The following is a 113,796-nucleotide window of genomic DNA, read 5'->3' as shown; positions in this document are numbered from 1 at the left end:
CTCACGGAGCTGGGCAGCGCTTGGGAGCCAGCTTGAGAACCTTGCAGAGATCGCGAGGTCGGAAGGCAAGTGAGATCGCCTTGCGTCAGAGTGGGCTGGCCGGCGAGTCTCCATCCGCACTTGGCGGCTGTCTCTTCGTGAGCGGCTTCTTGAATGCTTTGCGCATCGCCGTCTCGTCCGCGATGAATTCCGAGATCTGATGCTGCTCGGCCTTTGTCAGGCCGCGTCAGCTTGTTGGCGATCATGGCCCTCTCATCGAAGCTTGCGTCGCGAGCCGGGTGGGCCACCGTCCAAGCGATCAATGCCAGCTGGCGCTCGGTGGGACGTCGCTGCCGTGATCGCGAGCTTATGGTTGCTGACCTTTCTGCGGTCATTGGTCTCCCCAGCTAGGGCGTAGACCCTTCTAGTCGCGCAGTTTTTGCCGAATTCCGCTGTTGGTTCGGCCAAGCTGGCACGAACTGCATAGACGCCTTTGGGCGTCACTCGCTACGATCAAGCCTATGGGTGGCGAGTTTCTCTTTCGTATCGCAGTCATTGTTGTCGGCATGCTGCCGGTGGCGCTGCTCGCCTTCGCGCTTTTTAAAATGTGATTCACGACGTTCATTGATCTGGCTCAATGGCGCAGATGCCTATCGAGCGGCCTCCTCATTCGAGGGAGGCGCGTCATGACCCGCCGTCGGCACTGGATTTACCAATCACTGGTCTGGGCGTCAGCCGCCTTTGGTCTCGTGGTGATCGTATCCATGATGTTGTGAATCCGAATTGCAACCTCCGGAATAAAGCGTAAGATTCAACTGATTTGCGAAATGTTGGAGGGCAGCGTGGCAGCGCCAGACCTCGTTTTCAAAGTCACCATCTTCGGACTCGGCGTTCTTTCAGCATCCTTCGCCTACATGCTGGTGCTGGGCTAGGCGTCTTTTCCAGTACCGCAGCTAAGCGACGTGATTTCCCCGTCAGCAATGAAGCTCAGGGCTGACGGTTATCGTCGGCGTGTTCGTAAACTGCCGTGGATGTCGGTAAGCCTTATGTGGCGCGAGACACTGGCCCGGTCCGGGCCGCCAACGAGCAGATTCTTTTTTGCAAGCTTTGATGTGGATCAGTGCAGCTACAAGCATGCGAAACGAGCGTATCGCGTCAGGTTCCTGTACAGAGGAGAAAGTCGATGACGTACGTAAGTAAGGCTGCCCTTGCTGCTTCCGCCTTCGCGTGTGCGGCAATGTTCTCCCTCGGCTGGTCTGAGCAAGGCGGGGTTTCGCTCTCAATTGAGAGCGCTCAGGCGCGGGTCGGTCGTCCGCTGACCCCCGTGAGCGTTGCGGGTGTTGCGCGTCGCCATAATCGGCGAGCTATGTACGGATACGGGTATGGCGCGGGTGTCGCAGGCGCCGCCGCGGTCGGCACGGCTACCGCTGTCGCCGCTTCCTCAGATTGGGGATCGGGCAACAACAATTGGGGCAACGCTTACGCGGCCCAGACTGATCCTCACTTTGGGCAACCGCTCTACCCTCACAGAGCCTACTATGGACATAGTCCTTACTACGGTTACGCCGGATGGGACGACTATTCGACGCGCAACAGCCTTAAGTGCCACCCGGGAGGCACCATCAAACTCGATGACGGCCAGATGTACTACTGCCAGTAGGAGTTAATGGCAGTTGCGCAATACGGGCAATGAGACAGTCGGCCTCGTCAAGCAAACGGCCCCGGACCATGCCGGGGCCGAGGTTTGCGGAGTTGATGGTCCTGCCAGCGTTGATGCGCAAGGTGGCAAGTCGTTCGCGTCTCTGGCTTGGCTGAGTTGATCCGGACATCGCCAAGGGGCGCGACTGAGGAGGAGAGAATGAAACGCGTCGTGCTAACCACGATCATTCTCGTCTTTGGGACAGATGGGGCTCGCGCCGGGCCCCAGGCCGCCCAGTGTTCGTCCTTCTACATCTCGGAAATCACTCTCGTATCGACGGCCAACGGCGAGGCCGGGCACGTTCAGACCTTTGTGGGGTTCGGCCCCTCCAAGGAAGAGGCAGAGAAGAGCGCCCTGGGATGGTGCTCGCATATCAGGTTCGATCTTGAGACCTGTTTGAATTCGGATCGCCTGACCGCTCGCAACTCTCCGTCAGACGGAGATGGCGCCGCACTTCATCTCAAGTACATGAAGGCAGTTGCGCGCATTACCGGCTGCAGTTAGCGCGCGTTCGCGAGCGATCGAACGCGCTTGATCTATATCAAGCAGCTCGTGGCCATCTTGCAGCATGCGTGAGACAACGTCGTAGAGCTTGCCCAGGGCAACGTTGCGGGCACGGGAGCGACCAGCATGCCGCTGTTGGCATATCTCTGGAAGGTCGGAGCGACGTTGCTCTTACTGCTCTTTGTCGCGGATTATTGTGTTCCGAGGGCGCCAATCCCCGAACAGGCGTCGGCCGATCGACCAGCGATACGCATTCACTCCGATCGCAAATGGCCGGAGCGAATTGTCTTCGATACCGCGTCGCCGACAATCGTTGCCGCCGCACCCGCGGTCAATATCCCTGATGTCGCGATGTCGTCAGACGTCACCGAACTGCCTGTTAGCCGGATGGATAGCCCGACAGTCGCAAATGCGCTCGCAATGCTGCCGCGTCCGGATACACGCCCGCCTGGATCCATCGATCGCAAGCGACAACCCAAGATATCAAGTGTCGCCGCGCGGCCGAGACGACACGTCAAGCCGCAGATGCTTCTAGCGGCGCGACAAGGGCAGTTCACCTGGCTCGGCTTCAGACCCTGGTGATCGGCGTCCGGACACGATCCGAACGCCGACGTCGCAGCGCCTCTTCGTATGCCGCACAGACACTTCCCTGCCATCGCAGACACCTGCGCGTGGCAGCTCGCCGACCTCGATCGTCAGAACTAACAGCCGGGTCGGAGCGAAAGCCCTTCGCCGTTCGTCAAGGCGGAGGCCCCGGTCTCGGGGCCTCCACTATGGGCGGAAGCACAGTTCAGTAGCGAGCGGTGACCGGCGCACCATAGCCGCCGAAACGATAGTTCAGCCGAAGTGTGACCATGTCCACATCCTGGCTGACCCCGTTGCCGAGAAGGGTCAATCCCCCCGGCGTGACCACGCCTGCGAAGGACGTGTTGTCACGCCCCATCCAGAGATGGTCGTACTCGATACCGAACGACCAGTTGGGAGTGAAGCCATATTCCCAGCCGACGCCCAGGGCGCCACCCCAGCGCGTGTGACCTGCCGAGGCGAGTCCAACACCGGTGGCATTGTTGAATATGTCAAAGCGATTGCGCGTTACCGCAGCGCCACCCTTCACGTAGAACAGCGACGCGTTCCACGCCCAGCCGAGTTGAGCCGTGAACAGCCCGATGGCATCTATCTTGCCCGTGGTAGAGATCAATGGGTCGATCAGGCTGACGCGTGTGTTCTTGATCTCGGCCCAGTCGCCCTGCGCTTCCAATCCGAGCACAAACTGATTGGTTTGCCAGCGGTACCCGATCTGTCCGCCAGCAAGGCCTCCGGAGCGATCAGCGCAACCACCTGCAACTGTCCCTGCGGGCGTCAGGAAATCCACGCAACCGTGGCTCTGCCCCCAGCCTCCATTGGCGCCAATGTAGAATCCGCTCCAGTTGTAGATCGCCACCACCGGTGCCGGAGGCGGCGCCGCCTTGACGGCCATATCGGCGGCCATGGCCGGAGCCGCCATGTTCAGCGCCGCGAAGCTGATCGCAGCCATCGAAAGCCTTTTCATCGTCATGTCCCCTCGCTCTGATCTTTTTGTTTAGAAACGCAAATGCAGGCTGGCGTGCATAAGCACGGCGAACATCCATACGTTACGTTCGATGAGACCCTACGCCCGTAACAAAATGGCAACACTCAAGAGCCGTGTATGTGCACGAAGACGTGCCTATTCCGGGTCGGGATCGGTATGTCGTTCAGTGTCCGATCGTTCGCCGGTAAGCCAGGCTTGGATGCGGGCCGATGGAATAAGCTGCCTGGGGACGCTCGGATTGATCGTGCCCGCAAATACCGCGAGGCCTTCGTCGAGCTTTGCACGAGCGAACGCTTTGGCCTCTGCTTCGGTAGCGAAGGTCCTTGTTTCACGAGGACTCCGCTGCTTCGGCAACGTGCCGCGTTTACGGACCTCGAAGGTGACGTACCAAGTCGGCGTCATCGCGCACCCACCGGCGAATTGGCCCAGCCCGCCGATCCCCTGTTGTGGTGCGCCTGTCACATAGCCGATTGATCTGAATCAAGATCGCGCCTGATGCTGCCAGACAACAGCGAAGCGACGGGACCTAGACAGAGGTATTCTTCGGCGGGGCTACCGCACAGCCTTGATCCACGTCAATGTCGCTCATCCTTTCGCGCACACGCTATCTGCAGCCGCAGGAAGGCCGTTTCTGCCACCCCTGATTTCGCAAGTGCAAAAAGGAGGACCATCATGAAGGCGAAGACGCAACTCTCGATGAGATCCGCGACGATTGCAGGTATAGCTTCCAGCGCCCTTCTGGTCCTTGCAGGCGTCACACTTAATCCATCACCGGCCCACGCAGTCGTATATTGCCAGTACGTCGATTATCCGGGGGGGTGCGTTGCCCGGGCCGGCGTCGTTCTGAGGCCGCGCCCCGTTGCGCGTGCAGCAGTCCGCCACAACGCGGGCGGCAATGCAAATGGCGGCGTCAATCGCGTTGGCGCGCGGCGGTAAGGGGATTTACTCGCGGATCGCGAGCCTGGCAGTGAGCCAGGTTCGCGATCGCATATTTCTGCCTGGAAACTGAAAATCATCGACGAGCTGGCGTGTGACGTGCCACGCGAGTCCGAAATGGGCGCCAAAGCGGACATTTGGCGATCAATCCGAGTTTGTGACTCGCGCCCCTTTTTTAGCTCTCGGTTCTCCAGGGCTTCGGCCGCACCACCCGCGTCAGCATCGGAAAAATGCCTGTTGCCGCCCCAGCGCATCGATGCCAAGAGGACGATCCTCAGTGGCCGACGTGAACGGCGCCGCCGAGCTTGATCGTCCGCAGCATCAGCGCAAGTGGCACCGCGGCAAGCGAGATCAGCGTCAAGACCCAGAAGACATCCACATAAGCGAGGTACGACGCCTGGGTCTGCACCTGTTGCCCGATCCACTGGATGGCCTGATCGTGTGCCTGCGCCGATGAGCTGCCATGGCCGGCGAAGAAGCTCGTGATCTGCTGCAACGTATTCTGATATTGCGGACTGGACGGGAGCACCTGCTCGACCAGTCGGCTCTGATGGAACTGCTCGCGATGCGTCAGCACGTTGGAGACGACCGAGACACCGATCGAACCTCCGGTGTTGCGGGCTGCGTTGATCAAGGCGGAAGCCTGGTCGGTCTTCGACGGCGGAATGCCGTCGTAGGATGCGGCCATGATCGGCACGAAGATCAGCGGCAGGGCGAGACCGAGCAGCATGCGCGAACGCGCCATGAACCAGAAGCCGAGATCGCCATAGACGTTGGTCATGCTGTACATGGACAGCGCGCAAATCACCGCGCCGGCAATGATCAGATATTTGGGCTGCACCTTGGCTGCCGCGCGGCCGACGACGAACATCATCAGCATCGTGACCACGCCGCCCGGGGAGAGCACGAGGCCGGCCCAGGTGGCGGTGTAGCCGAAATCCTGCTGCACCAGTTGCGGCAGGAATTGCGTGGTTGCGAGCAGGATCGCGCCGGTCGCCAGCATGACCAGGAAGCAGGCGCCAAACTGGCGCGTCGCCACCATCCGCAGATCGATGATCGGATTGCGGCGAGCGAGGCACCAGGGGATCATCAGCGCGAAAGCGAGGGCGCAGATCGCTGCGAACGTGACGATGAACGGCGAGCCAAACCAGTCGTCCTCGAGTCCGCGGTCCAGCACCACCTCGAGCGCGCCGAGAAAGGTCGCGATCAGCAGGAAACCGACGAGGTCGAACCGTACGACCGCTTCGGCCTTCGGGGTCTCAGCCAGGACAAACGCGATGAGCGCCGTCGCGATCACACCGACCGGCACGTTGATCAGAAAGCACCACTGCCAGGAGATATTGTCGGACAGCCAGCCGCCGAGCGTCGGCCCGACCACCGGGGCCACCACCACGGCGATGCCGAACACAGCAAAGGCCTGGCCGCGTTTCGCCGGCGGAAATGCATCGGCGAGGATCGATTGCGCCACCGGCACCATGCCCCCGCCCGCGAAGCCCTGGAGCATGCGGCACAACAGCAATACATCCAGGTTCGGGGCAAAACCGCACAGCAGCGAGCTGAGGGTGAAACCTCCGAGGCAGATCAGGAAGAACCTCCTGCGGCCCAGCATCCTGGCGAGAAAACTGGACGCGGTCAGGATGATGGCGTTGGAGACGAGATAGGTCGTGACCACCCAGGACGCTTCGTCCTCGCTCACCCCCAAGCCGCCGGCGATGTAGGGCAGCGCGACATTGGCGATGGTGGTGTCGAGCACCTCCATGAAGCTTGCGAGCGCGACCAGGATGGCGATGACCCAGGGGTTGACCGCGACGCCGCTCGCAGACGCCGGAGGGTTGCCAGGGATTGCAGCGGCGCTCACAGGTACCTCCTCAGTCGCTCATAGAGCGAGGGCCTTCCGTCGACCCGCGCGGTGGGGACCACCGACATGCCCGGCCCGAGCGCGACGTCGGCCGGCGGATCGTCCATGGCGATCTTGACCGGCACGCGCTGGACGATCTTGACGTAGTTGCCGGTGGCGTTCTGGGCTGGCAGCAGCGAGAACGCGGTCCCGGACCCGGGCTGGACGCTCTCGACATGACCGTGGATCCTGCTGGCCGGATAGGCGTCGATCGCGAGCGTCACCGGATCGCCCGGCCGCATCTTGTCGAGTTGAAGTTCCTTGAAGTTCGCCGTCACCCAGATCTGATCCGGCACGAACGTCGCTAGGCCATTGCCGAGCTGGGCGAATTGGCCGGTTGCGGCGCTCAAATTGACGACACGTCCAGGCTGGGCCGCGGTTACCGTCGTGTAGGACAGATTGAGCTGGGCCTGATCCTGCTGGGCCTTGGCCTGAGCGAGACTTGCAACGGAGCTCTTGCGCTGCGCCTTCAGCGCGTCGACCTGCCGCTGCGCCAGCTTGAGGGTTGCCTGCGCACTGAGAAGTGCAGCCTGCTGCTGGCGCAATTGCGAGCTGTACTGCTGCGAGTTCTGAACCGTGCCATAGCCTGTCTGCTCGAGGTGCTCGTACCGCGCCGCCTGCTGCTCGGCGAAGACCAGCCCCGCCTGCGCCTGATCCACCTGGGCCTGGTTGGCGCTGATCTGGGCCTGCTGCACGTCGAGCTGCGCATCGATATTCTCGATGCTGGCTTGCGCGGCCGCGACTTGCGCCTGCGCCTGCTCGAGCGCCGTGCGATAGTCACGGTCATCGAGACGGGCGATCACGTCGCCGGCCTCGACGTGCTGGTTGTCGGTGACGGGAACGGCCGTGATGTAACCGGAGACCTTCGGCGCGATCGAAAACTGCCGCGCCGCGACGAAAGCATCATCGGTCGACTCGAAATGCCTTGCATCATCAACGTAGAGATAACCGCCCGATATCGCCGAGGCGAGCAGCACCGCGCCGATAGCGGTGACGACGGGACGGCGACGCAGGATACCGGCGCGTTCCTCCCTGGCGTCCGCCTCCGGCCGCGCTGTTTCCGGCTGAATGGACGAGGCAGGCGCTTTGGTACCTGGGCCTTCATCCCGAGAGACAGTCCGCGCGGTGACTTTCTGCGGCTCGGACTCGGCACCCGGTCGGTACGAGGCCGGTACAGCCTGGTGGCCTTCGACAGCTTCGCGAAATCCTTCGTCCGTCTCAAAAACATTGTCTTCGAACATGCTCGTCGCTCCTGCTGTCAGCGACGCCTTCAAGGCGCGCATGAAAAACGGAACCGTATCGTTTCGATATCTCAACTAGTCCCGTCGAACCGGCCGGTCAATAGGAACGAGACCGTTCAGTTCTATTTACAGGCATCACAGCTGCGTGTAGATCAGATGATCGGAGCCCGGATGAAATCGCGATGAAAACCAGCAATTTAAAGAAGTTGCCGGCGGCGAAGGCCAAACGCGCGAAAGTGCGCTTTGGCCGGCCGCCCAAGGAGCTTGCCGGCGAGGTCGACGCCCGCATCCTCGACGCTGCGCGAAAAGTGTTTCTGGAGCGCGGGTTTGAAGGTGCGAGCGTCGACGAGATCGCCGAGGTTGCCCGCTCGGGAAAGGCCACGATCTATGCCCGCTTCCGCGACAAGCGGGCTCTGTTCACCGAGGTGGTGACGCACGACATCCTTGCCCGCATCACGGAGTTCAGCGCCGAGCTGCCAACCGGTGCAACAATCGAGGAGCGCCTCACCAGCGCCGCGAGCACCCTGCTGCACTGGGGTTTGAACAGCGAGAGAATCGCGTTGATGCGGTTGGCGATCGCGGAGACGCGCCGCTTCCCTGATCTGGCGAGCACGGTCAGCCGGTCGGCACGTGATCTCAGCACCGAGCTTGGGGTGCACTTGCTGAGCGAGTTGACGAAATCCGATGAGCTTCGATCGCTGCCGGCCTTTGCCCCGGAGCACCTGACGTCAACAGCCCGTCTCTTTCTCGATCTGGTCGCCGTGCCCATGCTGCTGCGGGCGCTGTTCGAGGCGGATCTCAGGACTCTCGACCCGGAGATCGACGAGCATGTGACGCGCAGCGTTGCGTTCTTTCTCTCTGCCTGCCGACACGGCGCGAGCTGAGCCCTGCACGAGAGGCGCTGGTTCGTCGCAGGGGGAAATGCCCTCCCCTTTTTCATCATCTGGCGCGGCGCGCCTGGATATCTGCCCTAACGTCTGTTGGGCCGCACCACCCGCGTCAGCATCGGAAAATGCTTGTTGCCACCTGCGAATGGCGGGAACTTTACGAAGTCCGCGCGCATGCGCTTGATCACATCGGAGCCGAGCGCGTGCGCGAGGGCTTGCGGGCTGTCGAATACCAGCTTGTTGCGCTGCATGTGCTCGACCCGCTGCGAGGGCAGCCGGTCGACCCAATCGATACGGGTGTAGATCTCGATCTGGCGGACGTTCGGGAACGTTCGCATGATCAATGGGTGGTGGTCGAGATAATGCAGGTTCCAGGCGTTCATGTCTTCGGCCGGGCCGGGATAGTGCACGAGGTAGCTGCACGGCGTTGTCGTTCCCGCCGGATGTGCGGCGACATCGACGGGGAACGCGCGTGTCAGCATCACCTGGTGCGTGACGTCGAGGCCAGTGAGGCCGGAGTGTCCGGCGCCTGTCGCAAGGCTGGCAAGGATGCTGCCGCGGTCCACCGCCGCCTCGCAGGCGAACAGGTCGGGAAACCGCAGTTGAAGCGCAAACACGGGACCGGAGCCATCGGCCTTGTAGGGATGGTCGACAGACTGTTCGAGCGGCGTGAACAGCAAGTTCTCGGTCATCTCAGGGATCGATCCGACCAGCTCTGCTACGGCGGCAATCTCGTCAGGATGAATCCGCCGCTCGCCTGCCGGATCAGAGAATGTCATGAAAAGCGAGATCATGCCGGCGCTCCCTCAGCGCGCTCGCCCACACTCACATACGGCATGAGCGCGGCTCTGATGTCATCGGGCCACGGGATCGCATGATGATCCACCAGCGATGTCGCGGCAAGGATCTGGCGCGCGCGCCAGCGCATGCCGTTCGCGCCCGAGACCACATGCTCCAGATGGAGGGATGACCCGCCGACCCGGCTGATGCGCAAGTTGAAGGTCAGGAGATCGCCGAACATCGACGGCCGAGAAAAGTCGCAAGCGAGGTGCACCGTCGGCGTCCCGATCTTCCGGACCATGATCAATTCCGGCCATGGAAAACCGATTCCCGCCCAAAACTCCTCGACGACGCCGTTGAGGATGTTCAGGTAGGACGGGAAGTACGCGATCCCGGAAGGGTCGCAGTCTCCGAACCTGAGCGCGCGATCGAACGAAAATGACGTCATCAGATCGCAACGACCGGGTGCCGGATGACACCGACGCCATCGACCCCGGCCTCCACCACGTCGCCCGGCCACAGCCATTCCTGCGGGCTCATGCCGGCGCCGACGCCTTCCGGCGTTCCCGTCGCGATGATGTCGCCAGGCTCCAGCGTCATGCCCGATGAAATGTCCGATATCAGCACCGGAATGTCGAAGATCATGTACTTGGTATTGGAGTCCTGCTTCATGACGCCGTTCTTCGTCAGCCACAGCCGCAAATCATGCGGGTCAGGGATTTCATCCGCGGTCACGATGCAGGGGCCGAACGGCGCATAGGTGTCCATGCCCTTGGAGAAGATCCACTGCCCGGCGCGGCGATTGTCGCGCGCGGAAATGTCGATCATCACCGAATAGCCGAAGACGTGATCCATCGCTGTCTCGGTCGCGACGCGGGTTGCGGTCTTGCCGATGATGACGGCGAGCTCGACCTCCCAGTCGAGCTGCTGCGTCATCTTCGCGTTGTGCTGGATGGCGGCGCCGGGACCGATCACCGACGTTGGCGGCTTGGAGAAGACGACCGGCTGCTTCGGCAGGTCCTTGCTTGTGTCGAGGCTCTTGGCCGATTCCGCGACATGGGCTCGGTAGTTCAGCCCGATGCCGAAGATATTTTTCCGCGGGCGCGGGATCGGCGCCTGCAGCTTGACGTCCTCGACCGCAACGGCGGAGCCGGCCGGGAAACGGCCGTTGGCCTCCTCCAGACTATCCCTGAGCGCTGGAAGCAGCGTCACGCTGTTGTCGATGAACGACAGCATGTCGCTCGGCCATGTCACGCCGCTGGACGCACCGAGGTGCTCGACATCGACGACCAGTCCGTTGACGAGAACGCCGAGGCGGGCACCGCTGGAGCCCAAGGTGTAGGTCACGAGACGCATGGAAGCTTGATCCGGCTCTTGCTGGTGAATTCTGGAAGCGAGCGATAGAACGTCAGGCGGCGACCGGCTGGTGACCGGCGTTGTCGCCATAGGCTTCTTCCCGATAGAAGCCGAGGCTTTCGATGACGGGAAGATCGTTGAAGCAGAACAGGCAGGCGTCCTCGCCGTCCGAGAGGTTGCCATGCTCGTGCCAGGCCCAGGACGGCACGCAAAAAATGTCGCGCTCCTGCCATTCGAACCGCTTGCCGCCGATCACGGAATAGCCGCGGCCCTTGGCGACCTGGTAGATGAAGCTGCCGGTGTGCCGGTGCGACTTCGTCTTCTCGCCCGGCCGCAGCAACTGCATGCTGGCGCCGATCGTCTGCATCACGTGTCCGCCGGTGATCGGATTGACATAGTTCATGAGAATGCCGTCGAAGGGCGAGCCGTCGGTCGCAGCGGCATATTTCCGCAAGGACTCGTAGGTCGGCTCCCACTCGTACTTGAACATAGGCGAGTAGCCCTTCGACCATTTTGAGCCGGCCGGGCGAAGCCCGGGATTGCCCCAGGTCTTGGTCGTGCCGTCGACGGGATAGCCGGAGTCCTCCTGCTGGACATTCGGATGGACCGCGAAAAAGTTTGCTTCCAGCGCGTTGACGAGTGGGATGTCGAGGCCATCCTGCCAGATGCAGACCGAGCCGTTGGCTTCGACGCCATGCTCGTGCCACGTGCCGTTCGGCGTCAGCACGAAATCCCGCGCGCCCAGCGTCATCTTGTGACCGTCGACGATGGTGTAGGCGCCCGCCCCTTCCATGATGAAGCGCAGGGCTGAAGCAGAATGCGCATGCGCGGTTGCGACCTCGCCGGGGTGCATCACCTGCAATCCCGAATAGAGCCAGCCGACCGCAGCCGAGACATCGCGGCGGCCGGGATTGTTGAGATAGATCACCCGCCGCCCCGCCTTCTCCGGCGAGACCAGCTCGACCGAGCGCAGCACGTGCTCGCGCAAATCGCTGTAGCGCCAGAGCACGGGAACGGATGCCGATTGCGGCGCCCACGGCTCGATCTTGTTGGCGACCGTCCACAGCGCGCCGGCTTCGTACTTTTCGAGATCCTTGTAGTAAGCCTTGAGCTCGGGGGTGTCTTCGACATTGGCCCGGCCGACGACGTTCTCGCGCATGCTGTCCTCCAAAGTCCTATTCCGATCTCAGTGGTATCGGCGTGAACCCGCCCTGCTCCGCAGCTTCGCCTTGACCGTCTGCAAGGTCCAGCGGCGCCAAAGGGCGCCGATTGACCCGCAGATCGAAAATGTCGAACCGGTTGTAGTGCCCGACGATGTCATGCATCTGCTTCGGCTGGATGCAGCGGTCGAGATCGATGTCGGCGTAGACGATGCCCTCGTCGTCGATCAGGGCATCGCCGGCCACGCGGCCATCAGGCCCGATGATGCCGGAAAATGCACTCGACTTCCGCTGCAGGCGCGCACGCGCGTCGGGGACAACGGCCTCCATCGCGGTGATGATCTCCTCCGACACCGTCGAGCAGGAGACGATCGTAAAGATCTTGCCTTCAAAGGAATGCGCAATCGCGCGCAGCTTGATTGCCTCCGCCATGTCATAGTCGGGAGGCGCGACCGGAAGCGAGATGTAGCTGGCGACATGCACGAGCTCACCCTGACCCAACAGCGCAAAGCGCGCGAGCGTGTTGGTGTTCTCGCCGCAGGCGAGGCCGCCGAGACGCCCGATCTCGGTATCATAGACGCGCAGGCTCGATCCGTCACCGCCGGTCCAGGTCAGCTTCTCTGCCCAGGTCGGCACCAACTTGCGGTGCTTGCCAAGCAACGCGCCGTCGGGCCCGATGAAGACCAATGTATTGTAGATCGCTCCCAGCGACACCGTGGTGCGCTCGTTGACGCCGAGCACGACGTAGCATCCCGTATCGCGTGCAGCCTTCCGGACGACGTCAACCTCCGGACCCGGCACAAGGACAGACGTCTTGGCGAGCTTCTCGAACCACGCGCTGCCGGTGACGGGATCGGTGATCCAGTTCCAGTAGGGATAGCCGGGAACGAACACTTCGGGGAACGCGACGAGCTTGGCGCCATTGGTCGCGGCCTCACGGACCAGTGAAGCCGCCTTGTCGGCCGTCGCGCTCGGGTTGAGATAGACCGGTGAAGCCTGGACGGCGGCAGCTCTAAAGCGAGGCAGCTTCAGCATTGGCCCTACCCTGTCGCCGGCTCATGACCGCCTTGTCGGAGCAGAGATCCGCAAGCGTGATAGCATGGCGCGGCGTTGACTTACTTCACATGTAAACGTATGCTATCGCATATTTCTGGAGGGTGCAATGGCTGAACGTTCCTTTGCTCGCGAGGTCGAGGATCTCCGGCTCGGCGATGGCGACACGTTCCGCGGCGAAGGCATCCTCGCCATCACCAAGGCGCTGCTGCAATCCGGCGTCGCCTATGTCGGCGGCTACCAGGGCTCGCCAATCTCGCATCTCATGGACGTGCTCGCCGACGCCAAGGACGTGCTCGACGATCTCGGCGTCGTGTTCCAGAGCTCCGCCAACGAGGCGGCCGCGGCGGCGATGCTGTCGGCCTCGGTGATGTATCCCCTGCGCGGTGCGGTGGCGTGGAAGTCGACCGTCGGCACCAACGTCGCCTCGGATGCGCTCGCCAATCTCGCCTCGGGCGGCGTCACCGGCGGCACCATGATCATCGTCGGCGAGGACTATGGCGAAGGCTCCTCCATCATGCAGGAGCGCACGCATGCGTTTGCGATGAAATCGCAGATCTGGCTGCTCGATCCCCGCCCCGACCATGAGTGCATCGTCAATCTGATCGAGAAGGGTTTTGAGCTCTCGGAGTTCTCCAACACGCCCGTGATGCTGGAGGTCCGTGTTCGCGCCTGCCACATGCACGGAAGTTTTGCCTGCAAGGATAATGTCAAGCCGAAGCACACCATCAAGGACGCGCTCAACAATCCCAGGCGCGACGTCAACCGCATCGTGCTGCCGCCAGCGGCCTATGAGCACGAGCAGGAGAAGATCAAGACGCGGATGCCCGCGGCTGTTGGCTTCGTCCGGGACAACAAGCTGAACGAGTGGATGGGGCCGAAGCAGGGCAAGGTCGGCATCATCATGCAGGGCGGCATGTACAACAATGTGATCCGCGCGCTGCAATATCTCGGGCTGTCGGATGCCTATGGCAACACGCAGGTCCCGCTCTACGTCATGAACGTCACCTACCCCGTGATCGACACCGAGGTCGCGGAGTTCTGCCTCGACAAGGAGGCCGTGCTGATCGTCGAGGAAGGCCAGCCCGAATATCTGGAGCAGGCGATCAACACGGTGCTGCGGCGCAGGGACATCCAGGCGCGTGTCCATGGCAAGGACGTGCTGCCGATGGGCGGCGACTACACCGCGCAGGTTCTGCTCGGCGGCGTCAGGGAGTTTCTGGAGAAGACCGAGCCGCGGCTGCTCGGCAACCGGCCGCCGGCACCGGATGCGGCGCCCGTGCTCAATCACCCCGCAATCGAGAAGCTCAAGCAGGTGGTGCCGGCGCGCCCGCCCGGGCTCTGCACCGGCTGCCCGGAGCGGCCGATCTTCGCGGCGATGAAGCTGGTCGAGGAAGAGCTCGGCCAGCACCACGTCTCGGCCGATATCGGCTGCCATCTGTTCTCGATCCTGCCGCCGTTCAATATCGGCGCGACCACGATGGGATTCGGTCTCGGTCCGGCCTCGACCTCGGCCTTCAACGTCAAGGCCGACAAGCGCTCGATCGCTGTGATGGGCGACGGCGGCTTCTGGCACAACGGATTGACCAGCGGCATCGGCAATGCCGTCTTCAACAAGCATGACGGCGTCTTCGTCATCGTCGACAATTTCTACACCTCGGCGACCGGCGGTCAGGACATCCTGTCCTCTCGCGCGGTCAACAAGCGGCGCGACACCAACAACTCGATCGTCAAGGCGGTGAAGGGCATCGGCGGCCAGTGGGTTCGCCAGCTCGACCGCACCTACGACGTCGGCAAGATGCGCGACACGCTGAAGGAAGCGCTGACGACCAAGGACGAAGGCCCCAAGGTCATCGTCGCCTCCTCCGAATGCATGCTGAACAAGCAGCGCCGCGTGAAACCGCTGATGACCAAGGCGATCAAGGACGGCATTCGTACCGTCAAGGAACGCTTCGGCGTCGATGAGGACGTCTGCACCGGCGACCACGCCTGTATCCGGCTCTCCGGCTGCCCGTCGCTGTCGGTGAAGCAGCTCGATGATCCCCTGCGTGATGATCCCGTCGCGGCCATCGACAATTCCTGCGTCGGCTGCGGCAATTGCGGCGAGGTCGCCGAAGCCGCTGTGCTCTGCCCCTCGTTCTATCGCGCCGACGTCATTCACAATCCGACCGGCTGGGACAAGTTCAAGTCCAGGGTCGCCATGGCCGTGATCGGCTGGCTGCAGCGGCGGCGCGACCGCCGGCGTCCCGCGCTCGAGGCGCTGGCATGAGGGACGAAACGGTCCGGCTGGCCCTGCCCGCTGCAGGCGAGGCAACCGAGCGGCCGATCTCGCTCGCGATCGTCGCGATGGGCGGCCAGGGCGGCGGCGTGCTGACGGACTGGATCGTCCAGCTCGCCGAGAACCATGGCTGGGTCGCGCAATCGACCTCGGTGCCCGGCGTCGCCCAGCGCACCGGCGCCACGATCTATTACATCGAGGCGATGCCGCCGCTGGACGGCCGCAAGCCGATCCTGTCGCTGATGCCGACGCCCGGCGACGTCGACGTGGTGATGGCGGCAGAGTTCATGGAGGCCGGCCGGTCGATCCTGCGCGGCCTGGTGACGCCGGATCGCACCACGCTGATCGCGTCCAACCACCGGTCGCTTGCAATCGGGGAGAAGATCGCGCCGGGCAACGGCATTGCCGACGGCAGCGCCGTCACCGGTGCCATTGGGATTGCCGCCAAGACCGAGATCATTTTCGATTTGAACGCGCTGGCGATCGCGCACGGCAGCGTCATCTCGGCGGCGATGTTCGGCGCGCTCGCGGCGGCCAGTGTGCTGCCGTTCAGCCGCGACAGCTATCTCAACGTGATCCGCGCGGGCGGGAAAGGCGCGAAGGCCAGCATCGAGACTTTTGAGGCGGCCTTTGACCAGGTCAAGACCGGCGCTGCCGAAATTGCAGCGCCCGCGCAAGCCAAACAGGCGGTCGCCTCGCCCGCAACGCCAGATCCGGATCTCGCCGGCCTCATCGCAAGATTGAATCAGGAGCTGCCCGAACCCGTGCTCGCCATGGCGCGCGCGGGCTTGAAGAAGGTGGTCGACTTCCAGGACGTCGCCTATGGCACCGAGTATCTCGACATCCTCAGGACGCTGCACGCGGCCGACCGAAGCGCCGGCGGTGGCGCGCGCGCCTATGCCTTCACGGAGGCCGCGGCAAAGTACCTCGCCAACGCCATGACCTATGACGACGTCATCCGCGTCGCCGACCTCAAGACGCGCGCTGGACGCCGCGCGCGCATCGAGAGCGAGCTCGAGATGTCGGAAGGACAGGTGCTCCAGACTACCGAGTTCATGCATCCCCGCATGGAGGAGGTCATGGGCATGCTGCCCGCAAGCTTCAGCCGCTGGCTTGGCGCACAGCCGCGCCTTCGCGGCTGGCTGGATCGACGCGTCAACCGGGGACGCCGGGTGCGGACCTACTCGCTGCCCTGGTTCCTTGCGCTCTATGTCGTGGGCGGGATGCGCGGCCTGCGCCGCCGCTCGCTGCGTCACGCCATCGAGACGGCTCACAGGGACGGATGGCTCAAGGCCGCGACCGAGGCGGTCGCCACCAATTACCAGCTGGGCGTCGAAATCCTGCAATGCAGACGCCTGGTGAAAGGCTATTCCGATACCCACAGCCGGGGGCTGTCGAAATTCGACAGGACGCTGGCAGCCATCAAGCTGGTGGAGCGACGCGACGATGCCGCCGACTGGGCGCGCCGACTGCGCGAGGCCGCGCTGAAGGACAGCGCCGGCAAGGAGCTCGACGGCGTGATCCAGACCATCAAGACTTTTGCATGATTCAAACGGAGCGGGCGCAGGATTGGATTGCCGTTCGCCGCCGAGGGCGTCAGGATCAATCTTGACTACGATTCTCAAGTTGCTAATCGGAGCGAAAGACCCGCGATAATTCCCTCAATTGACGAGACATTTTGTCCTCGATGGTCATGCAATGCCGGCAGCACTCAAAGAGAACATTGTTCCCGTCCCTGGGCAGATTGAAACCCGGCTCTGGCTGCAATTGCTGTCGCTGCATGGCGAGCTGTTCGCCTCGCTGAATGCGATGCTGAACTCCGAGTTCGGCCTGTCGCTTGCAAAATTCGATGTGCTGGCCCAGCTCGATCGCTACCGGGATGGCCTCGCGCTCGGGCAATTGTCGCAAAACCTGAAAGTCACCGGCGGCAATGTCTCTGGCCTGGTGCAGCGTCTTCTCGCCGACGACCTCATCAGCCGGGAGATGTCGAGCGAGGACCGGCGGTCCTTCATCGTGCGCCTGACGCCGAAAGGCGAAGCGCTGTTCAGGAAGGCGGCCGAAATCCACAAGAAGCATCTCGCCAAACGGCTCGAGAACGTCTCGGCCCGGGAGCTGGACGGTGCCCTTTCCGTGCTGAAATCCCTTTCTTCAAAACTTCATACCGAGACCAAGAAGCAAAGTCGCAAGAGATAATGGCCAGAGAATCCAAGAGCAGATGGAAGTCGGGTCCGCCGAGGACCAGGGACCAGCTGCAAACCTACATCCCGTATCTGTTCAACCGGCTCGCCAATCGCTGGAACCTCGATCAGAACCGCGACCTGAGCGAGCACGGCGTCAACAATGTTGTATTCCGGACGCTGTCGGTGCTGTTCATCTACAAGACCCTCACGGTCAACGAGGTCGCCGTTCTCGCGGTGACGGAGCAGTCGACCGCGAGCCGCATGGTCGAATCCATGGTGTCATCGGGCCTCGTCAAGCGCGAGATCGCGGAGGAAGACCAGCGCCGTCGCGTCGTGGGACTGACGCCGGACGGCGAGGCACTGCTGCGCAAGATCTGGCCGATCATGGCGAACAATTACGACAAGCTGATCGAAGGCATCGAGCCGGATGACATCGAGGTCTGCGCGCGCGTGCTGGCCAGGATGGTCGAGAACATCCGCCAGAACCAGATCTAGAGCTTGATTATTTTGGGTTCGATCGGTCTGGCGGCAGGCTCAATACACCTCTCCCGTAGGGAGAGGTGAACCCGCGGCGAAGCTCCGTACCAATCTCGTCATGCTTCAACGCTGAGGAACTACGGGCCAAGGCCGACGAGGCTGGTGCCGCCGCAGACATAGAGAACCTGGCCGGTCACGAAATCGGACCGCTCGTCGAGAAAGAATTCGATCGCGTGCGCGACATCCTCGCGCGAGCCGAGCCGCCCGACCGGAACGTTGCGCGCCATCCGCTCCTGCTGCTCGGAGCCCTTCGGGATGATGCCCCAGAAATTGTCGGTCAGGATCGGCCCCGGCGCGACGACGTTCACGGTGATGCCGCTCGCGGCGAGCTCCAGCGCCCAGGTCCGCGCCATGCCATGCACGCCGGCCTTGGTCGCCGAATAGGCCGAGCGCGTCGCCGCGCCCATCGCGGCGCGTGAGCTGACGAACACGATGCGCCCGAAGCGGCGCGCACGCATCCCCTCGAGCGCGGCCTGGGTCAGAAGCATCGGCGCGCCCAAATGCAGCTGCGCCAGCATCACAATGTCTTCCGGCTTCGCGTCCGGCAGCAGGTTCGGCAGGATCACGCCCGCGTTGTGCACCAGCCGATCGACGACGTGGTCGCGGCAGATTTCTTGTGCGATCTCGCGCGTCTCCTCGATGGAGGTCAGATCAGCGCGATAGGCCGCGAGCAGATCATGTGTCCAGTCCGGCTTCTCCAGCCCGACCGAAACGACGCGCTGCCCGCGCTCGACGAGCTTTCGCGCCAGCGCCTCGCCGATCCCCGAATTGCCGCCGGTGATGAGCGTCGTGCGGATCTCGCTCATGGTCAAACCTGCCGCTTCTTGAGGTCGCGCAGGTCGAAGAACGCGCCATCGCTCATCAGCTTGGCGACAAGATCCTTCAGGCCGCCGCGCTGGATCTTCTCGGTCGCGGTCAGCGGCAGGCTGTCGACGAAACAGATCCAGCCCGGCGCCTTGTAATACGCCATCTGCTCCAGGCTCCAGCGGACGACCTCCTCGGCGAGCGCGCGGCCGGCTCCGGCCTCGGCGATAATGACCGCCGCAACCTCGTCGCCGCGCACCTGATCGGGCGTCGCCGCGACCGCGGCCTGCCGGATTGCCGGATGGCGGTTGAGGACGGACTCGACCTCGACCGCGGCAATGTTCTCGCCGGAACGGCGGATCACGTTCTTCTTGCGATCGACGAAATGGAGATCGCCGTCCGCATCGCGCGACACGATGTCGCCGGTGTGCAGCCAGCCGCCGTCCCACGCCTCCGCGGTGGCTTCCGGGTTCTTCAGATACTCTCTGAAGAAGCCGTAGCGCGGGTCCGCGCCCGCGCGCCGCACGAGCAATTCGCCCGGCGTCCCGACCGGCGCTTCATGTCCGCTGTCATCGACGATGCGAACGTCGACCTCCGGTGCCGGGCGGCCAAAACAGCTGGTGCCGATCTTGCGGGGCTCGACATTGGCGGCGATGACGCCGCCGCTGCCCGTCTCGGTCATCGCCCAGGCTTCCAGCAGCGGAAAGCCGAAGCGCTGCTCGAACGGCGCATGCAGGAGCTTGTCGACACCGGCGCCGAAGCCGAAGCGCACGGTGTGCACCTTGTCCTGCTCCGATGCCGGCGCGCTCATCAGCATCGAGGGCATCACGCCGAGATAATGCAGACAGGTGGCGCGGCTGTCGCGGACGGAAGCCCACCAGGTCCGCGGATGGAAGCGATCGAGCATGGTCAGGCTGCCGCCGACCGACAGCATTGCCATCAGCGACACGGCCATCGCGTTCATGTGAAACAGCGGCAGCGGCGTGATCATGCGCTCGCCCTCGGGCTTGAGATCGATCAGGCCACCGACGTCGCGATACCAGTTGCCGGAGTGCAGGAAATAGGTGTTGGTGAGCACACAGCCCTTGGGCTGTCCCGTCGTCCCGGATGTATAGAGCAGCGCGCATTCGCTCGCGCCATCGCCTGCGGTGGCCGGCCGCGCGCCACCAAAGGGCGCGGGAATGTCGTCCTGATCAGTCACGACCGGAATCGGCCGCCCCGCCTGACGGGCCGCGGTCTCCACCTCATCGCGACGTTCGGCGAGCACGAAGGCCGCATTCATCTCGGAATGTGCGATGATGTACTCGAGCTCGCTCATCCGCAAATCCGGATTGATCGGCACGACGGACACGCCGAGTGCGTTCAGCGCGAACCACAATTCTATGAAGACCGGCCGGTTCTGGAGCAGAAGCCCGACCCTGTGGCCTTCGCCATAGCCCTGGCTTGCAAGAGCTGATCGCCAGTGCTCCACGCGATCAAGCATGGCGCGATAGGAGATCTCCCCCGCGGCGATGCCGTAGATGCCGGCCGTCTCCGGCAGCACGTTGAAGAAGCCGGCCTCGCCTCGGCGCAGCGCGGTTTCACGAAAGCGGGCATAGACTGTCGCGGTCAAGGCATACTCACATGAAGAGTTGAATGTTTCCGAACGGCGCATCGAAATTGACGAGATCGACCCGCTTGAGCTTGATCTTCAGGGTATCGCCGACCTCTACGAATTCGTGCGAGGCCCAGCCCGAATAGCGCTCCAGCAGATCACCGCGCGTCTCCGTATAGATATAGGACGTCCGCGCCTTGAACACGCCGGCAGCCGGGTCGCACGCCACGATCCGCGGCGCCTGGAGCAGATGATGGCAGCGGCTCTTCGGCTTCTGGCTGAAGGTCCGCTCGCCAGACAGACGTTCGACCCGGACCTTCAGGAGCAACAGGTCCTCGTACATCAATGACGGCTGGAGCACCGGATCCTGCTGCTGCCATTCCAGCGGCATCCAGTAACGTCCTTCGGGGTGAAACAGATCGAGCCATTCCTGCCATTGCATCGTGTCGAGCAGCTCGGCTTCCTGATAGATGAGGTCTGTGATCGTCTTCTCGTTGATCATTCGGCGGCCTCGACGTGCTTGTCCATGTCCATGGTCATGAATTTCGCCCAGGCATGAAACTGGTTCCGCATCTGCCGCTCGGAGGTGCCGTTGATGACGGCGGTGACATCCTGCTCTTCGCTGCTCTCGTAGAGCCGCCGCAGATTGACCCATTGATTGCCGTTGGACTTCAGCCCTTCCTGCGCCCGCTCGTACATTTCCAGATCGTCGTGGCCGACGATCGAGGTTGGCGCGTTGATGAAGCGGTTGTACATCAGCGCGCGCTCGTAGAGCTTATCGGGCGCGCCGACCAGGCGATAGACCCAGCTCTCGACCAGCGTCTTGTCGACCGCGATCGGGATGAAGTTGCGCAGGATCTGGACGGCGCCTTTGACCATGATGTTCGGGAAGTACACGGTGTTGTGCCGGACCTCGCCGAGGATCTCGTGCGCCCGCGTTTCACCGTAGGCCGCGACCATCTGGTCAAGATAGCCCGTGACGTCCGAGTAATTCGAATGGATCGAGTTGGCGACGCCGGTGTGGCCATGGCCGTTCGGCCAGATCCTGATGCCGCTCTGCTCGTAGAACTCGTACGGGCTCATGAAAGGACCGTAGAGCTGCACCGCCATCGGCGTCTCGGTGGAATCGCCTTGTTCGCGTTTCCAGACCTTGACCGCCGTGCCGGCCGAGCTCTCATGCGCGACCATCGGATGACAGGTGTCGGTCTGGTTCTCGACCAGCATCTTCCAGTTGCAGGTGTGCATGTAGCGGATCGGCGTGGCGATGACGGCGAGCTTGCCCTCCGGCGAGCGGTCGGCCATGTTGTCGATGGTCGAAAGGCTCTCGCCGAAATAATCCTCGAAGGAGACGCCGTCATCGCTCAGGCGGGCGAAGATGAAATCGCGATAGACGACGACGTTCCTGACTTTCGACAGCCCTCCATTGGCCTGGGTATCGGTAAAGCCGGTGCCCTCGTAGCCCTTCTTCAAGGGGATCGCGAGCAGCGATCCGTCGGTCTTGAAAGACCAGGCGTGATAGGGGCAGCGGAAGAACTTTCCGGTGTTGCCGCAGGGCTCGGAGGCGATCTTCACGCCCTTGTGCGGGCAGCGGTTGTAGAAGACGTGGATGGAGCCGTCGCTATGGCGGCTCGCCAGCACCGGCTGCCGGCCGATAGTGGCAGTGATGAAATCGCCGGGCTTCGACAATTGGCTCGCATGCCCGACATAGACCCAGCTGTTCGGGAACAAATGCTCCATCTCGAGCTCGAAGACCTCGGGATCGACATAGACGTCGCGATGCACCTCAGCTTCTCGAACCAGCGCCGCAATCGCGTGGGCATTCCGTCCGTATTTCGCCATGGTGTCCCTCGTCTCCCTCATAGATCCAGCACCAGGCGCTCCGATTTCGCGCGTGACACGCAGATCTGCATGACCTTGTTGGACGCCTTCTCGTCGTCGCTGAGGATGACGTCGCGATGGTCGGGCACGCCTGCGATTACGCCGCACTGGCAGATGCCGCAATCGCCGCGCTGGCAGTCGTAGAGCACGTCGTGCCCCGCCGCTTCCAGCGCCTGGATGATGGTCTGACCGGCCGCGACGCTGACGACCTGCCCCGACGATTTGAGCTCGACCTCGAACGGTTTGTCGGGCGAACTCGGCTGCTCCGCCTTGAAGAGCTCGTAATGCATGTGGTCGGCCAGAATGGTCCTGGCAAGCGCGGCCGCCCTCACCGCTTCGATCATCCCCGCCGGACCGCAGACATAGATGTGGGCGTCGGCGGCGGCCTCGCCGAGCGCCGCTGCAATGTCCAGACGGGACTCGTCGCTGTCGTAGTGAACGGACAGGCCCTTGGCGCAGATCTCCTGCAATTGCGGCAGGAACGCCAGCAGCCCTTGCGTGCGGCCCGCATAGTGCAAACGATACGGGCTTCCACGAGTCGCGAGCTCCGCCGCCATCGACAGGATCGGCGTGATGCCAATGCCGCCGGCAAACAGCAGCGCGGGCGCCGCCCCCTCGTGCAATTGAAAATTGTTGACCGGCGCACTCGCCTGCACGACATCGCCGATCTTCAGCGCATGCATGAACTGCGAGCCGCCGCTCGAAGCCTCCTCGCGCAGCACCCCGAGCGCCAGCGCGCCCTCGGGGAGGCCCGGCAGAGTCATCAGCGAGTACGGCCGGTCTCCGCCATTCGGAAGCGCCACGCGGACATGTGCGCCTGCCTGCCATTGCGGCACGACGCCGCCGTCCACGTCAAACACAAGGCTCCGTATGAACGGCGTCTCCGCGGCATACGACCTGACCTTGAGCTTCAGCGGATGCGCGTCCATTCTGGCATCTCACGAATTATATGAATTTGCATATTTTTAGACATGTAATAATTGCCTGTCAATCGTCCGTACGGGGCAGGCCCCCTATTTGCCTGTCCGGGGGGCCGCGGAGAGTTTTCGGTCCAAAACATTCATTTTGCTTAGATGTTTGTGCTCCGATCGACCCCACCTGCAGTTGGAGCGACTCGGAAATCCGGTTCGACGAGGCTTCCGCTGCCGGCGCGGCAACCGACGCATGTTTGGTCAAACGGCCTGCTTGATCGAGCACGTTCACGCTGACGACGAAATGGACGTCGCGCGCATTGCCCCGACACCGAGACATTTGTTGTCCAACTCAAGTGAAATTTGGAATGGCCAGGTCCGTTCGTTTCGCCTCTCCTAAGCGGAAATGTCGATCGCGCCGCAGCGTCTCCATGAATGCCGCGCCCTGATCGACGCCGCCAATCATCAGGGGCTATCCATGACCGCGCGCTTCTCTTCGCTCTTGCTCTCCCGGCGTCGCCTGTTGGCCGCGACCTCCGTGGTGACAGCCATCGCCTTGACAGCAATGACGGGCCTGTCTCCGGCGCGAAGTGCAGGCGCTTCGCCGAATGGCGGCGACATTACTTTCCTCATCGACTCGCTCGGCGGCACCTGGATTCCGAACAACAGCTCCATCTCCAGCTTCCAGGGCCACATCTGGGGTCACGTGACCGACAAGCTCGTCTATGTCGATGCCGACGGCAAGGTCAGTCCCTGGATCGCCGAGAGCTGGGAACAGAGCAGCGACGCCACCCAGTTCACCCTGCACCTCAAGAAGGGCGTGTCCTTCTCCGACGGCACGCCACTCGATGCGTCGGCCGTCGTCGCCAATCTCGACATCTGGTACGCCGGGCGCAAGAATGAAGGCATCAACCCGGTTGGCCTGTTCCCGAAGACCTACGACCGCGCCGAGGCGGTCGATGCAACGACCGTGAAGGTCGTCTTCAAGGCGCCGACGCTCGGATTCATCCCGACGCTCGGCTACCATGGCTCGATCCTCATCTCGCCGAAGAGCATTGCGCTACCCGCCGCCCAGCAGGCAGACCTCTCCAAGACATCCGGTAGCGGACCGTACGTTGTCGCCTCCTGGAAGGAGGGCGACTTCGTCAAGCTGGTCAAGCGCAAGGACTACAATTGGGGTCCGGCTGCCGTCGGCCACACCGGCCCGGCCTATCTCGATTCGATCACCTACAAGATCGTGTCCGAGCCATCGCTGCGGGTCGCCGCTGTTCAGTCCGGCCAGGCCGATGTTGCCTACAGCCCCTCACCGCAGGAATTGAAGTCGCTCAAGGACGCCGGCTTCACCACCGCAACCCCGCGCTATCTCGGCTTCGTCAACGGCCTCGCGGTCAACACCAAGCTGGAGCCGTACAACGATGTGAAGGTGCGCCAGGCGCTCCAGGCCGCCATCAACCGCAAGGAGATCATCGACACCGTCTACACACCCGACTGGAAGCTGGCGACGTCCTTCATCCAGAGCAACGTGCCCGGCGCGACCGACCACAGCGACCTCCTGGCCTACAACCCAGGCAAGGCGGAAAAGCTCCTCGACGAAGCCGGCTGGACCAAGGGCGCCGGCGGCATCCGCGCCAAGGACGGCAAGCAGCTGACGCTGACGCTCTACTCCAATCCCTACCTCGCGACGGCGAAGTCGATCGACGAACTCATCGCGCAGCAGCTCGGCAAGATCGGCTGGAAGGTGACCATTCGGGCCTATGACGTCGTGACGTTCGGCGAGAAGGTCAGGTTCGGCGGGACGGCGGTGCCGGCCTACGAGGTGACGCGCAGCTTCATCGATGCCGGCACGGTCGCCAGCATCCTGACCAATGCCAACAACGGCGAGGACTGGTTCGCGCTCGGCGATAGCGACAAGAAGCTCAACGATCTGCGCGACAGGATTGCCGGCGCCTCCTCGGCCGAAATCCGCAATCCGCGTCTCGACGAGCTGCAGACTTACGTCCTCGAGCAAGGCTACTTCATCCCGCGCACGCAAATCGTCCAGCGCATCTACGTGCAGTCGCCGAAGCTCAAGGGCGAGGTCTACAACGGCGTCGCCTATGCCAGCTATTATACGGCAACGATCAGCGAGTAGGAGCTGACCGGCATGACCAATGCCTATTTGTCCTACGCCGCAAAGCGCCTGGCGCAGGCGTTCGTCGTCGTCCTGCTGGCCTACGTCTTCACCTTCATGGTCGTCAGCATCCTGCCCGGCGACCCCATTACCAACGTCCTGCGCGATCCCCAGAACGGATTCACCGAGGACGAGATCAGGCAGATCATCGCCGCCCAGGGTCTGGACCAGCCGATCCCGGTCCAGCTCTGGACGTCGCTGTCCCACTTCGTGGCCGGCGATTTCGGCCGGTCGATGCGGTCCAACCGGCCCGTCGCAACCCTGATCGCCGAGGTTCTGCCGTCGACGCTGATCCTTGCCTCCGCGGCTTTCGCCATCGCGCTGCTGCTGGCGGTGACGATCGGCTACGGCACGCAATTTCTTCCGAAACGCTTCGGCCAGGGCCTGCTGCGCGGCTTCCCGTCGTTGTTCCTGTCCGTGCCCAATTTCGTGATCGGCCTGGTGCTGATCCACCTGTTCGGCTTCCAGCTCGGCCTGTTCCGCGTGATCGCACCCGACAGCTTCTGGGCGACCTTCTTCGCCGCGGTCGCGCTGGGGGTCCCCGTCTCCGCCCGGATTGCCGAGGTGCTGATCGCGAACCTCGACAAGGAGTCGGAGCAAGAATATGCTAGTGTCGCGCGCGGCCGCGGCCTGACGCGGATGCGCCTCTTTGCCAGGCATTTGCTCAAGCCGTCTTCGCTCCCGGTCATCACCGTCACAGCACTTGCCATCGGTGAGCTTCTTGGCGGCTCGCTGATCACCGAGACGGTGTTCGGACGCACCGGCATCGGCAGCCTGGTGCAGCGTTCGGTGAGCACGCAGGATTTGCCTGTGCTGCAGGCGGTCGTCTCGCTCGCTGCGGTCGTGTTCGTGCTCGTCAATCTGATCGCCGATCTCGTCTATCCGCTGCTCGACCCGCGCGTGAAGCTGATTGGTGGTCCCAGGGCCCGTCCGACCACCGCCGACGACGGCGCCGTTGCAACATCCGTGGCGGCCACATCATGACCCTCGCCTCCTTCTCCGCCGCCTCGCGCGTCACGGCGATCAGCCGGCTGACAGCTCTTCGGGTGCCGCCGACCGTCGCGTTTGCCTTCGCGGTCATCGCGATCGTGATCGCCTGGTCGCTGGCGCCCGGCCTGTTCACGAATCATAGCCCGGTCGTCGGTGTCACCGCCGAGAAACTGCTCAGCCCCAGCGCTGCACACTGGTTCGGGACCGATCACCTCGGCCGCGACCTCTATACCCGCGTTGTCTATGGCACGGCCTCCTCGGTGACGAGCGCGCTCATCGCTGTCGTCATCGCCGCCGTCGCCGGCGGCCTCATTGGCCTGCTCGCAGGCTTCCTCGGCGGCTGGGTGGACATCGTGCTCGCCCGGCTGGTCGACGTGCTGCTGGCGATCCCGAACTTCCTGCTGGCCGTCATCGTCGTCACCGCGATCGGTTTCGACACCACCAACGCCGCGATTGCGACCGGCGTCTCGGCCGTCGCAGTCTTCGCGCGCGTGATGCGCTCGGAAGTCATCAAGACGCGGCAGGCGATCTTCGTCGAGGCGGCGTTCCTGATGGGCGGCTCGCGCTGGCACATCCTGTTGCGGCACGTACTGCCGAACGCATCGCGCTCGGTGCTTCCGCTTGCCGTGCTGCAATTCGGCCTGTCGATCCTGGTGATCGCAAGCCTCGCCTTCCTCGGTTACGGCGATCCGCCGCCCGCCTCCGACTGGGGCCTGCTGATCTCGATCGGCAAGGACTACCTCAAATGGCCTTGGCTGGTGTACGCGCCCGCCTTCGTCACGATCGCGACCGTGCTCTCTGTGAACAGGATCAGCCGATGGCTGCGCAAGACAGACTGACCGCCAACACACTCACGCGCGCCGAGCCCAACGCGCCGGTGCCGCTGCGCCCGATTCCATTGCTGCGGGTCGACGGCCTGTCGGTCTCCTACGGATCGCACGAGGTCGTCACCAATGTGGGGTTTGAACTCGGCCGCGGCGAGAGCCTTGCTCTGATCGGGGAGTCCGGTTCCGGCAAGTCCACGATCGCGCGCGCGGTGCTGCGGCTGCTCCCCAGCAATGGGCGCGCCACCGGCCGCGTGGTGTTCGACGGTCAGGAGGTGCTGGGAATCTCCGAGCGCGGCTTCCGGCCGCTGCGGGGACGCGCCATCGGATTCGTGCCGCAGGATCCCGCCAACTCACTCAACCCGGTGCGGACGATCGGTGCCCAGGCGCAGGAAGCGGCCGCGCTGCTCGACGAGCCCGACAAGAGGATCCGCAAGCAGCTCGTCCTGGAGACATTCGCCGAGGTGGGGCTCGACAACCCCCGACGTGTCTACGACTCCTACCCGCACCAGCTCTCCGGCGGCATGCTCCAGCGCGTGCTGATCGGCCTTGCGATCCTGCCGCGGCCGGCACTGCTGGTTGCGGATGAACCCACCTCCGCGCTCGACGTCACGATCCAGAAGCGGATCCTCGACCTGCTCACACGCCTGCAGCACGACCTCAAGATCAGCCTGCTGCTCATTACGCATGACCTTGCGATCGCCGCCGAGCGGGCGAACGCGCTCGTGGTGCTCAAGGACGGCGTCATCCAGGAGGCAGGCCGGACCGCTTCCGTCTTCTCCTCGCCGGCGTCGGCCTACGCGAGAAAGCTGCGCGCGGATGTCCCGGCCCTCAACCCCGACCGTTACGCCGCATTGCGCGATATCGGCTCCCGCTTCCTCAAGACCGCCGCCGGCACAGCACCGAAGATCGCCGTCAGCGCCGTGACAAAGACCTTCAACGTCGACGGCAAGTCGCTGGTGGCTGTCGACGATTTGTCGTTCACCGTTCCGGCCGGCACCACGCACGCGCTGGTGGGCGAGTCAGGCTCGGGCAAGACCACAGCGGTCCGGTTGCTGCTGGGCCTCGAGCAACCCGACAGCGGGACTATTTCGGTCGCCGGCGAACAGATCGCCGGTCGTTCGCCCGGTGAGCTGCGTTCGGCGTGGCGCCACCTTCAACTGGTCTATCAGAATCCGTTTACCTCGCTCGATCCGACCTGGACGATCGAGCGGCTGGTGCGCGAACCGCTCGACCGGTTCGGAATCGGAACGCCCAAGGAGCGCGACGAGCGGGTTCGCAAGGCACTGGCCGACGTCGGGCTCGGCGAGCACCTGCTGTCCCGCAAACCAGCGGCCCTGTCAGGCGGCCAGCGCCAGCGCGTCGCCATCGCCCGGTCGCTGGTCCTCAAACCGGACGTGATCGTGCTCGACGAGCCGACCTCCGCGCTCGACGTCAGCGTCCAGGCCGGCATCGTCGAGGTGCTGCTCTCACTGCAGGCCAATCTGGGCCTGACTTACGTATTCGTCTCTCACGATCTCGCGCTGGTGCGCCAGCTCGCCCACACCGTTTCGGTCATGCACCGCGGGTGCATCGTCGAGCATGGGGAAGTCGCCGAGATATTCGACAATCCGCAGCAGCCCTATACGAAGGCGCTGCTGGCGTCGATCCCGTCAGGTGTTGCCGACGCCGCGCAAGCACCGCACGCGCGCCCTCTGCTGATGGCCGCTGCAGAATGACCGCAGATGGCACCGTCACCCCGCATCATCGAGGGCGAGGACGGCAAAGCTCGCCAGCCAGTGCTCGCCCATATAGTGGCTGGCGAGATGGGGAAGACCCGCCGCCAGATGCTCGCGCGCCGCTTCGTGAGCAATGGCACGACGGGGGTCTTCTGCCGGCATGGCATCGCCGAGAGAACGCCAGCACCAGGCCCGGCTGAGATTGAGCCCGTCGAGATGAGCGATCTTGCCATCGGAGCGATCGGTCACCGTCGCAGGGCGGAACAACGTCGCCGGCTGCTTATCGGCGAGGCGCGGCAGAAACCGGTCGAACCAGGGCAAGAATTCGTCCGGCGGCAACAGGCGACGCATGCACTCGGCCTCAATGAGAGCCGAAGACTGGAAATCATCGCCACTCGGCTCGCCCCAGGCCGGGCAGTCGCGATCCGCGCCATACCAGCGCACGCCGGTCTCGCGCAGTAACGTGGCCAGCGCATCATCCCTTTTGATGCCGGCATAGTCCGCCGCCATGCGCAAGCCGAACGCTGTGTTGAAGTGGGTACCGACGCGCACGGGATAAGTCGCTCGCGGCAGAAAATCACGAAAGCGCTGCGCGATGACCTCTGCCAGCGGCGCAAGGCTGCGCGCCCAGCGATCGTCGGATTGGAGTTCGAGCTCGGTCGCCAGCTTCAGCAGCCAGGCCCAGCCATAGGGCCGCTTGAAGCCGCGAGCAGTCGGGCGGGCAAAGTAGGCGCACTCGGCGGCGACCTTGTCGGGAACGAATTGCGCGTCGAACAACGCGCGAATCTCGGGTGCCGATGCGACGTCGGGACAGCGGCGCAGCAGTCGCGCCAGCATCCAGTAGCTGTGGACGCAGGAGTGCCAGTCATAGCTGCCGTAGAAGATCGGATGCAGCTGGCTCGGTGTGCGCGCATCCGCCGGTTCAGCCAGCGCGTGGTCCACATTGTTGGGATATTCACGCCCGACATGGCCGAGCGCGATGCCAGCGAACTGCGTAGCGTGTTCGCGGGTGAGACGGGACGTGGTCATGCTCTGGCCTTTCGTTTGTCGCGGCCGATCAGGGTCTCGATCAGGCGCGGCAGGATGTAGATCGGAAATTGCGTCGCGGCGAAGTATAGCGCCATGCGTGGCGAGGCGGCAGCACCGAGCGCCGACCAGACCAGCCCGACATTGCGATTGCCGAGAATGAGCCCCACCGTCAGGCGCTCGGGCAGCGTTCCCGGCAGCAACACGGCCCCCGCAATTTGCAGGGCCACATTACAGGCGAAGGCAAGGGCAACGCAGAGCGTTGCGGCCGGCACATCCGCCGCGATCTGCGCGCGAATGCCGGCCATGGTCGCCACCGCAAAGACCAGAAGCGCGGCGATGATGATCCCGTCGACCACATCGCCATGGGCGGCCAGAACCGGCGCCGCATGCCGGCGGAGCAGGACGGCAAGGCCTTCGGCGCTGCCGATCAACAGCGCCAGACGCAGCGCGAGCTCGAACGCGCTGATCTCGAGGCCGCCGAACCAGCCGGCGAGAAGTGGGATCGTGACCGGCGCCAGCACCATGGACAACACCGTCACCACGAGCGGCACCGCGCCGTCGAGCCCGAGCATGCGTGCCACCGCCGCGGTCCCGCTCGACGGCGGCGCCGAGACGGCGAGCATGATCGCGGGCGCGAGTTCCGGAGCAAGACCGACGGCACGACCGGTCGCGCTGATCACCAGCGGACAGCCGACCATGACGATTGCCGGCAACAGCACCGACAGCGACGGCCGGCGCAACGCGGCGACGACCGCCTCACCATCGATTCGCAGCAATGTCCCGAGCACGATCAGGAAGATCGTGGCCGGCATCAGCGGTCGCGCCAGATCCGCGAGCGCCGGACACACGAGCCCGAGCAGGACGCCGACGGCCAATAATGTCGGTCCGCGCGGGATGAGGCGCAGGAGGGAGGATCGCATACGCCTCGTCCAATCAGGTCTTCCGCGCCAATAGACCACGCACCGCCTCATTCTTGAAATCGATTTTAGATATGCCTACCATTGCTCAAATGAATTTGGCTTCCGTCGATCTCAATCTCCTCGTCGCCTTCGAGGCGCTGATGGAGGAGCGCAACGTGACCCGCGCCGGCGCGCGCGTTGGCCTCGCGCAGCCGTCCATGAGCAGCGTGCTGACCCGCCTGCGGGCGCTGTTCGGCGACGATCTGTTCGTGCGCTCGGCCTCGGGCATGCAGCCGACAGCCAAGGCGCTGTCGCTGGCCCGGCCGATCAGCGAGGCACTCGGACAGATCAGAGGCGTGCTGGGGCCTGGATCAGCCTTCGATCCCGCAACCGCCCGCCGTCGCATGTCCATTGCGGTGACCGACTATGGCGACCTCGTCGTCGTGCCGCCGCTGGTCGCCGCACTACGACGGGAAGCGCCTGGAATCGATCTCGTCGTGCGTCCCATCATCGACCCGGCTTTGAGCGTCGCAAGCCTCGAGCACGGCGATGTCGACGCGCTGATCGGCGGCCATCTTCCCGCTACCACGCGCATCACCCGGACCAGGCTGTTCGAGGAGCATTTCGTCTGCATTCGCGACGCCAGGCGCGCCAGGCAGAAGGCGCGGCTCAGCAAGGATGACTACACCCGCCTTCCACATGCCTTGTTCTCATCGACCGGCGGCGACGGGCTTCCGGGCGCGATCGACACCGTGCTGGCCCGGCACGGGCGCAAGCGGCGCACGGCGGTTACGCTCGCCCATGTTGTGGCCGTGCCGTTTGCGGTTGCCGGCACCGATCTCGTGGCAACCATGGCCGAGCGCATCGCCCGGCGCTTCGCCGCATCGGCAGGCGTGTCCGTCGTTCCGCTTCCCTATGACGTGGAGGCGTTCACCATCGACCTCCTCCACACCCGCCGCGCCATGACTGACCCGGCGCTGCGCTGGTTCATCGAACTGGTCAATCGTGTTTGCAGGAAGCTCTGACGAACCGACGGGCCGGCAACAGGCCGCTATTTCCGCTCAATCAGCTGCGCGATCTCCCAGACATGTCCTGAAGGGTCGGCAAAGGCCGCAGTTCGCCGTCCCCACGGACGGTCGATCGGCCCATTGAGCAGATCGACGCCGATTTCCCTCAGGGCTGAGCAGACCTGATCGACGTCGACGACCCTGATCGTCAGAAGTGCGCGCGCTCCTGCGGAGGACTGCGCGACACGCAGCGGCTCGACAAGCGGCGGTGCCCGAGACGCGTCGAGAAGGTTGATCAGGAGCCCACCAAATCTCAGCACGGATGAGACCGCATCTTCCCAGACCGTCTCGGACGCGAACACTTTCGCGTAGAAGGCTTTCGCCGACGCAATGTCATCGACGAACAACGTGATGACTTCAACTTCGCTTGGCAGACCAATGGTCATGTCGCACTGCTCCTCACCGTTGCAGCATCGGCCTGCGTGAACCACGCAAGCCGCGCACCATGATATCTCACGATGTCGCGGCCTGGCGCAATTCCGGCGAACCGGGCAAATGCCCGACCTGGACGCCGTGGTCCTAGTTGAACAGCTCCGGTTCCGCCGCGGTGATCCAGTCCCAGAGCGGCTGGAAGCTGAAATAACCGCCCTTGTGGGTGCCGACCTGCCGCGACGTCAGGCTGGCGATCTCGTGCGGGATCGGCTTTGGCGTGCCGGCGGCCTCCGCGAGCAGCTGGGCGCGCGCGGCATTGTCCATCGCGATGTACCACCACGCGGCAGCTTCGATGGTCGGTCCCACCGTGAGCAGGCCGTGATTTTGCAGGATCGCAGCCTTCTTCGATCCCAGCGCCTGCGCGATCTTGCGGCCCTCCTCCGCCTCCAGCACGACGCCCGAGAACGGATCGAACAGGACGTGATCCTCGTAGAAGGCACAGGAATCCTGTGTCAGCGGATCGAGCAGGCGGCCAAGCGCCGACCAGGCCTTGCCATAGGTCGAATGGGTGTGGGCTGCCGCGATCACCTCCGGATGCGCCGCATGAATCGCCGAGTGAATCACGAAGCCGGCCTGGTTGATCGGCTTGTCGCCGATCAGGATGTTGCCGTCGTGGTCGACGAGCTGAAGATCGGACACCTTGATCTGGCTGAAGTGCTTCGACAGCGGGTTGATCCAGAACCGCTCGGGAAACTCCGGATCGCGCACGGTGACATGGCCTGCGAGGCCCTGATCGAAGCCGTACCGCGAGAACAGCCGGAACGTCGCGGCGAGACGTTGCTTGCGGTGCAGCCTCTCCTCCTCGAACGACACCGCCGGCGTACGTTCGACCAAGGAATATTTTTTGGGCTTCTCGACGACCTTGTTCATTGTTGCGGCTCCTTTTCTAGTATTCGAGGTTTTTGTCGAAGACGTCGGCCAGTGGCACGCCATGCGCATAGGCATCGAGATTGACCAGCGTCTTGTCGGCCAGCCGCTTGGCATCCTCGCCTCCCGTCCACGAGACGTGCGGTGTGAGGACGACCTTGGGATGGTCGTAGATCGGATCGCCATCCAGCGGCGGCTCGGGATCCGTGACATCGAGCGTGGCGCCTGCGATCCGGCCCTCATCGAGCGCTTGCAGCAGGGCGGACTGATCGACGATCCGGCCGCGCGCGACATTGATCAGATGCAGCGATTTTTTGGCCCGCGCCAGCACGTCGGCATTGATCAGACGGGCCGTCTTCGTCGTCGCCGGCAGCGCCAGGACGAGATGATCGGAGACCTCGACCAACTGCTCGATGCTGTCCACGGGCTCAATGCCCGGAACAACGTATGGCCAGGCCGATCGCCTAAGAACCCTGGTGTTGACGCCGAACGGCCTGACCCGCTCGGCAACGGCACGGCCGATTGCACCAAAGCCCGCGATGCCGATCGTCTTGCCGCTGAGCGATCCCAGCGGGGCGATCTTCCATTGCTCGCGGCTGCGCGGCCGGATCTCGTGGATACGCTTTTCGAAGCCGAGAATTGCCGCGAGCACATATTCCGCGATCGGATCGGCCGAGATGCCGCGGCCGACCGTGACCACGGGCCCATCGAGCAGCCATGCCGGAAAGAAATCGATGCCGGTCGATGCGGTCTGGATCCAGCGCAGGCCGAACGGCCAGCCTGCGGGCTTGTCCGCAGGCGCCTTGTTCCAGCCCGCCAGCGGCCGCGTCAGCAGCACGTCGGCCTCCGGCGCAACCTCCCACGCCGGACGATCGGCGGGATGATCGATGATCAGCGGACGCGACCAGTGATCGGCCAGCGCGGCACGAACCTCCGCGCCCAGTTGATTGACGATGATCGGCGATCGCACGCGGGTGGAGGCGCGCCTGCTTTCAATTCGGGGAGTGTTCATGTCACGCGTTCATGATGGCATTGATGCGGACATGCTAGGCGCTCGGGGCAAGATAGTCTTTTCAAAGATCATCGGCATCGGGCAACAACAGGACGACGCTTCCAACCGAGGCATAAGAATTCGTCTCCGGGTGCGGCGCTGTTATTTTTGGCCGGTGACGCCAGGCTTCCGCGCCTTTGGCTGAGCCGCCGCTTCGGCGGCACGGCGGAAGACGGCTTCCATCAGCCATTGCTCGTTGGGAAAGTGCTCCGCCCATTCATCCCAGCCGGAGTGCTTGCGGTATTGTCCGAGCCGCCCGGATGCCAGCACCTCGTCCTTGCTCACGGAGACGCGGCGGTCGCAATCGGGCGCGACATAGATCGCGTCTGCACGGCAATAGAGCTCGCACATGAAGCAGGTCTGGCAATCCTCGACGCGCGCCAGGATGGGCAGGCCGTCACGGCCGGGATCGAGCACGTTGGCGGGGCAGACCTCGATGCAGGCCCCACAATCCGTGCAGCGCTCCGCAACGATGAGTTCGATCATGACACTACCTCGAGTTGGCCCGGCCGGGCGCTTGCCGATGGTCGATCCAACGCGACCCAGACCTGCTCCAATCCGCCGCTGAGCAGGCGGGCGGCCAATCCGGGATCCTTGGTAGGATAGTCCTCACGCCGATGAAGGCCCCTGCTCTCCTTGCGCGCGACCGCCGTGGCAACGGTCCAGCGCGCCGTGGCCAGCAGTGCCGCGGTTTCGCGCAGGGCGATCGAACCCGCCTGCCCGTGATCTGCCACCTCACGCCACAACTCTTCGAGTGTTTGCGAAGAGGCCGCGAGCCCTGCCCCGGTGCGGAACAAGTTCTTGTCGAACGGATGCATCTCGGCGCGCACGCCGGCTTTGGCTGCGGCCACGTCAACGGCCTTAGGCCGGCCACGCGGGCGAAGCCCGGCCCGTCCAAGTGGCGCCAGCTCCGTCGAGCGGCTTTTCGTGCTGCGTGCCACGCACGCAGCCGCGCTTCCTGCAAACACGCCAGACGACAGCGCCCATGCCGAGTTGACGTTGCCGCCGCCGGAGATCGCGCCCGCGACCTTCTCGCGCGATGCGTTGTCGCCGGCGACGAACAGGCCCGGCACCGACGTCGCGCAATCCGCGTCGTGCACGCGCACGCCGCCGATGCCACGGATGGTGCCGTCATTGTGCAGCGTGACTTCGAACCGGTCGCGGTAGGGATCGATGCCCCAGCGGTCGAACACCAGCGGCACGTTCGGCGAAATCGTATGCAGCCGCGCCTTGATGTCATCAGGCAGACGCTCGAGCGAACAGTAGACCGGCCCGCGCTGCAGGGCCCGGGCAAGACGGACGGTCTGATCGGGACCGAACGGGAGATCGAGCTCGTTTCCATCGGCGTCGGAGTAGGTCGCAAAGGCATAGGCCATGCTGCGCGTCATCGTGGAATGCGCCGGCGCAATGGTGTAGGCGGCGGTGAATTCCATGCCGGACAGCTCCGCGCCCGCCTCGGCCGCCATGAGATAGCCGTCGCCGGTGTTGGTTCGCGATCCCAACAGATGCGACAGAAAACTGGTCCCGCCCGCCGCGAGCACCACCGCGCCAGCCACGATTCGATACGCGCGCCCGCTGTCTTGACGGCGCTGGCCACGCGCGCCGCCGATCGACCCATCGGCCCGCGCCAGCAACTCGACAACGGGCGACTGATCGAGAATAGTAACACCGTGGCTCAGTACGTGCTGGCGCAGCGCGCGCATGTATTCCGGCCCGCGCACCGCGCGGTGGTTCACCCTTCCCTCGTCGTCCGTGCCGAATTTGTAGTATCGGGCCAGCGTCGGCAGCGTGCGCCAGGTCTGGTCGAGGATGCGGTACATCCATTCCGATTCGCCAAGGCCGAGCCCGGCGGCGATGCGATTGGCAACAACAGCGTCCCGCGCCGCCGAAGGATCCGGCGGCACCCACCAATGGCCCGGCCCCGCGGCGGCCGTGACACCACTGGTGCCGCAATAGCCCTTGTCGGCGAGAATAACCCTCGCACCGGCTTGCGCGGCCGACGCGGCGGCCCATGCGCCGGCCATGCCGCCGCCGACGATCAGCACGTCAGTCGTGATCGACAGCTCTTCGAGCGAGGACGACACCATGATCTCCGCCTTTGCTCACGCGCGCCCGGCTGACACGCCCGTCGTCGCCGACGTGCGGCCCGCTTGACGCAAGCCTCAATGACCGAACAGCCGATAGCTCCGGTCGGCCGCCCGCAGGTGCCGGTTCTCGTCGGTCCAGCCGACCGCACGCCGGTAACTTCCCAGCATGGCGGCTTCCTTCAGCGCGGCCACATCGACCGTCTGCGGCGCTTCCGCAAAGGGAGACACAAACAGCGCATCCTCCGGGCAATAGAGCTCGCACAGGAAGCAGGTCTGGCAGTCGCTCTGGCGGGCGATCACGGGAATGCCGTCAGTCTTGTCGAAGACGTTGGTCGGGCATACGTTCACGCAGATGTCGCAAGCCGTGCACCGCTCGGAATCGATGACCTCGATCATTCCGCGGCCTCCGAATATTGGGCGGAGACCAACGGACGCGCCGATGTCCAGACGTCGTCGAGCCCGCCGGTCGTCACAAGGTGCAGGTAGCGATCGTCCGGCTCGGGATAATCGTCGCGACGATGCATTCCCCGGCTTTCCTGACGCGCCAGCGCGCTGCGATACATCCAGCGCGCGGTCGCAAGCATGGCGGCGGCCTCGCGCGCACGTAGCAGCTCCTGTTCGTCCGATGCGGCTGCATTCGACGCCTCCGACCACAAGCCATCCAGGCGACGCAGAGAGTCGCCCAGTCGCCCGGCCTCGCGGAAATAATTCAGCTCGTAGGGGAACACCTCGTCCTGAACACTCCGCGCAAGCGCGCCGCCGTGCATCGGTTGCCCGCTGCCGGAGCGCAAGCCAACGGTGCCGCGTCGGAACGCCTGACGCCCGATTGTCGTGCCCAGTTGGCGCGCAAACTCCGCCGCACCTTGGCCGGCCCAATAGCCCGAAGACATCGCCCAGGCGGCATTGTGGCTGCCGCTGCCCGTAAAGCCGCCGCAGATCAGCTCGCGGGTCGCAGCATCGCCTGCCGCGTAGAGGCCCGGAACGGTGGTTGCGCAACTGTCGTCGACGATCCGCAGACCGCCCGTCCCGCGAACGGTCCCTTCGAGCCGCAGCGTGATCGGGAATCGTTCGGTGAAGGGATCGATACCGGTGCGGTCGAACGGAAGGAAGAAATTCGGCTGGGACGCGCGCATGTGGCGCTGGGTCTCGGCTTGCGCCTGATCGAGTTGGGCATACACGGGCCCCTTCCGCAGCGCGCGCGCAATCACGGAACGGCCGCCCTTCGACGACGCTCCCGGAATGACGCTGCCCTGCTCGTCGGTAAAACTCGCCCAGCTGTAGAACAGGGTCTTGGTCACCGATCCGAACGCCGGCGAGATCGCGTAGGCGTTGGAGAACTCCATGCTCGTGAATTCCGCCCCCGCTTCCGCAGCGAGGAGATAGCCGTCGCCGGTCAGCACGTTCGAGCCGAGCGTCTTGCTGAGAAAGGCGCATCCGCCGGTGGCGATCACCACGGCCTTGGCGTTGACCGCCCAGCGATCCCCCTTCTGGCGGCGCAAACCTGCAGCGCCGGCAACCACGCCGTTTCCGTCGACCAACAGTTCGAGCGCGGGCGAATGATCCAGGATGGTGACGCCGGCCTGCTTGGTCCGCTTGCGCATCAGCCGCATGTATTCCGGGCCCTGCAGCGAATTCCGCTGCGGCTTGCCGTCCTCATCTGCGGGATAAGGATAACCCCACTCGGCAAGCTGGTTGCTCTGGGCGTAGGTCTGGTCCAGCACGCGCGCCATCCAGCGGCGGTCCTGGAGATAGCCGCCCAGCTTCTCGCGGCTGGCCATCGCAGCCTCGCGGCGTTCGGGAACGGGATCGACATACCACACACCGGTGCCGGCCGCCGCAGTCGCACCGGAGGTGCCGCAAAATCCCTTGTCCGCCAGCACGACGCGCGCGCCATGCTCGGCAGCACTGATCGCGGCCCATGTCCCTGCGGGACCGCCGCCGAGCACCAGCACGTCGGCGTCGAACACAATCGATCCTGCCGAACTCGACAGCTTCTCGGCGCGGCCAGATGAATTCGTCATCGCTCGTCTCCGGATTGATGTCCCTGCGCAGCACGCTCTCTCAGCTGCCGAACCCCGCCGGAATGAACGCCGGCAGCTTGTCCTCGATGAACTGCTTCACCTCGGGCGAATTGAACACCTGGATGAACGCCTTCAGCCGCGGATCGTCCTTCTTGTCCGGACGGGCCGTGAAGCGCAGCACCAGACCTTCGTCGACGGTACGATCGATGATCAGCGCCGATTTCGGGTCGCCGCCGGCCGGAATGAGATAGGTGATATTGACGAGCGCCAGCGTCACGTCATCCAGCGAGCGATAGGTCTGCGCCGGGTCGAGCTCGACGATCTTCAGATTCTTGGGATTATCGATGATGTCGAACTTGCTCACCGAAAAGCCCTTGCCGGGCGCGAGCTTGATCAGCCCGGCCCGCTCCAGCAGAATCAGACCGCGGGCGCCGTTGAGCGGCTCGTTCGGAATGGCGACGCTGTCGCCGGATTTGATCTCGTCGAGCGTCTTGATCTTCTTCGAGAACAGGCCGACTGGCGCAATCACGCCGACCTTATCGGCTTGCACCAGATTGAAACCGCGTTGCTTGTTCTGAAGCGCGAGATAGGTCGCATGCTGGAACAGATTGGCATCGACCTCGCCGCTGTTCACGACCTCGTTCAATGCCACCCAGTCCGACAGCTCGACGATCTTGACGTCCTGCCCTTTCTCCTTGGCGAGCCTGGCGGCAAAGGACGCCAGTTGGCCAACGGGGCCGGCGCTGGTCGCGATCTTCAGCGGTTCGCCGGCGAAGGCGGCCGCCGTGAATGCGAGCCAGAGGCCCGCAACCTGGGCGGTACGACGAAGGATTTTCATGATCTCTAGTCCCGTTGCAATTCGGATGATGTGTCTCACGCGGCTTTGCGCGCGCCGGCGTCGGCCTGTGCCAGCGCCTGACCGAGATCCGCAAGGATGTCGTCGGGATGCTCGATTCCGACCGACAGGCGGACGTAACCGGGCGTGACGCCGGCGGCGAGCTGCTCGGCTGCGGTGAGCTGCTGATGCGTCGTCGACGCCGGGTGAATGGCCAGCGAGCGGGCGTCGCCGATATTGGCGACGTGATAGAACAGCTTGAGCGCGTCGATGAACCGCCGGCCGGCTTCGACGCCCCCTTTCAGCTCGAAGCCGACCAGCCCGCCAAAGCCGCCCTTCAGATAGGCGTCCGCCCTGCGCCGGTTCTCCCCGCTCTGCAGTCCGGGGAAGATCACGTTCGAGACCGAGGGGTGCTTGGCGAGGAAGTTCGCGGCCTTCACCGCGTTCTCGTTGTGCTGGCGGATACGCAGCGGCAGGGTCTCGATGCCCTGGATGAACTGGAAGGCGTTTTGCGGCGCGATCGACGCGCCGAGGTCGCGCAGCAGCTTGACGCGGGCGCGCAGGATGTAGGCGATCGGCCCGAGCGGCTTTGCGGCTTCGGTCCAGATCGCACCGTGATAGGCCTCATCAGGTTTGTTCAGGAGTGGGAAGCGCTCCGCATGCGCGGCCCAGTCAAAATTGCCGCCGTCGACGATGGCGCCGCCGATCGCGGTGCCATGGCCGCCGATATATTTGGTCGTGGAGTAGACCACCACCGCAGCGCCGTGCTCGAACGGACGTGCGATCAGGGGCGACGCCGTGTTGTCGAGAATGAGCGGCACGCCCAGCGAGCGGCCGATGTCCGCGACCTCCTTGATCGGAAAGACGTTGAGCTTGGGATTAGGAAGCGTCTCGCCGAAATAGGCCCGCGTCTTCGCGTCGGTTGCGCGGCGGAAATTCTCGGGATCCGCAGGATCGACGAACCGGACCTCGATGCCGAACTGCTTCAGGGTCTGCGACAGCAACGTCCAGGTGCCCCCGTAAAGATCGGTCGAGGACACGATGTTGTCGCCGGCCTGGGCGATGTTGAAGATCGCGAAGGCGGACGCCGTCTGTCCGGAGGCAACTGCGAGGGCGGCCGCCCCGCCCTCGAGTGCGGCAAGCCGATCCTCGAAGGCCTGCTGGGTCGGATTGCCGATACGGGTGTAGATTGGACCAAGCTGCTCGAGCGCGAACAGGCGCGAGGCGTGATCCGTGTTTTCGAACTGGAACGACGTGGTTTGATAGATCGGAACCGCCACCGCCCCAGTGGCGGGGTCGGCGCGGTACGATCCACCATGCAACGCGAGCGTCTCGAAGTTCCGGGTCTCCAATGCCATCTGCAATTCCCTTTCGATCTCGAGCGCGCGCACCTCGCGCGGCAAGCCGTGCTTGTCGATGAAAATGATGCGGGCGGATTCCACGGCTGTCGAGCGTGTCCGGAAAATAGCGATGCGCGTGCTGCGTCACCGTCGCTTCGTAACGCGTTTCTTTCAGCTCCTTCGCCTAATTGGAAACAAACTCGCTCACGCAAGATGTTAAAAATTTCGCGCGGAGCGGATGTGCTTCGCAATTGATGATCGGGACCGACCATGACGAGACCGCGCGAGCTGCGCTTCAACGCCTTCAACATGACCGCGCCGAGCCACAATTGGGCCGGCCTATGGTCTCATCCGCGCGACGCGTCGATCGACTACAACACGCTCGAATATTGGGCTGACTACGCCAGGACCGCGGAGCGAGGCCTGCTCGACGGCATCTTCCTGGCGGATGTGTTCGGCGTATACGACGTCTATCGCGGCAATACCGATGCCGCCGCATTGCACGCCGTGCAGCTTCCCAACGCCGACCCGACACTGCTGGTGTCCGCCATGGCGCTCGTCACCCACCATCTCGGCTTCGGCATCACCTCGAACCTGACCTTCGAGCATCCCTATCAGCTGGCCCGCAAATTTTCGACGCTCGACCATCTCACCAAGGGCAGGATCGGCTGGAACATCGTCACCGGCTATCTCGACAGCGGCGCGCGCGGCATGGGCCTTCCGGCCAACCGCGCCCATGACGACCGTTATGACGCGGCCGAGGACTTCCTCACCGCGGCCTACAAGCTGTGGGAAGGAAGCTGGGAGGATGACGCCGTCCGCCGTGATCGCGGCAGCCGCATCTTCACGGACCCTGCAAAGCTTCACCGCGTGGTGCACAACGGCCCTTATTTCAAGGTCGACGGCATCCATCTCGCCGAGCCCTCGCCGCAGCGGACGCCGCTGCTGTATCAGGCCGGCACCTCGAAGCGCGGTCGCGCCTTCGCCGCCCAACATTCGGAAGCGATCTTTCTCAACGGCCAGACCAAGCCCATCCTGGCACGCGCAGTCCGCGAGATACGCGAGGCGGCCAAGGCCTATGGCCGCGATCCCTACGACATCCGCCTGTTTGCCGGCGCGACCGTGATCGTGGCGCCGACACGTGCCGAGGCGAATGATCTGCTCGAGGACTACGCACGGCATGTCGACCAGACCGGTCAGCTCGCCCTGTTGTCGGGCTGGACCGGCATCGACTTTTCGACCTACCGACCCGACCAGCCGATCGAATATGTCGAGAGCAACGCCATCCAGTCGATGGTTGAAAACTTCACGGTGCGGAGCGACCGGCCTGTCAATGTCGGCGACCTCGCCAGATTGAGCCGCGCCGGCGCCCGTTCGCCCTTCGTGGTCGGCTCGCCGCAGGACGTCGCCGACGAGCTGATCGCCTGGGCGGACGAAACCGACGTCGACGGTTTCAATCTGTTCCGCCTGGTCGCACCGGAGTCGCTGAACGCCTTTGTCGATCTTGTGGTGCCGGAGCTGCAATCGCGCGGCGTCTACAAGACCGCCTATCGCGACGGCACGCTACGCGAAAAGCTGTTTCCGGGGCGCGGTCCGCGGTTGCACAGCACGCATCCCGGCGCGAGTTTTCGGCGCGCGCCGTCGGCGGATGCGTTCCAATCCGACGCCGCCGAATAGCAAGGGTGACGCTCACCCCTTCGCGCGATGTTCGCGGAATGCGGCTGCGAGCGCTCCCAGCGCGGCCCGCGACCGGCGGTCGGTCAGGGACGAATGAAGCACGACCTCCGACGGCGGCAGCTTGGGAAGTCCGAGCTTGGCGCCGACGTCGATGGTGCCGGCCGGCGCGATCCGATACGACAGTGGCGCGATCGCAAGCCCCGCCACAACGGCGGCATGGACCGCCGAGGAGCCGCCACCCAGAAACACCTCGATCCATTTGATGCCGGCCACATCCAGCGCCTGTGTGGCGATGTTGCGCACGCCGCAGGTCGGAGCCAGTGCGGCGAGGCGCAGGGGCTCGCCCTCCCTGTGATCGAACCCTTGCGCCGCAAACCAGCCGAAGCGCTCGTGCGCCAGCGTCTCGCCATCGCGACGATCGTCCTCGCGCTGAACGATGGCCGCGTCTAACCGTCCCTGATCAAATAGATCAAGGAGATTGCGCGAATTGTCGAGCTGGACCTCGATGGTCAAATTCGGATCATGCGCGTGCAGCCGTGACAGCAAGGCCGGAACTTCCGGGCCCGCGACATGCGCGGCAATACCAAGGCCGAAGTGACGCGGCGGCGCATTGAGCCCGGCGATCGCACGTTCGTGAGCCGCGATGAGCTCCCGTGCGCCCTGCAGGAACGCCGTCCCCTGCGCCGACAGCCGCACCGATCGCGGCGTGCGTTCGAGCAATCGATGCCCGACGCGATCCTCCAGCCGCTTCAGCTTGACGCTGATCGCGCCTTGCGTGGTCCCCAGCGCCTTGGCGGCCCGCGTAAAACTGTGAAGGTCCGCCACCATCACAAAGGCTCTGACGGCATCGACATCGAGCGAGAGCATTGCATCATCCGGTTTCGTTGTCTCTGAAATCTATATTGATCGGATTTTGTTGTGGTCAAGGGGGCCCTATGTTCGCCCCGCCTAACGCGGACATGGCGCACGGGAAAGCACCCTTTCCCGGAGCGAGCGACGTCGCGTCCGCGCCGGCAATCAGCATCACGTTTGGAGGTCACCGCCTTGACGGTCTCACCATCACGACGAAACACGATCGCCCTGGCCGCGGCCTGCCTCGCGTCCCTCATGTTCGGTCTGGAGATCTCCAGCGTTCCGACGATCCTTCCCACGCTGGAGACGGTGCTGCATGCCTACTTCCAGCAGCTGCAATGGATCATGAATGCCTACACCATCGCGGTCACGACGGTGCTGATGGCCACAGGCACGCTGGCGGATCGTTATGGTCGAAAGCGCGTGTTCGTCGTCAGCATCGCCGTGTTCGGCCTGGCTTCGCTGATCTGCGGCCTGGCGGAGGACGCGCTCCTCCTCATCGTGAGCCGCTTCCTTCAGGGCATGAGCGGTGGCGCGATGCTGATCTGCCAGGTCGCGGTTCTCTCCCATCAATTCCAGGAGGGCGCACCGCGCGCACGAGCCTTTGCCGCCTGGGGCATCATCTTCGGCATCGGGCTTGGCTTCGGACCCATCATCGGCGCGGCGATCGTCGCCGTCTCCGGCTGGCAATGGGTGTTCCTGATCCACGCATTCATCGCGATCGTCACCATCGCGCTTGCCGTGACGGGCGTACGGGAGTCGCGCGATCCCGAGGCAAAACATCTCGACATCGCGGGCATCGTGACGCTTTCGACATCGGTATTCTGCGTCGCCTTCTATATCACGGAAGGCCCCGACTTCGGCTTCGGCAGCCTGACCGGCCTGGCGATCGTCGCGACGGCTGTTCTGAGCTTTATCGCCTTCGTGCTGGCCGAGCTGCATAGCGCTCGTCCGATGTTCGATTTCTCGGTGTTCCGGATACGCGCCTTCTCCGGTGCGCTGCTCGGGTCGGCCGGCATGAACTTCAGCTTCTGGTCCTTCATGATCTACCTGCCGATCTTCTTTCGCAGCGCGCTTGGCTACGACAATCTCACGGCCGGTCTCGCATTGCTGACCTACACGCTTCCGACGCTGGTGATTCCGCCGCTCGGCGAACGGATATTGCTGAGGTTCGGCGGCGGCATCGCCATTCCCTTCGGCCTGTTCGTCATCGGCCTTGGTTTCATGCTGATGTGGGCCGTCAGCGGCGTCGCGCACGTCACCTGGCTGACGCTGGCGCCAGGATGTCTGCTTGCGGGCGTAGGCCTCGCCCTCACCAACACGCCGGTGACCAACGTCACCACGGGGGCGGTGTCGAGCACACGGGCCGGCATGGCATCCGGCATCGACATGAGCGCCCGCATGATTTCGCTGGCGATCAACATCGCCTTGATGGGTTTCATCCTGATCGCAGGCATTTCCTCCTGGCTGCGCAGCGCGCTGCCTGGTGGGCTCGATGCCGGTCGCCTGCAATATCTTGCGGAACGCATCGCGGGCGGCACCGCCCGCCTGTCCGATATCCCCGAGCTGAGCCTCCTTCCGGCAGCGGACACCGCCGTGCAAGATGCGCTGATCCATGGTTTCAGGCTCGTGATGCTCTATGGCGGGCTATCCGTCTGGATCATGGCGCTGGCGAGCTTCGTGATTTTTGGCGAGAGTTACGCCACACGGAAGCGTCTCGCGTCGAACTGCGATACCGACAACTCCGTTCTCAATTGCTAACGCACGAGAGAATGTTCGTTCCCTTCTGCGCCCGACTGCGAAATTGCCACGCGGACCCGTTTGCCGGCAAAGTGAGCCGTCCCAGTCTCCCCAAACAGAGGTCGGGACGGCAAGGCAGTTACGTTGAACCGGATACCCGAAATGCATCATCTCACGTTTCGCCTGCGAGCCCTCGCCGCGGCTGCGCTCGGCTTCTTTGCCATGGCGTCCGTTCAGCCCGCGATGTCCGAGGAGCTCCGGATCGGCTATCAAAAATCCTCGACGCTGACGGCGATCCTGAAGACCAACGGAGAGCTGGAGAAGGCGCTGGCGCCGCTCGGCGTCACCATCTCCTGGCACGAATTCACCAGCGGCCTGCCGCTGCTGGAGGCGATCAACATCGGCAGCATCGATTTCGGCGCCGACGTCGCCGACACGGTGCCGATCTTCGCGCAGGCAGCGGTCGCCAAGCTCGCCTACATCGCCGAGGAAGCCGCCTCGCCGGCCGCGCAGGCGATTGTCATTCCGGAGCCGTCGGCCATCAAGACCATCGCCGAACTCAAGGGCAAGAAGATTGCCGTGACCAAGGGCGCCGGCAGCCACTATCTGCTGCTCGCAGCTCTGGCGAAATCCGGCCTGAGCTTCAAGGACATCACGCCTGCTTATCTGACGCCGGCAGACGGCCGTGCTGCCTTCGTCAGTAATAATGTCGATGCCTGGGTCGCCTGGGATCCGTTCCTGACCAGCGCCTTGCACCAGACGAAGGGCCGGATTTTATCCGACGGCGGCAACGGCCTTGCGAGCTACAAGCGCTACTACCTCGCTTCTGCCGCGTATGCGGACAAGCACGATCAGGTCCTCAACGTGATCTTCGCAAAACTCTCCGAGACCGGCAAATGGGTGAAGGCCCAGCCGAAGGACGCGGCGGCATTGCTCGCCGGCCTCTGGGGTATAGATGCGGCAACCGTCGAGGAGGCCAACAGCCATCGCTCCTATCAGGTCGGCGCGGTCACCGGCCCGGGCCTGTCGGAGCAGCAGCGCATTGCCGATGCGTTCCACGCCGAAGGTCTGATTCCCGTAAAGATCGACACCACCGCCATCAAGATCTGGTCCCCGAAGGGGTCTTGATCTCCGCTGCTTGCGGCTTAAGCCGCCCCCTTTCGGAATCCTCATGCCACCACGCCAACTACACCTGAACGTCAACCTGCTTCACTCCGGCGTCTACCCGTCAGCCTGGCGGCTGCCGGACAGCGATCCGCGCGCGTTCTTCGATCTCGGTCATTATGTGCGGGTGGCGCAGATTGCCGAGCGCGGAAAGTTTGACGCAATCTTTCTGGCGGACTCGCCGGCCGTGAACGATCGCATCGACTACCGATCGTTCACCTCGCTGGAACCAACGATCGTGCTGGCGACGGTCGCAGCCACGACGACGCATGTCGGTCTGATCGGCACGGTCTCCACGACCTACAATGAGCCTTACAACATTGCGCGCCGCTTCGTGACGCTCGACCATGCCAGCGGCGGACGCTCAGGGTGGAACGCTGTCACGACCGCGGATGCCGCTTCAAGCCGCAACTTCGGCCTCACGGGCGCACTGGAGCACAAGGCCCGCTACGAGCGCGCCAAGGAATTCACCGACGTCGTCCACGCCTTGTTCGACAGCTGGGAGGACGACGCCTTCGTCGGCGACAAGGCGAGCGCGCGGTTCGTCGATATTTCGAAAGTGCATCCGATCGCCCACCGCGGCCCGCATTATTCGATCGCCGGCCCCCTGAACGTGCCGCGCTCGCCGCAGGGACGACCGGTCACGGTCCAGGCGGGCGGCTCCAATGACGGCCGCGACTTCGCCGCCGCCTATGCGGAAGCGGTATTCACGCTGGCGCAATCGATCGAGGAAGGCGTCGCCTATGCGCGCGATCTGCGCACGCGAGCAGCGGCCTACGGGCGTTCCGGCGATTCCATCGTCATTCTGCCGGGCCTTGCGACCGTCATCGGCAGTACCGAGGCAGAGGCGAAGCGGCGGCAGGACGAACTCTGGGAGCTGGTGCCGATCGAATACAGCCTGACGCGGCTGGCCGGCACACTTCAGATCGACCCTGCTTTGCTTGAGCTCGACAAGCCGCTTCCCGACCCGTTGCCGCTTCCAGCGAACGCCAATCACACCATGTTCCAGGGCACCGTGAACCTCGCGCGGCGCGGCAATCTCACTGTCCGTCAATTGATCCGCGCGCTCGGCGGCGGCGTGGGCCATCGCATCATCGTCGGCACGCCGGAGCAGATCGCCGACGACATCGAGACCTGGTTCAAGGCCGGCGCCGCCGACGGGTTTAATCTGATGCCGGACGTGCTGCCCACGGGGCTGGAGACCTTCGTCGATACCGTCGTCCCGATCCTGCAAAAGCGCGGATTGTTCCGGACCGAATACACGGGCACGACGCTCCGCGAGCATCTTGGTCTGCCGCGGCCCGCGAGCCGCTTCGCGAAACGGGCGCCGGAGGTCGCGTCAGCCTGATTCACCCAAGAGACTGGGCCAGCCCGGTCGATTGCCGGGCGCGCACACGGGGAATTACCTCGTGCGCAAATCGCCGCATCTCGGCCTCGAACGGCTGGAATTGCAGCATGAACAGTTCGATGCCAGCGGCGTGGAACGCCTCGATGCGCTCCGCAACCTCGTCGTAGCTGCCGACGAGCCCCGCGGCCGTGCCGCCATTACTGCCGACGCGCGGCGTCTTCTGCATGGTCTGCATCATCACGACCTTCGGATCCGTGTTCTGCTTCTGGATGGCCTTCATCGGCGCATCCTTTGCGGCAAGACTGAGCAGCCGCTCATGGGCGGCCTGCGCCTGCTCGCGGGTCTCGCGCGCGACGACAAAGGCGGACAGACCGAAACGCAATGGCGGCGCCGACCCGCGCGGACGTGAAGCGACGTCGGCGATCAGGCCGGCGACGTCGCCGAGCGGCTGGCCATTGATGAACCAGACGTCGCCATGGCCCGCGACGAGATCCCGCGCCGGCTCGGACTCCCCGCCGACATAGATGAGGGGACGCTTGCGATAGAGGCTGGTCGGCCGCAGCGCATAGTCCGTGACGTTGAAATGTTCGCCGCTGGTGTTGAGGCGCTCGCCCTCCATCAGGCGCGACACGATAGAGATCCATTCATTGCCGTAGGCGTAGCGCGCATCGTGCTCGGGGAAGCCAATCCCTGCCTTCTCCAGCTCCGGACGGTTCCACGCGTTGACCAGATTGATCGCGAACCGGCCACGGCTGATGTTCTCGATGCCGAGCGCCAGCTTTGCCAGCACAACGGGATGATAGAGATACGGCTTGATCGCAGCGATGATCTCGATGCGCTTCGTCAGCGCCGCGATTGCAGCCGCAGCGCTCCACGCTTCAAGCTGATCGAGATCCTCCTGATGCGGATTGATCGTGTGCTGCGCGATCAGCGTGGAGTCGTAGCCAAGCTCCTCGGCCGCCAAGATGAGATCCCGGTTGCGCTCCCACGAGGCGTCATAGGGCTCTTCCGGGTCCTGATGCGCAGCACGCGGCCCATGCACCAGTGCCCAGATGCCGAAGCGAAGAGGTGCGGTCGTCATCGTGCTCTCCCGTAAATCCGTTAAGCCTGAGGCGTTCTCGCCAATGCGTGGCGCAAGATCAAGCAGACAAGACATCAAAAGATGTTCTTTGTCGCGCATCGGCGCTGCGACGACAACAGATCACTCCGGAGCGAATGACAATTGAAATACCGCTCTATTTCTGCCGGCCCGATTTCATGGGACATTTTGCGTTGACGGCAAGCGTTTGCCGTTATGCCTCCTGCACCAGATGCAGTGCTTGAAACGAGGTCTCGGGTCTTGAGCAATATCGAACTGAGCGACATCGGCCGCACAACAATTGGCGCGGACGAGGAACCGTCGTCGCAGAACGGCGACAACGCACGCGCTCTCGCCTCGACCAAAATCAGGCTTGGCAGCCGCGGCCTTCTGCTCCTGTCATGGCTTGCACCCGTGGCGCTGGTTATCGTCTGGGAATGGCTGGCGCAGGCCGGTTGGCTCTCGCCCCAGGTGCTTCCCGCGCCTAGCAAGGTGATCCGAACCGCGTTCAAGCTCGCGACCACTGGGACGCTGTTGAACGATCTTGGCGTCAGCCTGCTGCGTGCAGCGGCGGGATTCGCGATCGGATCGGTCGTCGGTGCCGTACTTGGTACCCTTGTCGGCTTCTCGCGGATCGCGGAGGCTGCGATCGACCGCAGCGTGCAGATGATCCGCGCCGTGCCGTTTCTGGCAGTCCTGCCGCTCGTCATCGTCTGGCTCGGCGTCGGCGAGACGCAGAAGATCTTCCTGGTGGCGCTCGGCGTCACCTTACCGATCTACATCAACACCGTACTGGGTATTCGCCAGGTCGATCCCAAACTCCTCGAGCTCGGCCGCGTGCAGGGCCTGAGCTCGATCGAGCTGATCCGACGGATCATCCTTCCCGGCGCGTTACCGTCGATCCTGACCGGGGTCCGCTATGCGCTGGCGACGGCGTGGCTCGCACTGGTCGTGGCCGAAACCATCGGAGCCCAATCGGGCATCGGCTTTCTTGCCATGGACGCGCGGGAATTCCTGCGCACCGACGTGATCGTGCTGACGATCGTGATCTATGCGCTGATCGGCGTCGCGGCCGACAGCATTGCCCGCTTCCTCGAACGGCGCCTGCTCGCGTGGCATCCGAACTACGGAGCGGCACGATGAATATTCATGTCGCTCCGCGATCGCGCACCTCGTTCGAATCCGGCCCGGCGGTCGTCGTCAACAACCTCGTGCGCAGCTACGGCAGCCGCGCGGTCATCGACAGACTGAACCTGAGGATCGAGCGCGGCGAGTTCGTCGCCCTGCTCGGTGAGAGCGGCTGCGGCAAGACCACGTTGCTGCGGGCGCTCGCCGGTCTCGATTCCATTCAGGGCGGGCGCATCGTGGCACCGCGCCGACCGGCCGTGGTGTTCCAGGAGCATCGGCTGCTGCCGTGGGACAGCCTCTGGCGGAATGTCTCGCTTGGCCTGCAGGTACCGGATGCGCGCGAACGCGCCGCCGAAGCGCTGACCGAGGTCGGCCTCGGCGACCGGCTCGATGACTGGCCGCGCAACCTCTCCGGCGGACAGGCCCAGCGTGTCGCCCTCGCCCGCGCGCTGGTCCAGCAGCCCGAGCTCCTGCTGCTCGACGAGCCCTTTGCTGCCCTGGACGCGCTCACCCGCATCCGCATGCATGAGCTCGTCCGCGAGCTCGTCGCCAACCATCAGCCGGGCGTCCTGCTGGTCACCCACGACGTCGATGAGGCGATCGCGCTGGCCGACCGCATCCTGGTGATGCGGAACGGTGCCATTGCGTTCGAGCACCGCGCCGTTCGCGACGGCTCGACGCCCATCTCGCGCGCGGAGCTCCTCGGCGAGCTCGGCGTGAATTCTCATTCCCCCAACTAGGCAAGGCCCTATGTCTCGCTCCCCGATCGCCAAACCGTCCCGGCGCAGCTTCCTTGGCACGGCAGCCTTCGGCGTCGGCGCGCTTGCCGGCATGAACATCGGCGATTTCGCCGAGGCTGCGACTGGTCGTACCACCGACACGGTACGCATCACCTGGGGTCTCGGTGGCCTCAACGTGATCGCCAAGGAGCGCGGCGAGTTCGAGAAGGTGCTGGCCAAGGATGGCATCAAGGTCGAGTGGCTCGGCCCGTTCCCGAACCATGCGCCGACCTTGCAGGCCGTCACGGGCGGCAGCGCCGACTTCAGTTTTGGCGGCAGCACCACGCCGGCGCTGGCCGCGATCATCGCCGGCTCCCCGCTGATGTTCACGCAGTTCGTCGTCTACGAGCCTCGCACCACGGCGATCATCGCCAAGGACGGCTCCGGCATCGACAAGATCGAGGATCTCGTCGGCAAGTCGGTCGCGGTCAACCGCTCCGGCCTCGGCGAGTTTCTGCTGGTCGCCGCGCTTGAGAAGCACAAGGTCGACCGCTCCGCGGTGAAGTTCGTCTATCTCAATCCGCCGGATGCGGCGCCCGCACTTGCTTCCGGCAAGGTGGACGCCTGGTCGATGTGGAGCCCCGGCGTCGACATCGCCCGGCTTGAATACAAGGCGCACGACCTTTTCCTGGAAGGACGCGATCTCGATTTCCAGATCGACTACACGTCCTATCTCACCACCCGCAAATTCGCGACCGACAATCCCGCGCTGGTGCGCGCCGTCAACGACGCGTTTCGCACCGAAGGCAAATGGATCTCCGAGAATGCCAGGGAGGCGGAGTACATCGCGCAGAAGATCGGCAAGTACAGCGACGCCGTCCGCGACCAGTTCATCGCGCTGAAGCGCCAGTACCGCTACTTCGCCGCCAATGATGAGCAATTCGTCGGCGAGCTGCAAAAAGCCGCCGACTGGCTCGTCGCCCGCAAGGTTCTGCCCGAGCCGGTCAAGGTGACCGATCACCTCGCGCAGCTCTAGGAACGTGACCAACAGGCCAATCATGAACAAAATTGTCTCCGCACCCTCCCTGACCACATCCGAGCCGCTCAAGATCGGCTCACCGGAACTGGAGACGCTACTCAACCAGATCGCCGAAGGTGCGAGCGCACGCGAACGCGAACGCGTGCTGCCCTTCGAGGTCATCGATCTCATCCGCCGCGCCCGTCTCGGCGCGCTGCGGCTCCCCGTCAGCGCCGGGGGCGCCGGCAGCACGATCCGCGATCTGTTCGCCTTCGTTATCCGTCTCGGCGAGGCCGACGCCAATGTCGCACATATCCTGCGCAATCATTTCAGCGTGGTCGAGCGGCTGGTGCGCACACCCAAGGACGAGCAGAGCCGCGACTGGCAGAAGGCCGTCGCCGGAGGCGCGATCATCGGACTCGCCACGACCGAGCTCGAAAGCCCCCGCGTCGGCAATGTCACGCCGGGCACGACCTTTACACCCGATGGCAACGGCGACTATTTGCTGAACGGCACCAAATATTACAGCACCGGCACGCTGTACTCGGACTACGTCCTTGTCCGCGCCGCCGATCCGTCCGGGGCGACCGGTGCCACGATCATTCCGATCAAGCGCGAGGGCATCGAGCTGGTCGACGATTGGGACGGCCTCGGGCAGCGGCTCACCGCGACCGGCACGACCCATTTCCACGATGTGAGAGTGAAGCGACAGGAGGTGGTCTTCGATGAGCCCGACTCCGGCTATGGCGTGCCGTACTCCAACACGTTCGCCCAGCTGTTCCTGACCGCGGTCGTTGCCGGCATCGCGCGCGCGACCCTGCGCGACGCCACCGCACTGATCCACTCGCGCAAGCGCACCTTCTACTACGCGCCGACCGAGATCCCGACCGACGATCCCCTGCTTCAGCAGACCGTCGGCCAGATCGCCAGTGGCGCCTTCGCGGCCGAAGCCGTGGTGCTGGCGGCCGCCGAAGCACTCGACGTCGCGACCGACGCGTTCGACGCCGGTGCCGCCAATGCGGCGGATGCGGCGCACACCGCCGCCCTGCTCTCGGCCAAGGCCAAGATCATCGCGGACGATTTCGCCATCCGCGGCGGCAGCCTGCTGTTCGACGTCGGCGGCGCGTCGGCCACCAAGAAGGTCACCAATTTCGACCGTCATTGGCGCAACGCCCGAACCCTGTCCTCGCACAATCCAACCACCTACAAGGCGCGCTCGATCGGCCAATACGAGATCAGCGGCACACCGCTGCCGGCGAAGGGCTTCTTCTAGGCAGGAAGACACCCTCGCGTCCGACACAAGGAGGTCAGGACATGGGAAGATCGGACATCCATCTCGTCACTGACAGCAACGAGATCGAACATCAGTTCCGCGCCGTGATGCGCCGCCTCGCCGGCTGCGTCAGCGTCATCACGGCCGGTCGCGACGACGATATCACGGGGATGACCGTGACGTCCCTGACGTCACTGAGTGCAAGCCCGCCGCGCGTGCTGGTCAGCGTCAACCGGCAGGCGTCGTCCTTTGCGCTGATCGAGCGCTTCGGTACGTTCGGCGTCAACATTCTCGGCTCCGACCAGCAGGAGCTGGCGGACCGCTTCAGCGACGGCCGCCTCAAGGGGCCCCAGCGCTTCGAGGGCATCCCCTGGTCGGCCGGCACCTCGGGCGTGCCGCTGCTCGGAAACGCGCTCGCGACCGTCGAATGCCAGGTCGAGGAGATCATCGAGCGCTACTCCCACGGAATCATCGTCGGCAGCCTCGTGAGCTTCGACCTCTCGCGCGAGCTGTCGGGGCTGGTATACTGGAACGGCCAGTACATCGAGATCAAACACGATTTCGACCTCGATTTGCTCGCCGAGATCAGCATTCCGCTGGCACATGTCAGATGAGACCGCATGAAGCACGAACTCCCCCACGAACCGTCCGACGACAAGGGTCTCGATAAGCCGCCCCAGAAGCGCTGGCAGCTCGATCAGCTCGTCGCCGCACTCCGCGTCTCCCGCGAAGAGACCCACAGCATCCGCCGGGATGGCGAGGCTCGACGCGCGCCGTCGCGCGAGGCGCTTCAGGCGATCCTGGATAGCCTGACCGAGGCGCTGTTTCCACGCCATTACGGCCAGTTCGATCTCGACGGGGAGAATATCGACTATTTTGTCGGCAACCGTCTCAGCACCGCGCTCGATAGCCTGTGCGACCAGGTTCACCGCGCCGCGCTCTTCATCGGCGACGAGCTCACGGCCGGCTTCCGGCGCGACGATGCGATCGAGCTGACGCGCAAATTCGCCTCGGAGCTTGCGGACGTGCGCGGCTTGATCATCAGCGATCTCCGCGCTGCCTTCGTCGGCGACCCCGCCGCCCGGAACTTCCCGGAGATCTTGATCGGCTATCCCGGCATGACCGCGATCATCCATCACCGGCTCGCGCACATCCTCCACCAGCTCGGCGCACGGCTGATTGCGCGGCTGGTGGCCGAGATCGCCCACACCCGAACAGGCATCGACATTCATCCGGGGGCGCGCATCGGCTCGGGCTTCTTCATCGATCACGGCACCGGCGTGGTGATCGGCGAGACCGCGATCATCGGAGACAACGTCCGCATCTACCAGGCCGTGACGCTCGGCGCCCGTCATTTCCCGACCGACGACGACGGCAATCTGATCAAGGGCGACGCCCGGCATCCGATCGTGGATGACGACGTCGTGATCTATGCCGGCGCCACCATTCTCGGGCGGATCACGATCGGCCGGGGCTCGACCATCGGCGGCAACGTCTGGGTGACCCAGGACGTGCCGCCGAACAGCATCGTGACGCAGGCCACCGCCCGCAACAAGCCTGGTTAGACAGCCGGCGCCTTCCAGCGCGTCAGGCGTCGCTCCAGCGCCTCGAGGATGGCGTTGAAGGCGAGGCCGATCACGGTGATGCCGAGGATGCCGAAATACATCTGCGGGATCAGGAAGCTGTACTGGCTGTTGATGATGAGATAGCCGAGCCCGGACTTCGCGCCGACCATCTCGGAGGCCACCAGCACCAGCATTGCGGAGGCGCTCGCCAGGCGTATGCCAACGAAGATCGTCGGCAGCGACGCCGGCAGGATCACCTTGCGGAACAGCTGACTCGGCGTCGCGCCCATCGTCCGCGCCGACTTGATCAGGAGCGGATCGACCTGGCGGACGGCCGCGATCGTATTGAGCAGCAACGGCCAGGCGCAGCTGTAGACCACCATGGTGACCTTCGAGAGCTCGCCAATCCCGAGCAGCAGGATGAAGACCGGCAAGAGCGCCAGCGGCGCCGTATTGCGTGCGATCTCGATGGTCTGGTTCAGGAGGTTGCCAAGCCGGGCGTACCATCCCGTCAGCACACCCAACGGCACGAACAGGACAATGGCGATCAGGAAGCCGCTCAGGGCTCGAAGCAGGCTGGCACCGACGTCGTCGTAGAGTTCGCCGCTCTGCGCGAGCTGCCAGCCCGCGGCGATCACCTCGGAGAACGGCGGCAGGAACGTCACGTCGATCATCCCGAGGCGCGGCGCCGTCTCCCAGACGGCCAGGAACACCAGCAGCAGCAGGGATCGTTGCCCGATGATGCCGAACCATCGCACGATGCCGCCTGTCGCCGCGGTGATCGCACCGCCGCGCAGCGCGGCCCGGTCTTTTGGGCTCCCCTCGGCGAGTTCGAGCAGCGTCAGGATCTCCAGATTAGACATGGACCAATTCCTTCGCCTTTGCCACGCGCTCGCGTTCCGACGCGGGGACCTCTGCGCCTTGCGCCTTCAACACTTCGTCGCGCAGCAAGGACCACACCTCGTGCCTGGCATGCCCGAACTCCGGCAGCGAGCGCACGTCCTCAGTCTCGCTGTGCAGCTCGGCGGGAATATCGACGATCTGCTTGATCCGGCCTGGGCGCGAGGTCATCACCGCCACGCGCTGGCCGAGCACGACGGCCTCGTCGATGCCGTGGGTGATGAACAGGATGGTCTTCCCGGTGCTGCGCCAGATCCGCAACAGCTCGCCTTGCAGCGTCTCGCGAGTCTGTGCGTCGAGCGCGGCAAAGGGCTCGTCCATCAGCAGCACTTCCGGATCGTAGGCAAGGCTTCGCGCGATCGCGACGCGTTGCTTCATGCCGCCGGAGAGCTCGTGCGGATAGCGGTCGGCAAAGCCGGACAGTCCGACCAGGTCGAGATAGTGCAGCGCCCTCTCGCGCCGCTCCCTGGCCTTCAGGCCGGCAATATCGAGCCCGAACTCGATGTTCTGCGCGGCTGTGCGCCAGGGAAACAGCGCATATTGCTGGAACACGATGCCACGATCGCGCGCCGGCCCCTCGATGGCCTTGCCATCGAGCAGGATGCGCCCGCTGCTTGGCGTCGTCAGGCCGCCGAGCAGGTCCAATAAGGTCGACTTGCCGCAGCCGCTCGGGCCGACCAGCGCCAGGAATTCGCCGGCACGAACATCGAGCGTGATGTCGTCAAGCGCAGTGAAGCTCTGCGCCGGCCCGCCATCCTTGCCGCGGACCAGAAATTCCTTCCGCACATGCTCGAAGCGGATCTTGGCGATGCTCATTTGGCCTCCGCGGTCTTGCCGGGGCGGAAATAGTTGAACTCGTTGGTGTAGATGTCCGACGGCTTGAGCTGATCCGGCTTCAGCAGCCCGTCCTTCACCAGCCAGTCGATCCAGACCTGAAGCTCGCCGTCGCCGATCACGCCACCCTTGGTCGCGACACCCGTGCTCTTCCAGTACTTGATCGGCGTGGCGTCCTCGTTGCGCTTGCGCTCGGCGATGATGCGTTCGAAGCGCGCGCGGACCTCCTCCGGCGGCGTCGCCTGTGCCCATTCGATGGCATGGGACACCCCTTCGATCAGCTTGCGGGACGTGTTGGGATTGTCTTTGATGAACTTGTCCCGCAGCACATAGGACCCTCCGGTGAAGTTTCCGAAGATGTCAGAGTCCGCAAACAGCCTGCGGAGGCCGCCACGCTCGAGCGCCTTGTCGCGCAGCACGCCGTTGAGCGTGGTGACCTCGACCTGCCCCTGCCGCAAGGCCTGCTCACCGGTGACCGGCGGGATCGCGACCAACGTCACCTGCTTTGCTTCTGCCGGCGTCACGCCGTTGCGGGCCAGATACTCACGCAGCACGAATTCGAGATGCGCCCCCAGCGTGTTGACCGCGACCTTCTTGCCGATCAGGTCCCGTGCGGTCCTGATCGGACTGTCCTCCTTCACGTAATAGCCGTTGTAGGTATTGTCGTCCGAACCGTAATAGCCGACCACGGCCTTGATCGGTGCCTTGGCCGCGATGAGCTTGATGATCGCACCATAGAAGGCGCCACCGATGTCGATATCACCGGTGACGACGGTCTGGATGTCCTGCGGACCGCTGATGGTGTTGCCGATCCATTTGAGCTTCAGCGGAGCGAGATAGCCGAGATCGTCGGCCAGCTCGACGAACGTCACCTGGCCGGCCCAGCCCTGGTAACGGATCTCCGTCTTTTCGAGCTGCGGCTCGGCCGCGGCGCTGCCGACGAGAGCTGTCAGGCCGAGACTGGCCAAGCCGAGTTGCCTGCCTCTTGCCCGCAGGCCGGCAACCAGGCGACGCAACGCAGAGATCGCGATCTTCATTGTCTTCACTCCATTGCTCGCTTCAGGCGGCCTTCGCCTGAGGCTTCGCCGCCTTGACCCGGGTCACGCTGCTGCGGCCGTCGATGCTGACCGGCACCTCGCCGTCGATGGTGGCGCGCCGGACCACGCGGTGCTGGTCGCCGTAGTCGTTCACGGCGTAGTGCTGAGTGGCGCGGTTGTCCCAGATCACCACGTCGCCTTGCCGCCAGTTCCAGCGCACCGTGTTCTCCGGTGCCGTGATGTGCGACTGGAACAGGTCGAACAGTTTCTGGCTGTCGTATTTCGACAGACCGACGAAGCGCTGGACGAAATTGCCGAGCACCAGCGTCCGTTCGCCGGTTTCGGGATGGACGCGAACGACGGGATGCTCGGTCTCGTAGACCGTCGCGGTGAAGACCTCCTCGAATTGCTTCCGGTCGGCTTCGCTCGCGCGGGTCTTGACCGCATAGTCATAGGCATTGCTGTGAACCGCCCAGAGCTCGTCCGCGAGTTTGCGCAGCGGAGCCGGCAGATCAAGATAGGACGCGGCCGTGTTCGACCAGATCGTGTCGCCACCGAACTCGGGGATCACGACGCCGCGCAGAACCGAAATCTTTGGATAGGCGTCGACGAAGGTGACGTCGGTATGCCACTGATCGGCGCGGCCACCACCCCGTCCGGAATCAAGCTCCAGGATCGACGCCGTTCCCTTGGTCGCGCCAACCGTCGGATGCGGCACCAGCTTGCCAAGCCGGTGGGCAAAGCGCTCCTGCTCGGCGTCGTCCAGATGGTTCTGGTCGCGGAAGAAGATGACCTTGTGCTCGAGCAACACCCGATTGATCGCTGCGATCGTCTGCTCCGGCAGATCGCCCGACAGCTTGATATTCCTGATCTCTGCGCCGATCCGCGCCGACCGCTTGACGATATCCGCGCGCGGAATGACGTTGTCGATGGTGATTGCGTCAGTCATGTCATCTTCCCCGAGACCGCGATCCGATTTGAACAAGGCTCCGCCGTTCGCCGATCGCTGACGCGATGGCGGAGTGGAAACAGGTGACGATGAAGATCGATCCTCTTGCGCGCTCGCCGTCTGCTCTGGCGGCGATCGCGTCTGGCGGGATCTTTCCGTGGCGGCTGCATCAATGCAGCCTCGCATTCAGTCTGAGGATGCTAGCTCAAGGCTTTCGGAAATGGCTTCCAAAGTTTGAACGGTGCGGGGAATAGTTGCATTCGCGAAATCGGCAACAGCGAAACGCGGAACCGCACTCGCTGGAAGGCACAGCATTGTCGCCACCCGCGGCGTTCGCCTGGACATGCATATCTCGAACACACCAACGGGCGCACGGCGCGCGATCTACGTTTGCAGGTTTTATCGCAAGTTCCTGCTCGCACCGCACTCAACAACGCAAATCCATTCCATCGACAACGATGTGAGCGCCGACATAGATTTTGCGCAGGCCGACCCAGGAACATTTTGACATGAGCAACCAACGGCAGCTTGTTCTCAATCTCTTCATCTATCCCGGTGGCCACCACGAGGCCGCGTGGCGTTACAAGGGATCCGAACCAGACCGCATTCTCGACATCACGCATTATCAGGAGCTGGCGCAGCGCGCCGAGGCCAGCAAGTTCGACGCCATCTTCTTTGCCGATGGCCCCGCGCTGGCCGACAACGTCCGCTACGCCCAGCGCTTTCGCTTCGAGCCGATTACCTGGCTTGCCGCGATCGCGGCGGTGACCAAGCGCATCGGGCTGATCGCAACGGCGTCTACGACCTATACCGAGCCGTATAATCTGGCGCGCCTGTTTGCCTCGCTCGATCATCTCAGCCGAGGCCGTGCCGGCTGGAACATCGTCACCACCAGCGCGCCCCAGGCCGCTCAGAACTTTGGGCTGCCCGAGCATCCGCCTCACCACGAGCGCTACGAGCGCGCCCGCGAATACCTCGATGTGATCTCGCGTCTCTGGGACAGCTGGGAGGACGACGCACTCGTCAACGATCCCGCGTCGGGCATCTTCGCCGATACCAGCAAGATCCATGCGCTCGACCATGTCGGCAAGCACTTTCGCGTGCGCGGCCCGCTGAACATCTCGCGCGTGCCGCAGGGCCGGCCGGTCTATGTGCAGGCCGGCGCCTCCGACGACGGCCGCGCCTTCGCCGCCCGATATGCCGAGGCGATCTTCACGGCGCATCAAACCCTGGACTCGGCGAAGGCGTTCTACGCCGACATCAAGCGCCAGGCCCGAACCTTCGACCGCGGTCCGGATGAAATCAAGATCCTGCCCGGGATCAGCCCGTTCATTGGCAGCACGCAGGCCGAGGCGGACCGCCTCCAGGACGAATTCAACGAGTTGATCCAGCCCGAATATTCGCTGGCCCAGCTACGCCAGATGATCGGCGTCGATCTCACCGGTTACGATCTCGACGGGCCGGTTCCACGCCACCTCATCGACACCGCAAGCGTGCGCGGCGTCGCCAGCCGCTTCAAGCTCGTGGTCGACATCGTCGATCGCGAGAAGCCGACCATTCGCCAGCTGGTACAGCGCCTTGCCGGCGCGCGTGGCCACTGGGTCATTGCCGGCACGCCGGAGAAGATCGCCGACAATATCCAGACCTGGTTCGAGAGCGGCGCGGCGGATGGCTTCAACGTGATGCCGCCCTGGCTGCCCGGCGGCTTCGATGTCTTTGCCGAGCAGGTTGTCCCGATCCTTCGCAAGCGCGGCCTGTTCCGCGAGGACTACACCGGCACGACGCTGCGCGAGCATTACGGCCTCGCGCGTCCCGCCAGCATCTACTCCAACGCGGTCAAGGCGATCGCCTGACACCGCTTCCGCACTCACATCCCAACTCGAGACCAGTAAGAAGACATGAAGACAGCGTTGTTTCTCCTCTCCGGCCTTTTGGCTCTTACCCCCTTCGCTGCCGGAGACGCCTTGGCACAGCAACCCGCGAAGCCTGAGCTGCGGGTCGGCTTCGTGCCGGGGCCGTATATCGACGAGTTCAAGATTGGCGTCGAGCCAGAGTTGAAGAAGAAAGGTTACAAGATCCGCTACGTCGAATTCTCGACCGGCCTCGAAGCCAACAACGCGGTGTTCAAGTCCGAGATTGACGCCAATGTGATGCAGCACACGATCTTTCTCGATTCCTACAACGAACGGCAGAAGACCGATCTCGTCGGTATCGTCCACGTCCCCACCCCGCCGATGGGCCTCTATTCGAAGAAGCATCCGCTGGGCACGCCGATCAATCCGGGTTCGAGCGTCGCGGTACCGAACGATCCGGTCAATCTGCAGCGCGCGCTGTGGGTGCTGCGCGACCTCGGCCTGATCGAGATCCGCGACAGCAAGCCGGTGGACGTCAGCGAGCTCGACGTCATCAAGAATCCCGGCGGCATCAAGATCGTGCCGCTCGAAGCCGCGCAGGCGCCGCGCGCGCTCGACGACGTTGATTTCGCCGCTGTCCAGGGCAATTTCGCGATCTTCAGCGGGCTGAAGCTGACCAATGCTTTCGCGCTGGAGAAGATGACGACGCCCTACATCAACGTTCTCGCCGTGAAGAAGGCCAACGCGAACGCCGATTGGGCGCAGGACATCGTCGCCGGCTACAAATCGCCGACCTTCAAGACGGCGATCCTGGCCGACCGTTTCTATGACGGCTTCACCTTGCCCGACTACATGAAGTGAAGGGACATGCGGAGCAACCGCAGGAAACGGCGCCGGCATGTTCGAATTCACCCTGGAATGGACCGGTTTTCGTTCTCCCGCCGAGCGGGCGATCGAGGCGAGAGCGGTGACGGATCGCATCGGCAGGCATGAGGCCTTGATCCTGCCGCTGGTCCTGACGATCGCGTTCCTGTTCGTGCTCGGTCTCATGACGAGAGCACATCTGCATGCGCGCTCCGACCGGGGCCTGCTCTACGCATCGTTCGGCAGCATGGGCATGCCCATGATTGTCACGTCACCGGACTCGTGTCGCCGACCGTTGAACGCCGGTTCCACACAACGCCTGCGGCACACCGACGTCCTGGCACTGCTCGCGAACGACTAATCCAACGCCTTTGCGCCCGTTGAATCCCATGAAAATCGTCCCCGGCGAAACGTCGCCATGGAATTTTCTGCTCGGACACATGACAGCTTCAGTGCGATCCAACCAAACTGATCGTTGCCAACGGCCGGCGATGTTCAATGTCTCGTCACCCGTGATAGCGTTGCGGGGTTCTCGCCCTACAATGTCGTCCGGAGTGAACATGAGCTACATCGTCTCGCTGCATCTCGGCTTCGCCAACTGGCTCGAACAAGCACGTGGATGGTTTCGGCCCTCGCTGCGGCCGCAGACAGGCGGTGAGAGCGGCGATCAGGACGACCTATACGAGATCTTCCTGTTCGGGCCTCACGGCTGACAATTCTGCTGAAGTGCCGGCCCCGCGCTTCCCCTGACATAAAGGTAACAAGACATGACCGACGCTGCTTTGCAGCTCGCCGAGGCTGGCCGCCGCCTCGATGCGATCGACCGCAAGATCCTGACGGTGCTTCAGGAGGACGCCTCGCTTTCGGTGGCCGAGATCGGTGACCGGGTCGGCCTGTCGTCCACGCCATGCTGGAAGCGCATTCAACGGCTCGAGGGCGATGGTGTCATCCAGAAGCGCGTTGCGCTGGTCGACCAGAACAAGATCGGCCTCGGCCTGTCGGTGTTCGTCTCCGTGGAGAGCTCCGATCACTCCGATGCCTGGCTGAAGCGCTTCGCGGCCGCTGTCAGCGCCATGCCCGAGGTGATGGAATTCTACCGAATGGCCGGCGATGTCGACTACATGCTGCGCGTGGTCATTCCCGACATGCAGAGCTACGACGTGTTCTACAAGAAGCTGATCCACGCCGTGCCGCTCAAGAACGTCACCTCGCGCTTCGCGATGGAGAAGATCAAGTCGATTACCGCGCTTCCGATTCCGCTCGTGGCGGCGGAATAATTGCTCACAGACACCGTGTGGACGCCGCGTCGGCGCCGGAAGCCCCGATCCCGACGTCATAGCCGCCGAACCCGTTTGCGGAGCCGGTCGTGCCATGATGCCATCATGCACCTGTTTTGCCCGACGGGTCAACCAAATTTCGTAAAATCCGTATCCGCGACTTGACCGTCTTGAATTGCAGCCACTTGGCTACTGTGCATGGGGTTGTTTTCGACTTTTGGAACTTGCCTAACGAGCGACCTCAGCCACGCGCTCCAGCTTCTGCAGGCAACGCGAGGTGCGGACCACGGCCGGCATGTCCTCGTCCGGAAAGTTCGTCTTCCAATCGGTGACGCCGACCTCGCCAACATACATGTCGCCTCTGGAGTCCAGCGCGATCCCATGCGGCGCGAGGAACTTGCCGCTGGCAAGACCGGGGCCATCCTCGCCGCCGAGCCGCGCGATGCGCTTGCCCTTGGCGTCAACGATCGACAGCCGCGGGCCGAGATTGGGCACCTTGCGGTTGACCGGCATGGCGGGGCCGAGCTCGCCAATGACGAAGGTGGGGTTCCTCCCGCCGCCACAACAGCACAATGCGCACGGCCGGTGCAGATTGTTCCACTGCGTCTCGTATTTTCCATTGCCGTCGAACACCTGCACGCGATGGTTCTCGCGATCGGCGACATAGACCCAGCCGTCGGCATCAGCGACGATATTGTGCACGATGTTGAACTGGCCAGGATCGGTGCCAGGCGCGCCCCAGCTCCTGATCAGCTTGCCGTCCGGCGTGAATTTGTGGATGCGGGCGTTGCCATAGCCGTCGGAGACGTAGATCTCGCCCTGCGGCGACAAGGCCGTGTGGGTGCAGCGATGGAAGGGATCGCCGCTCATGAACGGCGCGGGCTTTTCGGGGACGCCGATCGTCAGCAGCACCTTGCCGTCCGTCGTGCATTTTCGCACGGTGTGGTCGCCGTCGTCGGTACAGTAGAGATTGTCGTCGGCATCGATGTGCAGGCCGTGGGCGCGCGAAAAAAGCCCCTCGCCCCAGCTGCGCAGGAAATTGCCGTCGCGGTCGAACACCACCATCGGATGGGCGCCGCGGTTGAAGACGTAGATGCGATCCTTGCTGTCGACGGCGACGGAGGCGACGTCGGTGAGCTGCCAGCCATCCGGCAGCTTCGCCCAATTGTCAACGACGCGGTAGCGGTGCTCACCCGAGCCGAGAATGGCTGCCACCTGATTCCCCTTCATTGCAAGCGACGCGGAACGGCCTAGCCGAACGTGCAGCCCTTGGCTTCCAGCACCTTGCCGATGCCGGAGAGTTCGAGGATGTCGCCGCCAGCCTTGAGCGCCTTCATCACGCCGGCTTCCTTGTCCTCGCGCGCCGCAGACTTGACGCAGACGTCGGCGATGTTCTCCTTCGGCACGATCACGACGCCGTCGTCATCGGCACTGACGATATCGCCGGGGCGGACGGCAATGCCGCCGATGACGATCGGCTGATTGATGGTGCCGAGCGTCTCCTTGACGGTGCCTTTCATGCAGAGGCCGTAGGAGAAGACGTTGAAGCCGGTGTCACGCACCGCAAGACCGTCGCGAACGCCGGCATCCGTGACCAGGCCGACGATGCCCTTGGCAACGCAGGCCGTCGCCAGCACCTCGCCGAAGCCACCCTGCTCGGGATGATCGCCCGCGCTCACCACGAGCACGTCGCCGGGCTTGGCCAGCGAAATCGCCGTGATCAGCATCATGTTGTCGGCCGGGTGGCAGCTCACCGTCAGCGCCGGTCCGCAGGCGCGCATCCCGGAATAGATCGGCTTGATGCGGGACGTCAGAGCGCCCAATCGCCCCTGCGCTTCGTGAAGGGTGGACGGAGGAAACTTCTTGATGCGCTCGACAAGCTCGGCGGCGGGCCGATCGAATGTCCTGATCACATGCACCATGATAACCTCCTTGCGGTCGCGACTTCTGTTACACCTCCATAACCAACCGCCTTGAGGCGGCAAATTCAGATTTTAGGATTGCCGCATCGTGTTTCGTTATGGCTCGTCCTTCGGTCCATCCAGAGGCGACGTTGGGCCGTCCGCGACGATGGCAGCCGAGCCGAGGTGGAGATCAAACGGCCCCCACGTCTTGACGATGATCTCGAGCAATATCTTGTAGACAGCGAATGCCGCATCGGACAACGCAGCGTTATCGGAAATGCATAGCGACATCTGCTGCGAGGCCGACGGCGCGTTGATCCGCCGAATGCAGAGCTCGTCGAGGTTCGGCAACTCCCTTGCGATCGACATGGGCAGCACTGCCGCCCCGACGCCGGCTGCAATTGCCGAAGAGAGGGTCGATTGGGAATGGATCTCGGCGACGATGCGCGGGCGAAGTCCCACCTCGGCGCAGACACGCTCGACCGTCTGTCGCAGGAAGGATTCCCGATACGGAAGAAGCAGGTCGAATTGCGCGACCTCCGACGCCGAAATTTCCTCCGGAGGCATCTGGTCCGGATACGCGCTGCGGGGCGCGACAAGATAAAAGTACTCGCGCATCAGCGGCTTGTAATCGAGACCGGTGACCGGGCGATCGCCGTAGAGGACGGCCATATCCATGCTCCCCTTCAGCATCATCTCGCTGAGCATGACCCCGGAGCTGTCGTAAATGTGCGGCACGATGCCGGGATAGCGTTCGCGCACCCGCATCAGCAGCGGGGTCGCCAGCAATGCCGCCGAGCTGAGCGGCGCCAGACCGATCGTGACGTTGCCGGTCAGCTCCGGCTTGTTGTCCAGGATGGTGCGCCTGGCCTCTTCGATCTGCCGCTGGATCGACTTGGCATAACGATAGAGGATTCGTCCGGCCTCGGTGGGCTTGACGCCGCGGGCGCTGCGGTCGAGCAGCTTGCACTTGAAGTCCGCCTCCAGGCTCGCAATGTGCTGGCTCAGGGCTGGCTGGGCGACATTCAGCACCTTCGCCGCGCTCGTCATGCTGCCGAGATCCACGACCTTGATGAAGGCCTCCAAACGTTTCGTATCCAATACGGCGTCTCCGGATATCCAGTCAGGGAGCAATGCAGCAATAGGCTGAAGCTATGGGATCAGAAGGAATTGTTCTTACCACCGGGAACCTGAGGGGCCTATAGCTGGTGCTGAACTCGTCCGCCGCTCGCGTTGCAGCCGACGCCACCAGCGGGTCGGACGGTAGCAGAGGAGCCCTCGCGGATGGGATTTTCGGACTATCGGACGGCCCTGGTGACGGGCGCATCCTCCGGAATAGGGGCAGCGACGGTTCGCCGCCTGCGTGCGGAAGGGCTCGAAGTCCACGCCGTGGCCCGCGACGCCACCCGCCTGAGCGCCCTGTCCGCGGAGACCGGATGCCGCCCCTGTGCCGTCGACATCAGCGACCTCGACGCGCTTGCGGCACTGGCGAAGTCGGCCGAGTTCGACGTCCTGGTCAACAACGCCGGCCAGTCCCGGCGCGGCAATATCCTGGACACGACACCTGAGGACGTGGACGCGCTCATCGACGTCAATCTGCGCGCGGTCCTGCATCTGACGCGACTGATCGTGCCGGGCATGGCGCACCGTGATCGAGGCCACGTCGTCAACATCTCCTCCATCGCCGGTCACTACGCGTTTGGCGGCGGAAATACCGTGTATCACGCCACCAAAGCGGGCATTCATTCGCTGTCGCAGCAGTTGCGTGTCGATCTCTACGGGACCAGGGTTCGCGTCACCGAGATATCGCCGGCCCGGGTCGAGACCGAGGTTTTCGGCCGGCTGCTCGGTGACCTGGCCGAAGCCAAGCGTCGCTTCTTCGACGATTATGATGCACTTCAGCCCGAGGACATCGCCAATTCGATCGCATTCGCGGTCGGATCGCCGGCGCGCATGAATGTCGCCTTCATGGAAGTGCTGCCGACCCAGCAGGTCGTCGGCGGCCTCAATTTTGCACAGAAGGGCCGGCCGCCGGCCGAGTGACACATGAACGCCCCGAACTCGACAGGCCGTCAACGCGGAGCGTGACTGTGGACCTCGCCAAAATCGAACAACTCGTCGATCTCGTTACGCGCTCCTCCATCGCGGAGCTGGACCTCACGCAGGACGGCACCCGCATTCGCATTCTCAAGCGCGCGTCTGCGGGAGCGCCTGCGGCCCCGGCACAGCCTGCAAACGGGGTCACGATCGAGGCCGCCGCTCTCGATCACCACGAAAGCCCAGCTCCCGAGGTGACTGCCGACATCGTCGTGCCAGCACCGATGCACGGCGTCTTCTACCGGGCTGCAGCGCCGGACGAGCCGCCGCTGGTCGAGGTCGGCGCGCGGATCGAGGCCGGGCAGAAGATCTGCATCATCGAAGCGATGAAGACCTTCATCGACATCGCCGCCGAGGCGCCCGGTGTCGTGCTCGCGATCCTCGCGGAGAACGGTGACGAGATCGAAGCGGGGCAAGCCTTGTTCCGGATCGGTCCTGCGGGTTCATCCTGATGTTCGACAAGGTCCTGATCGCCAATCGCGGCGAGATCGCGCTTCGCATCCAGCGCGCCTGTCGGGCGATGGGTCTCAAGACGGTCGTCGTTCACTCGGAGGCGGACCGCGACGCACGCTATGTCGCACTCGCCGATGAGGCACTTTGCATCGGGCCGGCACCGGCGAGCAGCACCTATCTCAACGTTGCGGCAATCCTGCTCGCAGCCGAAGTCAGCGGCGCCCGGGCGATCCACCCGGGTTACGGATTCCTCTCGGAGAGTGCGGAGTTCGCCGATCGGGTTGCGCGCGCCGGCCTCACTTTCATCGGCCCTCCGGCGGATTGTATCCGGACCATGGGCGACAAGGTCGCGGCCAAGCGCGCGATGCGACTGGCGGGCGTGCCTTGCGTGCCGGGGCCGGACAGCGCCCTGCCGGATGATCCGGCCGAAATTCGCGCGATCGCCCGGGACATCGGATATCCCGTCATCGTCAAGGCCGCCGGCGGCGGCGGCGGGCGCGGCATGCGGATCGTGCGCAGCGAAGGCGCGCTGGACGAGGCGCTGGCGCTGACCCGCGCGGAAGCCAGCAAGGCCTTCAGGAACGCTGCTGTCTACATCGAGAAATTCCTCGAAAAGCCCCGCCATATCGAGATCCAGGTGCTGTGCGACCAGCACGACAATCATCTCTGGCTCGGCGACCGCGACTGCTCGCTCCAGCGCAGGAACCAGAAGGTGGTCGAGGAAGCCCCCGCGCCCGGCATCGATCGCGCGCTGATCGAGCGGGTGGGCGCAAGCTGCGTCGAAGCCTGCCGGCGGATCGGCTATCGCGGTGCCGGCACCTTCGAGTTCCTCTACGAGGATGGGCAGTTCTTCTTCATCGAGATGAACACGCGCGTCCAGGTGGAGCATCCCGTGACCGAGATGACGACGGGGATCGACATCGTCAAGGCGCAGATCCGCATCGCGCAAGGCGAGTCGCTGGGGATTGCGCAGGGCGACATCACCCGTGTCGGTCATGCCGTCGAATTCCGCATCAATGCCGAAGACCCGGCCACCTTCGCGCCCTCGCCCGGCACGGTGACGCGCTGGGACGTGCCGGGCGGCATCGGCATCCGCGTCGATTCGCATATCACCGCCGGCGCCACCGTTCCCCGTCACTATGACTCGCTGATCGGCAAGCTCATCGCCCATGGCGGCACCCGTGAGGAAGCTCTGGCGCGTGCCCGGGTCGCCTTGTCCGAGCTGCGGGCCGAAGGCATCCGAACCAACGTGCCGTTGCACCAGGCGATCCTCGCCGATCCGGCGTTCTGCCGCGGCGGCTACGACATCCATCATCTCGAGCACTGGATGAATGCACGGGTGGCCGCGCCATGACGACGCTGGACCGGCCGCGGATCAGCCTGCTCGGGACATCAGCCCTGCTGTTCGAGGCGCCCGGCGCATTCGACCTGCCGCACCAGCGGCGCATCTGGGCGCTGGCTGCCACCGCATCGAAATGGCCAGGAATCCGCGAGGCCATTCCCGGCATCACCAACTTGATGCTGACCTTCGAGACCCCTCCGCGCGAACTGGACACCTTGTTCGCCGCCCTCAACGATGGCTGGGACGCGGCGGAAGGCCTCGCGATCGGCGGCCGCGAGATCAGGCTGCCTGTGACCTATGGCGGCGAGGTCGGATCGCAGCTTCAATCCGTCGCCGACCATTGCGGCCTGTCCGTCGACGACGTGGTCTCGATCCATGCCACGCCGCTCTACACGGTGTTCGCACTCGGCAGCCATCCCGGCTACTGCTATCTCGGCGGCATGGACCCGCGCATCACCATGCCGCGCCGGCAGACGCCGCTGCAGCGCTCCGCGGGCGGCTCGGTCTCCATTGGCGGATCGCAGACCGGTGTCTCCGCTTCGCCCGGCCCGAGCGGCTGGCACGCCATCGGGCATACGAGTTGGACCTTCTTCGATCCGTCCTGGCCGACGCCAGCCGCGCTCGCACCGGGCGATACGATCCGCTTTGAGATCGAACGGGTGATCCGGTGATCGAGATCCTGTCAGTCACAGGTCCCGCCAGTGTCCAGGATCTCGGCCGCTTCGACCAGTCTCGCTTCGGGGTCGGCACGTCGGGTGCGATGGACGATGTCGCCCTGCGCGCCGGAAACATCCTTCTCGGCAACGACGAGAACGCCGCCGGCATCGAAATCCCGATGCTGCCGTTCAAGCTTCGTTTCGACCGGAACATGGCCTTTGCGCTGACGGGGGCCGATGTCGAGGCCGAGATCGCAGGACGCGCGATCCCGCCATGGTGGCGGTCGCACGCCCGTGCCGGCGATATTCTGACCGTCAAGGCGATGCCCCGCGGCGCACGACTCTATCTGGCATTCGGCGGCGGCATCGACGTGCCCATGGTGCTGGGCTCGCGCAGCACGCAGTTTCGCGGCGAGTTCGGCGGGTGGCACGGACGGCCGCTCCAGCCCGGCGACATCCTGCCTTGTGCAGCGTCCACCACGACCATCGGCGAGCTCGGGGTCGAGCCGGCCGAGATCACGCTGGCGCGGCCGAACGCCGCCGCGGACGAGACCATCGTCAGGGTCGTGATCGCCGGCGAATATGACGGGTTCGACGCCGCCACGCAGGCGCTCTTCTGGTCCAGCAGCTGGAAGATCACGCCGCAGAGCAACCGTTACGGCTATCGCCTGCAAGGCCCCGCCGTGAAGCCGAAAGCGCCGATCGAGAAGCGCTCGCACGGCATCGTCCCCGGCGTGATCCAGATTCCGCCGAACGGACAGCCGATCATCCAGATGCGCGACGCCCAGACGTCCGGCGGCTATCCGAAGATCGCAACCGTGATCCGGGCTGACCTGTGGCGCGTCGGGCAGGCGCGGCTCGGAAGCAAGCTGCGGTTCGAGCAGACGGCTTATGGCGAAGCGCTGGCGGCCGAGGCCGAGATGTCAGCCTATCTCGAGCGGCTCAGGACCAATGTGCGCCTTATCGAGGAGATCAGAACATGCCGATAGAGCTGACCGACATCGCGCGTCTGGCGCACATCCTCGAAAGGTCCGGCGTCGACACGATCGAAATCGAGCAGCCCGGCCAGTCCCTGAAGCTCGTCGTCGACACGGGCCCGCGAATGGCGGCATCACCGACGCTTGCCGCCCCGGCTCCAGACCATTCCGTCATCGCCAAAGCCGACGTCGCAGGGCATTTCCTCGCGGCCCATCCCTGGCGGGACAAACCGTTCGTCGCACCGGGCCAGCGGATCGAGACCGGCGCGATCGTCGGCCTCGTCAAGATCGGCTTGCTATATGCGCCCATCGTGGCACCGGCCGCCGGCACCGTCGATGCCGTGATCGCGGAGCCTGGCGCAACGGTCGGCTATGGCACACCGATTATGCGCATCCGCCCGCTCTCCGAGGGCAGCCCGATCAATTGAGCAGGACAGTTGCGGGCGTGACTTCGCCGCCGCCCTGCTCGATCACACGACGCACCGTGCCGGCGAGGTTGACCGATCCGGGCGTGTCGCTGTGGATCAGGATCGAGCGCGCCTCGACCTTGATCGACTTGCCCTCGATCGTCTGCACGGTGCCGCTGTCGAGGAAGCGCTTGACCCGTTCGGCCACGGCTTCCACAGAGGTGATGACGGAGTTGGGAAGCTTGCGGGACACCAGATGACCGTTCTCGTCATAGGCGCGGTCAGCCAGGAACAGAGTGAGGATGCGCAAGCCCACCTTACGCGCGGCGTGCACGATCGCGGCGTCCGGCTGCGAGAACACGATGAAATCGCGATCGATTGTCGCAATCGCACGGGCAACCACATCGGCCATATCAGGATCGGCATTGACCATGTTGCCCATCGCGGCGTGGAAGCTGACATGGGTCACGCGGTGACCGGCATTGGCTGCGATCGCCTGCAATGCGCCGATCTGATAGACCATGTGCTTCTCGAGCTCGGCGGCATCCATCTGGATCACGCGGCGGCCGAACCCGAGCAGATCCGGCAGGCCCGGATGGGCGCCGACCTCGACCCCCTTCTGCTTCGCCAGGCGAACCATGCGATCCATGATGATGGGATCGCCGGCGTGGAAGCCGCACGCCACGTTGGCCGACGAGATGATGCTCATCAGCGCCTCGTCGTCGCAGATGCGATAATTGCCGAAGCCTTCGCCCATGTCTGAATTGATGCCGATTTTCATGTTCGCACCGTGCTCTTGTTGTTGTTGACGTCCACTTTTGTTTGAGCATGATCTTTTCGGAAAACCGCTTCACACTTTTCCGGATCATGCTCTAAAGCGCTCGATAGAGATCCGCGGTTGCTCGCAGCTTCGCGAGGTAGTCGTTGACGGGATCCATGGCCGCGACCGCGTCCTGGTAGCTCACCTCACTGAAGGCGATGAACGATCCGGGTGCCGCCTGGCCGAGGCGCCAGAGATCGGCCTCAATCACAGCCGCCATCTTCGGATAGCCACCGGCCGTATTGGCATCGCTCATCTGGATGATCGGCTCGCCGCCCGGTGGCACCTGCACGACGCCAGCCACCACGCCGTGCGAGCGCATCTCGACGGGTGCGTCCAATGTCAGCTTACCGCCGGTGAGACGGTAGCCGCCCCTGTCGCTCCGGGCGCTGATCTTCCATGTCGTGGACCAGAACGCCGCCTGCATCGCCTCCGAAAACAGGTCGTACTCGCCGGCCCGCATCACACGTATCCGCAGCACACGGTCATCCGCTGGAGCGGCGCCCGTGATCGCGACATCCGGCGGCGCGACGCCGAAGTCGAAGCGGCCGTCGCTCCTGAGCGGCGAACGCCCGATCGGCACGACGTCGCCGGCCTGCAAGGTACGGCCCTCGAGACCGCCGAAGCCGCCGCGCAGATGCGTGCTGCGCGAGCCCAGCACGCGCGGAACATCGATGCCACCGCCGAAAGTTGCGTAGACCCGCGCGCCGCGCCGCGGCGCGGTGACCGCAAGAACGTCGCCCGCCTTGGCCTGCATGCACCACCACGGCCGGACGGCTGATCCCGCCAGCGTCGCGTCGTGATCGGCGCCGGTGAGCGCAAACGCGACATCTGTCTGGAAGCGCAGGCGGAACGGGAAGGTCTGGATCTCGATGCCGGCCGCATTGTCGTCATTGCCGAGCAGCGCATTGCCGGCGGCGAGCGCAACGGGATCCATGGCGCCCGACGTGCTCACGCCGAAACGACGGGCGCCGCGGCGGCCGAGGTCCTGGATCGTATTGAAGGCGGGGCTGGTCAATATCTCGATCACAGCTCGATCCGATCGATCCTGAATCTGACGCGGTCTCCCGGAAGCATAAGGGACGGTTGCTCACGCTGCGGATCGAACATAGCGACCGACGCCCATCCGATCGCATTCCATCCGTTCGGGCTTGTCAGCACCGCCACGCCGGTCTGCATCCCGCCGATCGTCACCGAGCCTGCGCGCATGTTGAGCGACGGCACGGATTTGCGCGGCATATAGATGCGCGGATCGAGGCCGTGGAGGTAGCCGAACCCCGGCGAGCTCGCGACCGCGCAGACCGTGTATTCACCTTCGCTGTGAATCCTGATGACGGCACGCTCGGACAATCCGGCACGGCTCGCAACGGCCGGAAGGTCGAAGCCGAGCTCGCCGCCATAGACGACGGGAATCTCGATGAGCTTGCCGTCGGCCTTGCGGCTCGGCACGCGATGCCACAGTTCGACGATCGAAGCGCTGAGCATGCCGATATCCGCCGGCGGCTGCTCGAACACGAGCATCACATTGGTGACGCCAATGACGGCCTCCTGGACGTTGGGCCAACTGGAAACCGCATCCGCAAGCGCCCAGATGCGTCCTTGCTGCACCAGGTCGAAGTCACCCGGCGCCTCGACCAGCATCGCAAGCGTGCCGATCAGGCTGATCTTCGGGCTTTTCTCGATCGTGCCGACGAAGGGAGCGTTGGGCTGATTAATCGACAAGAGGGCCTCGCTGGTCGAACGCCCGTGGCGCTGCCACAATCAAATCTAGCCAAGCGGCACACGCCGATCCAAGACGATGTTCGTCTGCGGGTATAAGGGATGTCGATTGCCCACAAGACGCGGCGCTCCTCCACGCTTCAGTGACGCGCGATGACGTGATTGCTGGGCGACTCCCACCGCGCGACGACCTCCTCGCCCACCGCGTATCGAAGTCCGGCCTGCTGCGACTGGTTCTGCTCGAATACGATGATCTGCCCGCCACTCGGCGTCTTGAGATAGTAGTGACTGACGAATCCGCGATAGATGGCCTGGTCGACACGCGCCGTCACGCTGTTGACGCGTTGCGCCGCCGGGCTCTGGCCAACGCGCTCGACCACGATTGCCTCGGGCCTGATCGAGACCATCACGTCGCTTGCCGATTGCGGGATCTGGTCGACCTGAAGGCTCAATTCGGGCGAGACACGAACGAGCGCCCCGCTTCCGTTGCGCTGCTCGATGGGCCCCTCGAACAGATTCGACGCGCCGATGAACTGCGCCACGAATTTCGAGGTCGGACGCTGGTAGATTTCCGTCGCCGAGCCGACCTGTTCGAGCTTGCCATCGCGCATCACCACGATCTTGTCGGCCATCGTCAGGGCTTCGTCCTGGTCGTGGGTCACCATGACGGTGGTCAGACCGAGTCTGCGCTGAAGGGCGCGCAGCTCGACCTGCATGCTCTCGCGAAGCCCCTTGTCCAGCGCCCCGAGCGGCTCGTCGAGCAGCAGCATGGCCGGCTCGATCACGAGGGCCCGCCCCAACGCGACGCGCTGCTGCTGGCCGCCAGAGAGTTGCGCCGGATAGCGCTTCCCGAAGCTGGACAGCTGGACCAGATTGAGGGCGTCGCCCACCTTCCTTGCGGCATCGGCCTTGGATATCCCGCGCATCTCGAGGCCGAAGGCGATGTTCTCCTCGACGGTCAGATGAGGAAACAGCGCGTAGTTCTGGAATAGCATTCCGACATTGCGGCGATGCACGGGAACGTTGGTCATCCTCTTGTCGTTGACGAAGACGTCGCCGGATGTCGGGCGGATCAGCCCCGCAATCATGCGCAGGCAGGTCGTCTTGCCGCATCCGCTCGGACCGAGCAGCGCGACCATATGGCCGGGCTCGATCGTGAGCGAGACGTCGTCGACCGCGACGGTGCGGTTATATTCCTTGACTAGGCGGTCAAGCCTGACTTCGGAAGACCTCATGACAACCTGTCCTAGCTCGTGAACACCTGATTATAGCGTTCCAGCCACGGACCGCGGCGCGGAACGATGAACTTCCAGTCCGGCGTAAACAGTCCGAGATCCGCCGCCTTGGTATCGGGATAGGCCAGGAACTTGGCCGTCTCCGGCTTGAAGTCGATGCCGCCCACCGAGGGCGCGCTGAGCGTCTGCTCGGACAGCATCTTGGCGACCGAGGGCTCGAGAATGCGGTTGATCAGGGCACAGGCAAGCTCGGGCTCGGGCGCGTTCTTCACCAGCGTCATGCTGTTGATGCCGGTGAAGGCGCCTTCCTTCGGGAATGTCATGTCGAGCGGCATGCCCTTGGCCGTGTGCGGATAGATTGCCTTCGAATATTCGATGCCGCCGATCGTCGCCTGGCCCTGGGCCACCTGGAGCACCTGCGCCTCGCTGTCGTAAATCGTCAGGACATTGGGCTTGAGGGTCGCGAGCTTGTCCCAGCCGCTATCGACCAGGTATTGCGCTTCCTTCAGCGGCTTGCCCGTCGTCAGCGCCGTCGCCACGATCAGCATCAGCACGCTCTGGGTGTTCTTGGGCGTGTTCAGCAGGATCTGCTTGCGATATTTTGCGTCGAAGATCTGCTCGTAGCTCTCGAGCGGCTTCGTCACCTGCGGATTGATGAACATGGCCGCGCTCGAGATCGAGAAGCCGACGCCGTAGTCCTCTTCAAAGAGATAGCGCGGATAGACCTTGGCGAGATTCGGAATCTTGGCGGCATCGAGCTTGTCGATCAGCCCTTCCTGCTTGGCCTGGGGGATGCCGACATCGTCCATCATCATCATGCTGAAGCGCGGCGTATCACGCGTGGCGCGAAGGGCGGCGATGTTGGAGAGCGTCGCGCCCTCGATCGTGAAGACGCGGCACTTGAACTCGGCCTCGAACTTCGGAACGACTTCCTTCTGGATCAGCTTGCCCAGCGCCGAGTTGTAGACGCCGACATGCAGTTGCTTGGCGTCCTGCGCCCACGACCGACTGATGATCGTCGGGAAAGCAACCGCGGATGCGCCGGCTTTAATGAGAGTCCTACGTGTCAGCTTCATGGGTCCGATCTCCATCTACCAATGCACATCAGGCAGCCAGCGCGCGGCGAAGGCCGACCAGTTTCTCCAGCAGCAGCACGCCGACCATCGCCATCAGAATGATGATCGTCGACATCGCCGGCACGGAAGGATCAAAGACGTTGACCAGTTGCCGCATTAGAACGAGCGGCACGGGCGAGTATTCCGAGTTCGCCAGCCACATCGTGACCGGATAATTGTCGAAGGACACCATGAAGGCGAACAGCCCGCCGGCGGCGACGCCCGAGGCGATCTGCGGCAGCGTGACGCGCCAGAAGGTCGTCAGCCGGTTTGCGCCGAGGGTGCGCGCGGCATCCTCCAGATTCTCATCCACGAGCTGGAGGCTGGTGACGACGGTGCGGATAACATAGGGCGACGTCACGACCACGTGCCCGATCAGGAGGTTGAGCCGCGCATCCTGCGAGCCAAGCTTGGTCAGGACCTGAAGCAATGCCAGGCCCGTGACCAGCGCCGGGAAAATCAGCGGCGACAGCAAGAACCCCTTGATCGCTCCCAGTCCAAAGAACTTGCCACGAACCAACGCAAAGGCCGCGGGCACACCGAACAGGAGCGAGCCCGCCGTCGTGCCGAGCGCGAGCAGAATGCTCAGCCGCATCGCCTCGAGGAAGTCTCGGTCCTGGAGAACCTTGGCATACCATTTCAGCGTGAAGCCCTGCGGCGGGAACGTCACGAAATAGGAATCGGAAACCGACACCGCCATGACGAGTAGCAGCGGCGCCAGGATGAACAGCATCACGCCGCCGGTGATGGTGTAGAGGATGAAGGCGCCGAAGCCGGAAAACCGCTCGTCCATCAGTCGGGCCTCCTGAGACGCCGGCCTTCCAGAAGCCACATCGAAACGCCGTTCACCGCGAGGACCAGGCCGACGAGAACGGCGGCAATCGCGGCGCCGAACGGCCAGTCGTAGACGACGAAGATCTGCTGCTCGATCAGATTGCCGAGCATGATCGCTGAAGCGCCGCCCAGGATCGCAGGAATGACGAAGGAGCCGGCGGTGAGCGAGAATACCAGGGTAAATCCCGCCACGAAGCCGGGCATGCTCAACGGCAGCGTCACGCGGAGGAACACCTTCCACCACGGCGCGCCCAGCATCCGGGCTGCATCTTCGAGGTTGGGATCGATCTTGCCGAGAGCCGAGGCCAGCGGCAGAACCATCATCGGGAAGAATACGTGCAGCGACCCGATGACAACGGCGACCTCGGTGTAGAGGACCGATATCGGGGCATCGACGATATGCAGTGTCATCAGGATCCAGTTCAGCATCCCCTTCGGACCGTTCTGGAGCACGAGCTGCCAGCCGTATCCACGAACGACCACGCTGACGATCAGGGGTGCGATGACGATCAAGGTGATGATGCGCGTGACCGTCGGACGGCTCTTGACCATCACCAGCGCAACCGGATAGGCGAGCACTGTCGCGAGCGCGGAGGTGATGATGCTGATCCGCAGCGTCGTCCAGAGCACGCGTGCGTAGAGCTCGACGTTGATCAGGCGGGCGTAGTGCGCAAGCGTGAACGGACGGCCGATGATGCCGCGGCTGTCCTGTGTCTGGATGCTCGAGAACAGCAGCCCCAGTGCCGGATAGAAGAAGAAGTATGTCAGGAATGCCAGCATCGGGACGGCGAGAAGCCCGACCGGCAGAGCCAGACGCCACCGAGACGCCCACCGGGTTGCCGGTGGAGCTTGAACACCCAAGACCGCCACCGCATCGTCGCTGGTGGTCATCGCTGGCCGTCCTCGACTGCGCGATACCAAGGCAATACCCCTCTTTGCACAAAGCTTATGCGTCGACATCCTACAGGACCAAGAACATCTTCGTTTAGGGGCATTAAGAAGGATTATGACAGTTGGTTCGGCATACTGCTCCGATCTTGGTCGACAAATGCCGCTGGATGCATCTTTCGTTCTCCGCCGAGGGCCAAGCCCCCTGACATATCGACGCTTGGTCAGCGCAGGCTTTCGCAGAAGCTCGCGATACGCCGGCAGCCTTCCTTCAGCGATTCGGTATCGGTCGCATAGGAAATGCGGAAATACGGGCTCATACCGTAGGCGCCGCCGGGCACCGCGGCGACATGCTGCTCCTCCAGGAGCGCCGAGATGAAGTCGGCATCGGTTTCCAGCCGTCGGCCGCCCTTCGTGGTCTTGCCGATGCAACCGGCGATGTTCGGAAACACGTAGAAGGCCCCTTCCGGCTTGTGGCAGGTGACGCCGGGAATCTGATTGAGAAGCTTCACCACCAGATCGCGCCGGTCACGATAGATGTCAGCGCGCTCCTTCAGGTAGTCCTGCGGTCCGTCCAGGACCGCGACGGCCGCTGCCTGGCTCACCGTGCAGATTCCACCGGTCGCCTGACCGTGGACATTGTTCATCGCCGCAATCAGGTCCTTGGGACCGCCGCAATAGCCGACCCGCCAGCCGGTCATGGCGTAGGCCTTGGACGCGCCGTTCACGGTCACGACGCGATTCTTCAGCTTCGGCTCGACCTCCGCGATGGTGCAGAACTCGAAACCATCATAGGTGAGATGTTCATAGATGTCGTCGGTAAGGACCCAGATGTCGGGGTGCTTCAGCATGACGTCAGCGATCGCGCGCATCTCCTCGCGGGTGCAGGCCGCGCCGGTCGGATTGTTGGGAAAATTAAGGATCAGCCACTTCGTCCTGGGCGTGATCGCCGCCTCCAGGTCAGCCGGGCGGAGCTTGAACTGGTTGTTCTCCGGGCACGGCACCGCGATGGGCGTCGCCTCCGCCAGAAGAACGATATCCGCATAGGTGATCCAGCCCGGCGCCGGAATGACGACCTCGTCGCCGGGATTGCAGGTCGCAAACAGCGCGTTGAAGATGATCTGCTTGCCGCCATTGGCAATCAGGATCTCGTCGAGGGCGTAGTCGAGATTGTTCTCGCGCTTGAACTTGCGCTGGACGGCGGTCCGCAGCGCGACGGTCCCCGGCTGCGCCGGATATTTGGTATCGCCGGCAAGGGCTGCCCGATGAGCGGCCTCGATCGCATGCGGCGGCGTCGGAAAATCGGGCTCGCCGGACGACAGGCCTACGATCTTGACGCCGGCGTCCCGGAGCTCACGCGCCTTGTCCGTCATCGCCGCCGAGGCCGACACCTTCACGGTCTTGAGGCGGTTTGCGAGTTCAGGCATTGTCAGCTCCACTTCTCATGTCTTTCAAACGTGCGGCCTCGGATCGGCTCGCAAATCGCAGTTCGCCGACGACCTGGAACGTGGGTACGACCTCGATCGTCGCGACGTTCATCCGTGCCGGCGCTCCTACCGCGAACGCAATGGCATCCGCGACGTCTTCGGACTGTAGCGTCTCGAAGCCTCCGACGAAGCGGGCATCCGGATTGTCGGCGGCGTTCTGGTTCTGGAAGATGCTCGTCGCCACCCGCCCGGGCGAGACTTCGGTGACGCGAACGCAGGTGCCGTAGAGATCGACGCGCAATTGCTGCGACAGTGAATGAATGCCCGCCTTGGTCGCGTGATAGGCCACGGAGGAATTGAATGTCGTCGCGTTCTCGCCGAAGGCATAGTGGCCGGCGATCGACGAGACGTTGACCACGTGGCCGCGGTTGCGCCTTGCCATGCCTGGTGCGATCAACCGCGTCAGGTGCAGGACCGCGCGCAGATTGACGTCGACCAGGGTGTCGACATCATCAGGCGCCGTATCCAGGATATTGCCGCGCCGCGACTGGCCGGCATTGTTGACGAGAACATCGAATTCGACCGAGCTCGCAAGGCGCTTCAGGGCATCGAGATCGTTCACATCGACCGCACATGCGTGGCATCCGGTCTCGGCCGACAGGCTGGCCAGCCGGCGAGCGTCGCGCGCAAGCGCATGAACCTCAAGCCCCTCGGCGCGGAGGCGCCGAACCGTCGCAGCCCCAATACCTGAGGACGCGCCCGTCACCAACGCCGTTCGGTAGTCCGAAAATCCCATCCGCAAGGTTCTCTTGCCGTCAGCCGGAGCGGCGGCAAGTTACGTGCGGAGGCCGACGCACGCATACAGCAGATTTGTTCTGCCCTCATAAGGACATCCAATATCCCGGCCGAAAGTCGTCGGGCGCGAGCCATAAGCCCACCCGATGCAGGCAGAGTGAATTTCTCTTACTCGTCGTCGCGACTATCCCCTTAGATTTTGCGATGCTCTTCGCTCGCCCATGGGAGTCGGACCACGATGTTGGAAGTCGGTAATCGGATCGTCATGGTCTCGGGAGCTTCGCGCGGCATCGGACGCGCCGTCGTCGAGCGGCTTCTGGCCGCGGGCTTCCGGGTATCGGCCGGGCTTCGCGACCCGAGCCGTCTCGCCGAGAGCGAGAGGCTCATGACGCACCGCTATGATGCCGAGGACGCCAAGAGCCCGGTCTCCTGGGTGAACGCAACGGTCGCGCGGTGGGGCGGCGTCGACGCCATCGTCAACACCGCCGGCATCAATCCGAAGGTCCGCGTCTCCGACGAGGGCGAGAACGAGCTGGATGAAATGTGGCGAGTCAACGTCAAGGGACCCCTGCGCCTCGTCAGAGCCACCCTCCCTCATTTGGCCGTCTGCGGTCACGGCCGGGTCATCAATCTGGGGTCGCTCTCCGGAAAGCGCGTGGGAAGTAACATCGGCTACGCCATGACCAAGTTCGCCGTGGTCGCACTCACCCACGGCATTCGCCGGGAAGGTCGCGCGGCCGGCATCCGGGCGACGGTGATCTGCCCCGGCTACGTAGCCACCGACATGACGCTGAACGACGACGAGATTCCCCGTCACGAGATGAGCCAGCCGGACGACATCGCTCGACTGGCGGAAACCGCACTCATGCTGCCAAACAATGCGTCGGTCTCCGAAATGCTCGTGCACTGCCAGTTCGAGCCGATGCTTTAAGGTGAGGCCCGGCCGGCACCGCCGGCTAACAGATCGCCTTCCCTGAAACCTTGTCGAAAAGGTGCGTTCGCTCCAGATCAAGAGCGACGTCTATCACTCGATCCGGCGCCGCTGCGACACCGACCGGCATCTGAGCCGTGAACGGAAATGCGCCTACGGTTCCAATCACGAGCGTATGCGGCCCGAGCGGCTCCACGTCCTTCACCATCAGGCGGACGGAAGAGCCCATCGGCGCATCTTGCCGGAGCACATGGTCGGGCCGCACGCCGAGCACGACCGGCTTGCCGACGCTCGCCGCATAGGTCGCCTCGCGCGACTTCGGCAATGTCAGCACCGTACCCGACGGCTCGCCGAAGACCAGTGCGCCGTCGCGAGCGGCAATCTCGCCATGGATAAAATTCATGCTCGGTGCACCCATGAAGCCCGCGACGAAGAGATTGCTGGGCTTCTCGTAGATCGTGATCGGATCGGCCGCCTGCTCGATTCGGCCGCGATTCATCACCACGACGCGATCCGCCATGGTCATCGCCTCGACCTGATCGTGCGTGACATAGACGATCGTCTTGGCGAGACGGCGATGCAGCGCCTTGATCTCGGTCCGCATCTCGATGCGGAGCTTGGCGTCGAGGTTCGACAATGGCTCGTCGAACAGAAACACGTCCGGGCTGCGGACGATGGCACGGCCGATCGCGACGCGCTGACGCTGTCCGCCGGAGAGCTGCTTGGGCCGGCGGTCCAGATATGGCTCGAGGTCGAGAACCCGTGCCACGTCCTGGACTGCTTTCGCGATTCTGGCGCGTGAATCGCCCCGCACCTTCATGCCGTAGCCGATGTTCTCCCCTACCGTCATATGCGGATAGAGCGCATAGTTCTGGAACACCATCGCACAATTGCGCAAGCCCGGACGCAGCTGCGTCACGTCGCGGTTGCCGATGCGGATGTTTCCGCTGGTGACCTCCTCCAGCCCTGCAATCATGCGTAACGTCGTGGTCTTGCCGCAGCCGGACGGGCCGACAAGCACGACGAACTCCTCGTCGGCGACGTTCAGATCGAGCCCCTCGATGATCTTGTAGGGCCCATATGCCTTGCTGACGTTCTCGATCTCGACGTGCGCCATGGATTCCTTTTTCCGTCCCTCATATCGACGGCCAACAAAGCCCGGATGATGCTGACGCATCATCCGGGGCAGTCTCCGCAGGAAGCTAGTTCTTGGGCGGCAGACCCATCGCCGCGCGATAGGCCGCCAGTTGCTTCGCGCGGCCGAACTCGTCGGTCAGGCGATTCCATTCCTTTGCGACCGCGTCCAGCGCGGCCTGCGGCGTGGTCTGGCCGGCCAGCGCCTTGCCAAGCTCGATCTCCACCACCTCGGTGTAGGAGAAATAGCCGGGCAGACGCATGTCGAGCGCGACGTTCTTGCCGTTGATGGAGTCGGCCTGGGCGCCGAGATATTCCTTGGCCTCCTGCGGCGAGAAGATCTTGCTCCACAACTCCAGATTCGTGGTGTGCGACTTGCGGTATGGGTTGACACCCGTACCGCCGGTAATCGCGGCCTGGCCGGAGACCTCAGGGCTTGTCAGCGTCTTGACGAAATCCCATGCCGCCTGCTGGTTCTTGCCCACCTTTGGCACGGCAATCTGCCAACCTCCGAACGCCATGAAGGGTGCCGGCAGCACCGCCGGGAACTTGTCCCACTTCTTGGTCTTGGCGTTCCATATCTCGTCAGAGCCGGGCAGCACTGCGGAGCCAACCTCGCCCGAAATCTTCGATTGCTTGGGATCAGCGGCGATCACGCCGGTATCGCCCCAGCCGATCGACTCGGCCACCTGGCCACCGGCCACGGCGGCATTGACCTCGCCGAACGAGAAGTTCAGCGCATTGGGCGGGCCAAGCTTGGAAGCGCGGATGTATTCCTCCAATCCCTTCACCCAGCCCGGATTGTTGATCTGGGCATCCATCGTTTCGGGGTCGAAGAACATCGCGCCCGGGTAGTTCGGGTTGTTGGTATAGGCGGCCGCATGGCTGAAGAAGAACCAGAACTGCTGGCCACCGCGACGGAAGGCTTCCGCCGTGCCCCAGAGCCCCTTGTCAGGGCGCTGGAAGAACTCCGCGATATCGAGATATTGCTTCCAGGTCGTTGGCGGCGCCAGATCATAGCCGTACTTGGCCTTGAAGGCATCCTTCTCCTTGGGATCGCTGAACAGGTCGGTGCGATAGGTGTAGGTGTGAACGTCACCGTCCATCGACTGCGAATAGATCTTGCCTTCCCACACCATCAGGCGCTCGCGATAGGCAGGCTCGACATCGTCCCAATCCTTGCCGGACTGCATCTCTTTCGGCATCTCGCTGAGATAGGAGACGAAGTCGGGCAGCCAGGCCGGCGCAAAGCTGACCAGATCGAACGTCGCGTCCGATCCCGTCAGCGACGTAACAATCTTCGGGTAGAGCTCCGACCACGGAAACTCGACCACGTTGACTTTGCCGCAGGTCTTCTTGGTCCATTCGTCCGCGCCGAGCTTGAGCGCGGAGGCGATATACGGTCCGGTCTGCGACGCCACCGTCAGGGTGACGCCGGAGTAATCCGGGCTACAGGCAGCGTTCGCCTGGCTCACGGTGCAAGCCATCGCGAGCGAGGTGGTCAGCATCAGAAACGTCCGTCGCAACATCGTCCAGTCCTCCCTAGATAAGTTTTTGCTATTTAATCGCTCCGAGCAGCAGGCCCGACCGCATCATGCGGCTGAGCAGACCTGCCATGATCATCATCGGAATGATGGCGACGAGCGCCGCAGCCGAGATCGCCCACCATTCGTCGCCGCGCTGGCTATTCTGTCCCGCCACCAGGATAGGCAGCGTCTGCCATCTGGAATTGGTCAGGAACAGCGCGAACAGGAACTCGTTCCAGACGAAGGCGAGCGTGATCATGAAAGTCGCCAGCAGTCCGTTCATCGACATCGGCACTACGATGCCGAGGAAGATGCGCCAGCTCGGCACGTTGTCGACCATCGCGGCTTCTTCGACCTCGATCGGGATGGCCTCGAAGAAGTCGCGCATCAGCCAGACCACGATCGGCAGCGAGAACGCGACGTAGCACAGCGTCATGCCGACATAGCTGTCGATGAGCTGGAAGCCGAGCCGGCCGATTTCGCTGTAGAGCAGATACAGCGCGAAAGCCGTGACGATCGGCGGGAACATGCGCTGGCTGACGAACCAGAACAGGATGTCCTCGTTGCCGAGGATCGGCCCCGGCAGCGGCAGGCGGTTGGAAACGATCGCAACGACAAGCGCGATCGGGAACGCGAGCAGCAGGGCCTGCGGTCTGGTAAATCCGAGCGTATTGTTGAACAGCAGATAGCCGCCGAGCGCGAGCAGGAAGAAGATCAGGCCCGCGCCGAAGCGCACCCTGAATTCGAACCTCACCAGCGCATAAGCCGCCATTGCCCCGACAGCAGTCGCGATCGCCGCCGCCGACAGTCCAATGATGGTCGAGTTCAGGAAGGTTCGAAAGAACTCGCCACGGATGCCTTGATAGAGATCAATAAATGGCTGCAGGGTCGGCGTGAAATCGACGAACGGAACGTAGGTCGGGCCGCCGACCACGCCTGGCGGGGTCTTGAACGCCGTCACCACCACCCAATAAAGCGGAAATACCGAGATCAGGCACCAGACGAGCACGCCGGCCGCGACGAGGCGGCGACTCCAGCTCGACAGTCCGGTAAGGCCCTGCCCGCTCATCGGCGCTTCTCCAGATGCGGCCGCAGCAGCGCCAGATAGGTCACGCCGATGATCGTGATTGCGATCAGGAACAGGAAGCTGAGTGCCGACGTGTAGCCGAGATTGAACTTCTTGAAGCCCTCCTGATAGGCGAACAAGGTCAGGGTCTCGGTGTCCACACCCGGTCCGCCGCCCGTCATCACGAACACGGTGTCCATGATCTTGTAGCTCTCGATCAGGCGGATGAAGACGACCGCGGCGGAGATCGGCAGCATCATCGGAAAGGTGATGCCCCAGAATTGCTGCCAGGCGCTGGCGTTCTCGAGCTCCGCCGCCTCGTAGACATCCTCGGGGAGCGTTTGCAGGCCGGCCAGCATCATCAAGATGATGAACGGTGTCCACTGCCAGATCTCAACCGCGATGATGCAGCCAAGCGCCCAGTGTCCATTGGTGAGGAACGGCAGGTTCGCCAGACCGAACATGGACAGGAACTGGTTGAGCGGCCCCATGGTCGGATTGAAAATCATGCGGGCAACGAGCGCGACGGCGACCGGGGCCAGCAGCATCGGCAGCAGCAAGGCCACGCGAAACAGCCGCTCGCCCGGAACGCGCGCGTTCAGCGCGAGCGCAACGCCAAACCCGATCACGTATTGCACCCCGACGGCGATGAACGCGATCAGCGTCGTCGTGAAGATCGCATTCCAGAAACGCGGCTCCTGTAAGAGCGTCGCATAATTACCGAACCACACGACGCGTGGTGGGATCGGCGGAATCAGGCGATAGCTGAGGAAGCTCGTGGTGAACGAATAGATCAGCGGAAAGATCGAGATCGCCAGCACGACGAGCACCGCCGGCCAGATGAAGACATGCTTGATCGGATCGTTCCGCATCATGAGCAGATCATCCCTTCAACAGGGCTTCGATCTCGGCGCGCCGCGGCATGGCAGGCGCAGTCCCTGCGCGCGTCACGGAAATCCCCGCCGTGGCCGAACCGAAGCGCGCGGCCTCCAGTGGATCGGCGCCGCCCGCAAGCGCTGCTGCGAAGCCGCCGACGAAGGCATCGCCCGCACCCGCGGTTTCGACCACCTTGCCGGCGGCGAACGGCGGCACGTGCAGCGAGCGATCTCGCCCGTGAAACAGCGCCCCGCGTTCGCCGAGCGTGATCAGCGCAGTGCCCGCTCCCTTGGCCAGCAGCGCATCTCCGGCGCGGCGGGCGCCGGCAAGATCGCTCACCGCGATCCCCGTCAGCGCCTCCGCCTCGGTCTCGTTGGGAACGACGTAGTCGCACAAGGCAAACAGGCTGTCGTCGAATGCACCCGCGGGCGCCGGGTTGAACACGGTGATGCTGCCCGCAGCGCGCGCGATCTCGAGCCCGCGCTGCGCAGCCGCGACCGGTTGCTCGAGCTGGGTCACGAAGACGCGGCTGGTGCGGATCGCATCCGCCGCCGCGTCAACGTCGGCCGGGCTGAGACCGTCGGCCGCTCCGCTCACCACGATGATGGCGTTGTCGCCGCGTGTCTCGTGGACATAGATGAAGGCGGCGCCAGTCGGCGCCTCCGCAGTCCTGGCCACGCGTGGCCGAATCCCCTCGGCTTCCCATGTCTTGATGGCGAGATCACCGAAGGCGTCGCTGCCGATCCGCGAGATGAACGTCACGTCCGCGCCCGCGCGCGCAGCCGCCACGGCCTGGTTCGATCCCTTGCCGCCTGGTCCCATGGCAAATCCCGAACCGGCGATCGTTTCACCGATCGCGGGCATATTGCCGGCCCGGAAGGCCAGATCGACAACGAAGATGCCGAGCACTGCGACGCCAGTCTTGCTCATGGTCGTCACTCTCCGTCCGGCGCGATGACGCCCTTGGAGAACAGGAAGCAGCCGTAGAAGCGCCGCTCACCGGTGGCGATCACGCAGTAGGCCGTCTTGGCCTTTTCATAGAAGGCATGGCGCTCGACCCCGACCAGCGGCCAGGCGCGACCCTCGGCGCGGTCGATCGCTGCCTGCACCTCGCGCTGCACCGGCGGCACCTCCTGGGGCTGGCCGACAATCTCCATGCGAATCGCGGCATCGTCGACGAACGTATCGAGCGGCAGCACCGAGAGGATGGCTTCGATCGCCTTTGCCGTACTGACATTGTCGATGCGAAGCAGCTCGCCGAACACGGTCTGGCGCGCGATCGAGTCGGCGGGGAAGTTGGTATCGCACACCACGAGGCGGTCTCCGTGCCCCATTGCGCGCAAGGCATGGAGCACGTCGGCATTGAGCAGTGGGTTGATGCCCTTGAGCATGTTGCGTCCCTCTCTTGTCTTCAAATCCTCCGAACTCTGACGGTCCGGATGCCAACCAGTATCACCGCAAGGTGACGTCCTTAGTCGCCGTAGGGAATCCAGATGTTCTTCACCTGCACCGCATGGCGGAGCAGGATCGGACCTTCGCTTGCCGCCCGGTCGTACCAATCGAGCGCCAGCCCGTGGTCGACCAGCGTGCGCTTGAGGTTGCCGACCGACAGCCGCTCCGCGGCCGTCGAGGCCTCCTGCGAGCCGAACACCCAGAGCGCATCGACGTCGTCATGCTCGGCAAGGACCTTTGCCAGCGCATCGCGCTCGCCGGTGACGATATTGACGACGCCTGCCGGCACGTCCGACGTCTCCAGCACCTGGTAGAAATCGGTTGCTGCAAGCGGATGCCGTTCACTCGGGACGGCGACGACACGGTTACCCATCGCAATCAACGGTGCCACCAGGCTGATGAAGCCCAGCAACGGGGCCTCGTCCGGACAGGCCACGCCGACCACGCCGATCGGCTCGTGCATGGCAAGCGCCACGCCGCGCAACGGCGGCGCATGGATCGTCCCCTCGTATTTGTCGGCCCAGGCCCCATAGCTGAACAGCCGCTCGATACCCGCCTCGACCTCCGCGCGCGCCTTTGCAGACGAAATGCCGGTCATATCACCGATGCGCCGGGCGAACTCGTCGCCACGCGCGGACAGATTCTCGGCAAGGTAGTAGAGGATTTGGGCGCGATTATGCGTCGTCGCCCGCGCCCACCCCTCGGCCGAGCGCGCGGCAGCCACCGCGTTACGGATATCCTTGCGATTGCCCTCGCCGGCTTCGCCGAGGTGCCGCCCCTTCGGCGACAGCACCGCACGCGAATAATTTCCGTCAGGACGGACCTGCTTGCCGCCGACGAATAGCTTGGCGGTTCGGTCGATCGACGGCGTGCCAAATCCGGCGCCGCCGTGAGAGGCCGCCGGGGATGGCGGCGGCACCTTCGCCCGCGCCTTCCGCCCGCTCCAGGCCTTCGGCTTGAGATATTCGTAGAGGCCTTCCCGGCCGCCCTCGCGGCCGAAGCCGGACTCGCGATAGCCGCCGAAGCCGACGCTGGCATCGAACAAATTGGTCGCATTGACCCAGACCACTCCGGCCTGAAGTTTTGGCGCGATATCGAGCGCAAGGCCGATGGTCTCGCTCCACACGCTGGCCGCAAGGCCATAGCGCGTGTTGTTGGCGAGCATCACTGCCTCATCAGGCGTACGGAACGTCATCGCGACCAGCACCGGACCAAAGATCTCCTCGATCGCCACGGTCGATGACGGATGTACGTTCCAGAGCAAGGTCGGGGGATAGAAGCATCCCTCAGCGGGGATCGGCCCCGGCGCCTGATACTTCTCGGCGCCCTCCTTGACGCCGGTTTCGACCAGCGCCTTGATCCGCTCGAGCTGCACCGGTGCGACGACCGCGCCCATGTCGATCGCCTTGTCGAGCGGCGGACCCACGCGCAGCGTCTCCATGCGGCGGATCAGGCGCTTGCGAAACGTCTCTGCAATCCCTTCCTGCAGCAACAGCCGCGATCCGGCGCAACAGACCTGGCCCTGGTTGAACCAGATCGCGTCGACCACGCCTTCCACGGCGCCATCGATATCGGCATCGTCGAACACGATGAACGGCGACTTGCCGCCGAGCTCGAGCGTCAGCGACTTGCCGGTCCCTGCGGTCGACTGACGGATCAATCGCCCGACCTCGGTCGACCCGGTGAAGGCGATCTTGTCGACACCGGGATTCTCGACGAGCAAAGCGCCGGTGGCGCCATCACCCGTCACCACATTCAACACGCCGGCCGGCAGGCCCGCTTCCGCCGCGAGCTCGGCGAACAGCAGCGCGGTCAGCGACGTAAATTCCGCCGGTTTCAGCACCACGGTGTTGCCGGTCGCAAGCGCGGGCGCGATCTTCCAGGCCAGCATCAGCAGCGGAAAGTTCCAGGGGATGATCTGGCCGATCACACCGACCGGGACATGGTCGACGAATTCGCGCTCCTGCAATTGCGCCCAGCCGGCGTGGTACAGAAAGTGGCGCGCAGCGAGCGGCACGTCGAGATCGCGGGTTTCCCTGATCGGCTTGCCATTGTCGATCGCCTCCAACACCGCGAACAGACGCGCATGACGCTGCAGCATACGCGCCAGCGCATAGAGATGACGGGCACGACCGTGACCACCGAGCTTTGCCCATGACGACTGCGCCGATCGCGCGGCGCCGACGGCAGCTTCGACATCCGCAGCGATCCCTTGCGCGAGTTTGGCCAGCGTCTTGCCGGTGGCCGGCTCGATCGTCATCAGATGCTTGCCCGAAGCCGGAGCTGCGAATTTGCCGGCAATGAAATGCCCGAACGTCGCATCGTGCCGCTTCAGCCAGGCGCGCGCCTCGCCGTCCGCCTCGGGGGCGGGACCATAATCCATGGTCTCGTAGTAATGTGCGATGCTCATGCTCAGCCCACGGGATGACGGTTGAAGGCCGAGTAGCGGCCGGTGACGTGATGCTCAAGCTGACGCTCGATGTCGGCGAGCAGGCTCGAGGCGCCGATGCGGAACAGATCCGGCTCGAGCCAATCGCGTCCCAACTCCTCCTTCATCAGGAACTGGTAGTTGAGCACGTCCTTCGCCGTCGAGATTCCGCCGGCCGGCTTGAAGCCGATCTTGAAGCCGGTACGCTCCTCGTAGATCCTGATCATGCGCAGCATCGCCAGCGTCACGGGCAGCGTGGCATTGACGCCTTCCTTGCCGGTGGAGGTCTTGATGAAGTCAGCCCCGGCCATCATGCAGACCATCGACGCCTTGGCGACGTTGCGCAGCGTTTTGAGGTCGCCGGTTGCCAGGATCGTCTTCAGATGCGCATCACCGCAGGCCGCGCGGAAATCCCGGACCTCGGCGTAAAGAGCGCGCCAGTCTCCGGTCAGCACATGCTCACGCGTGATGACGATGTCGATCTCCTGCGCACCGTCCCTGACGGACGCCTCGATCTCCTTGAGTTTCAGATCGTGCGGCACGAGGCCTGCAGGAAATCCGGTCGAGACCGCAGCGACCGGAATGTCAGATCCATCTAGCGCTTCGACCGCGGTTGCGACGAAGCGGTGATAGACGCAGATCGCGCCGGTGTGCAGCCCGCGTCCGGCAAAGCCGAGTGCCTCGAGGAGGTCGCTTCGTATCGGCGCCCTCGCCTTGGCACAGAGGCGCTTCACGCGTTCGGCCGTATCGTCGCCGTTGAGTGTGGTAAGGTCGATGCAGGTGATCGCCTTGAGCAACCACGCCGCCTGCGCGTCCTTCTTGACCGTGCGTCGGCCCGGCAGGCTCGCAACGCGGCGCTCGGCGGCGGACAGATTGATCCTGATCTCATCGACCCAGTCCATCTCGAGCGCGCGGCCGGTGTTGCGCGCGATCGGATGCGGATGATTGTGATCCCGCGCATGAGACTGCGCCGGCACTGCGGATGGGTTTGATATCAAGACGCCCTGCGCCATCGGTACGCCGCGCGATGCTAGCGAATCGGCTGAAACGGCAGATAGACTGAATGTGCCGATTGCAACATGCGATCCTCCCATCCCTTGCCCGCTGGAGCTTCTGCTGCCTGCTATCGCGGACAGCGAAACGCCCTTCGGCCAGATGTTATTATTGTAACAAATTGACGTTGCTAAACTCACATCATTGTAAGATCATTGTCAACCGGATAAGCAAGCTCGGTGACGAAAATGACTGAGACACCGACCGCACGCCCCAGCGAGACCCGCGTCCAACGGCTGCAACGGCTGCGCCGCGCCGTCGAGACGAGCGGCGCACTGCATCTGAAGGACGCCGCAGAGCTGCTGAAGGTGTCGGAGATGACCGTCAGGCGCGACCTCGCCGGGCCCGAGGCGGCGCTCGCCCTGCTCGGCGGCTACGTCGTCAACGCGGCATCGCCGACCGGCATCAAGTACACATTCGAGCAGGAAATCGACCAGCATACGCAGGACAAGCGGCTTGCCTGCCGATCCGCAGCCGCCTCGATCAAGGAAGGCGACACCATCTTCATCGACTGCGGCACCACGATGCAGTCGCTGGCGGATTGCCTGCCTGAGGACATGCCTCTTTCGGTGATCTGCTATTCGCTGAACGTCGCCTCGATCGTCACCCACCGTCCGGCGACGCAGGTGATGCTGATGGGCGGGCTCTACCATCCGTCGTCGCAGTCGTTCTCGTCGGATGACGGCCTGTCCTATCTGCGGCGGCTCGGGGTCAACAAGGCGTTCATCTCGGCCGGCGGTCTGCACTGGACCCGCGGCGCCAGCTGCTCGAATTTTCACGAAGTCGCCATCAAGCAGGCCGTCATCGCGACTGCGATGGAGAGCATCCTCGTGGTCGACGCCAGCAAGCTCGGCAGCCTCAAGCCGGCATCTTTCTCCGACGTCAGCTCGTTCTCGCGGATCATCGTCGGTGGCTCCGTGCCGGCGGACACGCGCAAGCATTTCCGCAGCCTTCCCGTCGAATACGTCACCAGCGCAGCCTGATCCGGACGGGGGCTGGTTCGCCCGGATCAGGTCAGTCGAAACGATGAGCTCAGTTGCAGGCAGGCTTCGCCTTGTTGCAGGCATCCGCCAGCTCGGCCGGCGGGTCTTTCTTGAACACGGTCTTGTAAGACTCCAGCACATTCGACTGCGTGACCGGCAGCGACTGCACACCGACCCAGCCGGGCGTTTCCTTGCCCAGCAGCGCATTCATCATCGCCATCGCCTCAGCGACGCCCTGGTCATAAGGACGCTGCGAGCCGGTGGCCTTCAGCGGACCGCCCTTGGCAATTTCGATCGCCGATTGCAGGCCGAGATCGACCGTCGTCATGGGAATATCGATGCCCTGGGCCCGCATCGAGCTCAGCGTATCGAGCGCCGGTTGATCCCACACCGCGTACAGTCCCTTGACGTCGGGATTGCCGGTCAGGAAGTCGCCCGCGATCTGCGAGACCTTCGGCGGATCGGTGAAATCGACCTGCTTCATCTTGATGTCGGGCCGATTTGCCTTCATCCACTCCCGCACGCCCTTGGTGCGCTCGTTGGTGCTGAAATAGTCGACGCCGAAATTGACGAGACCGATGGTGCCGCCCTGCGCCACGCAGGACGCCAGGATCTGTGCCGCAATCTGGCCATTGCCCTGGCTATCAGCCGAGACCATCGTCGCATATTCCTCGGGATGCTTCAGGCCGGTCGGGATGCTGTCCATCAGCACGAGCTTGATGCCGGCCTTGGCGATCTTCTTGTAGGTCGGCGCGGTCGCGGTGAAATCGACCGGGATCGAAATGATGCCGTCCGGATGCTGCTGGATGGTGTTCTCGATATCGGCGATCTGCTTGTCCACCTGATATTCGGCGGATGCGACGCCCGTCACCGTCACGCCGTACTTCTTCAGCGTATCGGTGATGCCCTGGATCTGGAGCTGCGACCAATCGAGGTTGACCGTCTGCATGGAGATGCCGACCTTGAAGTTCTTCTCCTTGATCTTGGCAGCGTCAGCCTCCGATAGCGCGAGCACCTCGGGGGAAGCCGCCTTCTCGCCGTGGGGTCCCTGGCCGACGATCGATTTCGGCCCGAGCGTTGCGAGGTCGACGCCCTTGACGCAGGTCGCAGGCACTTCGGCGCGGGCCGAGGGGGCAATCGAGACGGCAGCAGCGGCAGCCATCAACACAGTCAAAGGCAAGGTTTGTCGCAATATTTGTTTCATTGTTTCCTCCATTTTTGGTCGCCGATTCACCGGAGGGCCAGCGACCTTGCCCCTACCCACGCGGCGCGATGAACTTTTGGCTCATGCGCCGCCTGACTTCGACTAGCGTTTCGTGAAAGCAACGGCGGCCACGATGATCGCGCCCTTGATCACGAGCTGCATCGGCGAGCTCACGCCGAGCAGCACAAGGCCGTTGTTGAGCGTGCCGATGATCAGACTGCCGAACAGCGTTCCCAGGATGTAGCCGCGCCCGCCGAACAGGCTGCAGCCACCGAGGATCACCGCGGCGATGACGTCAAGCTCCATGCCCTGCACGACATCTGGCCGCGCGGCATGTGAACGCGCCGACAGCACCAGCGCCGCCAGTCCGGCCAGCGTGCCGGTCAGGACAAAGGCCGCAGTCGTGATTCGTTTGGTGTTGATGCCGGAATAGAGCGCCGCGGTCGGATTGCCGCCGACCGCATAGATGCGCCGGCCGAACACATTATAGTGCAGCAACAGGATGCCGATGATCATCGCCGCCAACGTCCAGGCGATCGGAACGGGTATGCCGAGGAACGTGCCTTCGCCAAAGATCGCGAAATAGGTCTCGTTGGTGATGATCACGGGCTTGGTGTTGGTCACCATCATCGCAAGTCCGCGCGCCATGCTCAGCGAGCCCAGCGTCACCAGGAACGATGGGATCGATAGCTGCGTCGTCAGGATGCCATTGAGCAACCCGACCAGCGCACCGGTGCCGAGCCCGGCCACCGCACCCACGATCCAGCTGTTGTTGATCTGGCTCATCGCGAGAGCGGCCGCCATGCCCGATAGCGCCAATGTCGAGGCAACCGACAGATCGATCTGACGCGCGATGATAATGAAGGTCATGCCGACCGCGATGATCGACACCAGCGTGGTCTGGCGCCCGATATTCAGGAAATTGTCGACCGAGAGGAACCAGGGCGAGGACAGGCTGAACACGACCAGCAGGATCACGAAAGCGATGTACAGCATGTACGGCCGCTCGCCCCGCAGCAGATTCTGGAGAATCTTGCGGCGGCGATCGGATCGGGTCGACGAGGCGACCACGTTGGGAGCAGTCAGTTCGGTCATGCGGGAAGCTCTTGCAACTGGCCTGGCCCGGAGGCCTGATACATCTGGAGGAGGTGATGCAGCTCTTCGGCATCATCGATCTCGCCGCGCGCCAGCGTACGAGCCACACGCCCGTTGACGATCACGGAGATGCGGTCACAGAGCTCGATCAATTCGACGAGATCGGACGAGACGACCAGGACCCCGCTGCCGTCGCGGACGGCATTCCGGATCACGGCATAGATCTCCTCGCGTGCACCCACGTCGACGCCGACCGTCGGTTCGTCCAGGAGCAGCACGCGCGGCCGCGGATCATTCCATTTTCCGAACACGACCTTTTGCTGGTTACCGCCGGAGAGTGTCCTGACCAGGCTGAACGCGCCCGGCGCTTTCACCGAAAGCCTGGCAATCGCGGTTTCTGCACGCCTGGCGGCGGCGCGTTGCTGCATCCAGCCCCAGCGCGAGAAATGGGGAATCCGTGGCAAAGTGACGTTACGTTCGATCGAATGGTCCAGGACCAGACCCTGCACGTGCCGGTCTTCCGGCACCAGGGCGATGCCCTGCTCGATCGCATCGGCCGGCCCCTTTGGCAGCCATCGCCGGCCCTCGATCTCGATTGCGCCGCTCTCGAGCGGCCGGAGCCCAAACACTGTCTCCAGAATCTCCGTGCGTCCGCTGCCGATCAATCCAGCGAGACCGTGGATCTCGCCCTTCAGCACAGAGAGATCGACGGCGCGAAGCCGGTCGTTGGACACATTCGACAGCGACAAGACCGGCGACGGATCCAATTGACGCTTCGCAGCAGGTTCGACGCGCGGGCTCGTGGATACCGATCGATCGGTTCCGACAATCGCGTTCACCAGCCGCTTCATGTCGGTTTCGGCGGTGACAAACGTGCCGGCGTTGGCGCCGTCACGCAGCACCGTCACGCGCTGCGAGATCTCGAAGACCTCATTGAGCCGATGGGTCACATAGATCACGCCGACTCCGCGGCGCGTCGCCTTCCCGATCGCGTCGAACAGGATCCGGACTTCATCCGATGTCAGCGAGGAAGTCGGCTCATCGAGGATCAGAAGCCGGACCTCGCCCATCAACGCCTTGGCGATTTCCGTCATCTGGCGATAGGCGAAAGGCAGCGAGCCGACAGTCGCTCTCGTATCCAGGGGAATGCCGAGCTCGTTCAGGAACGCCTCGGCCCTGGCCATCAGCGCGCGCTGCCGCACGAAGCCGAAACGCGCGCGCGGCTCACGGCCGAGCAAAAGATTGTCCGCGACGCTCAAGGATTCGACGAGGCTGAGATCCTGATAGACGACGGCGATCCCCGCCTCGCGCGACTTCGCCGGGCTGTCGAATTCCACCGGCTTGCCGGCGATCTCGATCGTGCCGCTGTCGAGGGCATGAACACCACTGAGGATCTTGATCAGCGTGGATTTCCCCGCGCCGTTCTCGCCTAGCAGCGCGTGCACCTCGCCGGCGCGAACCTCGAGGTTGACGTCGCGTAGCGCTCGCACGCCGCCAAAGCGCTTGTTGATGCCACTGACCATCACAAGCGAGGTCGACGTCCCTGGCTCTGCTGTACCCGAACCGGACAATTCCAAACTTTCCTCCCGTCGCCCTGCGAGACGCTGGTACGATGGTGACATATTGTTATTTTTACAACTTATCTTGTTATAATTCTATCACCTCGGGCGGCCTGTCAATGGCCGATCGTGTTGGAGCCGGCTGAAATGGCTGTTGGCCCCGATCACGCTTCGGGCGGCCGCAAGTGGCCAGCACTCAGCCGTCCCCCGAGGACCTCGGTTTGCCGGATTGATCATACACGTGCTGGTTGCGCGCACCCAAGCGAACGAGCGCGGAGTGGAGTCCTGATCGCAGCGCGTCGCCGAGACCACGCGCTGCCATGACTGCGCGAACGATGAGCGATGAGGCTGATCACGACGTCGAGCACGCGCGCGACGTTGCACCGCGGAACGATTTGCGACGCACCATTCAAAATGAGACTGCCCGTTAAGCCGCGCATGGCTCCGATGCGTGCGCCGCATCCGACTTCGGTTAGCCTCAACCTCAAGAACCGTTGGCCTTGCAAAAACGTCGCACCGCGCGGCGGGCGCGCGAGGATGCGGTGAAAAACAGCGACAAGAACGTCCCAGGGAGGAGAGCAATGTTGAAAGGCAGTCTAGGACTCGTCGCGTTGAGCAGCCTGTTGTTGTCGGGCACCGCCTTCGCGCAGGAGAAGATCAAGGTCGGCGTCACCGCGACGCTCGAAGGCACCTACACCGTGCTCGGCGAGGACGGCATCCGCGGATTCCAGACGGCACTCAACGTGCTCGGCAAGAAGGTCGGCGACAAGGAGCTCGAATTCGTCATCGCCTCGACCGACGCGACACCCGATTCCGCGGTCCGCGCCGTGCGAAAGCTGATCGAGCAGGACAAGGTGCAGATCCTGCTGTCGCCGCTGTCAGGCGACGAGGGCATCGCGGTCAAGAATTTTGCAAAGACCCATCCGGAGCTGACCTTCATCAACGCGGCTTCCGGCGCCCAGGAAACGACCTACGTCGATCCGGCTCCGAACTTCTTCCGCTACAATATGGACGGCGCGCAGTGGCAGGTCGGCCTCGGCAAATACGCCTATGAGGACAAGAAGTATCGCAAGATCGCGACCGTCGGCGAGGACTATTCCTTCATCTACACCCAGGTGTTCGGCCTCGTGCTCGAATTCTGCGGTGCCGGCGGACAAGTCACCAACAGGCAATGGGTGCCGCTCGGCACCAAGGACTTTGCCTCGGTCATCGCCGCCTTGCCCGACGACGTCGATGCGATCTATCTCGGCCTCGGCGGCGCGGATGCCGTCAACTTCCTCAACCAGTACCAGCAGGCCGGCGGCAAGGCGCATCTGATGGGCGGCTCGATCATGATCGATCAGACCATTTTGTCGTCCAAGGGCAACGCCAAGAACGCGCTGGTCGGCACGCTGGCCGCGAGCGGCCAGGCCGACACCTGGGAAGATCCGGGTTGGCAGAAGTTCGTGAAGGACTATCAGGACGCCTTCCCGCCGAACAAGCGCTTCCCGAGCCCGTCGCTGCTCGCGACCAACTATTACGGCTCGACCATGGCGCTGATCCTGGCACTGCGTCAGGTCAACGGCGATCTCAGCGACAACCAGTCCAAGTACAAGGCCGCGCTGGCGAAGATCGAGCTCGATGCGCCCAACGGCAAGATCAAGCTCGACGCCAACCGCCAGGCGGTCGGCACCAACTTCGTCACCGAAGTCGTCGACGACGGCAAGGGTGCGCTGTTCTCGAAGGTCGTGAAGGTGATCCCGAATGTGAACCAGACGCTGGGCTACGACCCCGCAGTGTTCGCCAAGATCGGTTTGCCAAGCCGTACGGTACCGGAATGTAAGAAGTACTGACGTAGTCGCATCAGCGACGCCATGACTGACCGGGGAGAGATTTGCAAAGAGCGCGACACGTGCGCCCTTGCATTCTCTCCCCGGTTGTTGAACGCTATCAAAAAAAGACAAGAGTTTTTGGGAGGGAAGGCATGAGCCGGGCGCTCGCCGTCTTCCACGGCCGCTTTGGCCGGGCGACGGTCTATCAGTTGAACCGCCCCTTCAACATCCACGCACATCGCGAAGGTCACTTGATCTTCCATGTCGGGGGACGTCCCGCATGCATCGACGTCAACGATGGACGTTACGAGCTCACTGAAGGTTCCGTGGTCGCAGTCAATCCATGGGAGCCGCATAATTTCCTCCCTTCCGATCTCGACGGCGGCGCGGTCTTCTTCGTGCTCTATGTCAATGCGGAGTGGTTCGCGCCCGACGCGCCCGGTGCCGACCGCCTGCGCTTCGGCCGCACCCAGCTCAAGCGATCGGTTGCGCTGGACAAGCATATCAGGCACGCAGCCGCCCTTGTGTGCGGCGCACCCTCGCTGAATAGCCTCGATGGCGAGCTGAGAAGTCTGATCGACGTCTGCTACGACGAGAGCTGGCAGCAGGCTGAGACCTCGCCCGATCCGCGCGCGAACGGCTCCGTCACCGATTTTCGCGTGCGCAAGTGCATCAAGATGATGTCGGAGAGCCCCGGCGCCGAGATCGAGCTCGACACCATCGCGCGCGAATCCGGCCTGTCGCGCCCCCATTTCTACAGGCTGTTCCGCACCCAGACCGGCGTTACCCCTCACCTCTATCTCAACACGCTGATGATGGAGCAGGCGCTGGAGGCGCTGGTGGCGAGCGAAGCACCAATCGCCGATATCGGCTTCGATCTCGGCTTCTCCTCGCAGAGCGGTTTCACCCGTTTCTTCGCCGCCAATGTCGGGATGGCGCCGACCGATTATCGCCGCGCGGCCAAGGTTTTGCGCGGCTGACGAGTGCGCGAAAAGATACTCACGATCAAATGCGCTCCCGTGCGTCCTACTAGGATGTGCGCAACGCGATCCCGACAAGAGGATCGCGGTCGATAGGGAGCGTACGTTCATGGCAGGGCTTGCGGCCGGCAACGGTCTGCGTGCGACCTCGCCCACAAGGGGCACGAGGTGAAGCCATGACCCGCTTTGTCGAGCGCCATCCCGCCTGGGCATTGATCGTCATCATCGCAATCGCAGTGGCGCTGTGGCTGATCTTCGCCGTGTGGCCAGCCGGCCTTGAAGAGGCGATCGGCCGCAAGCGGGTGTTCCTCAACGCGCTCTTCAACGGCATCACGCTCGGCGGTCTCTATTTCCTCGTCGCCAGCGGCTTCACGCTGATCTTCGGCCTGATGCGCAACGTCAACCTCGCGCACGGCTCGCTCTATCTGTTCGGCGGCTACGTCGGTTACGCCATCAGCGCCTCGACCGGCTCCTGGATTCTTTCCTTCATCGTCGCCTTCATCCTGACGGCGCTGGTCGGCGTCCTGCTCCAGGTCCTCGTCTTCCGTCGCATGGAGGGCCAAGACCTGCGCCAGACCATGGTGACGATCGGGCTGTCGATCGTGTTCGCCGATCTCATGCTGTGGGCCTGCGGCGGCGACTTCTACCAGATCCAGACGCCGACCTGGCTGATCGGCCCGATCGATCTGCCGCTGGTCACCGCGATGAAATCCTCGGGCGAACCGGTCTATTTGCGCTATCCGCTGGTCCGGCTCGTGATCTTCCTAGCCTCCGTGATCATCGGCATCGCGATGTGGCTCGCGCTCAACCGCACCCGGATCGGCATGATCATCCGCGCCGGCGTCGACGATCGTGACATCCTTGCTGCAACCGGCGTGCGCATCCAGCTCGTCTTCGTGCTGGTCTTCGCGCTCGGCGCCGGGCTTGCCGGTATCGCGGGCGTCGTGGGCGGCACCTTCCAGTCACTCTCTCCCGGTGAGGACATCCGCTTCCTGCTCGCATCCCTCGTGGTCGTGATCGTCGGCGGCATGGGCTCGATACCCGGTGCCGCGCTAGGCGCGCTCATCATCGGCCTCGCCGAGCAACTCGGTTCGGTCTACATCCCGACCTACGCCATCGTCGTGACGTTCCTGATCATGGTGCTGGTGCTGGCGCTTCGGCCGCAGGGCCTGCTCGCGAGGCGCTGACATGTCGGTGACTCACGATGCCCGCATTCAGGTCCGCACCGCCGCTGCAACGGCACAGCGCACGGTCGTACGCGGCTGGCCCGACGTCAACAATCCCGCGGCCTGGATCGTGGCGGCCATCCTCCTGATCATGCCGCTGATCGCCAACGGCTTCTTTCTGATCGAGATTTTTGCGACGACGCTGATCCTCGGCACCATCGCGCTGAGCCTGATGTTCCTGACCGGTTATGGCGGCATGGTCAGCCTGATGCAGCTCACCATCGCGGGCTTTAGCGCCTACATGGTCGCGGTGTTCGGCGTCAGCGGCAACGCCAATATCAGCCTGGGCTGGCCGTGGTGGCTGGCGGTGCCGATGGCGCTGACGCTCGCGACCATCTTCGGTACGCTCGGTGGCGCGCTCGCGGTGCGGACCGAGGGCATCTACACCATCATGATCACGCTCGCGATCGGCGCGGCCTTCTACTATTTCACCAACCAGAACTGGGCGATCTTCAACGGCCACACCGGCATCAACAACGTCGGAACGCCGCATTTCTGGGGCGTCGACTGGCGGTGGGATATTCCCTTCTACTATATCGTGCTCGCGGTCGCCGCGATCTGCTACTTCGCCGTCGACTACATCTCGCGCGCGCCGTTCGGCCTGGCGCTGCAGGGCGTGCGCGACAATCCGCGCCGCATGGCCGCGCTCGGCTTTAACGTCAATGCGCACCGCGTCGCGGCCTATGCGGTGGCGTCCTTCGTCGCAGGCCTCGCCGGCGTGCTCCAGGTCTGGAATTACCGCCAGATCTCGCCGGGCTCGGTCAGCGTCGGCGCCTGCATCGACATTCTCATCATCGCCGTCGTCGGCGGCATTACCCGGCCGATCGGCCCTTATATCGGCGCCCTCGTCTTCGTCCTCCTGCGCACGTTTGCGCTCGACTTCCTGGTCAAGATCGGGCTCGACGGCAACCGATTCCGGCTGCTGATCGGGCTCGGCTTCCTTGCCATCGTGTTCTGGTCGTCAGATGGCGTGATCGGCCTGTGGCAGCGCTGGCGCCAGAGCCAACGTCCGCGGTCAGATCACCCAGGCGGAGGGCGCGGCCATGGATAGTGTCGCCCAGCGCCTCTCCGCCGTTGGCGCCGGTGCAGCACTGGAGTTGCGCGGCGTCACCCGGCTGTTCGGAGCGCTGGCCGCGCTGACCGACGTCACCATCACCGTGCGCCCCGGCGAAAGGCGCGCCGTGCTCGGCTCCAACGGCGCCGGCAAGACCACGCTGTTCAACTGCATCACCGGCGACTTCCCGCCGACGTCAGGCACGATCCGCTTCTTCGGTGAGGACGTTACGCACTTCCCGCCCTATGAGCGCATCCGTCGCGGGTTGCGGCGGACCTATCAGATCTCCGCGCTGTTCCCCGGCCTCACCGTCCAGGACAATGTCTACCTAGCCTGCCGTGGCGTCTCGCGCGGGCGCTTCTCGTTCCTGCGTCCCGGTCAGAACGATGCGCTGATGCACGCTGCAGACAGTCTGGTGCAGGCCGTGCATCTGACTGCGGTGAAGGATCAGCGCGTCGCCGAGCTCGCGCATGGGCAGCAGCGTCAGCTCGAAATCGCGCTGGCGCTGGCGGGCGCCCCTCGCTTCGTGCTGTTCGATGAGCCCGCCGCCGGTCTCTCACCGACCGAGCGGGCCGAGCTGGTCGAGATCCTGACCTCGCTGCCGGCGCATATCGGCTACATCATCATCGAGCACGACATGGACGTGGCGCTGCGCGTCGTCGAGAGCGTCACGATGATGCACAACGGCCGCATCTTCAAGGAAGGTGTGCCGGAGGAGATCGAGTCCGATCCCGAGGTGCAGGAGCTTTATCTCGGAGGCGGCCATGAGTGATGTCCGCCGCGCTCCCGCTGCGCTCGAGGTCCGGGGCCTCGACGTCTACTACGGCCATTCGCACGCACTGCAAGGCGTCGACCTCTCGCTAGACGCCGGCGTATTCTCGGTGGTCGGCCGAAACGGCATGGGCAAGACCACGCTGTGCAAGGCGATCATGGGCCTGGTGCCGGTCAGCGGCGGCTCGATCCGAATCCGCGGCGAGGACATCACGCGGCGGCCGCCGGCCCATATCGCGCGTCTCGGCGTCGGTTATGTCCCGCAGGGCCGACGGCTCTGGCGCTCGCTCAGCGTCGACGAGCATCTGCATCTCGCCGGCGGGATGCGGTCCGGTCCCTGGACAGTCGAGCGCATCTACGACACCTTTCCGCGGCTCGCCGAACGCAAGGACCATGGCGGCGGCCAGCTCTCCGGCGGCGAGCAGCAGATGCTCGCCATCTCGCGCGCACTCGTGACCAATCCGCATTTGCTGATCATGGACGAGCCGACCGAGGGGCTTGCGCCCGTCATCGTCGCCCAGGTCGAGGAGATGCTGCTGCAGCTCAGCGACGACGGCGACATGTCCGTGCTCGTGATCGAGCAGAACATCGGGGTCGCCACCGCGATCTCGCGCAATGTCGCGATCATGGTCAACGGCCGCATCAACCGCATCATCGACTCCGGTCGGCTCGCTGCCGACCGCGTGCTGCAGCAGCGCCTGCTCGGCGTCGGACTGCACGCCGAGCTCGAACCCGACATCGATGTGCCGGCTGCCGGCGGCGAAGCAAAGCCGATCCCTCAGCCTGCGCGCAGCACCGGCCCGATCCGGATCTACATCTCCAATCCGACGCCGCCGACACGGTGGTCGCAGCCGGTCCCGATCGGGCGCATCGAGGCTGCCGCGCGCACGCTGTCGACACAGGTGGCCCGCCTCGACGAAACCGCACGGCGCAAGCGTGAACCGGTGACGGCGCAAAGCTCCGGCCCTCCGGTCGTGCTGGTCGTCGGTACGCTCGATACCAAGGGGACTGAACTCCGCTTCATCCGCGACATCGTCGCCGAAAGCGGCTTACGCACACGGCTGGTCGACGTCTCCACCAGCGGCAAGCACGCAACCTCCGATGTCTCTGCGCAGGAGATCGCGCTGAACCACGGCCGCGGCGGCTCGGCCGTGTTCGGCCCGGACCGCGGTGCTGCAGTCACCGCGATGGCTGACGCGTTCGCCAATTGGATCAAGCGGCAGGGCAATGTTGCCGGCGTGATTTCCGCTGGCGGCTCGGGTGCGGCATCACTGGTCGCGCCGGGAATGCGTACCCTCCCCATCGGCGTGCCAAAACTGATCATCTCCTCGGTCGCCTCCGGCGACGTCGCGCCCTATGTCGGCCCCGCCGACATCACCATGATGTACTCGGTCACCGACGTGCAGGGCCTCAATTCGATCTCGCGCGCGGTACTGTCGAACGGCGCCAATGCCGTCGCCGGCATGGTCAAGGCCCGCCTCGACCAGCGCGAGGCCAAAGGGCGAACGGCGAGCGCCGGGCTGCCGTCGGTCGGCATCACCATGTTCGGCGTCACCACACCGGCGGTGCAGAAGATCGCGGCCGATCTGCGCGACGATTTCGAATGCCTCGTCTTCCACGCCACCGGCGTCGGCGGCCGCTCGATGGAAAAGCTGGTCGACTCCGGCCAGATCGCGGGCGTGATCGATCTCACCACTACCGAGATCTGCGACCTCCTGATGGGCGGCGTATTTCCGGCGACGGAGGATCGCTTCGGCGCGATCATCCGCACCCGCCTGCCCTATATTGGCTCGGTCGGCGCGCTCGACATGGTCAATTTCGGCGCGCCCGACACCATCCCCGAGCGATATCGCGACCGCAAATTCCACGTCCACAATCCGCAGGTGACCTTGATGCGGACAACAGTGGAGGAGAACGAGCGCATGGGCCGCTGGATCGGCGAGCGGCTCAACCTGATGGATGGGCCGGTGCGCTTCTTCCTGCCCGAGGGGGGTGTCTCCGCGCTCGATGCCCGCGGCCAGCCATTCTGGGATGGCGAGGCCGACGCCGCCCTGTTCCGCACGCTGGAGCGCACCGTGCGTGCGACAGGCAACCGCCAACTGATCCGCGTCAAGCAGAACATCAACGATCCCGAGTTCGCCTCGACCATTACAGCTGCGTTCCGAACCCTGTTCGGACGCGCCGGGGCGCGCCGGAGACTAGCGAGGTGACCGATGGCCCGGTTTGAACGCGCTACCTTATTGAAACGGTTTCGCGAGATGGCGAAGCGCGGCGAGCCGATCGTCGGCGGCGGCGCCGGCACCGGCCTGTCGGCCAAATGCGAGGAAGCCGGCGGCGTCGATCTCATCGTGATCTACAATTCCGGCCGCTACCGCATGGCCGGCCGCGGCTCGCTTGCCGGGCTGATGCCTTATGGCGACGCCAACGCCATCGTGCTGGAGATGGCCGGCGAAGTGCTGCCCGTGGTCAGCAAGACGCCGGTGCTCGCCGGCGTCAACGGCACCGATCCATTCCGCGATATGGACGTGTTCCTCGACCAGCTCAAGGCCCTCGGCTTCGCCGGCGTGCAGAACTTCCCGACCGTAGGCCTGATTGACGGCGTGTTCCGCGCCAATCTCGAAGAGACCGGCATGTCCTACGCGCTGGAGATCGACATGATCGCCAAGGCGCGCGAGAAGGATTTGCTGACGACGCCCTACGTCTTCAGCGAGAAGGAAGCCGCCGCGATGGCGATCGCCGGCGCTGATATCATCGTCTGCCATCTCGGGCTCACCACCGGCGGAACGATCGGCGCGCAGACCGCGCCCAAGCTCAAGGACTGCCCGGCGCGCATCGACACCTGGGCCTCGGCCGCGCTGAGCGTCAATCCGGACATCCTGGTGCTCGCCCATGGCGGCCCGATCGCGGATCCCGCGGATGCCGATTTCATCATGAAGAACACCCGTTACTGCCACGGCTTCTACGGGGCCTCCTCGATGGAGCGGCTTCCGGTGGAGCGGGCGCTGACGGAACAGGTACGCAAATTCAAGGCGATCGGCACGCGATAACGCCTGCAAGATTGAGGGAGGGAAACATGTCAGGGATCCTGGTCGGCGAGCTCATCCTCTGGCTGATCGTCGCGATCATCGTGATCGTGGTTGGCGTCTACATCGTCAACTGGCTCTACCACCGCTCCTCCAAGGAGGTCTCGTTCGTCCGGACCGGCTTCCTCGGCGAACGCGTGGTGATCAACGGCGGCGCCTTCGTGCTGCCTTTCATTCACGATTACACGTCGGTCAACATGAACGTGCTGCCTATGGGCATCGTGCGTTCTCGGCAGGACGCCGTGATCACGCGCGATCGCATGCGCGTCGATATCGAGGCCGACTTCTATGTCCGGGTCCAGGCCACCCGCGAAGCCGTCTCGATCGCCGCCGCAACGCTCGGCCGTCGCACCATGGAGCCGGAACAGCTCCACGCACTGCTGGCCGGCAAGTTCATTTCCGCGATCCGCTCGGTCGCATCCGAAATGACCCTCGAAGAGATGCACGAACGGCGCGGCGACTATGTCACGCGCGTCAAGACCAATGCGGCCGAGGCTCTCGCCCAGAACGGTCTTGAACTCGAATCCGTCGCCATCACCGATCTCGACCAGACCGACCTGGAATTCTTCAATCCTTCGAACCGCTTTGACGCCGAAGGCTTGACCAAGCTGATGGAGGACATCGAGGCGAGGCGCAAGCTGCGCAACGACATTGAGCAGGACTCGATGATCAGGATCCGCACCCGCAATCTGGAGGCCGAGCGTCAGGCACTGGACATTGAGCGCGAAAGCGAGACTGCACGGCTGGAACAGGAGCGCGACATCGAGATGCGCCGCGCGCTTCAGCGCACCGAAGTCGCTCGCGAACGCGCGCTGCGGGAGACCGAGGCCGAGCAGGCCCAGCTCTCGGCTCGCGAGGCGATCGAACGCTCCCGGATAGCGAATGAGCAGGCCATCGCGGAAGCCCGCATCGCCTCCGAGCGGGAGACCCGTCAGAGGGAGATCGAGCGGACCCGTACCATCGAAGAGAAGGAGCTGCTCGCCCGCGAGGATATCGAGAGGACCAGGATCGCCAACCAGCGCTCGATCGACACGACCCGTATTGCCTCCGAACGCGAGGTTCGCCAACACGAGATCGAGCGGATGCGCACCGTCGAGGAAGCCGAGATCGCCGCGCGCGAGGCGATCGAGAAGGCTCGGATCCAGCAGGACCGCGTCGTCACCGACGCCCGCATCGCCAACGAGGAAGAGACGCGACGCCGCGAGATCGAGCGCACCCGCGCCGTCGACGAGGCCGAGATCGCGGCCCGCGAAGCTACCGAGAAGGCGCGAATCGCCCAAACGCTGATTGTCAATGTCGAGCGTATCTCCTCCGACGAGCGCATCCGCGCGCTGGAAATCCAGCAGGTCCGCACCATCCAGGAGGCCGAGATCGAGGCGCAGCGTGCTGTTGAGGCGGCTCGGATCGCCCGCGAGCGGACGCTCGCCGCCGATCGCATCGCGGCCGAGCAGAACACGCGGCAGCTCGAAATCGAGCGCAACCAGACCCTTGAGGTCGCCGGCATTGCCGCGCGGGAGACTACAGAAGCCTCGCGCATCGCCCAGGAGGAACGTGTCCGCTCCCTGGAGATCGCGCGCAATCGCGCCGTCGAGGAAGCCGACATCGCCTCTCGCGAAGCGATTGAGGCAGCTCGCATCGCCCAAGAGAAGACAGTCGCCGCAGAGCGCATCCAGGCCGAACGCGACACCCGCTCGCTCGAAATCGAGCGCACCGGCGTGCTGGAGGCCGCCGAGCTGAAGCGGCGCGACGCCATCGAGCGCCAGCGCATCGTCGTCGATCTTGCGCTAGAGGCCGAGCGAATCAACTCGTCCAAAAAGCGCGAGGTGCTCAATATCGAGCAGAAGAAGGCGATCGAGATCGCCGACGAAGACCGCGTCATCGCCCTCTCCGCCAAAAAGTCCGAGCGAATCGATGCCGATCGCCAGGTCCGGCAGGCCGAGATCGTCGCCCGGAAAGAGGTCGAAACCACCGACGTCTCCCGCGAGCAGGCGCTGGAAGCCGCCCGCCTGGAACGCCGCCGAGCGATCGAGCAGCTCGAGGTCGCCCGGGTCCAGTCGCTGCAGGAGGCAGAGATCGCCTCCCGTGAGGAGGTCGAGCGCGCCCGCATCGCCTCCGACCGCGGCCTCGACGAAGCCCGCGTTGGCCGCGAGCGCGAGTTGCGAAAGCTTGAGGTCAATCGAGAGAAAGAGGTCGAGACGGTCCTGATGGAGAAGGCAATCGCGATCCATCAGAAGTCGCTGGAAGAATCCGCCGCCAAGGCGATGGCGGAGGAAGCGCGGATGCGGGCTACCGAAGCGACCGAGCGCGTCATCACCGCGCGCGAGAGCGAGATCGCCAAACGTCGCAGGACGGTCGAAGTCATGCTCGCCGAGAAGCAGGCCGAAGAAACGCGGATTGCCGCGGACGCGGAGCGTGTCCGTGCCACCGTCGAGGCCGAAGCGCAGCGGATGCTCAATGAGGCCGAGAACGTGCTCACCGACCAGGCCCGCTACTCGCTGTTCCGCAGAAAACTGCTCGACCGCATCGAGGGCATCGTGCGGGAGAGCGTCAAGCCGATGGAGAAGATCGAGGGCATCCGCATCCTCCAGGTCGATGGCCTCAACGGCAACGGCGGCGGTGGCAATGGCGGCCGCAGCGCCACCGACGAGGTGATCGACTCGGCGCTGCGCTACCGCGTGCAGGCGCCGCTGATCGACTCCCTCCTGGCGGACATCGGTGTCGAGGGCGGCAGCCTCTCGAAAATGCCGGGCCTGATCCGCGAAGCCCGCGACATGCAGGGCATCAAGGAATCCGCGCGCAAGGCTGGCGGTGGCGGCGACAAGACCGCAGCCTCCCCGCCTGCGGCCGAGGGTGGTGGCGAACCGCCGGCCGAGCGCGGTCCGCGGAAGAAGAGCTGAGGTCTGACCAATGCCCCGCGTCTACGTCTCCACCGTCGTCAATGCGCGCAACGACCGCGTCTGGGCGCGCGTGCGTGATTTCAACGGCCTGCCGAACTGGCACCCCGCGATCGCGGAGAGCCGCATCGAGGGTGGTGAGCCCTCCGACAAGATCGGCTGTGTCAGGGATTTTCGCCTGCGCAACGGCGACCGCATCCGCGAGAAGCTGCTCGGCCTCTCCGACTACGACATGTTCTGCACCTACTCGATCCTGGAATCCCCGATGGGCGTCGAGAACTACGTCGCGACCTTGCGGCTGACGCCAGTCACCGACGGCGACCAGACCTTTATGGAATGGACCGCGGAATTCGACTGCGCGCCGGAGCGCGAGACCGAGCTGGTCGGCAATATCGGCGGCGGCGTGTTCCAGGGCGGGTTCGATGCCCTCAAGCGCGTGTTCGGAGGTTGATCCGTGCCGCATATCGTCAAGAGCACGATCCTGGATGCGCCGACCGATGCGGCGTGGGCCATGTTGCGCGATTTCAACGGGCATGATCGCTGGCATCCGGCAGTTGCGACCTCCTCGATCGAGCGCGCGCACGCTTCCGACAAGATCGGCTGCGTCAGGCGGTTCAAGTTGAAGGACGGCGCCGAGCTGCGCGAGCAATTGCTGGCGCTGTCCGACCTCGAACAAAGCTTCAGCTATTGCCTGCTCGATACGCCGATCCCGATGTTCAACTACGTCGCTCATGTCCGCCTGCTGCCGGTCACCGACGGCGATCGCACCTTCTGGCATTGGGAGTCGCGCTTCACGACGAAGCCCGAAGACCGCGACCGTATTACCCACATGGTCGCGGAAGACATTTATCAGGCCGGGTTCGAAGCAATCCGCCTGCATCTGAAGGAGGCCGCCTAGATGGCCGTGACAGTGAAGACTTTTGGCAGTGCCAGCGAGGCGGCCGGCGCGCTGTCCTCGGACCGCACCGCGCGTTATCTCGGCGGCGGCACGCTGGTGATGCGGGCGCTGAACGAAGGCGATGTGTCGATCTCGACCGTCGTCCGCGCCCAGGACCAGGCGCTGACCCGGATCGACGCCTCCGGCCCCCGCATCACGCTGGGCGCCGGCGTCACCTTCGCGCGCGTCCTTGCCGAACGCGACCTTGGCTTCCTCCACGCCCCTGCCCGTTCGATCGGTGGCCCCGCCGTGCGCAACATGGGGACTGTCGGCGGCAATCTCTTCGCCCCGGATCCTTATGGCGATTTCACCGTTGCGCTGCTGGCGCTCGATGCCACAGTGGCCGTGCAGGGCGGCTTCGGCTCGCGCGACATCCCGATCGAGGAGTTCTTGCAGGCGCGCGAGCGACAGGCCGGGACATTGGTCCTGTCGGTCTCCTGCACCCGGCCGGCAAGCAGTGAAGCATTCCGCTATCGCAAGATCGCCCGCATCAAGCCGAAAGGCGGTTCGGTCATCACGCTGGCCGCGCATCTGCCGATCAGCGGCGGCCGGATCGCAGGGGCCCGGATCGCGCTGGGCTCGATGGCACCGACACAGATCCGCGCCCGCGCCGCCGAGCGTGCGCTCGAGGGCCGCTCGCTGGATGCCGCGACCATCGCTGCCGCTGCGTCCGCCGCCACCGAGGGAACATCGCCATCCGACAACGCGCTCGGCAGCGCCTGGTATCGCCGCGAGATCGTCGGCGTCCATCTGCGCCGCCTGCTGTCCGGTCAGGAATAGATTGTCATGTCCAAGGTACCCCTGCAATTTCGTCACAACGGCCGCGACGTCGCGATCTTCGTCGACGGCGGCACCAATCTCCTGGTCGCGCTGCGCGAGCTGATCGGCGACATGACGCCGAAATTCGGCTGCGGCCAAGGCGGCTGCGGCACCTGCAGCGTGCTGATCGACGGCGAGCTTCACCTCTCCTGCCTGACGCTGGCGGAAACCGTGGCCGGCCGTTCGATCGAGACGCTCGACGGCATGAAGCAGGGCCCGAACCTGCATCCGCTCCAGCGCGCCTTCGCCGATCAATTTGCCGCCCAGTGCGGCTATTGCACGCCGGGCATGCTGATGGCCGCGAAAGCCCTGCTCGACCGCAACCCGTCGCCGAGCCGCGACGAGGTCATTGAAGCCATCTCCGGCAACATCTGCCGCTGCACCGGCTACGAGCCGATCATCAATGCCATCCTCGCCGCCGCCGGCGGCCGGGTCAGCGCCTAAGGGAGCGCGACTATGCTGGAACTGCGCAAGGACATCTTCGCCGACGAGCGCGACGACAATCTGAAGGAGATCGGCAAGGGCACCCAACGCCAGGACATGCTCGGCCATGTCACGGGCACATCCAGCTATTTCAACGACCACAAGCTGCAGGGCATGTTGCACCTGAAGGTCGTTCGCTCGACGCAGGCCCACGCCAGAATACGCCGCATCGACACCACCGAGGCCGAGCGCTCGGCCGGCGTACGCCGCATCATCCGCGGCGCCGACGTGCCGGTTAATCTCAACACGCTTCTGAGCCTGATCAATTTCGGCAAGGACGACGAGCCGTCGCTCGCGGTCGACAAGGTCCGCTACAAGGGTGAGCCGATCGTCGCGATCGTTGCCGACAGCGAGCGCGAGGCCTTTGAGGCGGTCGCCAAGGTCAAGGTCGACTACGAACCGCTGGCGGCGGTGTTCGACGTCGAGGACGCGCTCAAGCCCGGCGCACCCGTCGTCAACGAGACCTATCCCAAGAACACGTTCACCTATCACGAGACCTACGACCACCAAAGGCTGCGCTTCGGCGATGCCGACGCAGCGCTGGCGACCGCCGACCACGTGCTTGAACAGCGCTACCAGATGTCGCCGATCGAGCACGCCCCGACCGAGACCAACGGCGCGATCGCGGCGCCGGACACCAACGGCCGCTATGTGGTCTACACCTCGACGCAGGCGCTGTTCTTCTCGGTCGATACCTGCGCCAAGATCTTGGACGTGCCGTCCAACACCTTCCACTTCATCGGCGGCACGGTCGGCGGCGGCTTTGGCGGCAAGGTCGATACGCTGACCGAGCCGCTCGCCATCCTCGGCGCGATGTTGACCGGACGACCCGTCCGCTACGTGTTCGGGCGCGAGGAGGAGATGCAATACGGCCCGCCGCGCGGCGCCGAGCGTATCTACGTCAAGGACGGCGTGATGCGCGACGGCCGCGTCGTCGCTCGCAAGATCCGATGCTATTTTGACAGCGGCGCCTATACGCGGCTGTCGAGCTACGCCGCCGTGAAATGCGCCGCGCATCTGCCGGGCCCCTACACCATCCCCAACGTCTATGGCGACGTCTATTGCGTCTTCACCAACCGCACGCCGGCGACCGCCATGCGTGGTTTCGGCGTCACCGCGATGGACTTTGCCATCGAGTGCCAGATGGACAAGCTGGCGCACCTCGTCAACATGGACCCGATGGAATTCCGAATCCTGAACGCCTATCGCGACGGCGACATGAAGGCGCACCGGCGCGCGGCGAAAAACACAGCTCTGATCGAATGCGTGCAGGTCGCGGCCGAGAAGGCCAAGTGGCCGCTTCGTGAGGAGTTCAAGCGCGCATCCTCGCGCAAGGACGGCGGCGGCAGCCGCGCCGTCATCCCACCGACCCCGGCGGATTCTTCGCGCGCACGGCCCACCGCTCCGGCCCAGCAGCGCACCAGCTACGACCGGCTCCCGCCCACCGTCACCCGCGAACCGCCGCGCGAGCCGCCACCGCCCACTCCGCCACCACCCTCGCCGCGGCCCGCGGCACCCGCGCATGGCGCGACCCGTTTCTCCTCGGTCTTCGGCAGGAGGCGCTAGATGACCCGGCATCGCGGACGCGGCATCGCGTCGATCAACTATCCCATCGGCATGAATCTCGGCGGCGACCCCAGCCAGGCACTGGTGCACTCCAACCCGAGCGGCAAGTTCACGGTGGCGCTGTCGTCGATCGACCTCGGCCAGGGCATGAAGTCGGTGACGCGGCAGATCTGCGCGGAGACGCTGGGCGTGCCGGTCGAGGACGTCTATGTCGACACCGCGGATTCCGACACCGGCCCGCATTGCATGGGCTCGTTCGCCTCGCGCGGAACGCATCGCGTCGGCAACGCGGTGATGGCGGCGGCCCGTGAGGCGCGCGGCGTCATGATGGAAGCCGCCGCCGAAGAACTCGAGGTCAACGCCGCCGATCTCGATACCGACGGACGCGGCAACATTCACGTCAAGGGCGCGCCGCACCGCTCGATCTCGACCAAGGATGTCGCGATTGCCGCGCAGTTCAAGCAGGGCAAGACCATCTCCGGCCGCGGCATCTTCCTGGTGCCTCTCTCGGAAGTGAATCCGGAGACCGGCGAGATGTCGCCTGCGACCTGCTACGCCCATGCCTGCCTCGTCGCCGAGGTCGATGTCGACGACGAGACTGGCGAGGTCGCGATGGTGCGGATGGACTCGGCCTATGAGCTCGGCCGCGCACTCAATCCGCGTCTCGTCGAGCAACAGCTCGTCGGCGGCGCCTGGATGGGCGTCAGCCACGCGCTCTACGAAACGCCGGAGCCATATTATCCCGAACCCGTGCATGGCCCGCGCGACTTCGTCGAATATCTGATGCCCGGCCCCGGCGATATCTGCCCACATGACATTGCTGTGCTGGAGCGCCCTGCGCCCGACGGTCCGTTCGGCGCCAAGGGCCCCGGCGAGATGTGCGCGAACCCGGTGCTGCCGGCGGTCGCCAACGCGATCTTCAACGCGGTCGGCGTGCGCATCGATGACCTGCCGATCACTCCGGAGAAGGTGCTGCGCGCGATCAAGGCCCAGGGCGGCGCGCGGCCGCAGGCGCGGCGCTAGAGGTTTAGGTTCATGGCGGTCCGCAGCAACATCGTCGGCATCGACAGCCCGGAGGCGCTGGAGAGGGCGCTGCGCGCGGCCTATTACCTTGCAGACGAGGGTCTCGCGACCGCCGCCTATCTCGGCCTTGCGCTCGGCAAACCGCTGCTGCTTGAGGGCGCCCCGGGTGTCGGCAAGACGGAAGCGGCAAAGGCCATCGCCGCAGTGCTCGGTCGTCGCCTGATCCGCCTCCAATGCTACGAGGGCATCGACGCCTCTGCGGCCCTCTACGAGTGGAACTATCCGCGCCAGATGCTTGCGATCCGCCAGGCCGGCGACGAGAGCATCGACATCTATGGCGAGACCTTCCTGATCGAGCGGCCGATGCTGGCGACCCTGCGTGCGCCGGACTCGACCGTGCTGCTCATCGACGAAATCGACCGCGCTGACCAGGAATTCGAGGCTTTCCTGCTCGAATTCCTGTCCGACTTCCAGATCTCGATCCCCGAGCGCGGCACGGTGCGTGCCGCCGAGCGCCCCGTCGTCGTGCTGACGTCGAACCGCACGCGCGATTTGCACGAGGCCTTACGCCGTCGCTGCGTCTACCACTGGATCGACTATCCCACCGAAGAGCGCGAAGCGCGCATCATCATGCTGCGGGCCTCCAGCGTTGCGGAGGCGACCGCACGCGCCGTTGTCGCGGCCGTCGGCAGGCTCCGTCGCGAACCGCTGAGCAAGGCGCCCGGCATCGCCGAGGCCGTCGACTGGGCTGAGGCCGCAACGCTCTTGCACAAGGGCGGCGCGCGCTGGCCCGACGCGTTCAAGCGCTCGATCGGCGTGGCACTCAAGGACGAGGAGGATCTGCACTTCATCTCGCCCCGACTGGACGCCATGCTCGCGGAGGCGACCGCATGAGCACCGAACACCAGCTTCCGCGCGCCGCGCGCATCTTCGTCTCCTTCGTTGCGCTCTTGCGCGCCAACAGCTTTGCCGTCGCCCCGGAGCAGACCACTGCGTTCCTGACCGCGATCGAGCTGCTCGGCCCGCGCGACCTCGGGGACATCAGGCAGGCCGCACTGGCCACCCTCGCTCCGCCGCCCGAACGCCGCGCGACCTTCGACCGGCTGTTCGATCTCCACTTCCGCGGCAACGAGGCGATCGAACACGCCGACGACGGCGAGGACGACGAGACCGTCCGGCTGCAAGAGGAAGGCCGCGGCGACGAGGAACCCCTGCTTTCCGACGACGCCAATGAATCCGGCCTGACCGCCGCCCGCACCGAGGCATTGGTCGAACGCCGCTTTGCGCAGCTTTCCACGACAGATGCACTTCGTCGCCTGTCGCGGGAGGCTCCCCGGCGCCTGCCGCGGCGGCGCGGCCATCGCCGCATGCGGGCTCGCCGCGGGCCGTTTGCCGATCTCCGCCGCACTTTGCGCGACTCTGTCCGAAGCGATGGCGAGATCCTGCGGCTCGGCCGCATGAAGCGGCGCCAGCGCCCGCGAAAATTCCTGCTGCTGATCGACGTCTCCGGCTCGATGAAGAGCCGCACTGAAGACAACATGAAACTCGCCCATACGCTGGTGCAGGCGGCGCCGAACGTCGAGGTATTCACCTTCGGCACGCGGCTAACCCGGGTTACGCGTGCGTTGCGGCTGAAGCGCCGCGAGCAAGCGCTGAATGCAGCCGCGCATCTCGTCAGCGACTGGGACGGCGGCACCCGCATCGGCGACGCGCTGCAGGCTTTCCTGGCTGTCCCCCGCTTCGGCGGGTACGCCCGCGGGGCGGCGGTGGTCGTCGTCTCCGACGGACTGGAACGCGGCGAGCCGGACGCGCTGCGCGACGCGGTTGCAAAGCTGTCGCGGCGGGCCTGGCGCGTCAGCTGGCTAACGCCGCTCGCGGCGGGCCCGGGCTTTCGCCCGCAGACCGAAGCGCTCATCGCCATCGAGCGCTTCGTCGACGATCTTGTCGACGGCGGATCGAGCGCGCCGATCGTCGCGCATGTACTGGCACTGGGACGAAGGAGAGTTGCGTGAGCGAGATTGTCGACAGCCATCATCATATCTGGCGGCAGGCCGACCTGCCCTGGCTGGTCGGCCCGATGCAGCCGCGCATCTTCGGACCCTACGAGGCCATTCGGCGCGATTATCCGCTTCCCGAATATCTCGACGACCTCAGGGGTGCCGGCGTCACCCGCTCGGTCTACGTCCAGACCAACTGGGCCAACGACCATTTCGAGGACGAAGCCGCCTGGGTGCAGCAGACTGCCGACGAGCACGGTTGGCCGCACGCTATCGTCGCCTACGCCAATTTCGCCGAGGACGACGTCCGCCCGCAGCTCGACCGCCTGAAGCGCTATCCGCTGGTGCGTGGCGCACGCATGCAGCTGCACTGGCACGAGAACCCGCTCTATCGCTTCGCCGCAAAGCCCGATCTCTGCATCGATCCGACGGTCCGCCGCAACGTCGCGCGGCTCGCCGATTACGGCTGGAGTTTTGATCTCCAGGTCTTCACACCGCAGATGCCGGATGCGGCGCAGCTTGCGGAGTCCTGTCCCAAGGTGACTTTCATCCTTCAGCACGCCGGCATGCTCGAAGACCCTTCGCCGGCGGGCCGCGCGGCCTGGCGCGCCGGGATGGCCCGGCTCGCGACGTGCCCGAACGTGGTCTCGAAACTATCCGGGCTCGGCACGTTCGTCCATCGCAACGATCCCGCGCATATCGCTGCCGTGGTCACAGATACTGTCGCAATCTTCGGCGCCGAGCGTTGCCTGTTCGGCTCCAATTTTCCGATCGAGAAATTGTGGACCAGCTATCGCGAGCTCGTCGACGCGTTTCGGACTGCGGCGGCGCCGCTGAGCGCGGAGCAACGGGATGCGATCTTCGGAGGCACGGCAACGCGCGTCTATCGGCTTGACAGATAAAAATGGAACACAGGGAGGGAAACGAATGGCGCTGGAGATCAAGATCCTGGACTACGGCGATATCGAGCTGGAATCGAGCTTCCTGGTGCTCGGCCGCGACTGCGGCCGCACCCGCCGTGTCCTCACGCTGGGCTTTTTGATCCTCGGCGGCAAATATCCGGTCGTGGTCGATACCGGTTATCGCTCCAACCAGATCATGGAGACGCTGGGCATGCGCGGCTTGCAGTACCACGAACACATGATCGAGAACCAGCTCGCCCGCCACGGCGTGCGCATGGGCGATGTCCGCTTCGTCTGCCATACCCATCTGCACATCGACCATGCCGGCAAGGACGATCTGTTCCCGATGAACACGACCGTCGTCCTCAACCGCAAGGAGCTGGAATATTCCGTCTCCGGCCTGATGCATCCGCAGTACCCGGCG

General features: G+C 64.2%; 108 protein-coding genes (1 of these 108 running past the window's edge). 53 read left to right on the top strand and 55 right to left on the bottom strand.

The features are described 5' to 3' along the window. Positions 1–479 precede the first annotated feature (479 nt). Positions 480–617: a hypothetical protein gene (locus tag FXB40_RS47945; RefSeq protein WP_187436942.1), complete on the bottom strand. Its 138-nt coding sequence runs from the start codon at positions 615–617 to the stop codon at positions 480–482. Between the two features lie 1,220 nt (positions 618–1,837). Between FXB40_RS47945 and FXB40_RS17400 the strand changes: the two genes are divergently transcribed. Continuing rightward, positions 1,838–2,182: a hypothetical protein gene (locus FXB40_RS17400; RefSeq protein ID WP_148773404.1), complete on the top strand. Its 345-nt coding sequence runs from the start codon at positions 1,838–1,840 to the stop codon at positions 2,180–2,182. A 790-nt stretch (positions 2,183–2,972) separates the two neighbouring features. Here the strand turns inward: FXB40_RS17400 and FXB40_RS17395 are convergent. Continuing rightward, entirely contained in the window at positions 2,973–3,731 is a 759-nt protein-coding gene (locus tag FXB40_RS17395) for an outer membrane protein (RefSeq protein ID WP_148773426.1), read from the bottom strand. A gap of 156 nt (positions 3,732–3,887) precedes the next feature. Beyond that, positions 3,888–4,154, bottom strand: a complete 267-nt coding sequence (locus tag FXB40_RS17390) for a hypothetical protein (RefSeq protein ID WP_148773403.1) — start codon at positions 4,152–4,154, stop codon at positions 3,888–3,890. Positions 4,155–4,424: 270 nt separating this feature from the next. On the opposite strand from FXB40_RS17390, the gene FXB40_RS49175 reads away from it, so the two are divergent. Further along, entirely contained in the window at positions 4,425–4,688 is a 264-nt protein-coding gene (locus FXB40_RS49175; protein WP_148773402.1) for a hypothetical protein, read from the top strand. A 274-nt stretch (positions 4,689–4,962) separates the two neighbouring features. Here the strand turns inward: FXB40_RS49175 and FXB40_RS17380 are convergent, their stop codons facing one another. Together FXB40_RS17380 and FXB40_RS17375 are read right to left on the bottom strand one after the other, a co-directional pair. Further along, complete coding sequence (locus FXB40_RS17380; protein WP_148773401.1) at positions 4,963–6,546, bottom strand: DHA2 family efflux MFS transporter permease subunit; 1,584 nt, start codon at positions 6,544–6,546, stop codon at positions 4,963–4,965. After that, entirely contained in the window at positions 6,543–7,826 is a 1,284-nt protein-coding gene (locus tag FXB40_RS17375; protein ID WP_148773400.1) for an HlyD family secretion protein, read from the bottom strand. The genes FXB40_RS17380 and FXB40_RS17375 overlap by 4 nt, the downstream gene beginning before the upstream one ends. A gap of 182 nt (positions 7,827–8,008) precedes the next feature. On the opposite strand from FXB40_RS17375, the gene FXB40_RS17370 reads away from it, so the two are divergent. Continuing rightward, a complete protein-coding gene (locus FXB40_RS17370) occupies positions 8,009–8,710 on the top strand; it encodes a TetR/AcrR family transcriptional regulator (protein ID WP_148773399.1) in 702 nt (233 codons plus the stop codon). 86 nt (positions 8,711–8,796) lie between these two features. Here the strand turns inward: FXB40_RS17370 and FXB40_RS17365 are convergent, their stop codons facing one another. From FXB40_RS17365 to FXB40_RS17345, 5 genes are read right to left on the bottom strand one after another with little or no spacing between them, the layout of a single operon-like run. Then, the gene (locus tag FXB40_RS17365; protein WP_148773398.1) at positions 8,797–9,507 is read right to left on the bottom strand and encodes a hypothetical protein; all 711 of its coding nucleotides are present in this window, start codon (positions 9,505–9,507) and stop codon (positions 8,797–8,799) included. Then, positions 9,504–9,941 (bottom strand): acyl-CoA thioesterase, encoded by a 438-nt coding sequence (locus FXB40_RS17360; RefSeq protein WP_148773397.1) that lies wholly within the window; start codon positions 9,939–9,941, stop codon positions 9,504–9,506. The genes FXB40_RS17365 and FXB40_RS17360 overlap by 4 nt, the downstream gene beginning before the upstream one ends. Continuing rightward, positions 9,941–10,849, bottom strand: a complete 909-nt coding sequence (locus FXB40_RS17355; protein ID WP_148773396.1) for a fumarylacetoacetate hydrolase family protein — start codon at positions 10,847–10,849, stop codon at positions 9,941–9,943. Before FXB40_RS17355 ends, FXB40_RS17360 begins: the two co-directional genes overlap by 1 nt. A 52-nt stretch (positions 10,850–10,901) precedes the next feature. Further along, positions 10,902–12,008, bottom strand: a complete 1,107-nt coding sequence (locus FXB40_RS17350; RefSeq protein WP_148773395.1) for a cupin domain-containing protein — start codon at positions 12,006–12,008, stop codon at positions 10,902–10,904. A 16-nt stretch (positions 12,009–12,024) separates the two neighbouring features. Then, entirely contained in the window at positions 12,025–13,044 is a 1,020-nt protein-coding gene (locus FXB40_RS17345) for a carbon-nitrogen hydrolase family protein (RefSeq protein WP_148773394.1), read from the bottom strand. A 127-nt stretch (positions 13,045–13,171) separates the two neighbouring features. Here FXB40_RS17345 and FXB40_RS17340 point away from each other — a divergent pair, with 127 nt between their 5' ends. From FXB40_RS17340 to FXB40_RS17325, 4 genes are all read left to right on the top strand, one after another. Then, positions 13,172–15,331, top strand: coding sequence for a thiamine pyrophosphate-dependent enzyme (locus tag FXB40_RS17340; RefSeq protein ID WP_148773393.1), 2,160 nt, complete (start codon positions 13,172–13,174; stop codon positions 15,329–15,331). Continuing rightward, positions 15,328–16,887 carry an indolepyruvate oxidoreductase subunit beta family protein gene (locus FXB40_RS17335; RefSeq protein ID WP_148773392.1) on the top strand — a complete coding sequence of 520 codons (1,560 nt, stop codon included), beginning with the start codon at positions 15,328–15,330 and terminating at the stop codon, positions 16,885–16,887. The genes FXB40_RS17340 and FXB40_RS17335 overlap by 4 nt, the downstream gene beginning before the upstream one ends. Before the next feature lie 151 nt (positions 16,888–17,038). Further along, positions 17,039–17,533: a MarR family winged helix-turn-helix transcriptional regulator gene (locus FXB40_RS17330; RefSeq protein ID WP_148773391.1), complete on the top strand. Its 495-nt coding sequence runs from the start codon at positions 17,039–17,041 to the stop codon at positions 17,531–17,533. Further along, positions 17,533–18,015, top strand: coding sequence for a MarR family winged helix-turn-helix transcriptional regulator (locus tag FXB40_RS17325; protein ID WP_148773390.1), 483 nt, complete (start codon positions 17,533–17,535; stop codon positions 18,013–18,015). Before FXB40_RS17330 ends, FXB40_RS17325 begins: the two co-directional genes overlap by 1 nt. Positions 18,016–18,134: 119 nt before the next feature. On the opposite strand, the gene FXB40_RS17320 is transcribed toward FXB40_RS17325, so the two are convergent. Genes FXB40_RS17320 through FXB40_RS17300 form a run of 5 tightly spaced genes read right to left on the bottom strand, consistent with a single transcriptional unit; the run spans position 18,135 to position 23,262 of the window. Then, positions 18,135–18,863 (bottom strand): SDR family NAD(P)-dependent oxidoreductase, encoded by a 729-nt coding sequence (locus tag FXB40_RS17320; RefSeq protein ID WP_148773389.1) that lies wholly within the window; start codon positions 18,861–18,863, stop codon positions 18,135–18,137. A gap of 2 nt (positions 18,864–18,865) precedes the next feature. Further along, positions 18,866–20,473: an ATP-dependent acyl-CoA ligase gene (locus FXB40_RS17315; protein WP_210352166.1), complete on the bottom strand. Its 1,608-nt coding sequence runs from the start codon at positions 20,471–20,473 to the stop codon at positions 18,866–18,868. Between the two features lie 7 nt (positions 20,474–20,480). Beyond that, on the bottom strand, positions 20,481–20,957 hold the full coding sequence (locus tag FXB40_RS17310; RefSeq protein ID WP_148773388.1) for an aromatic-ring-hydroxylating dioxygenase subunit beta: 477 nt from the start codon (positions 20,955–20,957) through the stop codon (positions 20,481–20,483). Next, on the bottom strand, positions 20,954–22,294 hold the full coding sequence (locus tag FXB40_RS17305; RefSeq protein ID WP_187436940.1) for an aromatic ring-hydroxylating dioxygenase subunit alpha: 1,341 nt from the start codon (positions 22,292–22,294) through the stop codon (positions 20,954–20,956). The genes FXB40_RS17310 and FXB40_RS17305 overlap by 4 nt, the downstream gene beginning before the upstream one ends. 17 nt (positions 22,295–22,311) lie before the next feature. After that, entirely contained in the window at positions 22,312–23,262 is a 951-nt protein-coding gene (locus FXB40_RS17300; RefSeq protein ID WP_148773386.1) for a PDR/VanB family oxidoreductase, read from the bottom strand. 460 nt (positions 23,263–23,722) lie between these two features. Between FXB40_RS17300 and FXB40_RS17295 the strand changes: the two genes are divergently transcribed. The 4 genes from FXB40_RS17295 to FXB40_RS17280 are packed head-to-tail and all read left to right on the top strand — an operon-like array spanning position 23,723 to position 28,946. Further along, positions 23,723–25,375 (top strand): ABC transporter substrate-binding protein, encoded by a 1,653-nt coding sequence (locus FXB40_RS17295; RefSeq protein WP_148773385.1) that lies wholly within the window; start codon positions 23,723–23,725, stop codon positions 25,373–25,375. A gap of 12 nt (positions 25,376–25,387) precedes the next feature. Continuing rightward, positions 25,388–26,398 carry an ABC transporter permease gene (locus FXB40_RS17290; protein ID WP_148773384.1) on the top strand — a complete coding sequence of 337 codons (1,011 nt, stop codon included), beginning with the start codon at positions 25,388–25,390 and terminating at the stop codon, positions 26,396–26,398. Next, positions 26,395–27,243, top strand: coding sequence for an ABC transporter permease (locus FXB40_RS17285; protein WP_148773383.1), 849 nt, complete (start codon positions 26,395–26,397; stop codon positions 27,241–27,243). The genes FXB40_RS17290 and FXB40_RS17285 overlap by 4 nt, the downstream gene beginning before the upstream one ends. Beyond that, entirely contained in the window at positions 27,222–28,946 is a 1,725-nt protein-coding gene (locus tag FXB40_RS17280) for an ABC transporter ATP-binding protein (protein ID WP_148773382.1), read from the top strand. Before FXB40_RS17285 ends, FXB40_RS17280 begins: the two co-directional genes overlap by 22 nt. Positions 28,947–28,961: 15 nt before the next feature. On the opposite strand, the gene FXB40_RS17275 is transcribed toward FXB40_RS17280, so the two are convergent. Both FXB40_RS17275 and FXB40_RS17270 read right to left on the bottom strand, forming a co-directional pair. Next, entirely contained in the window at positions 28,962–29,975 is a 1,014-nt protein-coding gene (locus FXB40_RS17275) for a DUF2891 domain-containing protein (protein ID WP_148773381.1), read from the bottom strand. Then, positions 29,972–30,895 (bottom strand): hypothetical protein, encoded by a 924-nt coding sequence (locus FXB40_RS17270; protein ID WP_148773380.1) that lies wholly within the window; start codon positions 30,893–30,895, stop codon positions 29,972–29,974. The genes FXB40_RS17275 and FXB40_RS17270 overlap by 4 nt, the downstream gene beginning before the upstream one ends. An 89-nt stretch (positions 30,896–30,984) precedes the next feature. On the opposite strand from FXB40_RS17270, the gene FXB40_RS17265 reads away from it, so the two are divergent. Continuing rightward, positions 30,985–31,899 carry a LysR family transcriptional regulator gene (locus FXB40_RS17265; RefSeq protein WP_148773379.1) on the top strand — a complete coding sequence of 305 codons (915 nt, stop codon included), beginning with the start codon at positions 30,985–30,987 and terminating at the stop codon, positions 31,897–31,899. Between the two features lie 26 nt (positions 31,900–31,925). Here FXB40_RS17265 and FXB40_RS17260 read toward each other — a convergent pair whose 3' ends face one another. The 9 genes from FXB40_RS17260 to FXB40_RS17220 form a co-directional block, all read right to left on the bottom strand. After that, on the bottom strand, positions 31,926–32,327 hold the full coding sequence (locus tag FXB40_RS17260; RefSeq protein WP_148773378.1) for a VOC family protein: 402 nt from the start codon (positions 32,325–32,327) through the stop codon (positions 31,926–31,928). Positions 32,328–32,460: 133 nt separating this feature from the next. Beyond that, positions 32,461–33,243, bottom strand: a complete 783-nt coding sequence (locus FXB40_RS17255; protein ID WP_210352165.1) for a class II aldolase/adducin family protein — start codon at positions 33,241–33,243, stop codon at positions 32,461–32,463. A gap of 16 nt (positions 33,244–33,259) precedes the next feature. Then, positions 33,260–34,252 (bottom strand): NAD(P)-dependent oxidoreductase, encoded by a 993-nt coding sequence (locus FXB40_RS17250; RefSeq protein ID WP_148773377.1) that lies wholly within the window; start codon positions 34,250–34,252, stop codon positions 33,260–33,262. Between the two features lie 141 nt (positions 34,253–34,393). Further along, positions 34,394–34,777, bottom strand: coding sequence for a 4Fe-4S dicluster domain-containing protein (locus FXB40_RS17245; RefSeq protein WP_148773376.1), 384 nt, complete (start codon positions 34,775–34,777; stop codon positions 34,394–34,396). Further along, positions 34,774–36,378 carry an FAD-dependent oxidoreductase gene (locus tag FXB40_RS17240; RefSeq protein WP_148773375.1) on the bottom strand — a complete coding sequence of 535 codons (1,605 nt, stop codon included), beginning with the start codon at positions 36,376–36,378 and terminating at the stop codon, positions 34,774–34,776. Before FXB40_RS17240 ends, FXB40_RS17245 begins: the two co-directional genes overlap by 4 nt. A gap of 75 nt (positions 36,379–36,453) precedes the next feature. Continuing rightward, positions 36,454–36,774 carry a 4Fe-4S dicluster domain-containing protein gene (locus FXB40_RS17235; protein ID WP_148773374.1) on the bottom strand — a complete coding sequence of 107 codons (321 nt, stop codon included), beginning with the start codon at positions 36,772–36,774 and terminating at the stop codon, positions 36,454–36,456. After that, positions 36,771–38,399 carry an FAD-dependent oxidoreductase gene (locus FXB40_RS17230; protein ID WP_187436939.1) on the bottom strand — a complete coding sequence of 543 codons (1,629 nt, stop codon included), beginning with the start codon at positions 38,397–38,399 and terminating at the stop codon, positions 36,771–36,773. The genes FXB40_RS17235 and FXB40_RS17230 overlap by 4 nt, the downstream gene beginning before the upstream one ends. A 40-nt stretch (positions 38,400–38,439) precedes the next feature. Continuing rightward, positions 38,440–39,237: a MetQ/NlpA family ABC transporter substrate-binding protein gene (locus FXB40_RS17225; protein WP_148773373.1), complete on the bottom strand. Its 798-nt coding sequence runs from the start codon at positions 39,235–39,237 to the stop codon at positions 38,440–38,442. 35 nt (positions 39,238–39,272) lie between these two features. Continuing rightward, complete coding sequence (locus tag FXB40_RS17220; RefSeq protein ID WP_148773422.1) at positions 39,273–40,592, bottom strand: O-acetylhomoserine aminocarboxypropyltransferase/cysteine synthase family protein; 1,320 nt, start codon at positions 40,590–40,592, stop codon at positions 39,273–39,275. Positions 40,593–40,844: 252 nt separating this feature from the next. Between FXB40_RS17220 and FXB40_RS17215 the strand changes: the two genes are divergently transcribed. Next, positions 40,845–42,251 (top strand): LLM class flavin-dependent oxidoreductase, encoded by a 1,407-nt coding sequence (locus tag FXB40_RS17215; RefSeq protein ID WP_148773372.1) that lies wholly within the window; start codon positions 40,845–40,847, stop codon positions 42,249–42,251. 12 nt (positions 42,252–42,263) lie between these two features. Here FXB40_RS17215 and FXB40_RS17210 read toward each other — a convergent pair whose 3' ends face one another. After that, a complete protein-coding gene (locus FXB40_RS17210; protein WP_148773371.1) occupies positions 42,264–43,118 on the bottom strand; it encodes a LysR family transcriptional regulator in 855 nt (284 codons plus the stop codon). A gap of 177 nt (positions 43,119–43,295) precedes the next feature. On the opposite strand from FXB40_RS17210, the gene FXB40_RS17205 reads away from it, so the two are divergent. From FXB40_RS17205 to FXB40_RS17195, 3 genes are all read left to right on the top strand, one after another. Continuing rightward, positions 43,296–44,864 carry an MFS transporter gene (locus tag FXB40_RS17205; RefSeq protein WP_283812916.1) on the top strand — a complete coding sequence of 523 codons (1,569 nt, stop codon included), beginning with the start codon at positions 43,296–43,298 and terminating at the stop codon, positions 44,862–44,864. A 141-nt stretch (positions 44,865–45,005) separates the two neighbouring features. Further along, complete coding sequence (locus FXB40_RS17200; protein ID WP_148773370.1) at positions 45,006–45,971, top strand: aliphatic sulfonate ABC transporter substrate-binding protein; 966 nt, start codon at positions 45,006–45,008, stop codon at positions 45,969–45,971. Positions 45,972–46,014: 43 nt separating this feature from the next. Continuing rightward, positions 46,015–47,355: an LLM class flavin-dependent oxidoreductase gene (locus FXB40_RS17195; protein WP_148773369.1), complete on the top strand. Its 1,341-nt coding sequence runs from the start codon at positions 46,015–46,017 to the stop codon at positions 47,353–47,355. A gap of 1 nt (position 47,356) precedes the next feature. Here the strand turns inward: FXB40_RS17195 and FXB40_RS17190 are convergent, their stop codons facing one another. Beyond that, positions 47,357–48,436, bottom strand: coding sequence for an LLM class flavin-dependent oxidoreductase (locus FXB40_RS17190; RefSeq protein WP_148773368.1), 1,080 nt, complete (start codon positions 48,434–48,436; stop codon positions 47,357–47,359). Positions 48,437–48,694: 258 nt separating this feature from the next. Here FXB40_RS17190 and FXB40_RS17185 point away from each other — a divergent pair, with 258 nt between their 5' ends. Genes FXB40_RS17185 through epsC form a run of 6 tightly spaced genes read left to right on the top strand, consistent with a single transcriptional unit; the run spans position 48,695 to position 54,136 of the window. Beyond that, on the top strand, positions 48,695–49,576 hold the full coding sequence (locus FXB40_RS17185; RefSeq protein WP_430647489.1) for an ABC transporter permease subunit: 882 nt from the start codon (positions 48,695–48,697) through the stop codon (positions 49,574–49,576). Beyond that, on the top strand, positions 49,573–50,301 hold the full coding sequence (locus tag FXB40_RS17180; RefSeq protein ID WP_148773366.1) for an ABC transporter ATP-binding protein: 729 nt from the start codon (positions 49,573–49,575) through the stop codon (positions 50,299–50,301). The genes FXB40_RS17185 and FXB40_RS17180 overlap by 4 nt, the downstream gene beginning before the upstream one ends. A 10-nt stretch (positions 50,302–50,311) precedes the next feature. Next, positions 50,312–51,316 (top strand): NrtA/SsuA/CpmA family ABC transporter substrate-binding protein, encoded by a 1,005-nt coding sequence (locus FXB40_RS17175; protein ID WP_148773365.1) that lies wholly within the window; start codon positions 50,312–50,314, stop codon positions 51,314–51,316. 22 nt (positions 51,317–51,338) lie between these two features. Next, the gene (locus tag FXB40_RS17170) at positions 51,339–52,571 is read left to right on the top strand and encodes an acyl-CoA dehydrogenase family protein (RefSeq protein ID WP_148773364.1); all 1,233 of its coding nucleotides are present in this window, start codon (positions 51,339–51,341) and stop codon (positions 52,569–52,571) included. Between the two features lie 41 nt (positions 52,572–52,612). Then, a complete protein-coding gene (locus FXB40_RS17165) occupies positions 52,613–53,185 on the top strand; it encodes a flavin reductase family protein (RefSeq protein WP_148773363.1) in 573 nt (190 codons plus the stop codon). Between the two features lie 6 nt (positions 53,186–53,191). Beyond that, complete coding sequence (epsC, locus tag FXB40_RS17160; RefSeq protein WP_148773362.1) at positions 53,192–54,136, top strand: serine O-acetyltransferase EpsC; 945 nt, start codon at positions 53,192–53,194, stop codon at positions 54,134–54,136. Here the strand turns inward: epsC and FXB40_RS17155 are convergent. The 4 genes from FXB40_RS17155 to FXB40_RS17140 are packed head-to-tail and all read right to left on the bottom strand — an operon-like array spanning position 54,133 to position 57,856. Beyond that, on the bottom strand, positions 54,133–54,999 hold the full coding sequence (locus FXB40_RS17155; RefSeq protein ID WP_148773361.1) for an ABC transporter permease: 867 nt from the start codon (positions 54,997–54,999) through the stop codon (positions 54,133–54,135). The genes epsC and FXB40_RS17155 overlap by 4 nt on opposite strands. Then, a complete protein-coding gene (locus FXB40_RS17150; RefSeq protein ID WP_148773360.1) occupies positions 54,992–55,852 on the bottom strand; it encodes an ABC transporter ATP-binding protein in 861 nt (286 codons plus the stop codon). The genes FXB40_RS17155 and FXB40_RS17150 overlap by 8 nt, the downstream gene beginning before the upstream one ends. After that, positions 55,849–56,907 (bottom strand): ABC transporter substrate-binding protein, encoded by a 1,059-nt coding sequence (locus FXB40_RS17145; RefSeq protein ID WP_187436938.1) that lies wholly within the window; start codon positions 56,905–56,907, stop codon positions 55,849–55,851. Before FXB40_RS17145 ends, FXB40_RS17150 begins: the two co-directional genes overlap by 4 nt. Positions 56,908–56,929: 22 nt before the next feature. After that, positions 56,930–57,856 (bottom strand): TauD/TfdA dioxygenase family protein, encoded by a 927-nt coding sequence (locus FXB40_RS17140; protein WP_148773359.1) that lies wholly within the window; start codon positions 57,854–57,856, stop codon positions 56,930–56,932. A 509-nt stretch (positions 57,857–58,365) separates the two neighbouring features. Here FXB40_RS17140 and FXB40_RS17135 point away from each other — a divergent pair. From FXB40_RS17135 to FXB40_RS17120, 5 genes are all read left to right on the top strand, one after another. Further along, complete coding sequence (locus FXB40_RS17135) at positions 58,366–59,709, top strand: LLM class flavin-dependent oxidoreductase (protein ID WP_148773358.1); 1,344 nt, start codon at positions 58,366–58,368, stop codon at positions 59,707–59,709. A gap of 45 nt (positions 59,710–59,754) precedes the next feature. Beyond that, positions 59,755–60,570: a MetQ/NlpA family ABC transporter substrate-binding protein gene (locus FXB40_RS17130; RefSeq protein ID WP_148773357.1), complete on the top strand. Its 816-nt coding sequence runs from the start codon at positions 59,755–59,757 to the stop codon at positions 60,568–60,570. A gap of 37 nt (positions 60,571–60,607) precedes the next feature. Then, the gene (locus FXB40_RS17125) at positions 60,608–60,934 is read left to right on the top strand and encodes a hypothetical protein (protein WP_148773356.1); all 327 of its coding nucleotides are present in this window, start codon (positions 60,608–60,610) and stop codon (positions 60,932–60,934) included. A 199-nt stretch (positions 60,935–61,133) separates the two neighbouring features. After that, entirely contained in the window at positions 61,134–61,286 is a 153-nt protein-coding gene (locus FXB40_RS47940) for a hypothetical protein (protein ID WP_187436937.1), read from the top strand. A gap of 54 nt (positions 61,287–61,340) precedes the next feature. Continuing rightward, positions 61,341–61,850, top strand: coding sequence for an Lrp/AsnC family transcriptional regulator (locus FXB40_RS17120; protein ID WP_148773355.1), 510 nt, complete (start codon positions 61,341–61,343; stop codon positions 61,848–61,850). A gap of 228 nt (positions 61,851–62,078) precedes the next feature. On the opposite strand, the gene FXB40_RS17115 is transcribed toward FXB40_RS17120, so the two are convergent. The 3 genes from FXB40_RS17115 to FXB40_RS17105 form a co-directional block, all read right to left on the bottom strand. After that, positions 62,079–63,065, bottom strand: a complete 987-nt coding sequence (locus FXB40_RS17115; RefSeq protein ID WP_187436936.1) for a peptidyl-alpha-hydroxyglycine alpha-amidating lyase family protein — start codon at positions 63,063–63,065, stop codon at positions 62,079–62,081. 35 nt (positions 63,066–63,100) lie between these two features. Continuing rightward, positions 63,101–63,772, bottom strand: a complete 672-nt coding sequence (locus FXB40_RS17110; protein WP_148773353.1) for a 4-carboxy-4-hydroxy-2-oxoadipate aldolase/oxaloacetate decarboxylase — start codon at positions 63,770–63,772, stop codon at positions 63,101–63,103. Positions 63,773–63,868: 96 nt separating this feature from the next. Further along, complete coding sequence (locus tag FXB40_RS17105) at positions 63,869–64,855, bottom strand: LysR substrate-binding domain-containing protein (protein ID WP_187436935.1); 987 nt, start codon at positions 64,853–64,855, stop codon at positions 63,869–63,871. Positions 64,856–65,038: 183 nt separating this feature from the next. On the opposite strand from FXB40_RS17105, the gene FXB40_RS17100 reads away from it, so the two are divergent. The 6 genes from FXB40_RS17100 to FXB40_RS17075 are packed head-to-tail and all read left to right on the top strand — an operon-like array spanning position 65,039 to position 69,707. Then, entirely contained in the window at positions 65,039–65,797 is a 759-nt protein-coding gene (locus tag FXB40_RS17100; protein ID WP_148773352.1) for an SDR family oxidoreductase, read from the top strand. A 47-nt stretch (positions 65,798–65,844) separates the two neighbouring features. Then, positions 65,845–66,303 (top strand): acetyl-CoA carboxylase biotin carboxyl carrier protein, encoded by a 459-nt coding sequence (accB, locus tag FXB40_RS17095; RefSeq protein WP_187436934.1) that lies wholly within the window; start codon positions 65,845–65,847, stop codon positions 66,301–66,303. Then, entirely contained in the window at positions 66,303–67,658 is a 1,356-nt protein-coding gene (gene accC, locus FXB40_RS17090; protein ID WP_148773350.1) for an acetyl-CoA carboxylase biotin carboxylase subunit, read from the top strand. The genes accB and accC overlap by 1 nt, the downstream gene beginning before the upstream one ends. Next, a complete protein-coding gene (pxpB, locus tag FXB40_RS17085) occupies positions 67,655–68,317 on the top strand; it encodes a 5-oxoprolinase subunit PxpB (RefSeq protein ID WP_148773349.1) in 663 nt (220 codons plus the stop codon). The genes accC and pxpB (FXB40_RS17085) overlap by 4 nt, the downstream gene beginning before the upstream one ends. Next, positions 68,314–69,291, top strand: coding sequence for a 5-oxoprolinase subunit C family protein (locus FXB40_RS17080; protein WP_148773348.1), 978 nt, complete (start codon positions 68,314–68,316; stop codon positions 69,289–69,291). The genes pxpB (FXB40_RS17085) and FXB40_RS17080 overlap by 4 nt, the downstream gene beginning before the upstream one ends. Continuing rightward, a complete protein-coding gene (locus FXB40_RS17075; protein ID WP_148773347.1) occupies positions 69,282–69,707 on the top strand; it encodes an acetyl-CoA carboxylase biotin carboxyl carrier protein in 426 nt (141 codons plus the stop codon). Before FXB40_RS17080 ends, FXB40_RS17075 begins: the two co-directional genes overlap by 10 nt. Here FXB40_RS17075 and FXB40_RS17070 read toward each other — a convergent pair. The 9 genes from FXB40_RS17070 to FXB40_RS17030 all read right to left on the bottom strand — a co-directional run bounded on the left by FXB40_RS17070 (position 69,700) and on the right by FXB40_RS17030 (position 78,520). Further along, complete coding sequence (locus FXB40_RS17070; protein WP_148773346.1) at positions 69,700–70,467, bottom strand: LamB/YcsF family protein; 768 nt, start codon at positions 70,465–70,467, stop codon at positions 69,700–69,702. The two genes, FXB40_RS17075 and FXB40_RS17070, sit on opposite strands and share 8 nt — an antisense overlap. 91 nt (positions 70,468–70,558) lie before the next feature. Further along, entirely contained in the window at positions 70,559–71,536 is a 978-nt protein-coding gene (locus FXB40_RS17065; protein ID WP_148773345.1) for a 5-oxoprolinase subunit C family protein, read from the bottom strand. After that, positions 71,533–72,228 carry a 5-oxoprolinase subunit PxpB gene (gene pxpB / locus FXB40_RS17060; RefSeq protein ID WP_187436933.1) on the bottom strand — a complete coding sequence of 232 codons (696 nt, stop codon included), beginning with the start codon at positions 72,226–72,228 and terminating at the stop codon, positions 71,533–71,535. Before pxpB (FXB40_RS17060) ends, FXB40_RS17065 begins: the two co-directional genes overlap by 4 nt. Positions 72,229–72,365: 137 nt before the next feature. Then, positions 72,366–73,460, bottom strand: a complete 1,095-nt coding sequence (locus FXB40_RS17055) for an ABC transporter ATP-binding protein (protein ID WP_148773343.1) — start codon at positions 73,458–73,460, stop codon at positions 72,366–72,368. Between the two features lie 11 nt (positions 73,461–73,471). Further along, positions 73,472–74,536 (bottom strand): extracellular solute-binding protein, encoded by a 1,065-nt coding sequence (locus FXB40_RS17050; RefSeq protein WP_246207662.1) that lies wholly within the window; start codon positions 74,534–74,536, stop codon positions 73,472–73,474. A 28-nt stretch (positions 74,537–74,564) separates the two neighbouring features. Continuing rightward, on the bottom strand, positions 74,565–75,368 hold the full coding sequence (locus tag FXB40_RS17045; protein WP_187436932.1) for an ABC transporter permease: 804 nt from the start codon (positions 75,366–75,368) through the stop codon (positions 74,565–74,567). Further along, positions 75,368–76,300 (bottom strand): ABC transporter permease, encoded by a 933-nt coding sequence (locus tag FXB40_RS17040; RefSeq protein WP_246207660.1) that lies wholly within the window; start codon positions 76,298–76,300, stop codon positions 75,368–75,370. The genes FXB40_RS17045 and FXB40_RS17040 overlap by 1 nt, the downstream gene beginning before the upstream one ends. Positions 76,301–76,521: 221 nt before the next feature. Continuing rightward, positions 76,522–77,724 carry a pyridoxal phosphate-dependent aminotransferase gene (locus FXB40_RS17035; RefSeq protein WP_148773339.1) on the bottom strand — a complete coding sequence of 401 codons (1,203 nt, stop codon included), beginning with the start codon at positions 77,722–77,724 and terminating at the stop codon, positions 76,522–76,524. Beyond that, positions 77,717–78,520, bottom strand: a complete 804-nt coding sequence (locus FXB40_RS17030; RefSeq protein ID WP_148773338.1) for an SDR family oxidoreductase — start codon at positions 78,518–78,520, stop codon at positions 77,717–77,719. Before FXB40_RS17030 ends, FXB40_RS17035 begins: the two co-directional genes overlap by 8 nt. A 237-nt stretch (positions 78,521–78,757) precedes the next feature. On the opposite strand from FXB40_RS17030, the gene FXB40_RS17025 reads away from it, so the two are divergent. Continuing rightward, positions 78,758–79,450: an SDR family NAD(P)-dependent oxidoreductase gene (locus tag FXB40_RS17025; protein ID WP_148773337.1), complete on the top strand. Its 693-nt coding sequence runs from the start codon at positions 78,758–78,760 to the stop codon at positions 79,448–79,450. A gap of 25 nt (positions 79,451–79,475) precedes the next feature. Here the strand turns inward: FXB40_RS17025 and FXB40_RS17020 are convergent, their stop codons facing one another. The 8 genes from FXB40_RS17020 to deoC form a co-directional block, all read right to left on the bottom strand. Further along, positions 79,476–80,567, bottom strand: coding sequence for an ABC transporter ATP-binding protein (locus tag FXB40_RS17020; RefSeq protein WP_148773336.1), 1,092 nt, complete (start codon positions 80,565–80,567; stop codon positions 79,476–79,478). Between the two features lie 85 nt (positions 80,568–80,652). Then, complete coding sequence (locus tag FXB40_RS17015; RefSeq protein WP_347339767.1) at positions 80,653–82,092, bottom strand: extracellular solute-binding protein; 1,440 nt, start codon at positions 82,090–82,092, stop codon at positions 80,653–80,655. A gap of 49 nt (positions 82,093–82,141) precedes the next feature. Further along, positions 82,142–83,179, bottom strand: a complete 1,038-nt coding sequence (locus FXB40_RS17010; RefSeq protein ID WP_148773334.1) for a carbohydrate ABC transporter permease — start codon at positions 83,177–83,179, stop codon at positions 82,142–82,144. After that, the gene (locus FXB40_RS17005; protein ID WP_148773333.1) at positions 83,176–84,051 is read right to left on the bottom strand and encodes a carbohydrate ABC transporter permease; all 876 of its coding nucleotides are present in this window, start codon (positions 84,049–84,051) and stop codon (positions 83,176–83,178) included. Before FXB40_RS17005 ends, FXB40_RS17010 begins: the two co-directional genes overlap by 4 nt. 7 nt (positions 84,052–84,058) lie before the next feature. Next, on the bottom strand, positions 84,059–84,982 hold the full coding sequence (rbsK, locus tag FXB40_RS17000) for a ribokinase (RefSeq protein ID WP_148773332.1): 924 nt from the start codon (positions 84,980–84,982) through the stop codon (positions 84,059–84,061). A gap of 5 nt (positions 84,983–84,987) precedes the next feature. Then, entirely contained in the window at positions 84,988–85,443 is a 456-nt protein-coding gene (locus tag FXB40_RS16995) for an RbsD/FucU family protein (RefSeq protein WP_148773331.1), read from the bottom strand. An 80-nt stretch (positions 85,444–85,523) separates the two neighbouring features. Then, on the bottom strand, positions 85,524–87,914 hold the full coding sequence (locus FXB40_RS16990; RefSeq protein ID WP_148773330.1) for an aldehyde dehydrogenase family protein: 2,391 nt from the start codon (positions 87,912–87,914) through the stop codon (positions 85,524–85,526). Positions 87,915–87,916: 2 nt separating this feature from the next. Further along, positions 87,917–88,834, bottom strand: a complete 918-nt coding sequence (deoC, locus tag FXB40_RS16985) for a deoxyribose-phosphate aldolase (RefSeq protein ID WP_246207672.1) — start codon at positions 88,832–88,834, stop codon at positions 87,917–87,919. Positions 88,835–89,173: 339 nt separating this feature from the next. Between deoC and FXB40_RS16980 the strand changes: the two genes are divergently transcribed. Beyond that, positions 89,174–89,968 carry a DeoR/GlpR family DNA-binding transcription regulator gene (locus FXB40_RS16980; protein ID WP_148773328.1) on the top strand — a complete coding sequence of 265 codons (795 nt, stop codon included), beginning with the start codon at positions 89,174–89,176 and terminating at the stop codon, positions 89,966–89,968. A gap of 49 nt (positions 89,969–90,017) precedes the next feature. Here the strand turns inward: FXB40_RS16980 and FXB40_RS16975 are convergent, their stop codons facing one another. The 3 genes from FXB40_RS16975 to FXB40_RS16965 form a co-directional block, all read right to left on the bottom strand. Continuing rightward, complete coding sequence (locus FXB40_RS16975; protein ID WP_246207658.1) at positions 90,018–91,130, bottom strand: substrate-binding domain-containing protein; 1,113 nt, start codon at positions 91,128–91,130, stop codon at positions 90,018–90,020. A 144-nt stretch (positions 91,131–91,274) separates the two neighbouring features. Beyond that, positions 91,275–92,267, bottom strand: a complete 993-nt coding sequence (locus tag FXB40_RS16970; RefSeq protein ID WP_028151194.1) for an ABC transporter permease — start codon at positions 92,265–92,267, stop codon at positions 91,275–91,277. Then, positions 92,264–93,844 carry a sugar ABC transporter ATP-binding protein gene (locus tag FXB40_RS16965; RefSeq protein WP_246207656.1) on the bottom strand — a complete coding sequence of 527 codons (1,581 nt, stop codon included), beginning with the start codon at positions 93,842–93,844 and terminating at the stop codon, positions 92,264–92,266. Before FXB40_RS16965 ends, FXB40_RS16970 begins: the two co-directional genes overlap by 4 nt. Before the next feature lie 563 nt (positions 93,845–94,407). Between FXB40_RS16965 and FXB40_RS16960 the strand changes: the two genes are divergently transcribed. The 18 genes from FXB40_RS16960 to FXB40_RS16875 form a co-directional block, all read left to right on the top strand. After that, entirely contained in the window at positions 94,408–95,658 is a 1,251-nt protein-coding gene (locus tag FXB40_RS16960) for an ABC transporter substrate-binding protein (RefSeq protein ID WP_148773326.1), read from the top strand. A gap of 131 nt (positions 95,659–95,789) precedes the next feature. Continuing rightward, on the top strand, positions 95,790–96,617 hold the full coding sequence (locus FXB40_RS16955) for an AraC family transcriptional regulator (protein ID WP_148773325.1): 828 nt from the start codon (positions 95,790–95,792) through the stop codon (positions 96,615–96,617). Positions 96,618–96,793: 176 nt separating this feature from the next. Beyond that, on the top strand, positions 96,794–97,804 hold the full coding sequence (locus FXB40_RS16950; RefSeq protein ID WP_148773324.1) for a branched-chain amino acid ABC transporter permease: 1,011 nt from the start codon (positions 96,794–96,796) through the stop codon (positions 97,802–97,804). Between the two features lies 1 nt (position 97,805). Beyond that, positions 97,806–98,894: a branched-chain amino acid ABC transporter permease gene (locus FXB40_RS16945; RefSeq protein ID WP_148773323.1), complete on the top strand. Its 1,089-nt coding sequence runs from the start codon at positions 97,806–97,808 to the stop codon at positions 98,892–98,894. Beyond that, positions 98,887–99,669 (top strand): ABC transporter ATP-binding protein, encoded by a 783-nt coding sequence (locus FXB40_RS16940; protein ID WP_148773322.1) that lies wholly within the window; start codon positions 98,887–98,889, stop codon positions 99,667–99,669. The genes FXB40_RS16945 and FXB40_RS16940 overlap by 8 nt, the downstream gene beginning before the upstream one ends. Continuing rightward, entirely contained in the window at positions 99,662–101,878 is a 2,217-nt protein-coding gene (locus tag FXB40_RS16935) for an ABC transporter permease (RefSeq protein WP_148773321.1), read from the top strand. The genes FXB40_RS16940 and FXB40_RS16935 overlap by 8 nt, the downstream gene beginning before the upstream one ends. 3 nt (positions 101,879–101,881) lie before the next feature. Then, complete coding sequence (locus FXB40_RS16930; RefSeq protein ID WP_148773320.1) at positions 101,882–102,715, top strand: phosphoenolpyruvate hydrolase family protein; 834 nt, start codon at positions 101,882–101,884, stop codon at positions 102,713–102,715. Positions 102,716–102,741: 26 nt separating this feature from the next. Continuing rightward, positions 102,742–105,648, top strand: a complete 2,907-nt coding sequence (locus FXB40_RS16925) for a flotillin family protein (protein WP_148773319.1) — start codon at positions 102,742–102,744, stop codon at positions 105,646–105,648. Between the two features lie 10 nt (positions 105,649–105,658). Beyond that, positions 105,659–106,096: an SRPBCC family protein gene (locus FXB40_RS16920; protein ID WP_008140518.1), complete on the top strand. Its 438-nt coding sequence runs from the start codon at positions 105,659–105,661 to the stop codon at positions 106,094–106,096. A 3-nt stretch (positions 106,097–106,099) separates the two neighbouring features. After that, positions 106,100–106,543 (top strand): SRPBCC family protein, encoded by a 444-nt coding sequence (locus FXB40_RS16915; protein ID WP_148773318.1) that lies wholly within the window; start codon positions 106,100–106,102, stop codon positions 106,541–106,543. Continuing rightward, positions 106,544–107,362: an FAD binding domain-containing protein gene (locus tag FXB40_RS16910; RefSeq protein ID WP_148773317.1), complete on the top strand. Its 819-nt coding sequence runs from the start codon at positions 106,544–106,546 to the stop codon at positions 107,360–107,362. 6 nt (positions 107,363–107,368) lie between these two features. After that, a complete protein-coding gene (locus FXB40_RS16905) occupies positions 107,369–107,845 on the top strand; it encodes a (2Fe-2S)-binding protein (RefSeq protein ID WP_148773316.1) in 477 nt (158 codons plus the stop codon). Positions 107,846–107,857: 12 nt separating this feature from the next. Next, entirely contained in the window at positions 107,858–109,450 is a 1,593-nt protein-coding gene (locus tag FXB40_RS16900; RefSeq protein ID WP_148773315.1) for a xanthine dehydrogenase family protein molybdopterin-binding subunit, read from the top strand. Beyond that, on the top strand, positions 109,451–110,473 hold the full coding sequence (locus FXB40_RS16895; RefSeq protein WP_148773314.1) for a xanthine dehydrogenase family protein molybdopterin-binding subunit: 1,023 nt from the start codon (positions 109,451–109,453) through the stop codon (positions 110,471–110,473). It abuts the gene before it with no gap. Positions 110,474–110,485: 12 nt separating this feature from the next. Next, on the top strand, positions 110,486–111,367 hold the full coding sequence (locus tag FXB40_RS16890) for an AAA family ATPase (protein ID WP_148773313.1): 882 nt from the start codon (positions 110,486–110,488) through the stop codon (positions 111,365–111,367). Next, positions 111,364–112,485: a vWA domain-containing protein gene (locus tag FXB40_RS16885; RefSeq protein WP_148773312.1), complete on the top strand. Its 1,122-nt coding sequence runs from the start codon at positions 111,364–111,366 to the stop codon at positions 112,483–112,485. The genes FXB40_RS16890 and FXB40_RS16885 overlap by 4 nt, the downstream gene beginning before the upstream one ends. Beyond that, on the top strand, positions 112,482–113,372 hold the full coding sequence (locus FXB40_RS16880) for an amidohydrolase family protein (RefSeq protein ID WP_148773311.1): 891 nt from the start codon (positions 112,482–112,484) through the stop codon (positions 113,370–113,372). The genes FXB40_RS16885 and FXB40_RS16880 overlap by 4 nt, the downstream gene beginning before the upstream one ends. A 25-nt stretch (positions 113,373–113,397) precedes the next feature. Beyond that, positions 113,398–113,796, top strand: partial view of an N-acyl homoserine lactonase family protein gene (locus FXB40_RS16875; RefSeq protein ID WP_148773310.1) — the beginning only. Its footprint extends 450 nt past the window's final position; only the first 399 of its 849 coding nucleotides appear in the window; the start codon lies at positions 113,398–113,400; its stop codon lies beyond the right edge, outside the window.

Source organism: Bradyrhizobium rifense (assembly GCF_008123425.1).
In the GTDB taxonomy this organism is placed as follows: Bacteria; Pseudomonadota; Alphaproteobacteria; order Rhizobiales; family Xanthobacteraceae; genus Bradyrhizobium; species Bradyrhizobium rifense.
The sequence above is the reverse complement of the archived record's forward strand: the minus strand, read 5'-3'. Positions and strand labels throughout refer to the sequence as shown.

Excerpts from the sequence above, each read along its gene's own strand:
- FXB40_RS17400 (WP_148773404.1), top strand. The coding sequence starts at position 1,838 with ATGAAACGCGTCGTGCTAACCACGATCATTCTCGTCTTTGGGACAGAT.
- FXB40_RS17395 (WP_148773426.1), bottom strand. The coding sequence starts at position 3,731 with ATGAAAAGGCTTTCGATGGCTGCGATCAGCTTCGCGGCGCTGAACATG.
- FXB40_RS17390 (WP_148773403.1), bottom strand. The coding sequence starts at position 4,154 with ATGACGCCGACTTGGTACGTCACCTTCGAGGTCCGTAAACGCGGCACG.
- FXB40_RS49175 (WP_148773402.1), top strand. The coding sequence starts at position 4,425 with ATGAAGGCGAAGACGCAACTCTCGATGAGATCCGCGACGATTGCAGGT.
- FXB40_RS17375 (WP_148773400.1), bottom strand. The coding sequence starts at position 7,826 with ATGTTCGAAGACAATGTTTTTGAGACGGACGAAGGATTTCGCGAAGCT.
- FXB40_RS17370 (WP_148773399.1), top strand. The coding sequence starts at position 8,009 with ATGAAAACCAGCAATTTAAAGAAGTTGCCGGCGGCGAAGGCCAAACGC.
- FXB40_RS17365 (WP_148773398.1), bottom strand. The coding sequence starts at position 9,507 with ATGATCTCGCTTTTCATGACATTCTCTGATCCGGCAGGCGAGCGGCGG.
- FXB40_RS17360 (WP_148773397.1), bottom strand. The coding sequence starts at position 9,941 with ATGACGTCATTTTCGTTCGATCGCGCGCTCAGGTTCGGAGACTGCGAC.
- FXB40_RS17355 (WP_148773396.1), bottom strand. The coding sequence starts at position 10,849 with ATGCGTCTCGTGACCTACACCTTGGGCTCCAGCGGTGCCCGCCTCGGC.
- FXB40_RS17350 (WP_148773395.1), bottom strand. The coding sequence starts at position 12,008 with ATGCGCGAGAACGTCGTCGGCCGGGCCAATGTCGAAGACACCCCCGAG.
- FXB40_RS17345 (WP_148773394.1), bottom strand. The coding sequence starts at position 13,044 with ATGCTGAAGCTGCCTCGCTTTAGAGCTGCCGCCGTCCAGGCTTCACCG.
- FXB40_RS17340 (WP_148773393.1), top strand. The coding sequence starts at position 13,172 with ATGGCTGAACGTTCCTTTGCTCGCGAGGTCGAGGATCTCCGGCTCGGC.
- FXB40_RS17335 (WP_148773392.1), top strand. The coding sequence starts at position 15,328 with ATGAGGGACGAAACGGTCCGGCTGGCCCTGCCCGCTGCAGGCGAGGCA.
- FXB40_RS17330 (WP_148773391.1), top strand. The coding sequence starts at position 17,039 with ATGCCGGCAGCACTCAAAGAGAACATTGTTCCCGTCCCTGGGCAGATT.
- FXB40_RS17325 (WP_148773390.1), top strand. The coding sequence starts at position 17,533 with ATGGCCAGAGAATCCAAGAGCAGATGGAAGTCGGGTCCGCCGAGGACC.
- FXB40_RS17320 (WP_148773389.1), bottom strand. The coding sequence starts at position 18,863 with ATGAGCGAGATCCGCACGACGCTCATCACCGGCGGCAATTCGGGGATC.
- FXB40_RS17310 (WP_148773388.1), bottom strand. The coding sequence starts at position 20,957 with ATGATCAACGAGAAGACGATCACAGACCTCATCTATCAGGAAGCCGAG.
- FXB40_RS17305 (WP_187436940.1), bottom strand. The coding sequence starts at position 22,294 with ATGGCGAAATACGGACGGAATGCCCACGCGATTGCGGCGCTGGTTCGA.
- FXB40_RS17300 (WP_148773386.1), bottom strand. The coding sequence starts at position 23,262 with ATGGACGCGCATCCGCTGAAGCTCAAGGTCAGGTCGTATGCCGCGGAG.
- FXB40_RS17295 (WP_148773385.1), top strand. The coding sequence starts at position 23,723 with ATGACCGCGCGCTTCTCTTCGCTCTTGCTCTCCCGGCGTCGCCTGTTG.
- FXB40_RS17290 (WP_148773384.1), top strand. The coding sequence starts at position 25,388 with ATGACCAATGCCTATTTGTCCTACGCCGCAAAGCGCCTGGCGCAGGCG.
- FXB40_RS17285 (WP_148773383.1), top strand. The coding sequence starts at position 26,395 with ATGACCCTCGCCTCCTTCTCCGCCGCCTCGCGCGTCACGGCGATCAGC.
- FXB40_RS17280 (WP_148773382.1), top strand. The coding sequence starts at position 27,222 with ATGGCTGCGCAAGACAGACTGACCGCCAACACACTCACGCGCGCCGAG.
- FXB40_RS17275 (WP_148773381.1), bottom strand. The coding sequence starts at position 29,975 with ATGACCACGTCCCGTCTCACCCGCGAACACGCTACGCAGTTCGCTGGC.
- FXB40_RS17270 (WP_148773380.1), bottom strand. The coding sequence starts at position 30,895 with ATGCGATCCTCCCTCCTGCGCCTCATCCCGCGCGGACCGACATTATTG.
- FXB40_RS17265 (WP_148773379.1), top strand. The coding sequence starts at position 30,985 with ATGAATTTGGCTTCCGTCGATCTCAATCTCCTCGTCGCCTTCGAGGCG.
- FXB40_RS17260 (WP_148773378.1), bottom strand. The coding sequence starts at position 32,327 with ATGACCATTGGTCTGCCAAGCGAAGTTGAAGTCATCACGTTGTTCGTC.
- FXB40_RS17255 (WP_210352165.1), bottom strand. The coding sequence starts at position 33,243 with ATGAACAAGGTCGTCGAGAAGCCCAAAAAATATTCCTTGGTCGAACGT.
- FXB40_RS17250 (WP_148773377.1), bottom strand. The coding sequence starts at position 34,252 with ATGAACACTCCCCGAATTGAAAGCAGGCGCGCCTCCACCCGCGTGCGA.
- FXB40_RS17245 (WP_148773376.1), bottom strand. The coding sequence starts at position 34,777 with ATGATCGAACTCATCGTTGCGGAGCGCTGCACGGATTGTGGGGCCTGC.
- FXB40_RS17240 (WP_148773375.1), bottom strand. The coding sequence starts at position 36,378 with ATGGTGTCGTCCTCGCTCGAAGAGCTGTCGATCACGACTGACGTGCTG.
- FXB40_RS17235 (WP_148773374.1), bottom strand. The coding sequence starts at position 36,774 with ATGATCGAGGTCATCGATTCCGAGCGGTGCACGGCTTGCGACATCTGC.
- FXB40_RS17230 (WP_187436939.1), bottom strand. The coding sequence starts at position 38,399 with ATGACGAATTCATCTGGCCGCGCCGAGAAGCTGTCGAGTTCGGCAGGA.
- FXB40_RS17225 (WP_148773373.1), bottom strand. The coding sequence starts at position 39,237 with ATGAAAATCCTTCGTCGTACCGCCCAGGTTGCGGGCCTCTGGCTCGCA.
- FXB40_RS17220 (WP_148773422.1), bottom strand. The coding sequence starts at position 40,592 with ATGGCATTGGAGACCCGGAACTTCGAGACGCTCGCGTTGCATGGTGGA.
- FXB40_RS17215 (WP_148773372.1), top strand. The coding sequence starts at position 40,845 with ATGACGAGACCGCGCGAGCTGCGCTTCAACGCCTTCAACATGACCGCG.
- FXB40_RS17210 (WP_148773371.1), bottom strand. The coding sequence starts at position 43,118 with ATGCTCTCGCTCGATGTCGATGCCGTCAGAGCCTTTGTGATGGTGGCG.
- FXB40_RS17200 (WP_148773370.1), top strand. The coding sequence starts at position 45,006 with ATGCATCATCTCACGTTTCGCCTGCGAGCCCTCGCCGCGGCTGCGCTC.
- FXB40_RS17195 (WP_148773369.1), top strand. The coding sequence starts at position 46,015 with ATGCCACCACGCCAACTACACCTGAACGTCAACCTGCTTCACTCCGGC.
- FXB40_RS17190 (WP_148773368.1), bottom strand. The coding sequence starts at position 48,436 with ATGACGACCGCACCTCTTCGCTTCGGCATCTGGGCACTGGTGCATGGG.
- FXB40_RS17180 (WP_148773366.1), top strand. The coding sequence starts at position 49,573 with ATGAATATTCATGTCGCTCCGCGATCGCGCACCTCGTTCGAATCCGGC.
- FXB40_RS17175 (WP_148773365.1), top strand. The coding sequence starts at position 50,312 with ATGTCTCGCTCCCCGATCGCCAAACCGTCCCGGCGCAGCTTCCTTGGC.
- FXB40_RS17170 (WP_148773364.1), top strand. The coding sequence starts at position 51,339 with ATGAACAAAATTGTCTCCGCACCCTCCCTGACCACATCCGAGCCGCTC.
- FXB40_RS17165 (WP_148773363.1), top strand. The coding sequence starts at position 52,613 with ATGGGAAGATCGGACATCCATCTCGTCACTGACAGCAACGAGATCGAA.
- epsC (WP_148773362.1), top strand. The coding sequence starts at position 53,192 with ATGAAGCACGAACTCCCCCACGAACCGTCCGACGACAAGGGTCTCGAT.
- FXB40_RS17155 (WP_148773361.1), bottom strand. The coding sequence starts at position 54,999 with ATGTCTAATCTGGAGATCCTGACGCTGCTCGAACTCGCCGAGGGGAGC.
- FXB40_RS17150 (WP_148773360.1), bottom strand. The coding sequence starts at position 55,852 with ATGAGCATCGCCAAGATCCGCTTCGAGCATGTGCGGAAGGAATTTCTG.
- FXB40_RS17145 (WP_187436938.1), bottom strand. The coding sequence starts at position 56,907 with ATGAAGATCGCGATCTCTGCGTTGCGTCGCCTGGTTGCCGGCCTGCGG.
- FXB40_RS17140 (WP_148773359.1), bottom strand. The coding sequence starts at position 57,856 with ATGACTGACGCAATCACCATCGACAACGTCATTCCGCGCGCGGATATC.
- FXB40_RS17135 (WP_148773358.1), top strand. The coding sequence starts at position 58,366 with ATGAGCAACCAACGGCAGCTTGTTCTCAATCTCTTCATCTATCCCGGT.
- FXB40_RS17130 (WP_148773357.1), top strand. The coding sequence starts at position 59,755 with ATGAAGACAGCGTTGTTTCTCCTCTCCGGCCTTTTGGCTCTTACCCCC.
- FXB40_RS17125 (WP_148773356.1), top strand. The coding sequence starts at position 60,608 with ATGTTCGAATTCACCCTGGAATGGACCGGTTTTCGTTCTCCCGCCGAG.
- FXB40_RS47940 (WP_187436937.1), top strand. The coding sequence starts at position 61,134 with ATGAGCTACATCGTCTCGCTGCATCTCGGCTTCGCCAACTGGCTCGAA.
- FXB40_RS17120 (WP_148773355.1), top strand. The coding sequence starts at position 61,341 with ATGACCGACGCTGCTTTGCAGCTCGCCGAGGCTGGCCGCCGCCTCGAT.
- FXB40_RS17110 (WP_148773353.1), bottom strand. The coding sequence starts at position 63,772 with ATGGTGCATGTGATCAGGACATTCGATCGGCCCGCCGCCGAGCTTGTC.
- FXB40_RS17100 (WP_148773352.1), top strand. The coding sequence starts at position 65,039 with ATGGGATTTTCGGACTATCGGACGGCCCTGGTGACGGGCGCATCCTCC.
- accC (WP_148773350.1), top strand. The coding sequence starts at position 66,303 with ATGTTCGACAAGGTCCTGATCGCCAATCGCGGCGAGATCGCGCTTCGC.
- pxpB (WP_148773349.1), top strand. The coding sequence starts at position 67,655 with ATGACGACGCTGGACCGGCCGCGGATCAGCCTGCTCGGGACATCAGCC.
- FXB40_RS17075 (WP_148773347.1), top strand. The coding sequence starts at position 69,282 with ATGCCGATAGAGCTGACCGACATCGCGCGTCTGGCGCACATCCTCGAA.
- FXB40_RS17070 (WP_148773346.1), bottom strand. The coding sequence starts at position 70,467 with ATGAAAATCGGCATCAATTCAGACATGGGCGAAGGCTTCGGCAATTAT.
- FXB40_RS17055 (WP_148773343.1), bottom strand. The coding sequence starts at position 73,460 with ATGAGGTCTTCCGAAGTCAGGCTTGACCGCCTAGTCAAGGAATATAAC.
- FXB40_RS17050 (WP_246207662.1), bottom strand. The coding sequence starts at position 74,536 with ATGAAGCTGACACGTAGGACTCTCATTAAAGCCGGCGCATCCGCGGTT.
- FXB40_RS17045 (WP_187436932.1), bottom strand. The coding sequence starts at position 75,368 with ATGGACGAGCGGTTTTCCGGCTTCGGCGCCTTCATCCTCTACACCATC.
- FXB40_RS17040 (WP_246207660.1), bottom strand. The coding sequence starts at position 76,300 with ATGACCACCAGCGACGATGCGGTGGCGGTCTTGGGTGTTCAAGCTCCA.
- FXB40_RS17035 (WP_148773339.1), bottom strand. The coding sequence starts at position 77,724 with ATGCCTGAACTCGCAAACCGCCTCAAGACCGTGAAGGTGTCGGCCTCG.
- FXB40_RS17030 (WP_148773338.1), bottom strand. The coding sequence starts at position 78,520 with ATGGGATTTTCGGACTACCGAACGGCGTTGGTGACGGGCGCGTCCTCA.
- FXB40_RS17025 (WP_148773337.1), top strand. The coding sequence starts at position 78,758 with ATGTTGGAAGTCGGTAATCGGATCGTCATGGTCTCGGGAGCTTCGCGC.
- FXB40_RS17020 (WP_148773336.1), bottom strand. The coding sequence starts at position 80,567 with ATGGCGCACGTCGAGATCGAGAACGTCAGCAAGGCATATGGGCCCTAC.
- FXB40_RS17015 (WP_347339767.1), bottom strand. The coding sequence starts at position 82,092 with ATGCTGACCACCTCGCTCGCGATGGCTTGCACCGTGAGCCAGGCGAAC.
- FXB40_RS17010 (WP_148773334.1), bottom strand. The coding sequence starts at position 83,179 with ATGAGCGGGCAGGGCCTTACCGGACTGTCGAGCTGGAGTCGCCGCCTC.
- FXB40_RS17005 (WP_148773333.1), bottom strand. The coding sequence starts at position 84,051 with ATGATGCGGAACGATCCGATCAAGCATGTCTTCATCTGGCCGGCGGTG.
- rbsK (WP_148773332.1), bottom strand. The coding sequence starts at position 84,982 with ATGAGCAAGACTGGCGTCGCAGTGCTCGGCATCTTCGTTGTCGATCTG.
- FXB40_RS16995 (WP_148773331.1), bottom strand. The coding sequence starts at position 85,443 with ATGCTCAAGGGCATCAACCCACTGCTCAATGCCGACGTGCTCCATGCC.
- FXB40_RS16990 (WP_148773330.1), bottom strand. The coding sequence starts at position 87,914 with ATGAGCATCGCACATTACTACGAGACCATGGATTATGGTCCCGCCCCC.
- deoC (WP_246207672.1), bottom strand. The coding sequence starts at position 88,834 with ATGGACTGGGTCGATGAGATCAGGATCAATCTGTCCGCCGCCGAGCGC.
- FXB40_RS16980 (WP_148773328.1), top strand. The coding sequence starts at position 89,174 with ATGACTGAGACACCGACCGCACGCCCCAGCGAGACCCGCGTCCAACGG.
- FXB40_RS16975 (WP_246207658.1), bottom strand. The coding sequence starts at position 91,130 with ATGGCTGCCGCTGCTGCCGTCTCGATTGCCCCCTCGGCCCGCGCCGAA.
- FXB40_RS16970 (WP_028151194.1), bottom strand. The coding sequence starts at position 92,267 with ATGACCGAACTGACTGCTCCCAACGTGGTCGCCTCGTCGACCCGATCC.
- FXB40_RS16960 (WP_148773326.1), top strand. The coding sequence starts at position 94,408 with ATGTTGAAAGGCAGTCTAGGACTCGTCGCGTTGAGCAGCCTGTTGTTG.
- FXB40_RS16955 (WP_148773325.1), top strand. The coding sequence starts at position 95,790 with ATGAGCCGGGCGCTCGCCGTCTTCCACGGCCGCTTTGGCCGGGCGACG.
- FXB40_RS16950 (WP_148773324.1), top strand. The coding sequence starts at position 96,794 with ATGACCCGCTTTGTCGAGCGCCATCCCGCCTGGGCATTGATCGTCATC.
- FXB40_RS16945 (WP_148773323.1), top strand. The coding sequence starts at position 97,806 with ATGTCGGTGACTCACGATGCCCGCATTCAGGTCCGCACCGCCGCTGCA.
- FXB40_RS16940 (WP_148773322.1), top strand. The coding sequence starts at position 98,887 with ATGGATAGTGTCGCCCAGCGCCTCTCCGCCGTTGGCGCCGGTGCAGCA.
- FXB40_RS16935 (WP_148773321.1), top strand. The coding sequence starts at position 99,662 with ATGAGTGATGTCCGCCGCGCTCCCGCTGCGCTCGAGGTCCGGGGCCTC.
- FXB40_RS16930 (WP_148773320.1), top strand. The coding sequence starts at position 101,882 with ATGGCCCGGTTTGAACGCGCTACCTTATTGAAACGGTTTCGCGAGATG.
- FXB40_RS16925 (WP_148773319.1), top strand. The coding sequence starts at position 102,742 with ATGTCAGGGATCCTGGTCGGCGAGCTCATCCTCTGGCTGATCGTCGCG.
- FXB40_RS16920 (WP_008140518.1), top strand. The coding sequence starts at position 105,659 with ATGCCCCGCGTCTACGTCTCCACCGTCGTCAATGCGCGCAACGACCGC.
- FXB40_RS16910 (WP_148773317.1), top strand. The coding sequence starts at position 106,544 with ATGGCCGTGACAGTGAAGACTTTTGGCAGTGCCAGCGAGGCGGCCGGC.
- FXB40_RS16905 (WP_148773316.1), top strand. The coding sequence starts at position 107,369 with ATGTCCAAGGTACCCCTGCAATTTCGTCACAACGGCCGCGACGTCGCG.
- FXB40_RS16900 (WP_148773315.1), top strand. The coding sequence starts at position 107,858 with ATGCTGGAACTGCGCAAGGACATCTTCGCCGACGAGCGCGACGACAAT.
- FXB40_RS16895 (WP_148773314.1), top strand. The coding sequence starts at position 109,451 with ATGACCCGGCATCGCGGACGCGGCATCGCGTCGATCAACTATCCCATC.
- FXB40_RS16890 (WP_148773313.1), top strand. The coding sequence starts at position 110,486 with ATGGCGGTCCGCAGCAACATCGTCGGCATCGACAGCCCGGAGGCGCTG.
- FXB40_RS16885 (WP_148773312.1), top strand. The coding sequence starts at position 111,364 with ATGAGCACCGAACACCAGCTTCCGCGCGCCGCGCGCATCTTCGTCTCC.